The organism is Enterobacter sp. MF024 (assembly GCF_005843915.1).
Taxonomy (GTDB): domain Bacteria; phylum Pseudomonadota; class Gammaproteobacteria; order Enterobacterales; family Enterobacteriaceae; genus Enterobacter; species Enterobacter barmai.
Genome location: NZ_VCBB01000009.1, coordinates 114,125 through 197,593, shown reverse-complemented (window position 1 = coordinate 197,593; position 83,469 = coordinate 114,125). Strand labels below are relative to the sequence as shown.

The 83,469-nt window shown below is 55.9% G+C and carries 72 protein-coding genes (1 of these 72 running past the window's edge); 32 read left to right on the top strand and 40 right to left on the bottom strand.

All coding sequences use genetic code 11. The annotated features are described in order from the left end of the window. Positions 1–144: 144 nt before the first annotated feature. The 7 genes from FFB58_RS15345 to FFB58_RS15315 all read right to left on the bottom strand — a co-directional run bounded on the left by FFB58_RS15345 (position 145) and on the right by FFB58_RS15315 (position 9,480). Positions 145–903 carry an amino acid ABC transporter ATP-binding protein gene (locus tag FFB58_RS15345; RefSeq protein ID WP_138370334.1) on the bottom strand — a complete coding sequence of 253 codons (759 nt, stop codon included), beginning with the start codon at positions 901–903 and terminating at the stop codon, positions 145–147. A 7-nt stretch (positions 904–910) separates the two neighbouring features. After that, complete coding sequence (locus FFB58_RS15340; protein WP_039030660.1) at positions 911–2,014, bottom strand: amino acid ABC transporter permease; 1,104 nt, start codon at positions 2,012–2,014, stop codon at positions 911–913. A 9-nt stretch (positions 2,015–2,023) separates the two neighbouring features. Beyond that, positions 2,024–3,205, bottom strand: coding sequence for an amino acid ABC transporter permease (locus FFB58_RS15335; RefSeq protein WP_039030659.1), 1,182 nt, complete (start codon positions 3,203–3,205; stop codon positions 2,024–2,026). A 68-nt stretch (positions 3,206–3,273) separates the two neighbouring features. Then, positions 3,274–4,299: an amino acid ABC transporter substrate-binding protein gene (locus FFB58_RS15330; RefSeq protein WP_039030658.1), complete on the bottom strand. Its 1,026-nt coding sequence runs from the start codon at positions 4,297–4,299 to the stop codon at positions 3,274–3,276. A gap of 375 nt (positions 4,300–4,674) precedes the next feature. Further along, on the bottom strand, positions 4,675–4,896 hold the full coding sequence (locus tag FFB58_RS15325) for a lipoprotein (RefSeq protein ID WP_039030657.1): 222 nt from the start codon (positions 4,894–4,896) through the stop codon (positions 4,675–4,677). 320 nt (positions 4,897–5,216) lie between these two features. Next, positions 5,217–8,330 (bottom strand): efflux RND transporter permease subunit, encoded by a 3,114-nt coding sequence (locus FFB58_RS15320; RefSeq protein WP_138370333.1) that lies wholly within the window; start codon positions 8,328–8,330, stop codon positions 5,217–5,219. A gap of 10 nt (positions 8,331–8,340) precedes the next feature. Next, a complete protein-coding gene (locus FFB58_RS15315; RefSeq protein WP_039030655.1) occupies positions 8,341–9,480 on the bottom strand; it encodes an efflux RND transporter periplasmic adaptor subunit in 1,140 nt (379 codons plus the stop codon). A 393-nt stretch (positions 9,481–9,873) separates the two neighbouring features. Here FFB58_RS15315 and envR point away from each other — a divergent pair, with 393 nt between their 5' ends. Next, positions 9,874–10,521 carry an acrEF/envCD operon transcriptional regulator gene (gene envR, locus FFB58_RS15310; RefSeq protein ID WP_138370332.1) on the top strand — a complete coding sequence of 216 codons (648 nt, stop codon included), beginning with the start codon at positions 9,874–9,876 and terminating at the stop codon, positions 10,519–10,521. A 10-nt stretch (positions 10,522–10,531) separates the two neighbouring features. Here the strand turns inward: envR and FFB58_RS15305 are convergent, their stop codons facing one another. The 13 genes from FFB58_RS15305 to FFB58_RS15245 form a co-directional block, all read right to left on the bottom strand. Beyond that, positions 10,532–12,613, bottom strand: a complete 2,082-nt coding sequence (locus FFB58_RS15305; RefSeq protein WP_138370331.1) for a bifunctional diguanylate cyclase/phosphodiesterase — start codon at positions 12,611–12,613, stop codon at positions 10,532–10,534. 127 nt (positions 12,614–12,740) lie between these two features. Then, complete coding sequence (locus tag FFB58_RS15300; RefSeq protein WP_039030652.1) at positions 12,741–12,905, bottom strand: DUF2556 family protein; 165 nt, start codon at positions 12,903–12,905, stop codon at positions 12,741–12,743. Between the two features lie 200 nt (positions 12,906–13,105). Beyond that, complete coding sequence (gene fis, locus FFB58_RS15295; protein ID WP_000462905.1) at positions 13,106–13,402, bottom strand: DNA-binding transcriptional regulator Fis; 297 nt, start codon at positions 13,400–13,402, stop codon at positions 13,106–13,108. 23 nt (positions 13,403–13,425) lie between these two features. Further along, the gene (gene dusB / locus FFB58_RS15290) at positions 13,426–14,391 is read right to left on the bottom strand and encodes a tRNA dihydrouridine synthase DusB (protein WP_039030651.1); all 966 of its coding nucleotides are present in this window, start codon (positions 14,389–14,391) and stop codon (positions 13,426–13,428) included. Between the two features lie 377 nt (positions 14,392–14,768). Beyond that, entirely contained in the window at positions 14,769–15,650 is an 882-nt protein-coding gene (gene prmA / locus FFB58_RS15285) for a 50S ribosomal protein L11 methyltransferase (RefSeq protein ID WP_138370330.1), read from the bottom strand. Positions 15,651–15,661: 11 nt separating this feature from the next. Further along, entirely contained in the window at positions 15,662–17,113 is a 1,452-nt protein-coding gene (gene panF, locus FFB58_RS15280; protein WP_138370329.1) for a sodium/pantothenate symporter, read from the bottom strand. Further along, complete coding sequence (locus FFB58_RS15275; RefSeq protein WP_039030648.1) at positions 17,103–17,348, bottom strand: YhdT family protein; 246 nt, start codon at positions 17,346–17,348, stop codon at positions 17,103–17,105. Before FFB58_RS15275 ends, panF begins: the two co-directional genes overlap by 11 nt. A 108-nt stretch (positions 17,349–17,456) precedes the next feature. Next, positions 17,457–18,806, bottom strand: coding sequence for an acetyl-CoA carboxylase biotin carboxylase subunit (gene accC, locus FFB58_RS15270; protein ID WP_039030647.1), 1,350 nt, complete (start codon positions 18,804–18,806; stop codon positions 17,457–17,459). Between the two features lie 10 nt (positions 18,807–18,816). Then, positions 18,817–19,287, bottom strand: coding sequence for an acetyl-CoA carboxylase biotin carboxyl carrier protein (accB, locus tag FFB58_RS15265; RefSeq protein WP_039030646.1), 471 nt, complete (start codon positions 19,285–19,287; stop codon positions 18,817–18,819). A gap of 22 nt (positions 19,288–19,309) precedes the next feature. Continuing rightward, positions 19,310–19,762, bottom strand: a complete 453-nt coding sequence (aroQ, locus tag FFB58_RS15260; protein WP_039030645.1) for a type II 3-dehydroquinate dehydratase — start codon at positions 19,760–19,762, stop codon at positions 19,310–19,312. Between the two features lie 233 nt (positions 19,763–19,995). Next, positions 19,996–20,595 carry a protein-methionine-sulfoxide reductase heme-binding subunit MsrQ gene (gene msrQ, locus FFB58_RS15255; protein WP_138370328.1) on the bottom strand — a complete coding sequence of 200 codons (600 nt, stop codon included), beginning with the start codon at positions 20,593–20,595 and terminating at the stop codon, positions 19,996–19,998. Further along, positions 20,596–21,597, bottom strand: a complete 1,002-nt coding sequence (gene msrP, locus FFB58_RS15250) for a protein-methionine-sulfoxide reductase catalytic subunit MsrP (RefSeq protein ID WP_138370327.1) — start codon at positions 21,595–21,597, stop codon at positions 20,596–20,598. Positions 21,598–21,674: 77 nt separating this feature from the next. Beyond that, a complete protein-coding gene (locus FFB58_RS15245) occupies positions 21,675–22,649 on the bottom strand; it encodes an MDR family oxidoreductase (protein WP_138370326.1) in 975 nt (324 codons plus the stop codon). 184 nt (positions 22,650–22,833) lie between these two features. Here FFB58_RS15245 and csrD point away from each other — a divergent pair, with 184 nt between their 5' ends. The 8 genes from csrD (at position 22,834) to tldD (ending at position 35,098) form a co-directional block, all read left to right on the top strand. Then, complete coding sequence (gene csrD / locus FFB58_RS15240) at positions 22,834–24,774, top strand: RNase E specificity factor CsrD (protein WP_039030641.1); 1,941 nt, start codon at positions 22,834–22,836, stop codon at positions 24,772–24,774. Between the two features lie 279 nt (positions 24,775–25,053). Next, positions 25,054–26,097, top strand: a complete 1,044-nt coding sequence (gene mreB / locus FFB58_RS15235; RefSeq protein ID WP_000913396.1) for a rod shape-determining protein MreB — start codon at positions 25,054–25,056, stop codon at positions 26,095–26,097. Between the two features lie 62 nt (positions 26,098–26,159). Continuing rightward, positions 26,160–27,176 (top strand): rod shape-determining protein MreC, encoded by a 1,017-nt coding sequence (mreC, locus tag FFB58_RS15230; RefSeq protein WP_039030640.1) that lies wholly within the window; start codon positions 26,160–26,162, stop codon positions 27,174–27,176. Then, positions 27,176–27,664: a rod shape-determining protein MreD gene (mreD, locus tag FFB58_RS15225; RefSeq protein ID WP_032614566.1), complete on the top strand. Its 489-nt coding sequence runs from the start codon at positions 27,176–27,178 to the stop codon at positions 27,662–27,664. Before mreC ends, mreD begins: the two co-directional genes overlap by 1 nt. A 9-nt stretch (positions 27,665–27,673) precedes the next feature. Then, a complete protein-coding gene (locus FFB58_RS15220) occupies positions 27,674–28,267 on the top strand; it encodes a nucleoside triphosphate pyrophosphatase (RefSeq protein ID WP_039030639.1) in 594 nt (197 codons plus the stop codon). Further along, a complete protein-coding gene (gene rng, locus FFB58_RS15215; protein WP_039030638.1) occupies positions 28,257–29,726 on the top strand; it encodes a ribonuclease G in 1,470 nt (489 codons plus the stop codon). Before FFB58_RS15220 ends, rng begins: the two co-directional genes overlap by 11 nt. Positions 29,727–29,768: 42 nt before the next feature. After that, complete coding sequence (gene yhdP, locus FFB58_RS15210) at positions 29,769–33,566, top strand: AsmA2 domain-containing protein YhdP (RefSeq protein WP_138370325.1); 3,798 nt, start codon at positions 29,769–29,771, stop codon at positions 33,564–33,566. Between the two features lie 86 nt (positions 33,567–33,652). Continuing rightward, positions 33,653–35,098, top strand: a complete 1,446-nt coding sequence (gene tldD / locus FFB58_RS15205) for a metalloprotease TldD (protein ID WP_138370324.1) — start codon at positions 33,653–33,655, stop codon at positions 35,096–35,098. A 55-nt stretch (positions 35,099–35,153) separates the two neighbouring features. Here tldD and aaeR read toward each other — a convergent pair whose 3' ends face one another. After that, a complete protein-coding gene (aaeR, locus tag FFB58_RS15200) occupies positions 35,154–36,077 on the bottom strand; it encodes an HTH-type transcriptional activator AaeR (RefSeq protein WP_039030635.1) in 924 nt (307 codons plus the stop codon). 177 nt (positions 36,078–36,254) lie between these two features. Here aaeR and aaeX point away from each other — a divergent pair, with 177 nt between their 5' ends. From aaeX to FFB58_RS15175, 5 genes are all read left to right on the top strand, one after another. Beyond that, positions 36,255–36,458, top strand: a complete 204-nt coding sequence (aaeX, locus tag FFB58_RS15195) for a p-hydroxybenzoic acid efflux pump operon protein AaeX (protein WP_072036688.1) — start codon at positions 36,255–36,257, stop codon at positions 36,456–36,458. A 7-nt stretch (positions 36,459–36,465) separates the two neighbouring features. Continuing rightward, positions 36,466–37,398 (top strand): p-hydroxybenzoic acid efflux pump subunit AaeA, encoded by a 933-nt coding sequence (gene aaeA / locus FFB58_RS15190; protein WP_138370323.1) that lies wholly within the window; start codon positions 36,466–36,468, stop codon positions 37,396–37,398. A gap of 5 nt (positions 37,399–37,403) precedes the next feature. Further along, on the top strand, positions 37,404–39,371 hold the full coding sequence (gene aaeB, locus FFB58_RS15185; RefSeq protein WP_039031596.1) for a p-hydroxybenzoic acid efflux pump subunit AaeB: 1,968 nt from the start codon (positions 37,404–37,406) through the stop codon (positions 39,369–39,371). An 87-nt stretch (positions 39,372–39,458) separates the two neighbouring features. Further along, entirely contained in the window at positions 39,459–40,913 is a 1,455-nt protein-coding gene (locus tag FFB58_RS15180; protein WP_138370322.1) for an NAD-dependent succinate-semialdehyde dehydrogenase, read from the top strand. Positions 40,914–40,958: 45 nt separating this feature from the next. Continuing rightward, a complete protein-coding gene (locus tag FFB58_RS15175; RefSeq protein WP_039031598.1) occupies positions 40,959–41,228 on the top strand; it encodes a barstar family protein in 270 nt (89 codons plus the stop codon). 60 nt (positions 41,229–41,288) lie between these two features. On the opposite strand, the gene yhcN (FFB58_RS15170) is transcribed toward FFB58_RS15175, so the two are convergent. The 3 genes from yhcN (FFB58_RS15170) to argR form a co-directional block, all read right to left on the bottom strand. Further along, positions 41,289–41,552, bottom strand: coding sequence for a peroxide/acid stress response protein YhcN (yhcN, locus tag FFB58_RS15170; RefSeq protein ID WP_039031599.1), 264 nt, complete (start codon positions 41,550–41,552; stop codon positions 41,289–41,291). Between the two features lie 113 nt (positions 41,553–41,665). Then, positions 41,666–41,929, bottom strand: coding sequence for a peroxide/acid stress response protein YhcN (yhcN, locus tag FFB58_RS15165; protein WP_039031600.1), 264 nt, complete (start codon positions 41,927–41,929; stop codon positions 41,666–41,668). 376 nt (positions 41,930–42,305) lie between these two features. Continuing rightward, on the bottom strand, positions 42,306–42,776 hold the full coding sequence (gene argR, locus FFB58_RS15160) for a transcriptional regulator ArgR (protein WP_032614540.1): 471 nt from the start codon (positions 42,774–42,776) through the stop codon (positions 42,306–42,308). A gap of 404 nt (positions 42,777–43,180) precedes the next feature. Between argR and mdh the strand changes: the two genes are divergently transcribed. Then, on the top strand, positions 43,181–44,119 hold the full coding sequence (gene mdh, locus FFB58_RS15155) for a malate dehydrogenase (protein ID WP_039031602.1): 939 nt from the start codon (positions 43,181–43,183) through the stop codon (positions 44,117–44,119). A 67-nt stretch (positions 44,120–44,186) separates the two neighbouring features. Here mdh and degS read toward each other — a convergent pair whose 3' ends face one another. The 3 genes from degS to zapG form a co-directional block, all read right to left on the bottom strand. After that, positions 44,187–45,254 carry an outer membrane-stress sensor serine endopeptidase DegS gene (gene degS, locus FFB58_RS15150; protein ID WP_138370337.1) on the bottom strand — a complete coding sequence of 356 codons (1,068 nt, stop codon included), beginning with the start codon at positions 45,252–45,254 and terminating at the stop codon, positions 44,187–44,189. An 88-nt stretch (positions 45,255–45,342) separates the two neighbouring features. Continuing rightward, entirely contained in the window at positions 45,343–46,707 is a 1,365-nt protein-coding gene (degQ, locus tag FFB58_RS15145; protein WP_039031603.1) for a serine endoprotease DegQ, read from the bottom strand. A gap of 170 nt (positions 46,708–46,877) precedes the next feature. After that, a complete protein-coding gene (gene zapG / locus FFB58_RS15140; protein ID WP_138370321.1) occupies positions 46,878–47,276 on the bottom strand; it encodes a Z-ring associated protein ZapG in 399 nt (132 codons plus the stop codon). 190 nt (positions 47,277–47,466) lie between these two features. Between zapG and zapE the strand changes: the two genes are divergently transcribed. From zapE to FFB58_RS15085, 10 genes are all read left to right on the top strand, one after another. Beyond that, positions 47,467–48,591: a cell division protein ZapE gene (gene zapE, locus FFB58_RS15135; RefSeq protein ID WP_138370320.1), complete on the top strand. Its 1,125-nt coding sequence runs from the start codon at positions 47,467–47,469 to the stop codon at positions 48,589–48,591. Positions 48,592–48,883: 292 nt separating this feature from the next. Beyond that, on the top strand, positions 48,884–49,312 hold the full coding sequence (gene rplM / locus FFB58_RS15130) for a 50S ribosomal protein L13 (protein WP_024551131.1): 429 nt from the start codon (positions 48,884–48,886) through the stop codon (positions 49,310–49,312). Between the two features lie 15 nt (positions 49,313–49,327). After that, positions 49,328–49,720 carry a 30S ribosomal protein S9 gene (rpsI, locus tag FFB58_RS15125; protein WP_003025138.1) on the top strand — a complete coding sequence of 131 codons (393 nt, stop codon included), beginning with the start codon at positions 49,328–49,330 and terminating at the stop codon, positions 49,718–49,720. 312 nt (positions 49,721–50,032) lie between these two features. Then, complete coding sequence (gene sspA / locus FFB58_RS15115) at positions 50,033–50,671, top strand: stringent starvation protein SspA (protein ID WP_039031606.1); 639 nt, start codon at positions 50,033–50,035, stop codon at positions 50,669–50,671. A gap of 5 nt (positions 50,672–50,676) precedes the next feature. Further along, on the top strand, positions 50,677–51,168 hold the full coding sequence (sspB, locus tag FFB58_RS15110; RefSeq protein ID WP_039031832.1) for a ClpXP protease specificity-enhancing factor: 492 nt from the start codon (positions 50,677–50,679) through the stop codon (positions 51,166–51,168). A 465-nt stretch (positions 51,169–51,633) separates the two neighbouring features. Then, positions 51,634–52,338, top strand: a complete 705-nt coding sequence (locus tag FFB58_RS15105) for a DUF1120 domain-containing protein (RefSeq protein ID WP_138370319.1) — start codon at positions 51,634–51,636, stop codon at positions 52,336–52,338. A gap of 168 nt (positions 52,339–52,506) precedes the next feature. Continuing rightward, on the top strand, positions 52,507–53,178 hold the full coding sequence (locus tag FFB58_RS15100) for a fimbria/pilus chaperone family protein (protein ID WP_138370318.1): 672 nt from the start codon (positions 52,507–52,509) through the stop codon (positions 53,176–53,178). 20 nt (positions 53,179–53,198) lie between these two features. Beyond that, positions 53,199–55,577 carry a fimbrial biogenesis usher protein gene (locus tag FFB58_RS15095; RefSeq protein ID WP_138370317.1) on the top strand — a complete coding sequence of 793 codons (2,379 nt, stop codon included), beginning with the start codon at positions 53,199–53,201 and terminating at the stop codon, positions 55,575–55,577. Further along, positions 55,574–56,104 (top strand): hypothetical protein, encoded by a 531-nt coding sequence (locus tag FFB58_RS15090; RefSeq protein ID WP_138370316.1) that lies wholly within the window; start codon positions 55,574–55,576, stop codon positions 56,102–56,104. The genes FFB58_RS15095 and FFB58_RS15090 overlap by 4 nt, the downstream gene beginning before the upstream one ends. Next, the gene (locus FFB58_RS15085) at positions 56,101–56,802 is read left to right on the top strand and encodes a DUF1120 domain-containing protein (protein WP_286172773.1); all 702 of its coding nucleotides are present in this window, start codon (positions 56,101–56,103) and stop codon (positions 56,800–56,802) included. The genes FFB58_RS15090 and FFB58_RS15085 overlap by 4 nt, the downstream gene beginning before the upstream one ends. Before the next feature lie 41 nt (positions 56,803–56,843). On the opposite strand, the gene FFB58_RS15080 is transcribed toward FFB58_RS15085, so the two are convergent. Then, on the bottom strand, positions 56,844–58,262 hold the full coding sequence (locus FFB58_RS15080) for a glutamate synthase small subunit (RefSeq protein ID WP_039031611.1): 1,419 nt from the start codon (positions 58,260–58,262) through the stop codon (positions 56,844–56,846). Positions 58,263–58,271: 9 nt separating this feature from the next. Then, the gene (gene gltB, locus FFB58_RS15075) at positions 58,272–62,732 is read right to left on the bottom strand and encodes a glutamate synthase large subunit (protein WP_138370315.1); all 4,461 of its coding nucleotides are present in this window, start codon (positions 62,730–62,732) and stop codon (positions 58,272–58,274) included. A 681-nt stretch (positions 62,733–63,413) separates the two neighbouring features. On the opposite strand from gltB, the gene FFB58_RS15070 reads away from it, so the two are divergent. Further along, positions 63,414–64,358: a TIGR01212 family radical SAM protein gene (locus tag FFB58_RS15070; RefSeq protein ID WP_138370314.1), complete on the top strand. Its 945-nt coding sequence runs from the start codon at positions 63,414–63,416 to the stop codon at positions 64,356–64,358. Here the strand turns inward: FFB58_RS15070 and FFB58_RS15065 are convergent. Continuing rightward, the gene (locus FFB58_RS15065; RefSeq protein ID WP_138370313.1) at positions 64,335–65,837 is read right to left on the bottom strand and encodes a helicase HerA-like C-terminal domain-containing protein; all 1,503 of its coding nucleotides are present in this window, start codon (positions 65,835–65,837) and stop codon (positions 64,335–64,337) included. The genes FFB58_RS15070 and FFB58_RS15065 overlap by 24 nt on opposite strands. Positions 65,838–65,974: 137 nt before the next feature. Here FFB58_RS15065 and FFB58_RS15060 point away from each other — a divergent pair, with 137 nt between their 5' ends. Then, the gene (locus tag FFB58_RS15060) at positions 65,975–67,612 is read left to right on the top strand and encodes a dihydroxyacetone kinase subunit DhaK (protein ID WP_138370312.1); all 1,638 of its coding nucleotides are present in this window, start codon (positions 65,975–65,977) and stop codon (positions 67,610–67,612) included. 46 nt (positions 67,613–67,658) lie between these two features. Here the strand turns inward: FFB58_RS15060 and FFB58_RS15055 are convergent, their stop codons facing one another. The 5 genes from FFB58_RS15055 to pepA form a co-directional block, all read right to left on the bottom strand. Then, the gene (locus tag FFB58_RS15055) at positions 67,659–68,678 is read right to left on the bottom strand and encodes an NAD(P)-dependent alcohol dehydrogenase (RefSeq protein ID WP_039031616.1); all 1,020 of its coding nucleotides are present in this window, start codon (positions 68,676–68,678) and stop codon (positions 67,659–67,661) included. An 83-nt stretch (positions 68,679–68,761) separates the two neighbouring features. Then, entirely contained in the window at positions 68,762–69,265 is a 504-nt protein-coding gene (locus tag FFB58_RS15050) for a GNAT family N-acetyltransferase (protein ID WP_138370311.1), read from the bottom strand. Positions 69,266–69,276: 11 nt separating this feature from the next. Next, a complete protein-coding gene (locus FFB58_RS15045) occupies positions 69,277–72,132 on the bottom strand; it encodes a valine--tRNA ligase (RefSeq protein ID WP_138370310.1) in 2,856 nt (951 codons plus the stop codon). Further along, a complete protein-coding gene (gene holC / locus FFB58_RS15040; protein ID WP_039031618.1) occupies positions 72,132–72,575 on the bottom strand; it encodes a DNA polymerase III subunit chi in 444 nt (147 codons plus the stop codon). The genes FFB58_RS15045 and holC overlap by 1 nt, the downstream gene beginning before the upstream one ends. Before the next feature lie 121 nt (positions 72,576–72,696). Beyond that, on the bottom strand, positions 72,697–74,208 hold the full coding sequence (gene pepA, locus FFB58_RS15035) for a leucyl aminopeptidase (protein ID WP_039031619.1): 1,512 nt from the start codon (positions 74,206–74,208) through the stop codon (positions 72,697–72,699). Between the two features lie 266 nt (positions 74,209–74,474). On the opposite strand from pepA, the gene lptF reads away from it, so the two are divergent. The 5 genes from lptF (at position 74,475) to mtgA (ending at position 80,734) form a co-directional block, all read left to right on the top strand. Further along, positions 74,475–75,575: an LPS export ABC transporter permease LptF gene (lptF, locus tag FFB58_RS15030; protein ID WP_039031620.1), complete on the top strand. Its 1,101-nt coding sequence runs from the start codon at positions 74,475–74,477 to the stop codon at positions 75,573–75,575. Beyond that, entirely contained in the window at positions 75,575–76,657 is a 1,083-nt protein-coding gene (lptG, locus tag FFB58_RS15025; RefSeq protein WP_039031621.1) for an LPS export ABC transporter permease LptG, read from the top strand. Before lptF ends, lptG begins: the two co-directional genes overlap by 1 nt. A 134-nt stretch (positions 76,658–76,791) precedes the next feature. Then, on the top strand, positions 76,792–79,125 hold the full coding sequence (gene arcB, locus FFB58_RS15020) for an aerobic respiration two-component sensor histidine kinase ArcB (protein WP_039031622.1): 2,334 nt from the start codon (positions 76,792–76,794) through the stop codon (positions 79,123–79,125). 233 nt (positions 79,126–79,358) lie between these two features. Further along, positions 79,359–80,012, top strand: coding sequence for an isoprenoid biosynthesis glyoxalase ElbB (gene elbB, locus FFB58_RS15015; protein WP_039031835.1), 654 nt, complete (start codon positions 79,359–79,361; stop codon positions 80,010–80,012). Further along, entirely contained in the window at positions 80,009–80,734 is a 726-nt protein-coding gene (gene mtgA / locus FFB58_RS15010; protein WP_039031623.1) for a monofunctional biosynthetic peptidoglycan transglycosylase, read from the top strand. The genes elbB and mtgA overlap by 4 nt, the downstream gene beginning before the upstream one ends. Here mtgA and npr read toward each other — a convergent pair. The 5 genes from npr to rpoN form a co-directional block, all read right to left on the bottom strand. Further along, the gene (gene npr / locus FFB58_RS15005) at positions 80,731–81,003 is read right to left on the bottom strand and encodes a PTS phosphocarrier protein NPr (RefSeq protein WP_032614489.1); all 273 of its coding nucleotides are present in this window, start codon (positions 81,001–81,003) and stop codon (positions 80,731–80,733) included. The genes mtgA and npr overlap by 4 nt on opposite strands. Beyond that, the gene (gene rapZ / locus FFB58_RS15000) at positions 81,000–81,854 is read right to left on the bottom strand and encodes an RNase adapter RapZ (RefSeq protein WP_039031624.1); all 855 of its coding nucleotides are present in this window, start codon (positions 81,852–81,854) and stop codon (positions 81,000–81,002) included. The genes npr and rapZ overlap by 4 nt, the downstream gene beginning before the upstream one ends. A 45-nt stretch (positions 81,855–81,899) precedes the next feature. After that, positions 81,900–82,391, bottom strand: coding sequence for a PTS IIA-like nitrogen regulatory protein PtsN (gene ptsN / locus FFB58_RS14995; RefSeq protein WP_039031625.1), 492 nt, complete (start codon positions 82,389–82,391; stop codon positions 81,900–81,902). 82 nt (positions 82,392–82,473) lie between these two features. Then, the gene (gene hpf / locus FFB58_RS14990; RefSeq protein WP_039031626.1) at positions 82,474–82,761 is read right to left on the bottom strand and encodes a ribosome hibernation promoting factor; all 288 of its coding nucleotides are present in this window, start codon (positions 82,759–82,761) and stop codon (positions 82,474–82,476) included. Positions 82,762–82,783: 22 nt separating this feature from the next. Further along, positions 82,784–83,469: the final stretch of an RNA polymerase factor sigma-54 gene (gene rpoN, locus FFB58_RS14985; RefSeq protein WP_138370309.1), read on the bottom strand. The gene runs 748 nt beyond the window's last position; the window shows 686 of its 1,434 coding nt (coding positions 749–1,434); the start codon falls outside the window, past its right edge — the gene reads right to left on this strand; it ends in the stop codon at positions 82,784–82,786.

Sequence of the window (83,469 nt, the reverse complement as noted above, 5' to 3'; positions counted from 1 at the left end):
GTAGTGTGGGGTCTCCCCATGCGAGAGTAGGGAACTGCCAGACATCAATTAAGTGAAAAGGCCATCCGAAAGGATGGCCTTTTTGCATTTCTGCGCCCTAAAAACGTAAAGCCCGGGGCGCATGCGCCACCGGGCCGGCTAGCATTAGTGAATAACCTGCGACAAAAATGCCCGCGTACGTTCTGATTTTGGATTGGAGAAAAACTCCTCCGGCGGGGCCTGCTCAACAATCTCTCCGCGATCCATAAAGATCACCCGGTCTGCAACGGTTCTGGCGAAACCCATCTCGTGCGTGACGCAGAGCATGGTCATTCCCGATTGCGCCAGCCCTATCATCGTATCCAGCACCTCTTTAACCATCTCAGGATCGAGCGCTGAGGTGGGTTCATCAAACAGCATGATTTTAGGTTTCATGCACAGAGAGCGGGCGATGGCCACGCGCTGCTGCTGTCCACCTGAAATCTGCCCCGGAAACTTGTGGGCATGTTCTGCAATGCGTACCCGCTCCAGGTAATGCATGGCGAGTGCTTCAGCCTCCTTTTTCGGCATCTTACGCACCCAAATGGGCGCCAGAGTGCAGTTCTGCAGCACGGTCAGATGGGGGAATAAATTGAAATGCTGGAACACCATGCCCACTTCCTGGCGGACACGCTCAACGTTGCGAATATCGTCGTTCAGCTCGATACCATCCACCACAATCCGTCCCTGCTGATGCTCTTCCAGATGGTTGATACAGCGAATAGTTGTTGATTTACCCGACCCTGAAGGTCCACAAAGGACAATACGCTCGCCTTGTTGTACCTTCAGGTTAATGTCTTTCAGAACGTGAAATTGCCCGTACCACTTATTCACATTATCCAGCGTAATCATCGCGTCAGCGGGGGTCATAGTTATCTGGCTCATAGGTTCCTCAGTGCGGTGTACGCCCGGTGTTAAAGCGCTTTTCCAGATGCTGGCTGTAGCGCGACATGCTAAAACAGAAAATCCAGTAGATAAGTGCTGCAAAAACATAGCCTTCTGTCGACATGCCCAGCCAGGCAGGGTCGACGGTAGCCTGCTGCACGCTACTGAAAAGATCGAATAATCCGATGATGATCACCAGACTGGTGTCCTTGAACAGCGCAATGATGGTATTCACCAGGCCCGGGATCACCAGCTTCAGCGCCTGGGGCAGGATCACCAGTCCCTGCGTTTTCCAGTAACCCAGCGCCAGCGATTCGGCGGCTTCATACTGGCCCTTTGGCAGCGCCTGCAACCCGCCGCGCACGACCTCGGCAACATAGGCGGACTGGAACAGAATGACGCCGACCAAAGCACGGATCAGTTTGTCGATGGTGGTGCCTTCCGCCATAAACAGCGGCAGCATCACCGAAGACATAAACAGCACGGTGATAAGCGGAACGCCGCGCCAGAACTCGATGAAAATGACCGAGAGGACGCGCACGACCGGCATGGTTGACCGGCGTCCCAGCGCCAGCAAAATCCCTAATGGCAGTGCGCCGGCAATACCCACCGAGGCAATAATCAGCGTCAGCGTCAGGCCGCCCCACTGGCGGGTTTCAACGCGATCCAGCCCCAGAATGCCGCCATATAACAGTCCCCAGACGATCAGGGGATAGATCACCGCCCAACAGGCGATGTAGCGTCCACGCTGCGGCAACCCCTTCCAGAACATGGGGACAATGGAGAGCAGTCCGACAAGCAGCGCGAGATTGATGCGCCAGCGCTGGTCGTGCGGGTAGAGCCCATACATAAACTGGCCGAAGCGCTGGTGAATAAAGACCCAGCAGGCCCCCTCTTTCGTGCAGTCGGCGCGGGTGGTTCCGACCCAGTTAGCCTGCAAAAATGCCCAGTTGATGAGCGGCGGGATGAGTTCCCACATCAGCCAGAAGCACAGCAAAGTCAGCAAGCTGTTGCTCCAGCTGGAAAACAGGTTTTTACGAGCCCATGTGATGGCGCGTCCGTTGCCGGTTGTGGCCGGACGCGCAGGGTGAGACAAGACGGCTTTTGTCATCATGGTTCCTTAGCGTTCAACCAGAGCGATGCGACGGTTATAGATATTCATCAACAGTGAAATGGTCAGGCTGATAATCAGGTAAACCGACATCGTAATGGCGATGGTTTCGATGGCCTGTCCGGTCTGGTTAAGAACGGTTCCGGCAAACAGCGAGACCATATCGGGATAGCCAATCGCAGCCGCGAGAGACGAGTTTTTCACGATATTGAGATACTGACTGGTCAGCGGCGGAATGATCACCCGCAGCGCCTGGGGAATGATGACCTGGCGCAAAGTGACCGGGTTCGGAAGCCCAAGCGAGCGTGCGGCCTCATGCTGACCATGCGGAACGGCCTGGATACCGGCGCGAATAATTTCTGCGATAAAGGCCGAGGTATAGATCGAAAGCGCCAGCGTCAGGGCGGCCAGCTCGGGGATCAATACCATGCCGCCGCGGAAGTTAAATCCTTTCAGCTGCGGAACATCCCAGTGTATCGCCGGGCCGAATACCGTATGTGCAATCCATGGCAGGATCACCAGCAAGGCCAGTGTGACAGGCCAGGTGCGCCGGAGCTGCCCGGTTTTAATCTGATGCATGCGGTTATAGCGAAACAGCGCAACCGACACCATGATCGTGCACGCCAGCGCGGCCAGCAATGCCAGCATCCCTTCGGCAATCTGCGGCGCCGGTATATAGAGGCCGCGGTTGCTTAAAAAGGCCAGATCGAAAGCATCTACTGCCTGACGCGGGCCAGGCAGGTTGCGCAGTACGGCAAAATACCAGAAGAAGATCTGCAGCAGCGGCGGGATGTTACGGAACGTCTCAATATAAAGTGTGGAGAGCTTACGCAGCAGCCAGTTATCAGAGAGACGCGCGAGCCCGAGGAAAAAGCCCAGCAGGGAAGCAAACACAATGCATAGCGCTGAGACCAGCAGGGTATTCATCAGGCCAACCAGGAATACGCGGCCGTAGGTATCGCCTTCACTGTAATCAATAAGATGCTGAACAATGCCAAACCCTGCACTTCGGTCCAGGAAGGCAAAGCCCGACGTAATGCCGCGTGTGCTCAGGTTGGTAACAGTATTGTGGAACAGGTAGATCGCGACGGCCAGAACAGCGAGAACAGCGAGGATCTGAAACAGCCAGGCGCGAACCGCAGGATTAGAAAAGGAGAGGGCTCCTTTCAGGGCTGAGCGGCGATGGGACATATAAAACCTCGGGTAACCATGACTCTGGACTGGGCACCGCGCTGGCAGTGCCCGTTACAGCAAGATGCTTAGCGTACTGGCGGTGCGTACTGAATGCCGCCATTGTTCCAGAGGTTGTTCTGACCACGGCTGATCTTCAGCGCGCTCTCAGAACCCACGTTGCGCTCGAAGATTTCCGCGTAGTTACCCACTTTTTTAATGATGTTGTACGCCCACTTGTTATCCAGCTTCAGATCCTTGCCGTAGTCACCCTCTTTACCCAGCAGATGGGCCATATCCGGCGTGGTCGGATTGGCGGCTTTCTCATCGACGTTCTTCGAGTTAACGCCCATCTCTTCAGCATTGAGCATGGCGAACAGCGTCCAGCGAACCACCGAGTTCCATTCATCATCACCGCGGCGGACCACCGGGCCCAGCGGCTCTTTGGAGATCACTTCTGGCAGCACAATCCATTCCGCCGGATTGCTCAGCTTGATCCGCAGCGCGTACAGCTGTGACTGATCCGACGCGAGAGTATCGCAGCGACCCGATTCCAGCGCTTTGGCGGATTCGTCAGATCGGTCGAAGGTCACCGGGGTATATTTCATGTTATTGGCTTTGAAATAATCGGCGACGTTCAGTTCAGTGTCAGTGCCAGCCTGAATACAAACCGTCGCACCATCCAGCTCCTTCGCACTTTTCAGGCCCGCTTTATTGTGCGTCAGGAAACCAATGCCGTCGTAATAGGTCACGCCGGTGAATGACATGCCCATTCCGGTATCACGTGATGAGGTCCAGGTAGTATTACGTGAAAGCATATCCACTTCGCCGGATTGCAGGGCGGTAAAGCGCTCTTTAGCCGTCAGCGGGGTATATTTCACCTTCGTGTCATCGCCAAATACCGCAGCGGCAACGCCGCGACATACGTCGACATCAATTCCGGAGAACTTACCGTTGGCGTCTGCGTAAGAGAAACCTGGCAGGCCGTCACTGATCCCGCACTGCACAAAACCTTTTTGTTTAACAGCATCCAGAGTCGCACCCGCCTGAGCCTGGCCGGAAATCGCAATAAGCACACCTGCAGCGGCGAGGCTGGCCATCATCATCTTTTTCATAATGCATCCTGTGTGGCGAAAATTATCGTTATAGTGAGGCGTTTATAAACGCTTTAACCTGTCTGTGGCTGTGGCCGACGTTAATAAAGCAAACGTGATGCCAGTTTTTGCATTTAACGTAAGAATTGATTACGCAACGCGTAAAGCAGAGTGTAGACAGTGATAATTAAATCGAGCGCCCTGAAATGGTGCGAAATTACAACCTGCGCCACAAATCAGAGCAAAAGTCGGATGATGAAACACATTAATGACGTGATGATTTAGTGCGTGAATAGCGAAAGAAAATAATGCGGGAAAAAGATGTGAGCAGATTCAGATTTATTAATTAACCTAAATTTGAAAAGCAAAAGCGCGGCCGGAGCCGCGCTTTCTGGATTACTTGGATACGGCAATGATACCCAGTGTCAGGCCTGCAATGGCTGCTGCGCCACCTGCGATCGCCCCGGCGGTTTCCCAGTTATCCTGCGTGGTGCCCTTCATACAGGTATTGGTATGAACCAGTCTGCCCTGATCGTCGTATACCGGTACGCACGGAGAATCATGCGCGCAACCAGCAAGCAACGCAGCAAGGAGTGCAACCGAAATGAATCTTTTCATGGTGTTACCTCAAAATGAAATCTAACTTTGCGATATAGTCAGGAACGTCTTCTGCAAAGCTGGTGGCTATTTTACCACCGCTGCAAATTCGCCATGTAGAGTGAATAATCTCAAATTATTTGGATTGTAAAAAATATGGAGAAATACCCAGCCTGACGCGTTAAAAATGGAGAGATTAGGGAGAGCGGAAGATTAAAAAGAAGACTCTTAAATCCATAAGCAAACAATTCATTGTGCCGCTAATTAATAAGTTAAATAAATAGGTAAGCCTAACTCTCTGTTTATTATCAAAAGAAAAGGCGCCGAAGCGCCTTTATCTGTTACTGCTCATGATGACGCGTAAAGCGTCTTCGCACCACTACAAAGAAGACCGGCACAAAGAATATCGCCAGCAGGGTTGCCGAAAGCATGCCGCCCATCACCCCGGTACCGACGGCGTTTTGCGCGCCGCTGCCCGCCCCGTGGCTGATAACCAGCGGCAACACGCCAAGGATAAACGCCAGCGAGGTCATCAGGATGGGACGAAGACGCATACGTGACGCCTCCAGCGTGGCTTCAATAATGCTTTTGCCCTCCTTCTCCATCAGATCTTTGGCAAACTCGACAATCAGGATGGCGTTCTTCGCCGACAGGCCGATAGTGGTGAGCAGCCCTACCTGGAAATAGACATCATTATTCAGCCCACGCAGGGAAGCGGCCAGCAGAGCACCCACCACCCCCAGTGGCACCACCAGCATTACCGAGAACGGAATAGACCAGCTCTCATACAGCGCCGCCAGACAGAGGAACACCACCACCAGCGAGATGGCATACAGGGCAGGCGCCTGGTTGCCGGAGAGCCGCTCCTGGTAAGACATGCCCGTCCAGTCATAGCCGATCCCGGTCGGCAGTTTCGCCGCCAGTTTTTCCATTAGCACCATGGCTTCACCGGTACTCTTCCCGGGTGCGGCTTCGCCGAGGATCTCCATCGAAGGGGAGCCGTTATAGCGCTCCAGGCGCGGCGAGCCGTAGATCCAGTGCGACTGGCTGAATGCGGAGAGCGGCACCATTTGACCACTGGCGCTGCGAACATACAGGCGATTGATATCCTCCGGCAGCATCCTGAAGCGGGCATCCGCCTGGACATAGACCTTTTTCACCCGGCCACGGTCAATGTAGTCGTTCACATAAGTTCCACCCAGCGCGGTGGAGATGGTCTGGTTGATGTCCGCCACGCTGACGCCCAGCGCCTGCGCTTTCTCCTGATCGATATCCAGCTTGAACTGCGGGGTATCCTCCAGGCCATTGGGTCGCACGCGCACCAGCATATCGGGATGCTCTTTAATCATGCCCAGCAGCTGGTTTCGGGCCTGCGTCAGCTGGTTATGGCCCAGGTTGGCCTGGTCGATCAGTTCGAAATCGAAGCCCGTTGCGGTACCCAGTTCGATGATTGCGGGCAGGTTGAACGGGAAGACCAGCCCGTCTTTGATCTGGCTGAAGGCCCGCGTTGCCCGGCTGACGATAGCACCGACGCTGTTTTCGGCACCGGGGCGCTCCTCCCAGGGCTTAAGGCTGATAAACGCCACCCCGGCATTCTGGCCCTGGCCGCTGAAGCTAAAGCCATTAACGGTAAAGACCGACGCCACGTTGGCCTTCTCATTGTTGAGGTAGTAGTGCTCAACCTGATCCAGCACCTTTTGGGTGCGGGTTTGGGTGGCACCCGCCGGGAGCTGCACCATCGTCATAAAGACGCCCTGATCCTCTTCCGGCAGGAACGAGGTAGGCAGACGCAGGAACAGCACCGCCATGCCGCCGACAATCAGGACATAGACCACCAGATAGCGACCGGTCTTGCGCAGAATATGGCTGACGCTATTGCTGTAATGCGCCACGCTCTTGTCGAACAGGGCGTTGAACCAGCCGAAGAAGCCGCCTTTATTCTCATGATGCTCGCTGGGTGCCTTAAGCAGAGTGGCACACAGGGCGGGCGTCAGGATCAGCGCCACCAGCACCGAAAGCGCCATCGCCGAGACGATGGTCAGGGAGAACTGGCGATAGATCGCCCCGGTGGAACCGCCAAAAAAGGCCATCGGGATAAATACCGCCGACAGCACCATGGCGATCCCTACCAGCGCACCCTGAATCTGCGACATCGATTTTTGCGTCGCCTCTTTCGGCGGGAGCTTCTCCTCCACCATGACGCGCTCGACGTTCTCCACCACCACGATGGCATCATCCACCAGCAAGCCTATCGCCAGCACCATGCCAAACATGGTCAGGGTGTTTATTGAGAAGCCAAACGCCGCCAGCACCGCAAAAGTACCCAACAGCACCACCGGTACGGCAATGGTCGGGATCAGCGTGGCGCGCAGGTTTTGCAGGAACAGGTACATCACGAGGAAAACGAGAATGATGGCTTCAAACAGCGTCTTCACCACTTCATGAATGGAGATCTTCACAAACGGCGTGGTGTCATAGGGATAGACCACCTTCAGCCCCTGCGGGAAGAAGGTCTGCAGCTGCGCCAGCTTGGTTTTGATCGCCGCGGCGGTATCCAGCGCGTTGGCACCGGTAGCCAGCTTGATGCCAAGCCCGGTCGCCGCCTGACCATTGATTTTGGTCACCATGTTGTAGTTTTCACCGCCGGGCGCAATGCGGGCGACATCTTTCAGATGCACCATCGACCCGTCCTGGTTGACCTTCAGGGTGATGTTGCCGAACTCTTCGGCGGTTTTCAGTCGCGTCTGGGCGATGATCGAGGCGTTGAGCTGCTGGCCCGGCACCGACGGCGTACCGCCAAGCTGACCGGCCGCAATCTGGTTGTTCTGGGTTTTTAACTGGTTAATCACGTCTACTGGCGTCAGCTGGTAGGCATTCAGCTTATTCGCATCCAGCCAGATACGCATCGCATACTGGGCGCCAAACAGCTGAACGTCGCCCACCCCGGAGGTGCGGCTGATCGCATCCTTGACGTTAGAGGCCACATAGTCAGAGATATCGTCCTGGCTCAGGTTTTTATTGTCCGAGACAAAACCGGCCACCAGCAGGAAGCTGCTGCTCGACTTCTCCACGCCAATCCCTTGCTGCTGCACTTCCTGCGGCAGTAAGGGCATCGCCAGCTGCAATTTGTTCTGCACCTGCACCTGGGCAATATCAGGGTCGGTGCCGGACTGGAAGGTAAGGGTGATGGTCACGCTGCCCGCAGAGTCGCTGGTGGAGGACATGTACATCAGGTTATCGATGCCGTTCATGTTCTGCTCGATAACCTGGGTCACCGTGTCCTGCACCGTCTGAGCATCCGCGCCGGGATAGGTGGCCGAAATAGCCACGGCAGGGGGCGCGATGGTGGGATACTGCGCCACCGGCAGCTTCAGGATCGCCAGCCCGCCCGCCATCATCAGGATGATGGCAAGCACCCACGCAAAGATCGGGCGCTGAATAAAGAAGTTAGCCATGCTCTGTTCCTTATCCCGCTTTCTGCGCGGCGGTGTCCGGCGTTGCCACTACCGCGACGCCAGGACGCACTTTTTGCAGCCCGCTGATAATCACCCGATCGCCTTCGTGTAAGCCGTCCGTGACCAGCCATTGATCGCCAATCGCCTGAGGGGCGACAACGTTACGGGCTTCGGCCTGGTTTTTAGCGTTCACCACCATCACGCTGGCCTCACCGCGTGGGGTGCGGGTAACGCCCTGCTGTGGAACCAGGATCGCGTGCGGCTGGGTACCTTCATTGATGCGCGCGCGGACAAACATGCCGGGCAGCAGGATGTGTTGCGGGTTGGGGAAAATCGCCCGCAGGGTAATGGAGCCGGTGCTCTCATCCACGGTGACATCCGAGAACTGCAGCGAGCCTTTCAGCGGGTACGGCTGACCATTCTCCATCAGCAACTGTACGCTGCTGGTGCCTTCGCCGGTCTGCAGGCTGGACTGCTTGAGGCGCATAAAATCGTTGCTGGACTGCGTGACATCGACATAAATCGGATCGAGCTGCTGGACCGTGGCCAGCGCCGTGGCCTGTCCGTTAGCGACCAGCGCCCCCTCGGTGACGCTGGATTTACCAATCCGCCCGCTGATGGGCGACGTCACTTTGGTGTAGGCCAGGTTGATGCGTGCAGTTTCGACCGCGGCCTGGGCCGCCATCACCGAGGCATCAGCCTGGCGGGCGTTAGCCACGGACTGGTCGTATTCCTGCTTACTGACGTACTGCGTACCGACCAGGGGGACATAGCGTTTCACCGTCAGGTGGGCAATGCTGGCGGCGGCTTTGGCTTTGGCCAGCTCGCCCATAGCACTGTCATAGGCCGCCTGGTAGGTGGCCGGATCGATCTGATATAGCGACTCACCGGCTTTTACATCGCTGCCTTCCGTGAAGTTGCGCTTCAGCACAATGCCGCTGACCTGCGGGCGAACTTCGGCGACGCGGTAAGCGTCGGTCCGGCCTGGCAGCTCGGTGGTCACCGCCAGGGGGGCGCTTTTCACTACATGTACCATCACCTGCGGCGTCGGCGGCAGCTGTGCCTGTCCGGCATGATCGTCACAACCCACGAGCAATGCGGCACCGATGATAAAACCGGATAAAGGTAAAAACCTGAAATTAGGCGTCATGACTATTCCTTCAAAATCATCAATCCGCATTAACCCACAGGGTTAAGCGTTAAGGAGAGGTAAACGGAAAACGGCGGGCGCCATAATAAAGAATGGCCGGGCGAGTTTTTGATTTATAAGTGCTGAGAATGAAATGAGGATAAAAAAATTGGCGCGGAGTGAGAGTAAACAACGGTATAGCACGTCTGGCTATGTATCGTTGCCACTTTTGCTTTAGATGGGTTCATATGTTTTATGAATTAAATATAGAGTAAACATCACGGTGATTTATAAATTAATTGAGTTAACTTTTTTTGTTCATCATTATTTTCCAGACTGATGGATAATTGGCCCTCTGACGGTCATCACCGTTGTTCTGTAAAAGTCATTAACCTGTTAAATGAGCGATTTTCTATGGCGCGCAAAACCAAGGCCGAGGCACAGAAGACACGTCAGTTACTGATTGAGGCTGCGATAGAACAGTTTGCCGCGCGGGGCGTTGCCAGCACCACGCTGACGGATATCGCCGATGCCGCCTGCCTGACGCGGGGGGCCGTTTACTGGCACTTCACCAGTAAAGCCGAAATATTCAACGCTATCTGGCAGGAGCAACGACCGCTGCGCGAGATAATTCATGCCCGGCTATCGCAGGTTGAACAAAGCGATCCGTTATTAATTTTGCGTGAGCAGTTTGTTATGGCTTTGCAATATATTGCCCGGGATCGTCGCCAGCGAGCTTTATTGCAGATCCTCTATCACAAATGTGAATTTGACCGGGGGATGATTTTAGAGAGTCAAATTCGGGAAAGGATCGGTTTCAACTATGAAAACGTTCGTGAAATGTTGCAGCAATGCATTATTCTCGGTAGCGTCTCAGCAGAGATCAATATCGACACGACGTTAATTGTTTTTCATGGTTTTTTTTCCGGGCTCATTAAAAACTGGCTAATGAACCCGGAAAGAGTGGATCTGTATCAGCAGGCCCCTGAGCTGGTGGACAATATCTTCTCAACGTTACCGGTTGCCCACCGACCACACAGGTTATACGACGCCGCATCGTAGCGGCATCGCGTTACATTTGCTGTGCCAGCATCGCCTGCGGATCGTGGCTCAGGGCGTTGATGGTCTGCGCCGAGACCGGTTTACCCAGCAGATAGCCCTGCAGCGTATTGCATCCGAGTTCGGTCAAAAAGTTCTGCTGCTCCTCGGTTTCCACCCCTTCGGCCACCACCTTCAGGTTGAGCGTCTTTGCCAACGCGACAATGGCAGACACGATAGTCGCATCATCACCCGCGCTGTTGAGATCTTTCACAAACGCCCGATCGATTTTCAGCTCGCAGGCGGGCAGCTTTTTCAGATACAGCAGGCTGGAATAGCCGGTGCCGAAATCATCGATTGAGGCTTTTACCCCGGCCTGGGTCAGTTCCGTCAGCACCCGTACGCTCTCATCAGGGTTGTTCATGGCCGTGGTTTCGGTCACTTCCAGAATCAGGGTATGCGGCGGAATTGAGTGCCGCACCAGGCTGCCCATGACCGTGTCAACCAGCTGGGGCTGCTCAAACTGTAGCGTGGAGAGGTTCACCGCCATCGACCATTCGGTATGGCCTTCAAGATGCCAGGCGCGCAGCTGACGACAGGCCTCATCAATCACCCAGTTGCCGATAGGAATGATCAGCCCGCTCTTTTCCGCCATCGGCAGGAACTGATCGGGAGATAACAGACCCTGCGTAGGATGCTGCCAGCGCAGCAGGGCTTCAAAGCCGACAATGGGGCCAACCGGTGCCTGGAACTTGGGCTGATACACCAGATGCAGCTCCTTGCGCTCCAGCGCCAGCCACAGATCGTTCATCAGCTGCAGCTGATTTTGTGCCAGGGCATTCATCGACGGCTGGAAGAAGTGGTAGCCGTTACGCCCCATATGCTTGGTGTGATACATCGCCGCATCGGCGTTAAACATCAGCTCGCGCTGGTTTTTGCCATCGTGGGGATAGATGGCAATCCCTACGCTGAGGGTCACCACCAGATCGTACAGCTCAAGGCTGAAGGGCTGATCGATAACATGCACCAGCGAGCTGGCAAGCGATGCGGCATCGTTCGGCGCGTCGATCTCGGCGAGCAGCACAAACTCATCGCCACCAATGCGGGCGAGGGTGTACTGGCCCTTCAGCGGCTGTTCGAGACGCTCCGTGACCGCCACCAGCAGCTTGTCGCCCGTATCATGTCCGTAGGCATCGTTAACGGCTTTGAAGCCATCCAGATCCATAAACAGCAGGGCAAACAGTTTCTCTTCACGATCGGCTTTGTTGATCGCCTGATCGAGACGGTCCTCCAGCAGCACGCGGTTCGGCAAGCGGGTCAGCGTATCGTGCAGTGCCAGCTGTGCCAGCTCGCGGTTGGCTTCCGCCAGCGATGAGGCGAGCAGGGAGGTGCGGGCCTGCAGTCGGGCATCAAACATCGAGACCAGCAGCGTGATGCCCAGAATAGAGAGCGCGACGACGCTCACCAGCACCGCCAGCCAGCTGCCGTTCACTCCCTGATGATGCATATGCACCTGCAACGGGAACTGGGCGGCCTTCATGCCGGTATAGTGCATGCCGGCAATGGCAACGCCCATCAGCACGGCGGCGCCCGCACGCATCAGCGCCACCTGGGCGGCATCGCGACGCAGACGAAACGTCAGCCACAGGGCAGCCAGCGAGGCGAGCAGGGCGATAACCACCGACAGCGCAACCCAGCGCATGTGCCAGACGATAGCAGGCTCAACCTGTAATGCGGCCATGCCGGTGTAGTGCATCGCCACGATGCCCGCACCCAGAATCACCGCACCGGTAAACAAGCGCCGCCTGCGTAAATGGTCGCGGCTCACCAGCCAGAGGGCGAACAGAGAGGCGAAGATGGCAATCAGCATGGAGAGAGCGGTTATCAGCAGGTCGTAGTTCATCCGCATGGAGATATCCATCGCCAGCATGCCGATAAAGTGCATGGCCCAGATCCCGATCCCCATGGCGATACCGCCGCCCGTCAGCCAGACATGTGCCGCGACGCCGGTGCTGCCGGCAACCCGCCCTGCCATATTCAGCGCGGTATAGGATGCAAGGATCGCGACGACAAAGGAGATAACCACAAGAAGTTGGTCGTATTGGCTAACCAGCATGATCTCATCAACTCATACACAGTGGGGTATTACGTGATACCGGGTGAGACGGGCTGAGACATTATCATCCAATGGAGATGCCTCAAAGGGTTTTAAACCCGCACATTTTTCGAGGAAAAACGGGTGTTTAATCCAGATCTGAGCAATTGACCAGCTTGAGTGGATTCACCGAATTCATGTTGCGGCATTGGTCTGTTTCCGTAGACATCAACTCAATCCACTGCATTAACAGCGCATCGAAAAGGAAAACGCTAATCGCGAAGACGACTAACCACCAATACTTACGGATCATTCGGAATTTCCGGGAACAATTGACAAGAGTGCAGGAAATATACACGAAAAATAGCGGCTGAGAAGTGGGCAGACGGATGTTTACGTTTCGCTTTGAAACGGCGTCACGGGGGTTAAAAAATGGGGGAAAGCGGGGCATAAAAAAAGGCGCGTCCCCATGCCGAGTAGCGCCTTTTTATACAAGCATTTAGCTAATCGAAATTAGTTCATGCCGTACTTTTTCAGTTTCTTACGCAGCGTACCACGGTTGATGCCCATCATCAGAGCAGCACGGGTCTGGTTACCACGGGTGTATTGCATCACCATGTCCAACAGGGGCTGTTCAACTTCAGCCAGTACCAGCTCATACAGGTCGTTGACGTCCTGACCATTCAGTTGAGCAAAATAGTTCTTCAGTGCCTGTTTAACCGAGTCACGCAGGGGCTTTTGAGTTACCTGGTCCTGAGAGTTAACGGTGGAAACGGTCAGTACGTCAGAATTTACGCGTTGTTCGAACATAGTTCTGTCAGCTCTTTATTTCATTACGCAAGATTTTCGAAGTATGCCTCCAACGCCTCCAGCTGTTCGCTGGCATCCTCTATGGCGTTGAATGTGCGCCGAAACTGGTCATCCGGAGCGTGTTCCTGGAGATACCAGGATACGTGTTTACGCGCGATTCGGTACCCTTTAGCCTGACCATAAAAGTCGTGCAGTTCCCGAATATGTGCGCATAGCAAGTGCTTAACCTCTGCCAGAGGCAGCGGGGCAAGCAACTCCCCAGTGTCCAGATAATGCTGGATTTCCCGAAAGATCCAGGGTCTTCCCTGAGCCGCACGTCCTATCATCAGAGCATCAGCCCCTGTATAGTCGAGCACAGCTCTGGCTTTAAGCGGGTCAGTAATGTCGCCATTCGCGATAATCGGAATGGAAACTTTCTGCTTAACTGCCCGAATGCTGTCGTATTCAGCTTCGCCGTTGAACAAACAGGCGCGTGTGCGTCCATGTATGGTCAGGGCCTGAATGCCACAGTCTTCGGCCAGTTGGGCAATCTCTACACAGTTACGGTGATCCGGCGACCAACCCGTGCGAATCTTTAACGTAACAGGAACGTCCACTGCGCTGACAACCGCCGTCAGGATTGACTTCACCTGGTCGGGGTATTGCAGAAGGGCTGAACCTGCAAGCTTGCGATTCACTTTTTTGGCCGGGCAACCCATATTGATATCAATAATCTGGGCGCCACTCTCCACGTTGATACGCGCGGCATCTGCCATCTCTTCAGGCACGCTCCCGGCGATTTGCACGGTGCGGATACCTGGTTCGTCAATATGCACCATCCGAAGACGGGATTTATCGCTTTCCCAAACCTGCGGGTTAGACGACATCATCTCTGAAACGGTTAGTCCTGCTCCCATCTCATAGCACAGCGTCCTGAATGGTCGGTCGGTAATACCTGCCATAGGTGCTGCGATCAGGCGATTTCTGAGCTGGTGGTTTCCGATGCGCATGAGTTAAGAAATGACCATACTGTGACTGCAAGGCGGCGTATCTTACGCATTTTTTGCACGAGATGAAAGGCCAAACTTTGAACAATCCCCTGTTACAGATCATGGAATCAGGGACAAAGCACAACAGCCAAAATTATATGCGATATAAATCATTCACTTAAATGTGAGTGGCGATTTTATGGCCGCTTACAATTTCCTAAAACTTCTCGTTTTTTCTTAATTAATGAAACCTAAAGCCGAATAATCTGCTGTTTTTAACAGCAGATTTCCCCGGTTCTTTGCGATCTGCGTCTCATTTTAGAACATGATCTTCGTCTATGGGTTGCCTGGTCTTTAACCATAGGAGCGGTTTAAAAAACAGGCAAACGAATAACGCTCTATTTTTTACGACCGGTTATGCGGCACCACTCTTCTTTCTCCACCACCGGATCGAGAGTGAACAGATCGGCGTACGCCTCGCATACGCCCTCAGCCTGGCTGGCGAGAATACCGGAAAGGCCCAACAGACCGCCCTCAACGGGCAGCACGCTGATTAACGGCGCCAGTTCACGTAATGGACCGGCCAGAATGTTTGCGACCACCACGTCGGCTTTCATGGCCTGTGGCTGGTCATTCGGCAGATAGAGTTCAAGACGATCGGAGACGCCGTTACGTTCGGCGTTGTCGCGGCTGGCCTGAATCGCCTGCGGATCGATGTCGATCCCGATGGCTTTTGCCGCACCCAGCTTCAGGGCGGCGATGGCGAGAATACCGGAGCCACAGCCAAAATCGATCACCGTTTTACCGTCCAGATCCAGACCATCCAGCCACTGCAGACACAGAGAGGTCGTCGGGTGCGTGCCAGTTCCAAACGCGAGGCCCGGATCGAGCATGACGTTGACCGCATTTTCATCCGGCACGTCGCGCCAGCTCGGGCAGATCCACAGACGCTTGCCGAACTGCATCGGGTGGAAGTTATCCATCCACTCGCGTTCCCAGTCTTTGTCTTCCAGCTGCTCGATCTTGTGCGCAAAGCCTGCGCCCAGCAGCGGATGATTTTCCAGAATCATGACCACGTCGGCCATATCGGTTTCAGCATCAAACAGCCCGATGACGTCGGTATCGCCCCACAGGCGCGTTTCACCCGGCAGCGGTTCAAACACCGGCGTGTCATGCGTGTCCTGGAAGGTGATTGAGACCGCACCAGCCTCCATCAGCGCATCGCTCATCTCTTCGGCGTTAGCGCCGGTCGTATTCAGTTTCAGTTGGATCCACGGCATGGCAAAACTCTTTATTTATCAGTAGAAATGACGGCGGTCTGCGGAGCGGGTTGACCGAAACGGTTCCCCACCACAAACGCCAGCAAACTTAGCAGTAACGAAGGCACAATCGGATGGAAGCCCAGGTACTGGATCTTAAAGGAGGCGAGCACGGCATACAGCACGCCACCGACGATCATCGCGCTCAGCGCACCGGCAGCATTGGCGCGCTCCCAGTACAGCCCCAGCACCAGCGGCCAGAGAAACACGGCTTCCAGGCCACCAAACGCCAGCAGGTTCAGCCAGATGATCATCTCTGGCGGTCTCCACGCGGCCAGCAGCAGCAACGCGCCCAGAACCAGGGTGATTGCAGCGGACATCCGCTTCAGGCGGCGCTCGTTGTTCATCTGCTCCGGGTGCATGTTCAGGTAGAGATCTTTAATGATCGTAGCGGAACTTTGCAGCAGTTGAGCATTAATTGTCGACATGATCGCCGCCATTGGCGCGGCAAGGAAGATCCCGGCAGCAAAGGGGGGCAATACTTTTACCATTAAGGTCGGAATGACCAGATCCGGCACGGTCAGGTCCGGGATCACCGCCCGGCCCAGAGCGCCGGCAAGGTGCATACCGAACATCAGGATCGCCACCACGATGGTGCCAATGATAATCCCGCGATGCACCGCTTTACTGTCTTTATAGGAGATGCAGCGCACGGCGGTATGCGGTAAGCCAATCACCCCGAAGCAGACCAGCACCCAGAAGGAGGTCATAAAGGTCGGGGACAGAATGTCGTCCGCGCCCTGCGGTGAAACCAGTTTCGGGTCGATAGTCTGCAGCGTTTCCACCGCGTGGGTTAACCCGCCCGCCGCATGGACCACGCCCACCAGCAGCACGATGGTGCCAATCAGCATCACCATGCCCTGCATGGTGTCGTTGAGCACGCTGGCGCGGAAGCCGCCAAAGGCAGTGTACAGCGCGATACTGATACCAAAAATCAGCAGGCCCGTTTCATAGGGAATACCGGCTGCGGTTTCAAGCAGACGCGCGCCGCCGATGAACTGCACGGTCATGGCACCGACGAAGGCCACCAGCAGGCTCAGGCTGGCAAGCCAGACCAGCAGGCGGCTCTGATAGCGGGCAAACAGCATGTCGTTGAGGGTCAAGGCATTGTAGCGACGCGCCAGGATAGCGAATTTTTTCCCCAGAATGCCGAGCGAAAGCCAGATGGCGGGCAGCTGGATCATCGCCAGCAGCACCCAGCCCAGGCCATATTTATAGGCCGCACCCGGGCCGCCAATAAAGGAACTCGCGCTGATATAGGTGGCGGTCAGGGTCATCGCCAGCACAATGCCGCCCATCGAGCGGCTGCCGAGGAAATACTCGTTCAGGAAGGTGCCGGTGGTACGTTTGCGCATGGCGTACACGGAGAGGCCAAAAACGATAAACAGATACGCGACGAGGGGCAGGATCACTTCAAGCTGCATTATCGTCATCCTCCAGCGGAATATCGCGATAGATGAATTTCACCATCGCCCAGCAGAGCACAATAAACACCAGCGGGATCAGCAGGCAGGCCATCTCAAACCAGTGAGGCAGACCGGTGATACCAATTGCAGAACCAGGTAGGTAAGCGCCCACTAACCATGCGGCGAGATAAAGAAGGGTTAACCACAGCGCCCATCGCGCTTCTTTATGGGCCTGAACAAAACGTTTGTCCATTTTTTGTCCCTTGTGGAAAAAGAAAGCGGGGATTGTACCTTATGGGGCTTCGCAACCCCCAGAAATAAAAAAGGCCGGATTAACCGGCCTTTTGCTGCTTATCTGTGCTTATTTTTCATTAAGACCGAGTTTCTTCTCCAGATAGTGGATGTTGGTGCCACCATGCTGGAAGTTCTCGTCAGTCATAATACGCATCTGCAGATCAACGTTGGTTTTGATGCCGTCGATGATCAGCTCCTGCAGGGCGTTCTTCATGCGGGCAATCGCCACGTCACGGGATTCGCCGTAGCAGATCAGCTTGCCGATCATTGAGTCATAGTACGGCGGTACGGTGTAACCGGCGTAGATATGAGACTCCCAGCGCACACCAAAACCACCCGGCGCGTGGAAACGCGTGATTTTACCCGGGCTTGGCAGGAAGGTGTTCGGGTCTTCGGCGTTGATACGGCATTCCACCGCATGGCCTTTGACGATCACTTCTTCCTGTTTGATGGACAGTGGCTGACCCGCAGCGATACGCAGCTGCTCTTTGATCAGGTCAACGCCGGTGATCATTTCGGTAACCGGGTGTTCAACCTGAATACGGGTGTTCATCTCGATGAAGTAGAACTCGCCGTTTTCGAACAGGAACTCGAAAGTACCTGCACCGCGATAGCCGATATCCACACAGGCTTTAGAGCAGCGCTCGCCGATGTAGCGACGCAGTTCCGGGGTGATGCCCGGTGCTGGTGCCTCTTCGACCACTTTCTGGTGACGACGCTGCATGGAGCAGTCGCGTTCTGCCAGATAGATAGCGTTACCCTGACCGTCTGCCAGCACCTGAATTTCGATGTGGCGTGGGTTTTCGAGGTATTTTTCCATATAAACCATGTCATTGCTGAAAGCTGCTTTTGCTTCCGCTTTGGTCATGGAGATGGACTGGGCCAGTTCAGCGTCGCTGCGCACAACGCGCATACCACGACCGCCGCCGCCGCCGGACGCTTTGATGATTACCGGGTAACCGATGCGTTTTGCATGGGCACGGTTAGCATCCATATCGTCGCCCAGTGGGCCGTCGGAGCCTGGTACGGTAGGAACGCCTGCTTTCTTCATGGCGGTGATCGCAGACACTTTGTCGCCCATCAGGCGGATGGTGTCAGCTTTCGGGCCGATGAAGATAAAGCCGGAACGCTCTACCTGTTCAGCAAAGTTGGCGTTCTCAGAGAGGAAGCCGTAACCCGGGTGAATAGCCACCGCGCCGGTGATTTCAGCGGCGCTGATGATTGCCGGGATATTCAGATAGCTTTTTACGGACGGAGCCGGGCCAATACAGACCGTCTCATCCGCCAGTAATACGTGTTTCAGATCGCGGTCCGCGCTTGAGTGCACAGCGACGGTCTTGATGCCCAGTTCTTTACAGGCACGAAGGATTCGCAGGGCAATCTCGCCGCGGTTGGCGATAACAATTTTATCCAGCATGTTCGCCTCGTTACTCGATGACGACCAGCGGCTCGTCAAATTCAACCGGCTGACCACTTTCGACCAGAATCGCTTTCACAGTACCTGACTTGTCAGCTTCGATCTGGTTCATCATTTTCATGGCTTCAACGATGCACAGGGTATCGCCCGCGTTAACTTTCTGGCCCACTTCGATGAACGCTTTAGCGTCCGGGCTCGGGGTGCGGTAGAAAGTACCAACCATTGGGGAACGTACGATGTGGCCACTGATTTCCGCTGCTGCTGGCGCTTCCATTGCTGGAGTAGCCGCTGGCGCGACAGCGTTAGACAGAGCTGGCTGCTGCATCATTGGTGCAGCGTAAGCTTGTTGCATAACCGGGAAGCTTGCGTTTGGCGCTGCACGGCTGATGCGTACAGACTCTTCGCCTTCAGAAATTTCCAGTTCGGAGATGCCTGATTCTTCAACCAGCTCGATCAGTTTTTTAATCTTACGAATATCCATGAGTGGGTTCCGTACTCTTTGTTTAGTGTGATTGTGACAGGCGTTTTACCGCTGTCTGTAAAGCGAATGAATAACCGTCAGCCCCCAGTCCACAGATAACGCCAGCGGCGATATCCGACAGGTAGGAGTGGTGGCGGAACGGCTCCCGCGCATGCACGTTGCTGAGGTGGATCTCAATAAACGGGATGCTCACTGCCAGCAGCGCGTCGCGAATAGCAACACTGGTGTGCGTAAACGCGGCCGGATTGATCAGGATATAGTCCGTGGTGTCTTTAGCCTGATGAATTCGGTCGATGAGTGCGTACTCCGCGTTCGACTGAAAATGGTCAAGTTCCACATTAAGCGCCGCTGCTTCGCTATCCAAACGGTTAACAATCTGGGTTAACGTCAGCGTGCCGTACTTCTCGGGTTCACGGGTGCCGAGCATATTCAGGTTCGGCCCGTTCAAAACTAAGATGTGAAACTTGTCAGCCATTGTGCCGCTATCTCCTGCGAATCTACGGTAAAAAACAAAATATACCTTCGATGCGCGATTGTCACCCTCTCAGGCTACGAAAAACCCGTCGGGGAAACCAAAGTGGCACATTATAACGATTTCGTAGCATTTGGCAGCTAAATACTGGTCTTATCAGGGAAGATTATCAACAGCATTCGGATAAATGCCCGGGAAGGGTAAACGATCTGCGGGAATACGCACAGTTTCGTTCATTATCGCCACCACTGGCGAAACTTCTTATATCGCCATGCCAGAAGCCCTACAGCCAGCAGCGCATAGACGATCGGCTGCGGCGAGAGGATTTTCACTGACCAAAGGTAGTGGATGGGCGCGAGGATCGCGACAAGATAGACAAAATTATGCAGAAGTTGCCAGCGCCTTCCCAGTTTTCGCTGGGCGTACTGCGTGGATGTGAGGGTTAATGCCAGCAAAATCACCCAGCTAACAATCCCGAGCGTCAGGTAAGGACGGGTCACCAGTTCGCTCCCCAGCAGGGCCAGATTATTAATGCCCAGCTCCAGTAACGCATAGCTGGTGAGATGTAACGTCGCCCAGGCGAAGCACCACAGGCCTAACAGACGGCGGGTGCGGATCAGCAGCGGCTGTTTTGCGTAGCGCGCCAGGGGCGACACCAGCAGGGTCGCCAGTAAAAACTTCAGCGCGGTCCTGCCGGTAAAGTGCTGGATATCTTTGGCCGGGTCGGCGCTGAAGCCGCCGTGGCTGACGGCCCAGAATAGCCATATAAAAGGAAGCAACCCTGCAAGATGCAGGGCCACCTTCAGCCAGGTAATCTGTTTTGCCGTCAGACGCACTTAGAAAAACTCCTTTAAGTCGAGGCCGCGATAGAGTGATGCGACCTGATCGGCATAGCCGTTAAACAGCAGCGTGGGCTGACGCTTCACATCCAGCGCACCGCCTGAGCCGATAAAGCGCTCCGTGGCCTGCGACCAGCGCGGGTGATCGACGTGCGGGTTCACGTTGGCGTAAAAACCGTACTCGTTCGGTGCGGCCAGGTTCCAGGTAGTCGGCGGACGCTCGCGGGTCAGCTTGATGCTGACGATAGATTTAATCCCCTTGAAGCCATACTTCCAGGGTACGGTCAGGCGGATGGGCGCGCCGTTTTGCGGCGGGAGCGCTTTACCATACACGCCGACGGTGAGCAGCGTGAGGGGATGCATCGCCTCATCAATACGTAACCCTTCTACATACGGGTAATCGAGCCCGCCGCCGATAAACCGATCTTTCTGGCCGGGCATATCTTCCGGGGCGTAAAGGGTCTGGAAGGCGACATACTTTGCATCGCTGGTGGGCTCCACCAGGGCCAGCAGTTTATGCAGCGGAAAACCGATCCACGGCACCACCATCGACCAGGCCTCGACGCAGCGCATGCGGTAGATGCGCTCCTCCAGCGGGAAGCGCTTAGTGAGATCGTCGTAATCCAGGGTCAGCGGTTTTGCCACTTCGCCGTCGATTTTCAGCGTCCAGGGGTTGGTTTTCAGGCTTCCGGCGTTGGCGGCAGGGTCGGCTTTATCCAGGCCGAACTCATAGAAGTTGTTGTAGCCCGTCACTTTCTCTTCCGGGGTTTTCGCCAGCTGGCTTTGCCACTGCGCGGGCTGGGTAAAGGTGAGGGGCTTTCCTGGGGGCGCTTTCGGACGATCGTTGCCCTTAAACCAGTCCAGCAGATCGGCCTGGGCGAGGGGTGAGAGCGTCAGCGCACCGGCGCCTATCCCCAGCATCTTGAGGATCTGGCGGCGCTTGAGCATAAAAACGGATTCCGCAGTGATATCGGCTTCCGTCAGGGGTTTCACTTTCATGGCTTCCTCCGTCATGCATTTTTCTAAGCATGACGGAGGAGAAGGGTTAAAGCGAATATGTCACGAAAATTTGAAGATTAGGCGAGCTTCACCAGGGTACGGCCCTGGATCTGGTTGCTGATGATTTTCGCGGCATACTCCGGTGCCTGTTCAAGGCTAATCTGCGTGGCGCTTTGCGCGTAGAAGGAGGCAGGCAGATCGCGAACCAGTCGCTCCCAGGCCTGTGCCCGGCGCTCAGCAGGGGTCATCACGGAATCGACTCCCTGCAAACGGACGTTGCGCAGAATAAACGGCATCACCGTGGTCGGCAGGGCAAAACCGCCCGCCAGACCGCATGCCGCCACGCAGCCGCCGTAGTTCATCTGCGCCAGCACTTTCGCCAGCACTTTGTCGCCCACGGTATCAACGGCCCCGGCCCAGATCTGTTTTTCCAGCGGACGGGTCTCGGCGAACTCATCCCGGCCCAGAATGCGGCTGGCACCAAGGCTTCGCAGATAGTCGTGGGTGCTTTCGCGGCCGGATACCGCCGCGACCTGGTAACCCAGCTTATGCAGCAGGGCAACCGCCGTGCTGCCGACGCCGCCGCTGGCGCCCGTCACCACCACTTCACCAGATTCAGGGCGTACGCCCGCCTCTTCCAGCGCCATCACGCACAGCATGGCGGTAAAACCGGCGGTGCCGATGATCATCGCTTTGCGGCCATCGAGCCCGTCTGGCATTGGCACCAGCCAGTCGCCATTGACGCGCGCCTGTGCCGCCAGTCCGCCCCAGTGATTCTCGCCCACGCCCCAGCCGGTCAGCAGCACCTGCTGGCCCACATGAAAACGCGGATCTTCGCTGGCGTGTACACGCCCGGCAAAATCGATACCTGGAACCATTGGGAAATTGCGGATGATTTTGCCTGTGCCCGTTATGGCGAGGGCGTCTTTGTAATTAAGGCTGGACCAGTCGATGTCAACGGTCACGGCACCTTCAGGCAGACGGCTCTCCTCAATAGATTGCACTGATGCAAGAGTTTTGCCTTCCTGCTGTTCTAAGATCAAAGCCTGCATACGAATTCCTTACCTGGGATGATGATTGGAAAAAAATTTTTGAAGACTATACTCGCTCAATGACATGCGATGCCGATTTAACGCAATAAATTGCCAGATACACCTGATTTGGTAGTATGCCGATGCCGTATTGCAAGTTAGTACTCACTTGCTATCCTCACCAACTCACGGAGTAATCTCAAGGATGCGATTATCGACGAAGTTCTCCGCTTTTATCTCCCTGCTTACCGGGATGACCATTTTTGTCATCTTTATTGGCTGCTCGCTCAGTTTCTATAATGCGATCCAGGGGAAGCTGGCGAACCGCGTCCATTCCGTGGCGTCGGTGATTGATGCCCGCCTTGTCAGCACCCCCTTTCCAGAACTTACCCGCGAGCTGGATGAACTCATGGCCCCGGTGGATATCACGCGGGTGGAGATTAAGCAGGGCGATCACATCCTTCTAAGCCATACCGGGCAAACCTATTACCGACAGGCGGGTTCTGCTCCCCAGACGCTCGAGCTCACCGTCCCCTCCCTGAAAAATCCCGGTCTGACGATAAGCCTGGTCTATCAGGACCCAATGACCAGTTATTTTCGTTCCATGATGACCACCGCGCCGCTGACTCTGGCGGTATTCTTCGTGGTGGTGCTGATCTTCCTGGCGGTGCGCTGGCTACGGCGTCAGCTCTCAGGACAGGAGTTGCTGGAGTCGCGTTCAGCGCGGATCCTCAACGGGGAACGCGGCGCGCAGGTGCGCGGCTCGGTTTATGAATGGCCATCGCGCACCAGCAGCGCGCTGGACGTCCTGCTCTCCGAAATCCAGTTTGCCAGCGACCAGCGTAGCCGTATCGACACGCTGATCCGCTCCTATGCCGCCCAGGACAACAAAACCGGCCTTAATAATCGTCTGTTCTTTGATAACCAACTGGGCACCTTGCTGGAAGATCAGGAGAACGTGGGTACCCACGGGGTGGTGATGATTGTCCGTCTGCCGGACTTCGATCTGCTGAAAGATAACTGGGGGCGGGCGGTAGCAGAGGAGCACCTGTTTACGCTCATCAATATGCTCTCCACCTTTATTATGCGCTATCCCGGCGCACTGCTGGCACGCTATCACCGCAGTGATTACGCCGTGTTACTGCCGCACCGCACCCTTAAAGAGTCCGAAAGTATCGCCAGCCTGCTGTTGAAATCAGTGGATGCGCTGCCGCCGAGCAAAATGCTCGATCGCGAAGACATGGTGCATATTGGCATTTGCGCCTGGCGCGGGGGCCAGTCCACCGAGCAGGTGATGGAGCATGCCGAAGCCGCCACCCGCAATGCGGTGTTGCAGGGGGCGAACGGCTGGGCGGTTTATGATGACTCCCTGCCTGAAAAAGGGCGCGGCAACGTGCGCTGGCGAACCTTAATTGAGCAGATGCTTACCCGCGGCGGGCCGCGGATTTATCAAAAACCGGCGGTGCTGACCAGCGGCCAGGTTCATCACCGGGAACTGCTGTGCCGGATCTTCGACGGCAACGAAGAGGTGGTGTCGGCGGAGTATCTCCCGATGGTGCTGCAGTTTGGCCTGTCCGAAGAGTACGATCGCCAGCAAATATCGCGATTGATGCCATTCTTATCCTTCTGGCCCGAAGAGCACCTGGCATTGCAGGTCACGGTTGAGTCCCTGATCCGCCCGCGATTCCAGCGCTGGCTGCGGGATGTGTTGATGCAATGTGAAAAATCGCAGCGCAAGCGGATTATTTTTGAACTTGCAGAGGCGGATGTTTGTCAACACATCAGTCGGTTACAGCCGGTCGTTCGGTTGATTAATGCGTTGGGCGCGCGCGTGGCAGTTACGCAGGCGGGTTTAACGCTGGTCAGCACCAGCTGGATCAAGGCGCTGGAGGTGGAGTTACTGAAGCTGCATCCGGGGCTGGTAAGGAATATCGAAAAACGCACGGAAAACCAGCTGCTGGTGCAGAGCCTGGTGGAAGCGTGCAAAGGAACGCAAACACGTGTATTTGCTACAGGTGTGCGGTCGCGAACGGAATGGCAGACGTTGACGGAGCGCGGCGTGACAGGGGGCCAGGGGGATTTTTTTGCGGCCTCTCAGCCTCTTGACAGCAATGTGAAAAAATATTCGCAAAGATACTCTGTTTAACCTGCCGTTTGGTAAGTTTTCACGTAGAATATCGCGCCTGTAGCGTGATGTATGACGAGCAAAATGACAGTGAACGACCTTTAACGGGTTACAAATGAACGTGAGGAAGGCTGTTTTTTCTCAGCCCTGAGGGAGTCAGGCGACGATTTGTAACAAAGGAAACGTGCTGCACAAATTTTCACCGTAGCAGGCGATTTTTGCGCCTTGTCGCTGCTGCGTGTGGTTGGTAAAGTAAGCGGATTTTGTTTTCCGCCCCAGCTTTCAGGATTATCCCTTAGTATGTTGAAAAAATTTCGTGGCATGTTTTCCAATGACCTGTCCATTGACCTGGGTACCGCGAATACCCTCATTTATGTAAAAGGACAAGGCATCGTACTGAATGAGCCTTCAGTTGTGGCCATTCGTCAGGATCGTGCTGGTTCACCGAAAAGCGTAGCGGCTGTAGGCCATGACGCTAAGCAGATGCTTGGCCGTACGCCGGGTAATATCGCTGCCATTCGTCCGATGAAAGACGGCGTTATCGCTGACTTCTTCGTGACTGAGAAAATGCTTCAGCACTTTATCAAGCAAGTGCACAGCAACAGCTTTATGCGTCCGAGCCCACGTGTTCTGGTGTGTGTGCCGGTTGGCGCTACCCAGGTTGAACGTCGTGCTATTCGTGAATCCGCTCAGGGCGCTGGTGCGCGTGAAGTCTTCCTGATCGAAGAGCCAATGGCTGCAGCAATCGGTGCCGGTCTGCCGGTCTCCGAAGCAACCGGTTCCATGGTCGTCGATATCGGTGGCGGTACCACTGAAGTGGCCGTTATCTCCCTGAACGGTGTGGTTTACTCCTCTTCCGTACGTATCGGCGGCGACCGCTTCGACGAAGCGATCATCAATTACGTTCGCCGTAACTACGGCTCTCTGATCGGTGAAGCCACCGCAGAGCGTATCAAGCACGAGATCGGTTCTGCTTACCCGGGTGACGAAGTTCGCGAGATCGAAGTTCGCGGCCGTAACCTGGCAGAAGGCGTTCCGCGTGGCTTTACCCTGAATTCCAACGAAATCCTCGAAGCGCTGCAGGAGCCGTTAACCGGTATCGTCAGCGCCGTCATGGTTGCCCTCGAGCAGTGCCCGCCGGAACTGGCTTCCGATATCTCCGAGCGCGGTATGGTTCTGACCGGTGGTGGTGCGCTGCTGCGTAACCTCGACCGCCTGTTGATGGAAGAGACAGGTATTCCTGTCGTAGTTGCTGAAGATCCACTGACTTGCGTAGCCCGTGGCGGCGGCAAGGCGCTGGAAATGATCGACATGCACGGCGGCGACTTGTTCAGCGAAGAGTAGTCAGGTGTGAAAGGGTAGCGGATGGCTACCCTTTCTCTCTGACGCGAGAGTACGCATAGCCTATGAAGCCAATTTTTAGCCGTGGCCCGTCGCTACAGTTTCGCCTCATCCTTGGGGTGCTGGTAGCGCTTGGTGTCATTATTGCCGATAGCCGCCTCGGTACGTTCAGCCAGATCAGAACGTACATGGATACCGCCGTCAGTCCTTTCTACTTTGTATCAAATGGTCCCCGTGAATTACTCGACAGCGTCTCGCAAACCCTGTCCTCACGCGATCAACTCGAACTTGAAAACCGCGCGTTACGCCAGGAACTGCTGCTGAAAAACAGCGAACTGCTGATGCTTGGCCAGTACAAGCAGGAGAACGCCCGTCTGCGCGAACTCTTAGGCTCCCCGCTGCGTCAGGATGAGCAGAAGATGGTGACCCAGGTGATCTCCACCGTTAACGATCCCTACAGCGATCAGGTGGTCATCGACAAGGGCAGCGTCAATGGCGTATACGAAGGCCAGCCTGTTATCAGCGATAAAGGCGTCGTCGGTCAGGTGGTGGCCGTTGCCAAGCTCACCAGCCGCGTATTGCTGATTTGCGATGCGACCCATGCGCTGCCGATTCAGGTGCTGCGTAACGACATCCGCGTGATCGCCGCCGGTAACGGCTGTACGGACGATCTGCAGCTGGAACATCTGCCGGCGAATACCGATATTCGCGTGGGCGATGTGCTGGTGACGTCTGGTCTGGGCGGTCGTTTCCCGGAAGGGTATCCGGTTGGGGTGGTCTCCTCCGTGAAGCTGGACACCCAGCGCGCCTACACCGTGATTCAGGCACGTCCAACGGCGGGTCTGCAGCGCCTGCGCTATCTGCTGCTGTTGTGGGGTGCCGATCGTAATGGCAGCAACCCAATGACGCCGGAAGATGTGCATCGCGTGGCGAATGAACGCCTGATGCAGATGATGCCGCAGGTTCTGCCTGCGCCAAACTCGATGGGGCCGCCAGCGCCAGTTCCTGCGCCGGCAACAGGGCTGACCCAGCCACCGCCTGATGCGCCGCCGCCACCGCAACTCTCCCCGGGAGGGCAATAGTGGCAAGCTACCGTAGCCAGGGACGCTGGGTTATCTGGCTCTCGTTTTTGATCGCGCTGTTGCTGCAAGTCATGCCCTGGCCGGATGACATTCTCGTTTTCCGGCCAAACTGGGTGCTGCTGATTTTGCTCTACTGGATCCTCGCCCTGCCGCACCGCGTAAATGTGGGCACAGGTTTTGTGATGGGTGCCATACTGGATCTGATCAGTGGCTCGACGCTTGGCGTACGCGCGCTGTCCATGAGTATCATCGCATACCTGGTCGCACTGAAATTCCAGCTCTTTCGTAATCTGGCGCTCTGGCAACAGGCGCTGGTGGTGATGTTGTTATCTATGGCCGCGGATATCATTGTTTTCTGGGCAGAGTTTTTAGTGATCAACGTCTCTTTCCGTCCGGAAGTGTTCTGGAGTAGTGTAGTAAACGGTGTGCTCTGGCCATGGTTATTCCTGCTGATGCGTAAGGTCCGCCAGCAATTTGCCGTGCAATAAAAGGTTTCTATGACGTCTTTGTATCTCGCTTCCGGCTCCCCACGCCGTCAGGAACTCCTGACACAGTTAGGGGTATCTTTTGAACGCATCGTTACCGGCATTGAAGAGAAACGTGCCGAGGGCGAAAGTGCTCAGCAGTATGTTTCCCGCCTGGCGCGGGAGAAGGCCCAGGCAGGCGTGGCGCAGGTGCCGCGTGATTTACCGGTGCTGGGCGCAGATACCATCGTGATCCTTAACGGTGAAGTCCTCGAGAAACCGCACGACAGCGAGCATGCGTTCAGGATGCTGCGCAAATTGTCCGGGCAAACGCATCAGGTGATGACCGCCGTCGCGCTGGCAGACAGTCAGCATGTGCTCGACTGCCTGGTTGTCACTGAGGTCACGTTCAGAGTACTCACTGATGAGGATATCGCCGGTTATATCGCCAGCGGTGAACCTATGGATAAAGCAGGTGCATACGGTATTCAAGGGTTGGGTGGCTGTTTTGTCAGGAAGATCAATGGCAGCTATCACGCCGTAGTCGGCTTACCGCTGGTGGAAACGTATGAGTTGCTGAGCAATTTTAACTCACTGCGTGAGGGAAGGGATAATTATGACGGCTGAATTGTTGGTAAACGTAACGCCCTCGGAAACCCGTGTGGCCTACATTGATGGCGGCATTCTTCAGGAAATCCATATTGAGCGTGAAGCGCGACGCGGAATAGTAGGCAATATCTACAAAGGTCGTGTCAGTCGTGTACTACCGGGTATGCAGGCGGCATTTGTAGATATTGGACTCGATAAAGCGGCCTTCCTGCACGCCTCGGATATTATGCCGCACACCGAGTGCGTGGCAGGAGAAGAGCAAAAGCAGTTCACCGTTCGTGATATCTCCGAGCTGGTGCGTCAGGGCCAGGATCTTATGGTGCAGGTGGTGAAAGATCCGCTGGGTACCAAAGGCGCGCGTCTAACCACCGACATCACCTTACCCTCCCGTTATCTGGTCTTTATGCCTGGCGCCTCTCACGTGGGCGTGTCTCAGCGTATCGAGAGCGAAAGCGAGCGCGAGCGGCTGAAAAAGGTGGTGGGCGCTTACTGCGACGAGCAGGGCGGCTTTATTATTCGCACCGCCGCAGAGGGGATCAGCGAAGAAGATCTGGCCTCGGATGCCGCCTACCTGAAACGCGTCTGGACCAAAGTGATGGAGCGTAAAAAACGCAACCAGACGCGCTATCAGCTGTACGGCGAGCTGGCGCTGGCCCAGCGTGTGCTGCGCGACTTCGCCGATGCCCAACTGGACCGTATCCGCGTCGACTCCCGTCTGACCTATGACGCGTTGCTCGAGTTTACCGCCGAGTACATTCCTGAAATGCCGGGCCTGCTGGAGCACTACACCGGACGCCAGCCGATTTTCGATCTGTATGACGTCGAGAACGAAATCCAGCGCGCGCTGGAGCGTAAGGTCGAACTCAAATCCGGCGGCTATCTGATTATCGATCAGACCGAAGCGATGACCACCGTGGATATCAATACCGGGGCGTTTGTCGGGCATCGCAATCTGGACGACACCATTTTCAACACCAATATTGAAGCGACGCAGGCCATTGCGCGTCAGCTTCGTCTGCGCAATCTGGGTGGCATCATCATCATCGACTTTATCGATATGAGTAACGAAGACCACCGCCGTCGCGTGCTGCATTCCCTGGAGCAGGCGCTGAGTAAAGATCGCGTCAAAACCAGCATCAACGGCTTCTCCCAGCTTGGGCTGGTGGAAATGACCCGCAAGCGCACCCGCGAAAGCGTGGAGCATGTACTGTGCAACGAGTGCCCGACCTGCCATGGCCGCGGCACGGTGAAGACGGTTGAAACGGTCTGCTATGAGATCATGCGTGAGATCGTCCGCGTTCATCACGCCTACGACTCTGACCGTTTCCTGGTCTATGCTTCTCCTTCGGTGGCGGAAGCCCTGAAAGGGGAAGAGTCACACGCCCTTGCGGAAGTGGAAATCTTTGTCGGCAAACAGGTGAAAGTGCAAATCGAACCGCTCTATAACCCGGAGCAGTTTGACGTGGTGATGATGTAACACGCAGCGTGCTGCGAGAAAACGGCTGACAAGGAGAGAGGCGTGAGGCGACTGCCGGGGATTTTACTGCTTACAGGGGCAACGCTGATAGTGATTGTCGCGTTGCTCGTAAGCGGGCTGCGTCTCGCATTGCCGCATCTGGACAACTGGCGCCCGCAGCTGCTGGCGAAGATAGAGTCCGCAACCGGCTTACCCATTACGGCAGGCCAGCTTGACGCGAGCTGGCAGAATTTTGGCCCGACGCTGGAAGTGCGCGACATTGACGCGCAGCTGAAAGACGGCGGCCACCTTAAAATCAGTCGTTTGACCCTGGCGCTGGACGTGTGGCAAAGCCTGCTGCACCTGCGCTGGCAGTTTCGCGATCTCACCTTCTATCAGCTGCAGTTTCTGACCAATTCCCCGTTGCGCAGCAACGAACAGGGTGAGGGCTTCGAAGCAAGCCGTGTCAGCGATCTTTTTCTGCGCCAGTTCGATCATTTCGATCTACGTGACAGCAAAATTAGCTTTATTACCCTCTCAGGGCAGCGCGCCGAGCTGGCGATCCCCCAGTTAACCTGGCTTAACGGCAAAGAGCGCCATCGTGCTGAGGGACAGGTCAGCCTCTCCAGCCTGAACGGTCAGCACGGCGTGATGCAGGTGCGCATGGATCTGCGTGACGATAATGGTCTGCTGAATAACGGCAAAGTGTGGATGCAGGCCGATGACGTGGACGTCAAACCCTGGCTGGGGGACTGGCTGCAGCAGAATATGCAGCTTGAAACCGCACAGTTCAGCATTGAAGGCTGGATGACACTCACTAACGGTCAGATCGCCAGCGGGGATCTCTGGCTGAAGCAGGGCGGCGCCACCTGGCCGGGCAAAACGCGTCAGCATGAGCTCTCTGTTGATAACCTCACCGCCCACGTAACCCGCGAGAAAGAGGGCTGGCAGTTCGCCATTCCAGATACCCGTATTACCCTGGACGACAAAGCGTGGCCGCGCGGAGCGCTGTCGCTGGCCTGGATCCCTGAGCAGGACGTGGGCGGGACCAACAGCAAACGCAGCGATGAGCTGCGCATTCGCGCCAGCAATCTGGAGCTATCCGGCCTCGACGGGCTGCGGACCATTGCGGCGAAACTCTCTCCGGCGCTGGGCGACGTCTGGCAGGCCACCCAGCCGGTGGGGGCAATCAATGCTCTGGCGCTGGATATTCCGCTGCAGGCCACGGAAAAGACCCGCTTCAACATCGCCTGGACCGATCTCGCCTGGAAGCAGTGGGAGATGCTGCCGGGTGCCGAGCACTTCAGCGGCACGCTGGAAGGCAGCATGGAAGATGGCCGTCTGGTGGCCCACATTAACGATGCAAAAATGCCGTATGAAACCGTCTTCCGCGCGCCGCTGGAGATCGAAAAAGGCACGGCGACCCTTCACTGGCTTAAAAACGAGAAAGGCTTCCAGCTCGACGGGCGCGACATCGACGTGAAGGCCAAAGCGGTGCACGCCCGGGGCGATTTCCGCTATCTGCAGCCGGCGGGCGATGAACCCTGGCTGGGGATCCTGGCAGGCATCAGCACCGACGACGGTTCTCAGGCCTGGCGCTATTTTCCTGAAAACCTGATGGGCAAAGCGCTGGTGGATTACCTGAGCGGCGCCATTCAGGGCGGGCAGGCGGACAGCGCGACCCTGGCCTATGGCGGCAATCCCCATCTGTTCCCCTATAAGCACAACGAAGGTCAGTTCCAGGTGCTGGTGCCGTTACGCAACGCCACCTATGCCTTCCAGCCCGACTGGCCGGCGCTGAAAAATCTTGATATTGAGCTTAATTTCATCAACGACGGCTTGTGGATGAAAACCGACGGTGTGGCGCTGGGCGGCGTGAAGGCCAGCAATCTGACCGCGGTAATCCCCGATTACTCAAAAGAAAAACTGCTGATCGACGCCGATATCAACGGGCCCGGAAAAGCCGTCGGGCCGTACTTCGAAGAGACGCCGCTGGATGATTCACTGGGCGCTACCCTCCAGCAGCTTCAGTTAGATGGCGATGTGAATGCTCGCTTACATCTGGATATCCCGTTTGACGGCACCATGACCACCGCCAAAGGTGACGTCAGGCTGAAAAACAACAGCCTGTTCATCAAACCGCTGGACAGCACGCTGAAAAATCTGACCGGCCAGTTCAGCTTCGTGAATGGCGATCTGAAAAGCGGGCCGCTGACCGCAAACTGGTTCAGCCAGCCGGTGAATATCGATTTCTCCACCACCGAAGGTGAGAAAGCCTACCAGGTGGCGGTCAATATGGATGCCAGCTGGCAGCCTGCGCGAATGGATGTGCTGCCAAAAGTGGTCAGCCAGTCCCTTGAAGGTCGCGTGCCCTGGAACGGCAAGGTGGCGATCGATCTGCCTTACCGTGGCAGCGCGCATTACAGGGTGGATATCAGTAGCGACCTGAAGAGCGTCAGCAGCGATCTGCCTTCACCGCTGAACAAGAGCGCGGGCGAGCCGCTGCCGGTGAAGCTGAACGTCGACGGGGATCTCAACAGCTTTAACCTTACCGGCAATGCCGGTGGGGATAATCACTTTAACAGCCGCTGGCTGCTGAACCGCAAGCTGACGCTGGATCGGGCTATCTGGACCACCGACAGCCGCACCCTGCCGCCGCTGCCGGAGCAGGCGGGCGTGGAGCTGAATCTCCCGCCGCTGGACGGGGCAGAATGGCTGGCGCTTTTCCAGAGCGGAGTGGGGCAAAATGTGGATGATGCGGCGCAGTTCCCGCAGCACATCACGGTACGCACGCCAGCCCTGACGCTGGGTGGCCAGCAGTGGAACAACCTGAGCATTGTCTCGCAGCCCACCATCAACGGTTCAAAGGTCGAGGCCCAGGGGCGGGAGATCAACGCCAGCCTGCTGATGCGTGATACCGCGCCGTGGCAGGCAGATATCCGCTATCTCTATTACAACCCGGCCACCGTCACGGGCGGAAAGGGCAATAACGTTTCACCGTTAGCCAGCACTACGCGGATGAATTTTAGCGGCTGGCCTGACTTACAGCTGCGCTGTGCCGAGTGCTGGCTGTGGGGCCAGAAGTATGGCCGTATTAATGGCGATTTCACCATCAAGGGCGATACCCTGACCCTGGCGGGCGGGCTGATTGATACCGGCTTCGGACGCCTGACCGCTAACGGCGAGTGGGTGAACGGCGCCCGCGAGCAGCGCACCTCCCTGAAGGGGCAAATCAAGGGTAACAAGCTGGATGCCGCCGCAAACTACTTTGGCATTGCCACTCCGGTTCGCGGCTCATCGTTTGACGTCGATTACGATCTGCACTGGCGCGACATGCCCTGGAAGCCTGACGAAGCATCGCTGAACGGCATTCTGAAAGCGCGGCTGGGTAAAGGTGAAATTGCCGATCTTAGCACCGGGCATGCCGGGCAGCTGCTGCGTTTACTCAGTTTCGACGCCCTGCTGCGCAAGCTGCGCTTTGACTTCAGCGATACCTTTAATGAAGGCTTCTACTTCGACTCTATTCGCAGCACCGCGTGGATCAAAGACGGGGTGCTGCACACCGACGACACGCTGGTTGACGGGCTGGAAGCGGATATCGCCATGAAAGGCTCCGTCAATCTGGTGCGGCGTGAACTGGATATGGAAGCCGTGGTGGCACCGGAAATTTCCGCGACCGTGGGCGTAGCGGCGGCCTTTGCCGTTAACCCGATTGTGGGCGCGGCGGTGTTTGCCGCCAGTAAAGTGCTGGGGCCGCTGTGGAGCAAAGTCTCCATTCTGCGCTATCACATCACCGGCCCGGTGGATAAACCACAGATTAATGAAGTGCTGCGTCAGCCACGCAAAGATGCACAGCAATGATTTGACGCGGGCAATTAATTGCCTCACTCTCAATAGATAAGATCTTAGATACGTCCTGTGGACGGCAACGAACGAGTAGCAAAACGATGAGTCTGAACCTGGTAAGTGAACATCTGCTGGCAGCGAACGGCCTGAGCCATCAGGACCTGTTTTCCATTCTTGGTCAACTGACCGAACGCCGTCTCGACTACGGCGATCTCTACTTTCAGTCGAGCTATCACGAATCCTGGGTTTTAGAAGACAGCATCATTAAAGATGGCTCTTACAACATCGACCAGGGCGTCGGCGTGCGTGCCATCAGCGGTGAGAAAACCGGTTTTGCCTATGCGGACCAGATCAGCCTGACTGCCCTGCAGCAAAGCGCCCAGGCGGCCCGCACCATCGTGCGCGATCACGGCGATGGCCGGGTGAAAACCCTGGGCGAAGTGCAGCACTCCGCGCTCTATACCAGCGTCGATCCGCTGCAAAGCATGAGCCGTGAAGAGAAGCTGGATATCCTGCGTCGGGTGGACAAAGTGGCCCGCGCGGAAGACAAGCGCGTGCAGGAAGTCTCTGCCAGCCTGAGCGGCGTGTACGAGCTGATCCTGGTGGCGGCGACGGACGGCACTCTGGCCGCCGACGTGCGTCCGCTGGTGCGTCTCTCCGTCAGCGTGCTGGTGGAAGAGGACGGCAAACGCGAGCGCGGCTCCAGCGGCGGCGGCGGACGTTTCGGTTACGAATGGTTTCTGAACCCGGTGGACGGTGAAGTCCGTGCCGACGCCTGGGCGAAAGAGGCAGTGCGTATGGCGCTGGTGAACCTTTCTGCCGTCGCGGCACCTGCGGGTACGCTGCCGGTGGTGCTGGGCGCGGGCTGGCCTGGCGTGCTGCTGCACGAAGCGGTCGGCCACGGTCTGGAAGGTGACTTCAACCGTCGCGGAACCTCCGTATTCAGCGGTCAGGTTGGGGAGCTGGTTGCTTCTGAGCTCTGCACCGTGGTGGATGACGGGACGATGATCGATCGTCGTGGCTCGATCTCCATCGACGATGAAGGCACCCCGGGTCAGTACAACGTGCTAATCGAAAACGGCATCCTGAAAGGCTACATGCAGGACAAAATGAATGCGCGCCTGATGGGCGTTGCGCCAACCGGTAATGGCCGTCGCGAATCCTATGCGCACCTGCCGATGCCGCGTATGACCAACACCTACATGCTGGCGGGCAAATCCACGCCGCAGGAAATTATCGAATCCGTTGAGTACGGGATCTATGCGCCGAACTTCGGCGGTGGCCAGGTGGATATCACCTCCGGTAAATTTGTCTTCTCGACTTCAGAAGCCTATCTGATCGAGAAGGGCAAAGTGACCAAAGCGGTGAAAGGCGCCACCCTGATTGGCTCCGGTATCGAAGCGATGCAGCAGATTTCGATGGTCGGTAACGACCTGAAGCTGGACAACGGCGTCGGTGTCTGCGGTAAAGAGGGGCAGAGCCTGCCGGTGGGTGTTGGCCAGCCAACCCTGAAGGTGGATAACCTGACCGTCGGCGGTACCGCGTAAATTTATCACCCTCACCCTAACCCTCTCCCTTAAAGGGAGAGGGGATTGTTAGGCGTCACTCCTTCCTTCCCCGCATCTCCTGAAACAGCGCCGCCACCTTCACAAAATAGTCCGTCAGGTAGTTAATGCACACCTGCACCTTCAGCGGCAGTTTGTCCTTTTCGGTGTAGACCGCATACACCGGACGTGGATCCGACTGATAGCGCGGGAAGAGGATCTCCAGCTCACCGCTATTGATCTCGTTGATCACCCACATCAACGGCACATAGGCGATCCCGGCCCCGGCCACCAGCCAGCGGGAGATGGTCATCGGATCGTTGGTCACAAAGCGCCCCTGCGGCAGCAGTTTGGTCGAGAGCCCTTCCGGCGCGACCAGTTCAAACTCGTTATCCGGGCGCACGCTGTACTCCAGCCAGGCGTGATTGCTGAGATCCGCCGGTTTCTCCGGGCTTCCCGCTCTGGCGAGGTACTTTTTCGCCGCGCACACCACCATCGGCATACTGCCCAGACGACGTGAAAAGAGGCTGGAGTCCTGCAGGGCACCCACGCGGATCACCACGTCCAGCCCGTCGGCAATCAGATCCGGGGCGGGAATGCCGGTGACCAGATTCACCGTCAGCCCCGGATACTCCTGCAACATATCGGCGGTCATTTCAGCCAGGACATTTTGTGCCATAGTTGAAGAGCAGCCGATGCGCAGCGTGCCGATAGGGGTGTTGTTGAAGGCGTAGAGTTGCTCATGCACCGACTGGGCTTCATACAACATTCGCCGACAGCCCTGGTAATAAATTTTGCCGGCTTCCGTCAGGCCGAGGCTGCGGGTGCTGCGGTTGAGCAGCTTCACCTGGAGGTCATCTTCCAGTTTGGCAACGGTCTGGCTGATCGACGATACGCTCATCTGTAGTTGCCTCGCCGCGGCGGTAAAGGAGCCCAGCTCAACGACTTTGGCAAAAACTGACATCCGTTTTAGACGTTCCATTATTCACTCTGAGTTAAAAGTGATTTAGATCACATATGATAGATAACAGCATAACAGTTACGTTAATATATTATTAATACATTATAGCTACGCCACTCTCGCCCGGCTTTTCTGGCCACTTCTGCGGTGCCGTACGCTGAATAATTCTTTCGCCTGCTCGCTCTAATCAAGGTCAACATGAGTCTGTTTCCCGTTATCGTGGTGTTCGGATTGTCGTTCCCACCGATATTCTTCGAACTACTTTTATCACTGGCAATTTTTTGGCTGGTGCGAAAGGTGCTGGCTCCAACCGGGATCTATGATTTCGTCTGGCACCCTGCATTGTTCAATTCCGCGCTCTATTGCTGCCTGTTCTATCTTGTATCGCGCATGTTTGTTTGAGGTAGATGTGAAAACACTAACAAGAAAAATCTCCCGTACCGCCATTACGCTGGCACTGGTCATCCTCGCGTTCATCGCTATTTTCCGCGCGTGGGTCTATTACACCGAGTCGCCGTGGACGCGTGACGCGCGCTTTAGCGCCGACATCGTGGCCATTGCCCCGGACGTGGCGGGGCTGATCACCGCCGTTAACGTGCATGACAACCAGCTGGTCAAAAAAGATCAGGTGCTGTTCACCATCGACCAGCCACGTTACCAGAAAGCGCTGGAACAGGCCGAAGCAGATGTCTCCTACTACCAGGCGCTGGCGGCGGAAAAGCGTCGTGAAGCCGGACGCCGTAATAAGCTGGGGGTGCAGGCGATGTCCCGGGAGGAGATCGACCAGTCCAACAACGTGCTGCAAACCGTTCTGCATCAACAGGCGAAGGCCGAAGCGACCCGCGATCTGGCGAAGCTCGATCTCGATCGGACCGTGATCCGCGCGCCTTCCGACGGCTGGGTGACCAACCTTAACGTCTACACCGGCGAATTTATTACCCGCGGCTCCACCGCCGTGGCGCTGGTCAAACAGCACTCCTTCTACGTGCTCGCCTATATGGAAGAGACCAAGCTGGAAAACGTTCGTCCGGGTTACCGGGCGGAGATCACCCCCCTTGGCAGCAACCGTGTGCTGAAAGGCACCGTCGACAGCGTGTCGGCAGGGGTGACCAACTCCAGCGCCACCCGCGACAGCAAGGGAATGGCGACGGTCGATTCCAATCTGGAGTGGGTACGTCTGGCCCAGCGCGTGCCGGTACGCATTCGTCTGGATGAACAGCAGGGTGACCTGTGGCCTGCGGGGACAACGGCGACGGTGGTGATCACCGGTGAGAAAGACCGGGATGCCAGCCACGACTCGCTGTTCCGCAAAATTGCCCACCGCCTGCGTGAGTTTGGTTAATCGCCATGGGTATCTTCTCCATCGCCAACCAGCACCTGCGCTTCGCGATTAAGCTGGCCTTCGCCATCGTGCTGGCGCTGTTTGTCGGGTTCCACTTTCAGCTGGAAACGCCCCGCTGGGCGGTGTTAACGGCGGCGATTGTCGCCGCGGGCCCGGCGTTTGCGGCGGGAGGGGAACCTTACTCCGGCGCTATTCGCTATCGCGGGATGCTGCGTATCGTCGGCACCTTTATCGGCTGTATCGCCGCGCTGACTATCGTTATCCTGATGATCCGCACCCCGCTGCTGATGCTGATGGTGTGCTGTATCTGGGCTGGCTTTTGTACCTGGATCTCCTCCCTGGTACGGGTGGAGAACTCCTACGCCTGGGGCCTTTCCGGCTATACGGCGCTGATCATTATCATCACCATCCAGACCAACCCCCTGCTGGCGCCGCAGTTTGCCGTGGAGCGCTGCAGTGAGATCGTCATGGGGATCGTCTGTGCGATCGTGGCGGATCTGCTGTTCTCCCCGCGCTCGATCAAACAGGAAGTGGATCGCGAACTGGACGCGCTGATCGTTGCCCAGTATCAACTCATGCAGCTGTGCATTAAGCACGGCGACAGTGAAGAGGTGGATAACGCCTGGAGCGCGCTGGTGCGTCGTACCACCGCCCTGGAAGGGATGCGCAGCAACCTTAATATGGAGTCGTCCCGCTGGTCGCGGGCTAACCGCCGTCTGAAGGCGCTCAATACCGTCTCCTTAACGCTGATCACCCAGGCCTGCGAAACCTACCTGATCCAGAACACGCGCCCGGAGGCAATCACCGATACCTTCCGGGAACAGTTTGCCGTCCCCGTCACCACCGTTCAGGACGTGCATAAACAGCTCAAACGTATGCGTCGGGTCATCGCCTGGACCGGCGAGCGCGACACCCCGGTGACCATCTACACCTGGGTCGGGGCGGCGACGCGCTACCTGCTGCTCAAACGTGGGGTGATCGGCAATACCAAAATCAGTGCCACCGAAGAGGAGGTGCTGCAGGGCGAAGTGGTAGTCAAGGCCGAGTCGGCGGAACGTCACCATGCGATGGTGAACTTCTGGCGTACCACGCTCGCCTGTATGCTCGGGACGCTGTTCTGGCTGTGGACCGGCTGGACCTCCGGTAGCGGTGCGATGGTGATGATTGCGGTGGTGACTTCGCTGGCGATGCGTCTGCCGAATCCCCGGATGGTGGCGCTCGATTTCCTGTACGGCACCCTGGCAGCGCTGCCGCTTGGCGCCTTCTATTTCCTGGTGGTTCTTCCGTCGACCCAGCAAAGCATGCTGCTGCTCTGTATCAGTCTTGCCGTGATGGCCTTCTTTATTGGTATCGAGGTGCAGAAGCGCCGCCTGGGTTCGCTGGGGGCGCTGGCCAGTACTATCAATATTCTGGTGCTGGATAACCCGATGACCTTCCACTTCAGCCAGTTCCTGGACAGCGCGCTGGGGCAGATTGTCGGCTGTTTCCTGGCGATGATGGTGATCCTGCTGGTGCGCGATAACTCGCAGGCCAGAACCGGGCGCGTGCTGCTGAACCAGTTTGTTTCTGCTGCCGTCTCGGCGATGACGACCAATACCGCCCGGCGCAAAGAGAACCACCTGCCTGCGCTCTACCAGCAGCTCTTTTTACTGCTGACCAAGTTCCCGGGTGATATCGCCAAATTTCGCCTGGCCCTGACGCTGATCATCGCTCACCAGCGTCTGCGCAATGCCCCGATCCCGGTGAATGACGATCTCTCGGCGTTCCACCGCCAGCTGCGACGTACTGCGGATCATGTGATATCCGCCTCCAGCGACGACAAGCGCCGACGCTACTTTACCCAGCTGTTGGGCGAACTGGAGATCTACCAGGAAAAACTGCGCATCTGGGAGGCGCCGCGACAGGTGACCGAACCGGTGCAGCGGCTGGTGGGCATGCTCCATCGCTACCAGAATGCCCTCACCGACAGCTGATCCTCCTGAAAACCGACGCCATAAGCGTCGGTTTTTTTATGGCTATACTTATTCGGGCAAGTACTTAAACCCGGATTGGGAGGATACATGACTACCCAGGCTCTACAGGACAGTGCGCTATTTCAGACCGGATATTTAGTCGATGGCGTATGGAAAACGCTCGATACAACATTCGATGTACTTAACCCGGCTACCGGGGCGGCGATCGCCCAGGTGGCAAAAGCAGGTAAAAAAGAGACCGAAGAGGCTATCGCCGCCGCGAGCCGTGCTTTCCCGGCCTGGCGTGCCAGAACCGCAAAAGAGCGGTCGGCCATCCTCTATCGCTGGTATGAACTCATCATTGAAAACAAGCAGTGGCTTGGCCAGCTGATGACCACCGAGCAGGGCAAACCGCTGAAAGAGGCGGAAGGGGAAGTGGAGTACGCGGCGAGCTTTATCCAGTGGTTTGCCGAGGAGGCCAAACGCGCCAACGGCGAAATCATCCCACCGGTTAAACCCGGCTCCCGCATTCTTGCCACCCGCGAACCGATTGGCGTCGTGGCGGCCATCACGCCGTGGAATTTCCCCATGGCGATGCTGACCCGCAAGCTGGGCCCGGCCCTGGCTGCCGGCTGTACCGGCGTAATAAAACCGGCCAACAACACGCCGCTGAGCGCCTTTGCGCTGCTGACGCTGGCTAAAAAAGCGGGCGTACCGGACGGCGTGCTTAACGCAGTGGCGGGCAATACCGCTGAGATAAGCGATGCGATCATGTCTAGTCCGGAGGTGCGCAAAATCTCCTTTACCGGCTCGACGGCGGTCGGCAAAACCCTGATGCGCAATGCCGCAGAAACCATGAAAAAAGTGTCGATGGAGCTGGGCGGCAACGCACCCTATATCGTCTTTGAGGATGCCGACATTGATGCTGCGGTGAAAGGAGCGATTGCCAACAAGTTTCGCAATGCGGGCCAGGTCTGCGTCAGCGTTAACCGCTTCTATATTCAGGAGTCGGTGTACGAAGCGTTCGTCAGCAAACTCGCCGCCGCCGTAAACGACTTAAAAGTCGGTGATGGCCTGGAAGAGGGCACCGTTGTCGGGCCGCTGATTGAAGCTTCCGCGGTGAAAAAAGTGCGCGAGCACGTTGAGGACGCGGTTGCCAAAGGGGCGACGGTGCTGGCGGGCGGCAAGGCTCATTCCCTGGGTGGAAACTTCTGGCAGCCAACGGTACTGGGGGATTGCCATGAAGGGATGGCACTTGCCAGCGAAGAGACCTTTGGACCCGTGGCGGCCTGCTTCCGCTTTACCTCGGAAGAGGAGGTGATCCAGCGCGCCAACAATACGCCCTATGGCCTGGCCGCCTATTTCTATACCCAGAATTTGCAGCGGGTGTTCCGCGTGTCGCAGGCCATTGAGAGCGGCATGATTGGGATTAACGAATGCGCGGTTTCTACAGAGCTTGGGCCTTTTGGCGGGGTGAAAGAGTCGGGGCTGGGTCGCGAAGGGTCAGTACTGGGACTGGAGGAGTTCCTGGAAGTGAAAACCCTGCATATCGGGGGATTATAATCGACAGGGCGGCTTAAGCCGCCCACCTGGACGGGGTGGCTGGCAATGAATATCTATACGTTTGATTTTGATGAAATCGACAGTCAGGAAGACTTCTACCGTGAATTTTCACGAGCCTTTGGCATGGGACAGGAGAGCGTGACGGATCTTGACTCCCTGTGGGACATCGTCACCAGCAGTCAGTTGCCGCTACCGCTTGAAATCGAATTTATCCATTTGCCGGAAAAGCTGCGCAGGCGTTTTGGCGCGCTGATCCTGCTGTTTGATGAGGCGGAAGAGGAGCTGGAAGGGCAGATTCGCTTTAACGTACGTTAGTGCAGGCATAAAAAAGCCCCTGCGAAGCAGGGGCAAGTCGTAAATCAATACGACGAGGGTTTATTTGTACAGCTCGGCGGTCGCATGCCAGTGGTCGCCGGTGTTCAGTTCGGTAACGCGGTAGCTGCTGGCGCCCGCTTTTTCAGCTTTTGCTGCCAGTGCCTCACGGACATCCATCGGAGAACCAGCAACTGCACCTACAGAGATGCTTCCCATTGGTTGCAGGCTTTGTGCCTGATCGGCATTCACCTGATGTACAGCTGCGCTGGCACCAAATGAGAGAACGGAAGCGAAACCTGCGGCGATGATTAATTTAGTGTTCATAGTCTTTACTCCTTACAGGGCAAGCTCAACGGCGAGAAGGGTTGTGCTGCTATTTTTATGCCTGGTGCCGTTGAACAGAGATATCGGGTAGTTCGGGTCGTGCCTGGTAAAACTTATTTGTACAGCTCAGCAGTCGCATGCCAGTGGTCACCGGTACGCGCTTCGATCACGCGGTAGGAAGAGGCACCCTGCTCCTGGGCTTTTTTGTTCAGCATCTGGTTCATGTCCATCGGCGAAGTACCGATTGCACCGATTGAAACGGTACCGATAGATTCACGAGACTGAGCCTGATCGGCGTTGATTGAATCGGCGGCAAAGGCACCGAAAGAGAGAACAGACAGAATGCTTAGCGTGGCTACGGTAGTTTTGATTTTCATGATTCTTTTCCTCGTCATATTCTTTACTGGGGTCTTCGTTTCGTGACCCTCATCACAAAATCAAGTATACACTAATAACGGCAAAAATTAATACCATGCTAATTGTTTCTCGTGTAATCACGTGTTAAGCAAAAGCATTTTTATAACTACAGGGAATAAAAAAACGGGGTTTAAGCGGGGGTATGGCCATTATTTTCAATTAAATTAATGGGATACGCTGCTTTGATTATTCGTGCGATTTTGCGTTTTATCATTCACTGAGTGAATGTATTTGGGCAGAAAATCGCACTATTTGTTAAATTGCAGATAACAGATTGTAGGGGTGAACGAGGCGGGAGCAGAAGATTCCCCGCCGCGACGGCAGCAGGGAAGGGGATCAGAGTTCCTGTTCGAACAGCACCAGGATGGCTTCGTAGAGGTCTTTCACCGAGAAACCGTTGGCCGGGGTGGTGAAGATAGTATCGTCACCGGCGATGGTGCCGAGGATACCTTCCGCTTTACCCAGCGAGTCGAGCAGGCGGGCAATCAGTTGAGCCGCACCCGGGCTGGTGTGGATCACCACCACGGCATCGTTATAGTCGATATCCAGCACCAGGTTCTTCAGCGGGCTCGAGGTTGTCGGCACACCCAGTTCGGCAGGCAGACAGTAGACCATCTCCATTTTGGCGTTGCGGGTACGCACCGCGCCGAACTTGGTTAACATGCGGGAGACTTTCGACTGGTTGATGTTTTCGAAACCCTCTTCCTGCAGGGCCTGGACGATCTCACCCTGAGAACTAAATTTTTCTTCTTTAAGCAGCGCTTTGAACGCTTTAACCAATTCTTCTTGTTTAGAAGAGATTCGCATAAATCACCCGAAATATAGCGGTAGAAACAACATTATTATGCACATGGATGAATTTTTATGCAAATTATCTGCCCAATCTTAGGCTGAAATAATGTTATGAAAGGGAGTGATTTTATCAAAATTCGTTATCAAGGAACATGCCTGCGTCACGCCTCGCAAATAAGCTTAAAAGTAAATTAAATGTTATCAAATTGATGTTGTTTTGGTGGCTTGCGAGGGTGTATTGTAACCACCTCTTGATTCGTTGCTTAGTCACCGCATAACGCCCGATAGCCTTGCGGCAGATGCGAAAAGCGCGTGACCGCTAATTCTTAGAACACCACGATTGTAATTATTGATCTGCTGAATTAAGGTCGCCGCGACGGAGTAACAGAAAGTTAGCTCACCATAATAAGGAGTTTAGGATGAAAGTCGCAGTCCTCGGCGCTGCTGGCGGTATCGGCCAGGCGCTTGCCCTACTACTGAAAACTCAGCTGCCTGCAGGCTCAGAACTCTCTCTGTATGATATCGCCCCGGTAACCCCAGGTGTGGCGGTTGACCTCAGCCACATCCCTACGGCTGTCAAAATCAAAGGCTTCTCCGGTGAAGATGCTCGCCCGGCCCTCGAAGGCGCGGACGTTGTGCTGATCTCCGCAGGCGTTGCGCGTAAGCCAGGTATGGATCGTTCCGACCTGTTCAACGTGAACGCGGGTATCGTTAAGAACCTGATTCAGCAGGTAGCGACAACCTGCCCGAAAGCCTGCATCGGTATCATCACTAACCCGGTTAACACCACCGTTGCTATCGCGGCAGAAGTGCTGAAAAAAGCGGGCGTGTATGACAAGAACAAACTGTTTGGCGTGACCACGCTGGACATCATCCGCTCCAACACCTTTGTTGCGGAACTGAAAGGCAAGCAGCCAACCGAACTCGACGTGCCGGTTATCGGCGGCCACTCTGGCGTGACCATTCTGCCACTGCTGTCCCAGATCCCAGGCGTGAGCTTCACCGAGCAGGAAGTGGCTGACCTGACCAAACGTATCCAGAACGCCGGCACCGAAGTGGTGGAAGCGAAGGCGGGTGGCGGTTCTGCAACCCTGTCTATGGGCCAGGCTGCGGCACGTTTCGGTCTGTCTCTGGTACGCGCCCTGCAGGGCGAGCAAGGCGTGGTGGAATGCGCTTACGTTGAAGGTGACGGCGAGCACGCACGCTTCTTCTCTCAGCCGCTGCTGCTGGGTAAAAACGGTATCGAAGAGCGTAAATCTATCGGCACCCTGAGCGCGTTTGAACAGCAGGCGATGGCCGGCATGCTGGACACCCTGAAGAACGATATCGTTCTGGGCGAAGAGTTCGTTAACAAATAATCGACGCTCTTCCCTCGGGGCAATAAAAAACCGGAGTCGATGCTCCGGTTTTTTTATGCCTGCTGACTCAGTTGGTGGCCGGGTATTCCTGAATGGTCACCTGCAGGATCAGTTTCTTATCATCACGCATCACTTCCACCGGGATAATAGAGCCAGGCCTGATCTCCGCCACCTGGTCCATGGTTTCCAGCGCCGACAACGCCGGTTTACCGTTCACCGAGACGATCACATCGTTGACCTTAATGCCTGCTTCTGCCGCCGGGCCGCCGGAGGTGACTTCGTTCACCACAATCCCCTGAATCTGATCGATGCCGCCACCCTGAGCATGCAGCGGAGCGATCTCACGCCCGCCGATGCCAATGTAGCCGCGGATCACGCGTCCGTCACGAATCAGCTTGTCCATAATCTTGTTGGCCAACTGGAACGGGATCGCGAAGCCGATACCTTCGGGAGTTTCGCCGTCGTTGCTTTTATCAAACGACAGGGTGTTGATGCCCATCAGTTCGCCCAGCGAGTTCACCAGCGCGCCGCCGGAGTTGCCGTGGTTGATGGAGGCATCGGTTTGCAGGAAGTTCTGACGTCCGGAAGGGTTCAGGCCGATACGCCCGGTGGCGCTGATAATCCCCTGAGTAATGGTCTGCCCGAGGTTATAGGGGTTACCAATCGCCAGCACCACGTCGCCGATATGCGGCGTCCGCTTACGGTTGATGGGGATTACCGGCAGGCCGCCCGTGGCGTTGATTTTGAGGACCGCCAGATCCGTCAGGCTGTCTGAGCCAACCAGCAGGGCTTCAAAGACGCGGCCATCCTGCAGCGCAACGATGATCTGGTCGGCATCGTTGATGACATGTTTGTTGGTAATAATGTAGCCGCGTTCATCCATGATCACCCCGGAGCCCAGGGTGCGGATCTCCAGCTGGTTATGGCTGGTGCTGTTCAGCCCACGGTTATAAACGTTGACCACCGCAGGGGCGGCGCGGCGTACTGCCTGATTGTAGCTGGCAGGCGTTTCATCAGCGCTGTCGAACTGCGGCGCAGCCAGCTGATTGAACTGACGTAAAGAGGGCATTGCGGCCAGTAACAGGCCACCTACAACCAGGCCGATGGCGACCGAACGAATTAGCTTCAAAACCATGATACGGGCGTCGTTAAAGGGAGAACGCATGCAGCATAACATGACTTATCCGGACATCACACGGGGCGATGTCCGGACAGGTACAGGCTTAACGCAGCAAGATATAGAGCGTGTCGTTGCCGCGCACGATCTGCAGGGCGATAACGGTCGGTTTAGTTTCCAGCACTTTGCGCATTTCGGCGATAGACTGCACGCGAACGCGGTTCACCCCAATAATCACATCATTCTCATGCAGACCCGCCTGTGCGGCAGGGCTGCTCTTCTCGACGCTATCAAGAGTGATGCCTTTGGTGCCGTCTTTTAACTGCCCGTCACTCAAGGTCGCCCCCTGCAGCGCCGGGGCAATCATCTCTGCGCTGGCCGATGACGAGGTGCTTTTATCCAGCGTGACCTGCAGATCCAGCGGTTTGCCGTCACGTAAAATGCCGAGCTTAACCGTGGCGCCAGGCTCGGTGGTGGCGATGCGCGAGCGCAGTTCGGCAAAGCTGCTCAGCGGTTTATCGTTCAGGCTGACGATGACGTCCCCGGATTTCACCCCCGCTTTTGCAGAGCCGGAATTCGGCAGCACTTCGCTAACGAAGGCGCCGCGCTGCACGTTCAGGTTGAACGCTTTGGCGATATCGGCGCTCATTTCCGTGCCTTTAATGCCCAGCAGGCCGCGCTTCACTTCGCCAAACTCAATCAGCTGCTGCGCCAGGGTACGGGCCATATTGCTGGGGATGGCAAAGCCAATCCCGACGCTGCCGCCGCCAGGGGCGAGGATCGCGGTGTTAATACCAATCAGCTCGCCGTTGAGATTCAGCAGCGCGCCGCCGGAGTTGCCCCGGTTAATGGAGGCGTCGGTCTGGATAAAGTTTTCCAGCCCTTCGAGATTCAGACCACTGCGACCCAGCGCAGAGACGATGCCGGACGTGGCGGTCTGGCCGAGGCCGAAGGGATTACCTACCGCCACCGCGAAATCACCCACGCGCAGCTTATCGGAATCAGCAATAGCGATTTGCGTCAGGCCGGTGGGATTCTGCAGCTGCAGCAATGCGATGTCGCTCTGATCGTCACCGCCAATCAGTTTGGCGTCGAACTCCCGGCCATCGTTCATCTGCACGCTGATTTTATCGGCATGGCTGATAACGTGGTTATTGGTCAGGACATAGCCCTTGGCGGCGTCAATCACCACGCCGGAGCCCAGCCCTTCAAAAGGCTGCGCCTGGTCGGGGGCTTCGTCGCCAAAATATTTTTTCAGCTCTTCCGGAATGCGCTGGCTCTGCACGGCGGTACCTTCGACCTGCACGCTCACCACAGCGGGGAGGACTTTTTCCAGCATCGGGGCCAGGCTCGGCAGCGCGGCCTCGCCCGGAACCTGCGAAGGGAGTGCAGCGGCCAGCGGATAAGAGGCCGACAGGGATAATCCGATGCTCAATGCTAACGCGCTCAACAGCTGATTTTTCTTGTTCATTTATGCTGGCTCTCGCAACCTGGAATGAAGGAATAACGGCCCTAAAACAGTCTGATGTTATTGAATTTTAAAACGCTGAACAATGAGGTGTTTGACTAAATAATAGCTGGGGTCGGGAAGAAAGGACGGGCGCAAGGGCTGCGCCCGTAAAATTTATTTTCGATATGCGATTATTCGCGCTTTGCGCCACCGCGCAGCAGGCCGGATGCACCTTCGGAGTAGTCACGTGGCATCTGGACCGGGGCCTGATCGTTACCGGCTTCGGATTCCGCCAGACGGTTGCGGAACGGATTGTTTTCCGCGCTCATCTCCGGCAACAGGCTGCTGGAGCTTTTCGCCATGTGCTGATAAAGCTGACGGTAATCATGCGCCATGTTGTCCAGCAACTCGGCGCTCTGAGCAAAGTGGCTTACCAGCTCTTCACGATACTCTTCCAGCTCAGCTTTGTTCTTTTCCAGTTCGTACTGCAACGCCTGTTGCTGACGCAGTTTGCGATTTCCAAAACGCATGGTCACGGCGCCAATAGCGATGCCGACGACTAAACCAATTAGCGCATATTCCCAGGTCATGAACTTCTCCCGTTGTCTTGTGGTTCCGTAGGGTGTTGGCTCGGCTCCATGCCAGGGCCTGATTATGCCACTATAACCGCTATTTCCTTAGAAGTGGAATCCCGCCGCATCATCGCGTACTGTAGAACGGCCTTTTTTTCGTCAACTGCGCAATCTGACGGGTATTAATTGAAGGAATAACAATAACATCATGCAGAACCTCTCCCCAACATCGCGTTACCAACAGGCCCTGAATGAGGGCACCCATCAGCCAGATAACGTCCAGCGTGAAGCTGTAAGTCGTCTGGACAGCATCTGGCATGCACTGACAACAAAGCCGGTTGAGGCCGCGCCTGCCGGGGGGTTAAAAGCCGCATTTGGACGACTGCTGGGCAAGAAAGAGCCCCAGAGTGTGGCGCCGGTACGCGGTCTATATATGTGGGGAGGCGTCGGACGCGGCAAAACCTGGCTGATGGATCTGTTTTATCAGAGCCTTCCCGGCACGCGTAAGCAGCGCCTGCACTTTCACCGCTTTATGCTGCGGGTGCATGAGGAGCTGACGGCCCTGCAGGGGCAGAGCGATCCGCTGGATATCGTCGCCGAACGCTTTAAAGCCGAAACCGATGTGCTGTGCTTCGATGAGTTTTTTGTCTCGGACATTACCGACGCCATGCTGCTGGGCGGCTTAATGAAAGCGCTGTTTGCCCGGGGCATTACCCTGGTGGCGACGTCGAACATTCCGCCGGATGAGCTCTACCGAAACGGCCTGCAACGCGCCCGTTTCCTGCCCGCTATCACGGCGATTAAAGAGCATTGCGACATCATGAACGTTGATGCTGGCGTCGATTACCGTCTGCGTACCCTGACCCAGGCCCATCTGTGGATTTCGCCGTTAAATCAAGAGACACAGCAGCAGATGGACAAACTGTGGCTGGCGCTGGCCGGTGCGGAACGGGGTGACGCCCCGGTGCTGGAGGTAAACCATCGTCCGTTGCAAACGCTGGGCGTCGTCAACCAGACCCTCGCCGTGTCGTTTGATACCCTCTGTGTCGATGCCCGCAGCCAGCACGACTATATTGCGCTCTCGCGCCTGTTCCATACGGTAATGCTGTTTCATGTGCCGGTGATGACCACGCTAATGGAGAGCGAAGCCCGACGTTTTATCGCGCTGGTGGATGAGTTTTACGAGCGCCACGTTAAGCTGGTGGTGAGCGCCGCCGTGCCTTTATATGAGATCTATCAGGGGGAGCGGCTGAAGTTTGAGTTCCAGCGCTGCCTGTCACGCCTGCAGGAGATGCAGAGCGAAGAGTACCTCAAGCGCGAACACATGCCTTAAAGATAGCTACCCTCTCCCCGTGGGAGAGGGGCTGGGGGTGAGGGCACCAGAGCGCACTTTCCACACCCCGGAAAAACCCGCGTCAAATCACAATTAGGGGTCGATCTTTACCCCTGACTTCTCTATAATCTTGCGACCCCACGTTACAAGAAGGTTTTTTTCCCAAAACTTTCTCTGCGCCGGCATAGGCTATTCGAAGGGGTAGGTTTGCTGGACAATGTCGTGTGAACCTCAACTACTAAACGTTTGGGTGTTCACCAACGTGTAACTTATTTATTTGGGTAAGCTTTTAATGAAAACTTTTACAGCTAAACCAGAAACCGTAAAACGCGACTGGTATGTTGTTGACGCGACCGGTAAAACTCTGGGCCGTCTGGCTACCGAACTGGCTCGTCGCCTGCGCGGTAAGCACAAAGCGGAATACACTCCGCACGTCGATACCGGTGATTACATCATCGTTCTGAACGCTGACAAAGTTGCTGTAACCGGCAACAAGCGTACTGACAAAGTGTACTATCACCACACCGGCCACATCGGCGGTATCAAACAAGCGACCTTTGAAGAGATGATTGCCCGCCGTCCTGAGCGTGTGATTGAAATCGCGGTTAAAGGCATGCTGCCAAAAGGCCCGCTGGGTCGTGCTATGTACCGTAAACTGAAAGTTTACGCAGGTAACGAGCACAACCACGCGGCACAGCAACCGCAAGTTCTTGACATCTAATCGGGATTATAGGCAATGGCTGAAAATCAATACTACGGCACTGGTCGCCGCAAAAGCTCCGCCGCTCGCGTGTTCATCAAACCGGGCAGTGGTAAAATCGTTATCAACCAACGTTCTCTGGAACAGTACTTCGGTCGTGAAACTGCCCGCATGGTAGTTCGTCAGCCGCTGGAACTGGTCGACATGGTTGAGAAACTGGATCTGTACATCACTGTTAAAGGTGGTGGTATCTCTGGTCAGGCTGGTGCGATCCGTCACGGTATCACCCGCGCTCTGATGGAGTACGATGAGTCCCTGCGTGGCGAACTGCGTAAAGCTGGCTTCGTTACTCGTGATGCTCGTCAGGTTGAACGTAAGAAAGTCGGTCTGCGTAAAGCACGTCGTCGTCCACAGTTCTCCAAACGTTAATTGGTTTCTGCTTCGGCAGACAACAATTTGCGAAAAACCCGCTTCGGCGGGTTTTTTTATGGCGAAAGCGCAACGCCTTCCCTTGCAGACTTCCTTTCTGACCTCTTTTTCCGCATTTCCAGAATCCCCTCACCACAAAGGTCGCAAAATCTGGTAAACTATCATCCACTTTTGTGTCCAAATAACGGTGAATGCTCGATTTTTGTTCTCTTTTTGAACAGGATTAAGAATTCCCTGGGATGGGCAGTAAAACATCTGGCTGGCCTGTATGGCCGGTAGCAGTAAAAATTCTGAATATACCTGGAGGTTTTCATGGCTGTCGCTGCCAACAAACGTTCGGTAATGACGCTGTTTTCTGGTCCTACTGACATTTATAGCCATCAGGTTCGTATCGTGCTGGCCGAGAAGGGTGTCAGTTTTGAGATCGAGCATGTGGAAAAGGATAACCCGCCTCAGGATCTGATCGATCTCAACCCAAGCCAGAGCGTGCCAACGCTGGTGGATCGTGAGCTGACCCTGTGGGAATCCCGTATCATTATGGAATATCTGGATGAGCGTTTCCCGCATCCGCCGCTGATGCCGGTCTACCCGGTTGCGCGTGGGGAAAGCCGTCTGTACATGCAGCGTATCGAGAAAGACTGGTATACGCTGATGAACGTTATTGCTAACGGTTCCTCCTCAGAAGCCGATGCCGCGCGTAAACAGCTGCGTGAAGAGCTGCTGGCCATCGCACCGGTGTTCGGTCAGCGTCCATTCTTCCTGAGCGACGAGTTCAGCCTGGTAGACTGCTACCTGGCTCCGCTGCTGTGGCGTCTGCCGATTCTGGGCGTTGAGTTCAGCGGTCCGGGCGCGAAAGAGCTGAAAGGCTATATGACGCGCGTATTTGAACGCGACTCTTTCCTGGCTTCTCTGACTGAAGCTGAACGTGAAATGCGTCTCGGCCGGGGCTAATGATTGTGGAAATGTCACAGCTGTCTCCGCGCCGTCCGTATCTGCTGCGTGCCTTCTATGAATGGCTGCTGGATAACCAGCTCACGCCGCACCTGGTAGTGGATGTGACGTTACCGGGCGTGCAGGTTCCTATGGAATACGCACGTGACGGGCAAATTGTGCTGAACATCGCGCCGCGCGCGGTGGGCGGTCTTGAGCTGGCGAACGACGAAGTACGCTTCAATGCCCGCTTCGGCGGCGTTCCGCGTCAGGTTTCTGTGCCGCTGGCTGCCGTACTGGCAATCTATGCGCGTGAAAACGGCGCGGGCACCATGTTTGAGCCGGAAGCGGCTTATGATGAAGACGTTTCCAGCCTCAACGATGAAAATGGCGCAGCCGAGAGCGAAAGCGAACCGGTTATGTCGATTATCGACGGCGATAAACCCGATCACGACGATGACCCTGACGATACACCGCCGCCGCGCGGTGGGCGTCCATCGTTACGCGTTGTGAAATAAAATTTGTAAACAAAAGGGCCGAAAGGCCCTTTTTTATTTCTGCTGCCCTTGTCTACAGTTGTAGGAAAGCAGCCATTCAGTCGCTTAAAAAGAGTTTTATTAATTATCATTAGTCTGCAATCTATTTGTATGGATTATTAAACCTTCTGTTCTTTTATCAGTGTGATATATTTAATTTAATTGCATCACGATTACTCTCTTGATTTTTAGCCTGAAAACTAACCCCAACCTGGAGTGCGATTATTTCTGCACCCACAATCTATTTTTTATAAATATGTTTTTAGGTAAGGTTGAAAATTTGTTTAGATATCATAAATACTCTCTATGAGAAAATCCTGTAACCTTGTCGACACTATTTATTACAAATAGTTTATTAATAATACCCTCCATAGTGAGTCGTAATATTTCAAAAGGAAACAACCAGCTAATTAGAAAGTTGGTTGATCAAGTTAAGGAAATTTAAAAATGGCTTTTAAACTTAATTTATCCGCGCTGGGTGTATGTGCTGCTCTGCTGGTCGCTGCTCAGGCAAATGCTGCTAACGATGTAACGTTAAAAGTCTCTGGTAGCGTTGTTCCGGCTGCTTGTACTCCGACATTAAGCAACAGTGGTGAGGTGTCGTTCGGTTCTATCGCAGCAGCGTCTATTCGTACCGCAACATCCGGTAACACCCTGGTACAGCTGGGTAGCAAGGATATTAACCTGAGCGTGACCTGCGATGCGTCAGCATCAGTAGGTTTGAAAGTAACAGATAATCGCTCCAGCTCGGCGGTGGCCTTGTCTGCAAACAAATTCCTTCCTCATCCAATTGCTGGTTTCAACAATTCTGATGACCCTCTGTTTGGCTTTGGGCTGGGTAAAGCAGCCAACAACGCGAACATTGGCGTGTACACCATTGTTGCTGTCAGCGCGAACGCCACTATTGATGGCGCTGCTGCAAAACTGTACTTCACTGATGATAACGGCGCAAACTGGAGAACCGATACTGCCGTTCGCCAGCGCCTGTCACGTATCACTGGTATAGGCAAAGCAGGCGGCGCTGCGCCAGACATGTTCACCGAAATATCTGTACCGCTGAAAATTTCCGCTGGCGTTCAGACCAGCGATATCCTGGGCTTCGATGAAATTAACTTCGACGGTAACGCTACGCTGAGCCTGGTATATCTGTAATATATAATTAAAGGCATGCGATAAATAATCTATAAAGGTAAAATGTCGCATGCCAGTTAAAATACTATGATTTTATTTTCTTCTTATTTTTTATGATTTTATTGTGGTAATTATTTTAACCTCTGGGAGTTAACACTTTCTTTCATTATTACTATTAATGAGAACATTATGAAACGTAGCGTTATTCTTTCACTGCTTATTTTATCCGGACAGGTATTTGCCTCAGGTATGTTGCCTGAAACGTCCGTATTGCTGGTTGACGCAGAAAAAGGTGAAGCCAGTATGAATGTGACAAACACCGATTCGGGTCCAGCATTGCTTTACACCACTATTGTTGATTTGCCAGAAAGCGACAAGACGGTGCGTTTAATTGCCTCGCAACCTGTGGTACGGGTAGAGGCAGGGGCGATGCAACGTGTTCGCTTTATGTTGCAGATGACAAAGCCGCTAATGCATGAAGAGCTAAAAAGGGTCACTTTTGAGGGGATTCCCCCTAAAGAGAAAAATAAACAGAGACTGGCTGTTACTGTGCGTCAGGATCTGCCGGTAATTATTCATCCTGCCGGACTCGCGCAAGATCTTGAGCCATGGAAACACCTCAAGTGGAACAAACGCGGTAACGACTTAGTGGTAAGTAACCCATCGAGTTATGTGGTCCGGATGACGGCCGCTTTTACCTCTTTGCCCTCTGGCAAGCAAGGCTCATTGAAAAACACCTATTTATTGCCTCACACCAGTATGACGCTGGCGCTGCCCAATAAATCGGATACTAAAGTGGAATTTTATCCGGCCAGTCGCTATGGATACAAAGGTGAACGATATATAGCACCGTTACAGTAAGTCGTTCAGGGAATACAAGGATGTTTAAAAGAACGCTGCTCGTGTGTGCGCTCAGTTTGATATTATCGAGGCAAGGATATGCCTCTGATACAGATCCCTCTCCGATTGAGTTTGATATTGAAACATTAAAATCTTTAGGTATTGATCCTGGGATATCCGGTTATTTTGCCCAAAAAGCACGGTTTATGCCCGGTAAAATTTCTATAACAGTTATTGTTAACGGGGAAAATAAAGGCAATATCATTGCCTCTTTTAATCAGGACGGCGAACTCTGCTTCAGTAAGTCGTTTATTGAGCTGGCGGGTTTACGTCTTCCTGCTGATTATACAGAGGGATGTTATGACTATCTTAAGCACTTTCCAGAGACGGTACTCAATCCTGTGCCGGGCCGGGAATTGGTTGAGTTAGTAGTGTCAGCTGATAACATTGCCCGCCAAAGTTTATCAGCAGCTGAATTTATTACTGACGGTTCCGCTGGTGTATTGAATTATTCGGCGATGAGTTCACGCAGCGAATATAGTGGTGACAGTGCGACCTATTCTCAGATGCAGCTTGACGGCGGTGTGAATGTCGCCGGTTGGTTATTACGTAGCCAGCAGCTCTTAAGCCATTCTCAGGGGCAGTTTAACAGTGAAAATGGGCAGACCTATTTGCAGCGTACTTTCGTAGGTTTACGCACTACCGCCATGGCGGGAGAAGTAAATATGAACAACGCGCTGCTGGAAGGGGTTGGTTTATATGGCATGACATTTACGCCAGAAGATGCGCTGGAAGCACCAGAAGGGAGAATAAAGGTCAGCGGCATAGCCAATACCAGCCAGGCGCGAGTCGAGGTTCGCCAGCAGGGGATCCTGATTCATTCCACTCTGGTTCCCGTTGGGCCGTTTACCTTATCAGATATTTCACTGCGCAATTACACCAGCGATCTGAACGTCACGGTTATCGAAAATGACGGTAATAAGCATAGCTATGCGGTTCCTTCCACGCTTTATCTTCAGCGGATGGGCAATCCGGCTGGTTTCTTTTTATCGTTGGGACGCGTCAGCGACAATTATGATGACAAACCTTTGGTAGTCAGCGCGTCAAACGGCTGGCGTTTACTGTCGGGCAGCAATATCAATGTCGGTGCGATTGTCGCCAGTGATTTTCAGGCGGTGGGGGCAAGTATTGATGCAGCCCCCCTGACGCCGCTATCGCTGGGTCTGAAGGCGAATCAATCATACGATCGCAAGCTTGCGCTGCATGGGCAGAGCTACCGCGCTGAGGCCAGCATGACGATGGCGGCCGGCTTAAGCATTACGGCGTCATCGGCTTACTACACCTCTGGCTATCGCGAGTTCTCGCAGTTTATTGATCGAAACTACACCGCGACGAAAAAGCTGGAATATTCAGTTGGACTCCAGTGGAGCAGTCCAGGCTGGGGAACTTTCAGCAGCAGTTTCTATGAGACGAAAAGTCGCCAGGATGACACTAAAACCGGTTATGTAACGGCAGGCTGGGGCGACAAGATTTTTTCTGCGTATGTCTCGGCTAACTGGCAACGTCAGCTGAATGGCAGCAGTGGCGAGGGGAAAAAAGAAGATTCGTTCTATCTCAACGTCAGTATTCCGCTGGGTAAAAGTCACGTGAATACCTATGTGCGTCATGGAGATAGTGAAACCCGGTATGGCTCAACGATGTCCGGTAATCTTGGAGACGAGACTATTTATACCCTGGGAACTGATAAGGGCAGGTATGCGCACGACAGGAGCGTAAACGCGAGCATCAGCAGCAATCTGCGCTATACGCAGTTGATGCTGAACGGCAGCGTGGCAGGGCAGGATCGGCGCAGCTATACCGGCTCATTGCAGGGCGGGATTGTGGCCCACGGCGATGGCATTACGTTATCGCCTGTACCGGTACGTGAAACGTTCGGGATTGCCTCACTGGCACAGCCGCTTTCAGGGGTAAAAATTGATACGCCTCAGGGGCCAGTCTGGACGGATTCGCGCGGATATGCCGTATTGCCTGCGCTTAACGCCTGGCGGAATTCCCGTATTGAAGTGAGTACCGAAACGTTGCCTAAAAACGTCGATATCGGCAACGGTACGCACCAGCTGAAGCAGGGCCGGGGTTCTGTGGGGAAAGTCCAGTTTACTGCCGTTACCCAGCGTCGCGTCTTACTGGAAATAAGTATGGCTGATGGTAAAAAACTGCCTAAAAACCTCGCCATTACGGACGAGGGCGGCAACTACCTCACCACATCCGTAGACGAGGGGGTGGTTTTCCTGAATAACGTCAACTCAAGTCAGGTGCTCCTGGCCCAGGGGGAGTCCGGCGTCTGCCGCATTAAGCTGGCGTTACCGGAAGTGGTGGAAACAGGCGTGTTCTACGAAACGGCAAAAGGAGTTTGCCTGTGAAAAAAATCGTGCTGATGGTCGCTCTGCTGGCCATATCGGGGCGTGGCTGGGCTGAATGCCAGATTTTTGCCAGCCAGCAAAAGGTGAGCTGGGGCAATCTGAGCCCCGCCGAGCGGCAGCAAGTTAAAGGACCATTGCTTTCACTGCCGGAAAAACAATTCCAGGTGCGGGTGGTATGCAGCGAACCGCGGCGTATACGGCTGTTTCCGGGGAGCGATCGTGTACAAAACGGGACGTTTGCACTCGGTGCCGACGGTGAGATGCAGATAGTCGGCTCGCATGCCTGGGTTGATGACAAACCTGTCCGTCTTGCGCCGGTCAATCTGGCAGATGTCCTGCCGCACTCCAGCGACAGCGAGAACCTGGCGATTTTACCGCATCAGGGGCTCGCTTTCATGGACGGCAGCGAGACCTACGGGAAAACGGCTACGGTAACTTTTACCGTCCGTTCTGCCATCAAACCCGGCGCGATTGTTGAAAGAACTACATGGCGCGGTAACCTGAAGATAAAAATGGATGTGCGATGATGCGACGAATATGCGTGCTGGTGACAGTCCTGATGGCCGCCTCTGCGGCGGCAAATGATACCGTCAGCGTCGACTTTGAGGTCACGGCTGATGCCGCGGCCTGCACCCCGACCCTGAGCAATAACGGCGTCGTTGATTTCGGTAGCCGTACTACAGGAAGTATCTCTACTGCTACTTTTTCCCAGCTTGGCACGCGAGATATAACGTTATCGGTCACCTGCGAATCCTCTACAGCAATAGCCATTACTGCCCGGGACACGCGTGCAGCGTCGGTAGTATCTGGCGAGGATGAAAATGGCCATACGGGAGCGCGGTTTCAGATTAATGGCGGACAGTACGTCAGCGAGCCGGCGCGGCTTTTTGGACTCGGGTTGACGGCGGAGAAAAAAGCGATTGGAAGTTATGCCGTACAAATCAATGCGGCAGGCGTGACCGCAACGGATGGCGACAAAAGCGTGTTGGTTGATATTGCGGGTTCGGCAAACCAGGCGGGGCCGTGGGCAAAAAGCGCCTTATTGCCCCTGCCAACAAGTCAGGACTATTTTTACACCTTTGTGCAGAAAGGTATGCTGAGCCCACAGCCCATCAGCACCGTCAGCCTTCCGCTGCAGGTGAGTGTTACATTGGCGAACAAATTGAACAGCAGTCAGGTGATTAAGCTGGACGGCGAAGCAGTGATCAGCATCGTCTATTTGTGATAGGACGCTCGGCGGGCCTGCGCTCGCCGAGCCCTGATTTATTACACTTCCAGGAAGTTCATGATGCCCTCAGCCGCTTTACGGCCTTCGGCAATGGCGGTAACTACCAGGTCTGAACCGCGAACGATATCGCCACCGGCGAAGATTTTCGGGTTGCTGGTCTGGAAGGCGTTATCGCTGCCTTCCGGGGCAATGATGCGGCCCTGAGAATCCAGCTCAACGCTGTGTTTCGCCAGCCACTCCATGCTGTGTGGACGGAAACCAAACGCCATCACCACCGCATCGGCCGGGATCACATACTCGGAGCCGGCAACGATTTCCGCGCGACGACGGCCTTTCGCATCCGGCGCACCCATTTCAGTACGCGCCATCTTCACGCCGCTGACTTTACCGTTGGCATTCACTTCAATACCCAGAGGCTGGATGTTGAACTGGAACTCCACGCCCTCTTCACGCGCGTTTTTCACTTCGCGTTTGGAGCCCGGCATGTTCTCTTCGTCACGACGATAGGCACAGATAACGTGCGTGGCATTCTGACGAATGGAGGTACGCACGCAGTCCATCGCGGTATCACCACCGCCCAGAACCACCACGCGTTTGCCTTCCATGCTGACGTACGGCTCATCAGCGGTTTCGCCGTAGCCCATCATCTGCTTGGTATTGGCAATCAGGAACGGCAGCGCGTCATATACGCCCGACGCGTCTTCGTTCTCCAGCCCACCGCGCATCGACTGATAGGTACCCACGCCCAGGAACACCGAGTCGTAATCTTTCAGCAGATCGTCGAGCTGTACGTCACGGCCCACTTCGGTGTTGAGTTTGAACTCAATGCCCATGCCGGTGAAGATTTCACGGCGGCGGGTCATCACCTCTTTTTCCAGCTTGAAGGCCGGGATGCCGAAGGTGAGCAGACCGCCGATCTCCGGGTGACGGTCAAACACCACGGCTTTCACGCCGTTGCGGGTCAGCACGTCGGCACAGGCCAGGCCTGCCGGACCGGCACCGATGATTGCCACGCGTTTGTCGGTCTGACGCACGCCGGTCATATCAGGGCGCCAGCCCATTTCGAACGCTTTATCATTGATATAGCGTTCGATGTTGCCGATAGTCACCGCACCGAACTCGTCGTTCAGGGTGCAGGAGCCTTCACACAGACGGTCCTGAGGACACACGCGGCCGCACACTTCCGGCAGGGTGTTGGTCTGGTGAGACAGCTCGGCGGCCTCAAAAATACGCCCTTCGTTGGCCAGCTTAAGCCAGTTCGGGATGTAGTTATGGACCGGACATTTCCACTCGCAGTACGGGTTACCGCAGGACAGGCAGCGGTCTGCCTGTGCTTTGGCCTGGCCTTCGGAAAACGGCTCGTAGATTTCAACAAATTCAATTTTACGGATCTTCAGCGGTTTCTTCGGCGGATCAACGCGCTGCAAGTCGATAAACTGGTAAACATTCTGGCTCATCTGAATTCCTTACTGCGCCTGCACACGCAGCTCTGCTGCGCTACGACTACGGTGACCCAACAGGGCTTTAACATCGCTGGACTTCGGTTTAACCAGCGCGAATTTCGCTGAGAACGCCGGCCAGTTCGCCAGGATCTCTTCGCCGCGCACGGAACCGGTGTGGTGCACGTGCTCGGTAATCAACCCACGCAGGTGCTCCTCGTGGATCGCCAGGCTTTCAACATCCAGCACTTCCACCAGCTCCGGGTTCACGCGTTTACGGAAGTCACCGCTTTCGTCCAGGACATAGGCGAAACCACCGGTCATACCCGCACCGAAGTTAACGCCGGTTTTACCCAGTACGCAGACAATCCCGCCGGTCATGTATTCACAGCCGTTATCGCCGATGCCTTCAACCACGGTGATAGCACCGGAGTTACGTACCGCGAAACGCTCACCCGCACGACCTGCGGCGAACAGACGACCACCGGTTGCACCGTACAGACAGGTGTTGCCGATGATGCTGGCATCACAGCTGCGGAAGGCTGAACCCACCGGAGGACGTACCGCCAGCAGACCGCCCGCCATGCCTTTGCCGACGTAGTCGTTGGCATCGCCGGTCAGGTAGAGCTCAACGCCGCCTGCGTTCCAGACGCCGAAGCTCTGGCCCGCGGTGCCGCTGAAGTGCGCGGTAATCGGATCGGCAGCCAGACCCTGGTCGCCGTGCGTCTGTGCGATATAACCCGAGAGGCTTGCGCCCACGGAACGGTCGGTGTTGCGAATATCAAACCAGAAGGTTTTGCTCTGCTTCTCATCCACAAACGACTTCGCCTGCTGCAACAGTTGGGCGTTCAGCACGCCATTGTCGAACGGCGGGTTGTTCTCGGTGCAGTACACCGCTTTGCCTGCCTTAGGCTCAGCCGTTTCCAGCAGACGGGACAGCTTCAGGTTCTGCTGTTTGGCGGTGAACCCGTCCAGCTCTTTCAGCAGGTCGGTACGGCCAATCAGATCCACCAGACGCGTCACGCCCAGCTGCGCCATCAGCTCGCGGGTTTCGCGGGCGATGAAGTCAAAGTAGTTAGTCACTTTGAACGGCAGACCGTGGTAGTGGTTCTTACGCAGCTTCTCGTCCTGGGTCGCAACACCGGTTGCGCAGTTGTTCAGGTGGCAAATACGCAGGTATTTACAGCCCAGCGCGACCATCGGACCGGTACCGAAACCGAAGCTCTCTGCACCCAGAATCGCCGCTTTAATGATGTCGAGGCCGGTTTTCAGGCCACCGTCCACCTGCAGGCGGATCTTGTGACGCAGACCGTTAGCCACCAGGGCCTGCTGGGTTTCAACCAGACCCAGCTCCCACGGACAGCCCGCATATTTCACGGAGGAGAGCGGGCTTGCGCCGGTACCACCATCGTAACCGGCGATGGTAATCAGGTCGGCATAGGCTTTCGCCACGCCGGTGGCGATAGTGCCCACGCCTGGCTCGGAAACCAGCTTCACGGAGATCATCGCTTTCGGGTTGACCTGTTTCAGGTCGAAAATCAGCTGCGCCAGATCCTCGATAGAGTAGATATCGTGGTGCGGCGGCGGGGAGATCAGCGTCACGCCCGGTACCGAGTAGCGCAGTTTGGCGATGTACGGGGTCACTTTGTCACCCGGCAACTGACCGCCTTCGCCCGGTTTTGCACCCTGAGCGACTTTAATCTGAATCACGTCAGCGTTGACCAGGTAGGCAGGCGTCACACCGAAGCGGCCGGAAGCAACCTGCTTGATGCGCGACACTTTATTAGTGCCGTAGCGCGCCGGATCTTCACCGCCTTCGCCGGAGTTAGAGTTCCCGCCGATGCTGTTCATCGCTTCTGCCAGCGCCTCGTGGGCTTCCGGACTTAACGCGCCGATAGACATCGCGGCGGTATCAAAGCGCTTGAACAGCTCGGTTGCTGGTTCAACGTCGTTGATGCTGACGGCGGTATCACCCGGGTTCAGCGCCAGCAGGTCACGCAGCGTGGCCGCCGGACGGTTGTTTACCAGCTCAGCATACTGTTGATAATCGCTGTACTCGCCGCTCTGAACGGCCTGCTGCAGGGTGCGCACCACATCCGGGTTATAGGCGTGGTATTCGCCGCCGTGCACGTACTTCAGCTGTCCGCCCTGATCCAGCGGCTTACGCGCCAGCCAGGCACGTTTGGAGAGGTTCAGCAGATCCTGCTGGAAGTCGCTGAAGTCCGCTCCGCCGATACGGCTGATCACGCCCTGGAAGCACAGATCCGCGACGTCATCATGCAGACCCACGGCTTCGAACAGCTTCGAGCAGCGGTAAGAGGCGATGGTCGAGATGCCCATTTTGGACATGATCTTGTACAGACCTTTGTTGATGCCGTTACGGTAGTTCAGCATCACGGTACGGTAGTCTTTTTCGATGGCGTTGGTGTCGACCAGTTTTGCCAGCGTTTCGTAGGCAAGGTACGGGTAGATCGCCGTCGCGCCAAAGCCCAGCAGCACGGCAAAGTGGTGCGGATCGCGGGCGCTTGCGGTCTCAACAATGATGTTGGCGTCGCAGCGCAGGCTCTTGTCCACCAGGCGAGTCTGGATTGCACCCACCGCCATTGGTGCCGGAACCGGCAGGCGGTTCTTCGCAATGTTACGGTCGGAGAGGACCAGCAGGACGGTACCGTTACGCACCATCTGTTCGGCCTTATCACACAGCGCTTTCACCGTCTCTTCGAGGCTCGCTTCGGTCACGTCAAAGGTAATATCGAGCGTGTCGGCGCGATAATGTTCCTCTTTCATGGTGGTCAGCTGGGTGAAATCGGAGTAGAGCAGAATCGGCGATTTAAAGGTCAGACGGTGGGCCTGGCCTTCGGCTTCGCAGAAGACGTTCATCTCACGGCCGATGCTGGTGGCCAGCGACATCACGTGTGCTTCACGCAGCGGATCGATTGGCGGGTTGGTAACCTGCGCAAACTGTTGACGGAAGTAGTCGTAAATGATACGCGGCTGGCTGGAGAGCACGGCGAATGGGGTGTCGTCGCCCATGGAGCCGACCGCTTCCTGGCCGTTTTCACCGAGCACGCGGATAACGGAGTCCAGCTCTTCCGCGCTGTAGTTAAACTGTTTCTGGTAGCTGGCAAGAGTATCATCATCCAGCTCGCGGCTGCCCACGTCCTGATCCGACAGATCTTCGAACGGCACCAGACGGCGGACGTTTTTCTCCATCCACTCTTTATACGGATGACGGCTCTTCAGATCGTTATCGGTTTCCGCAGAGTGCAGAATGCGACCGACACGGGTATCGATAACCATCAGCTCGCCAGGCCCAACGCGGCCTTTTTCCACCACTTCGTCAGGCTGGTAATCCCAGATACCCACTTCAGAGGCACAGGTAATCAGCTTGTCTTTAGTGATGACGTAGCGCGCAGGGCGCAGGCCGTTACGGTCCAGGTTACAGGCGGCAAAGCGGCCGTCGGACATGACGATACCGGCCGGGCCATCCCACGGCTCCATGTGCATGGAGTTAAAGTCGAAGAAGGAACGCAGCTCCGGATCCATATCCGGGTTGTTCTGCCAGGCTGGCGGAACGAGCAGACGCATGGCGCGGACGATATCCATCCCGCCGGCAAGCAGCAGTTCCAGCATGTTATCCATGGAGCTGGAGTCAGAGCCGGTTTCGTTCACGAACGGCGCGGCATCGTGCAGATCCGGGATCAGCGGAGTCTGGAATTTATAGGTACGGGCGCGTGCCCACTGGCGGTTACCGGTGATGGTATTGATTTCGCCGTTGTGCGCCAGGTAACGGAACGGCTGCGCCAGCGGCCAGCGTGGTACGGTGTTGGTGGAGAAGCGCTGGTGGAACAGGCAAATGGCCGATTCCAGACGCAGGTCCGCCAGGTCCAGGTAGAAGCGCGGCAGGTCAGCCGGCATACACAGACCTTTATAGATGTTCACCAGGTTCGAGAGGCTACAAACGTAGAACTCTTTATCGTCCTGCAGGCGTTTTTCAATGCGGCGGCGGGCGATGAACAGGCGGCGTTCCATATCACGCGGACGCCAGCCCGCAGGCGCGTTGACAAAGATTTGCTCGATACGAGGCAGCGAGGAGAGGGCGATTTCACCGAGGACCCCTTCGTTGGTTGGCACATCGCGCCAGCCGACAATAGACAGAGTTTCGCGTTGAAGTTCTTCTTCGACGATGCGGCGTGATACGGCTGCTTTTTCAGCGTCCTGATTCAGGAACAGCATGCCGACGGCGTAGTTTTTAGCTAAACGCCAGCCGCGCTCTTCCGCCACGATGCGGAAGAAACGATCCGGTTTTTGCAGCAGCAGACCGCAACCGTCGCCGGTTTTACCATCCGCGAGGATAGCGCCACGGTGCTGCATACGGGCCAGTGCGTGTATAGCGGTACGCACTACCTTGTGGCTAGGTTCGCCTTCTATGTGGGCGATCAGGCCGAAACCACAGTTATCCTTCTCAAGGGATTTATCGTACAACATATCAGTGAACCTCCCCAGGCTCGTCGGGCTTCCCACTGAACCGTGGCGCACAGGCACAGAAAGAGCATGGCGACGGGGTTTGCGTTTCATACGCGTACCTCGCATTCGCCCTCTTAATATCCTTTTCGCGCAGGTAAACAAGTTTGAGGACTTGCTTCAGAGGGAATCTCAATTACTGCATAAATATGATGAGCAGGCTGCTCATCCAGAAAGCTTCCAGCGGATTTCCAACTTATCGGGAATCGGTACACAGGTCAAATGGCAATCTTATTTATACAAAAATGTGCTAAAGAAAGGTTAGTGAATTGATTTATATGGATATTTAACCTCTTTCACATCCCTGTAACCTTGCTGTGGGCTTTGGGGTAGTGTGATCTGACTCACTATATGAAAGCGGTATTATCGCTGTAGCATGCTAAATAGTGCGATTTAAGCAGGATATAATGCCGCCGCATGGGAATAACCCGCATGATGTCACTGTTTTTTAGCGCGGACGATATAAATGAAAAAAACCATCAGAACATAAGGAAAAGTAATTAAGCAGGCGATGAATGAAATTGCAATTATCTTGGTTATTTATGCAAAGGATAAAAGCGCACCGTGGCGATTGATCCAGGTCATCGCCGACGGCGGTTAAAAATGGCAGGCTTGTCCCCTTTCTACGGGGCGGTCTAACAGATTATGCAGTTACAGAAATTAGTCAATATGTTTGGTGGGGATCTTTCACGCCGGTACGGGCAAAAGGTCCATAAGCTGTCGCTCCACGGGGGTTTTAGCTGCCCGAATCGCGACGGCACTATCGGACGCGGCGGCTGCACCTTCTGTAACGTGGCCTCCTTTGCTGACGAAGCGCAGCAGCATCAGTCCATTGCCGCCCAGCTTGCTCATCAGTCCACGCGGGTGAACCGTGCGAAGCAGTATCTGGCCTATTTCCAGGCTTATACCAGCACTTGGGCTGAAGTGCAGGTGCTGCGCTCGATGTATCAGCAGGCGGTGAGCCAGGCGAATATTGTCGGGCTCTGCGTCGGCACGCGCCCGGACTGCGTGCCCGAGGCGGTACTCGATCTGCTCAGCGAGTATAAAGAGCAGGGATATGAGATCTGGCTGGAGCTGGGATTGCAGACCGCGCACGATAAAACTCTGCATCGCATCAACCGTGGACACGATTTTGCCTGCTATCAACGCACAACCCGGCTGGCGCGGGAGCGCGGGCTGAAAGTCTGTACCCATCTTATCGTCGGCCTGCCGGGAGAAGGGCAGCATCACGCCCTGGAAACCCTGAATAAGGTAGTCGAGACCGGGGTGGATGGCATCAAGCTGCACCCGCTGCATATCGTCACGGGCAGCATTATGGCGAAAGCGTGGGAGGCCGGGCGACTGAACGGCATTGAACTGGACGAGTATGTCCTCACCGCCGGGGAGATGATTCGCCACACGCCGCCGGAGGTGGTGTATCACCGCATCTCTGCCAGCGCCCGCCGTCCAACGCTGCTGGCACCGCTGTGGTGCGAGAACCGTTGGACGGGGATGGTGGAGCTGGACCGCTATCTGAATGAGCAGGGTGTGCAGGGCTCGGCGCTGGGTACACCCTGGGCGCCGACGTTACCGGCGGCGTCCGCCCAATAAGCTGCCCAGCACACCGCGTATAATCTGATTCGTCACCTGACGCGCCGCGCTCTTCGCCATGGTTTGCACCACGCCGTCGCGTTTACCTCCGCGCGGCCCGGTGCTGCCAAACAAAATGTCTTTTAAGCCGCCGAGGATCCCGTCATCGACCGCCACGGTCTGGCCTTTAGCGGCAGGCGCCTGCTGCTGTTCCGTGGTGGCCTGCACCCCTTTCTGCAGCATTTCAAACGCCGACTCCCGGTCCACCTCATCTTCGTACTTACCGTAGACCGGCGAGTGGTTGATCAGCCCGTTACGCTCGTCGTCGCTGACCGGCCCCATTCTGGAGTTGGGCGCAATGACCATCGCGCGCTCGACCATGGATGGACTGCCTTTGGCATCGAGAAAAGAGATCAGCGCCTCGCCGGTGCCCAGCGCCTGAATGGCCGCTTCGGTATCAAACGCCGGATTGGCGCGCATGGTCTGGGCCGCGGCTTTCACGGCCTTCTGATCTTTAGGCGTAAAGGCGCGCAGGGCATGCTGGACGCGATTACCCAGTTGGCCCAGCACGTTGTCGGGAATATCAGCCGGGTTTTGCGAAACGAACCAGACGCCCACGCCTTTAGAGCGGATCAGGCGGATCACCTGCTCGATCTTATCCAGCAGCACCTGCGACGCATCGCTGAACAGGAGATGGGCTTCGTCAAAGAAGAAGACCAGCTTCGGTTTTTCCAGATCGCCTGCTTCCGGCAGTTGTTCAAATAGCTCAGAGAGCATCCACAGCAGGCTGGCCGCGTAGAGCTTCGGCATCTGGTAGAGCTTTTCCGCACTCAGGATGTTGATGATGCCTTTACCGCTGCTGTCGGTACGCATCCAGTCCTTGATATCCAGCATCGGCTCGCCAAAGAAGTGTTCGGCTCCCTGCTGCTCAAGGGAGAGTAATCCACGCTGGATGGCGCCAATGGAGGCGGAGCTGATATTGCCGTACTGCGTCTGGAAGGCTTTGGCGTTATCGCCGATGTACTGCGTAATGGCCCGCAAGTCTTTGAAATCGAGCAGCAGCAGCCCCTGGTCGTCGGCAATGCGGAAGATAATGTTCAGCACGCCAGACTGCACCTCGTTCAGATCGAGCAGACGCGCCAGCAGCAGCGGGCCGAGATCGGAAACGGTCGCCCGCACCGGATGCCCCTTCTCGCCGAAAATATCCCACAACACCACCGGATTGCTTTGCGGCTGCCAGTCGGTGACGCCGATGTTTTTCAGCCGTTCGAGTAATTTATCCGATGCGACACCCTCCCGGGCTACGCCGCTGAGATCGCCTTTTACGTCAGCCACAAACACCGGCACGCCAGTGTTCGAAAATGACTCGGCCAGCTTTTGCAACGTCACCGTTTTACCCGTACCCGTTGCGCCTGTGATTAGGCCATGACGGTTCGCCATCGCGGGCAGTAAAAACAGCTCAGTATCCGGCGTGCGGGCAATCAGCAGGGGTGTACTCATGATGCATTTCCTCGTGGGATCCTGCGTGGAGTATAGGCAACCTGACGGCAAATTGAATGTGTCAATTTCTTACTTTGCAGCGCATTACGCAACGCGGGCTATGCTTTTGCATACGGTAAACAACATATTGGAAAGCTATGTCCAGATTCTTCTTTAACGACCGCAAACAGCTGGTCAATGATGCCATTGAAGGTATGCTGATCTCCGCTCCACACGGCAATCTCGCCAGGCTGGATATCGATCCGGCTATCCGCGTGGTGGTGCGTGCCGACTGGGATAAAAGTCGCGTCGCGGTCATTTCCGGCGGTGGCTCCGGCCATGAACCGGCCCATGCGGGTTTTGTTGGTAAAGGGATGCTGACCGCAGCCGTCTGCGGCGATCTGTTCGCCTCACCGAGCGTTGAGGCGGTGCTCAGCGCCATTGTGGCGGTGACGGGGGATCGTGGCTGTCTGCTGATTGTCAAAAACTACACCGGGGATCGTCTCAACTTTGGCCTCGCGGCAGAAAAAGCCAAGCGCTACGGGCTCAAAGTGGAGATGGTGATCGTGGCCGATGATATCGCCCTGCCGGATAACAAGCAGCCGCGCGGCATCGCCGGAACCGCGCTGGTACATAAGGTCGCCGGATATGCCGCCGAACAGGGTAAGTCGTTAAACGAGGTGCGCGATATGGCACGCGAGGCCTGCGACAACCTCTGGAGCCTGGGTGTGGCGATGCAGACCTGCAACCTGCCGGGCAGCGACGATGAAGAGGGGCGCATCAAAAAAGGCCATGTTGAGCTGGGGTTGGGGATCCACGGCGAGCCCGGAGCCTCGGTGGTGGATACGCAAAACAGCAGGGAGATTATTGATACCCTGGTGCAACCGCTGCTGGCGCAGGCGGGCGAGGGACGGCTGGCGGTGCTCATCAATAACCTTGGCGGCGTGTCGGCCCTGGAGATGGCGCTGCTGACCAAAGAGCTGGCGCATTCCGCCCTGAAGGATCGGATTGCGTATCTGATTGGCCCGGCGCCGCTGGTGAGCTCGCTGGATATGAAAGGTTTTTCGTTATCCCTGCTGAAGCTGAACAAGACGTTTGAGCAGGCGCTCAACGCGCCGGTAGAGACGCTGGGCTGGCAAAAGCCCGTGGCCTTTGAGCCGCTGCGTACGCTGAAGCATACCCCGCTGCATGACAGCGTGGAATTTACCCCGTCGGCAAATGCGCGGGTTGCGCAGCACGTCGCTGCGGTGACGGAGCGGTTAATCGCCCTTGAAAACCGCCTTAACGCCCTGGACGCGAAGGTCGGGGATGGCGATACCGGTTCGACCTTTGCGCAAGGGGCACGGGACATTGCGCAATGGCTGGAAGAGGATCGCCTGCCGCTGAACGATCTGCCGCAGCTGTTGCTGGTAGTGGGCGAACGGCTGGCGACGGTAATGGGCGGGTCGAGCGGCGTATTAATGTCGATCTTCTTTACCGCTGCCGGGCAGGCGCTGCGTAGCGGCAAGCCGTTGCCGGATGCCTTGCTGACCGGGCTTGCGCAAATGAAACACTATGGCGGGGCCGATCTGGGGGATCGTACCCTGATCGATGCCCTCCAGCCGGCGCTGGAAGCGTTGCAAAGAGGGGATATCCAGGCCGCGTCAGAGGCCGCGAAAAAGGGTGCACAAGCGACAGCCAGTATGCAAAAAGCCGGAGCAGGGCGTTCATCGTACGTCAATAAAGAGAATCTGGCTGGGGTGACCGATCCGGGCGCGGTGGCGGTTGCAGAGGTGTTTGGCGCGTTAGTGCGGTAGTGGAGAAACGCCCGGTAAGGCGCAGCCACCACCGGGCAATAACGGCTTAAAAATCTGCTTTCAATACCACGCGGTAACGGGCTTTGCCGTCACGCACGTGCTGAATGGCTTCGTTGATTTTCGACATCGGATACGTCTCGATGGTCGGGGCGACACCGGTGCGTCCGGCAAACTTCATCAGTTTGCGCAGCTCGTACGGTGTACCCGTGGCGGAACCGGAGATGCTGCGATCGCCGCCAATCAGCGTAAAGGCAGGAACAGGCAGCGGCTTCATCACGGCACCCACGGTATGGAAGTTGCCGCCGTAAGCCAGCGCTTCAAAGTAGGGCTGCCAGTCGAGATCGACGTTTACCGTGTTGATGATCAGATCGAATTGCCCCGCCAGCGCGTTCAGTGCTTCAGGATCGCGGCTGTTCACCACTTTATCCGCACCCATCGCCAGCACTTCTTTCTCTTTGGCAGGGTTTGAACTAAACGCGGTGACTTCACAGCCCATCGCATGCAGCAGCTTGATGGCAATATGGCCCAGACCACCGATACCAATCACGCCCACACGGCTGGTGGCGGTGATATGGTGCATCAGCAGCGGTTTAAAGACGGTGATCCCGCCGCACAGCAGCGGACCGGCGGATTCAATATCCATCTGCTCAGGGAGAGGAATGACCCACTGCCAGTCGGCGCGCAGTTTATCGGCGAAACCGCCTTTATTCAGAATGGTTGGCGTTGAACCTTCCAGACAGTTGATCTGGTTGCCGCTGATACAGGCGTCGCAGTGACCGCAGCTACGGGCGGTCCAGCCGATGCCCACGCGCTGACCTATCTTCAGGCCTTTATCCTGCGCGGCATCGCCCAGGGCAACCACGCGGCCGATAACTTCGTGACCGGCAATCAACGGATATTGTGAGAAGCCCCATTCGTTATCGATCATTGACAGGTCGGAATGGCAAATCCCGCAGTAATCCACCTGCACTTCGACGTCTTCTGCTAGCAGCTCGCCCGCATCGTATTCGTACAGCTCAAGCTCTGCACCCGCCTGCGGTGCGGCGTAGCTTTTTATCTTTGACATCAGTATTCCCCCTCGTGGTGTTGAACTGAGAGTGTAGAGCATTCAGTTTACAGCCGCTTAACAGAAGGGGGCGGGAAGGGGAATTACAGCGTTTTCAGCATCCGCACTTCGCAATCGACGTGGCCGGTACAGCCCAGCGGCTGGTCGATGTGCTCAAAGCCGAGATGCTCATACAGCCTGATGGCCTCGGTCAGGAAGGCGGTGGTTTCAAGGTAGCAGCGCTTAAAGCCCTGAGCACGGGCGTGATCCAGCGACTGTAGCGCCAGTTTTTTCGCTAAGCCTTGTCCGCGGACGACGGGAAGGAAATACATTTTTTGCAGTTCGCAGATGTCCGGCTCGCTGCAGGCGAGCGGTGCAACGCCACCGCCACCCACAACCTGCCCGTTCTGCTCTACAACCCAATAGGCATGCCCCGGCTGGCTGTACAGAGCGTACAGTTCGTCGAGATTGGGATCCGCAACGGTATAACCTTTATCGGCCGTGAGGCCGTATTCGGCTGATACCCGGCGGATAACGCCGGCAATGGCCGGGTTATCCGTGGCGGTGATACGGCGCAGGTGCGCCGTTACAGGAGCATTTACACGCATTGCTTCACTCATTACAACGCACTAATAATGGCCTGCTGCTCAATCAGCTTCGCTTTCGCTTCCGCATAACCGGTCAGCTTTTCACGCTCTTTGGCGATCACCGCTTCCGGCGCGCGGGCAACAAAGCCTTCGTTGGACAGTTTGTTTTCGATGCGGCCAATCTCATCGTCAACTTTAGCCACTTCTTTCGCCAGACGTGCCAGCTCAGCATCTTTGTCGATCAGGCCAGCCATCGGGATCAGCAGCTCGGCGCCGTCGATGATTTTGGTCACGGAGACCGGACCTTTATCATCAGCAGGCAGCACGGTGATGCTCTCCAGACGCGCCATGGTCTGCAGGAAGGTGCTGTTTTCGTTCACGCGACGCTGTGCCGCTTCGCTGCAACCGCGCAGCAGCAGTTCCAGCGGTTTGCCCGGCGCGATGTTCATTTCGGCACGGATGTTACGCACGGCGACGATCGCCTGCTTCAGCCACTCGGTATCGGATGCAGCAGCTTCGTCAACCTGCGCGGCGTCGAATGCCGGGAACGGCTGCAGCATGATGGTGTCAGCGTTGATGCCAGCGATGACCTTCACGCGCTGCCAGATGGTTTCGGTGATGAACGGGATGATCGGGTGCGCCAGGCGCAGCAGACCTTCCAGAACGGTGATCAGCGTATTACGCGTGCCGCGCAGTTCCGCTTCAGTACCGCCGTTCATGACCGGTTTGGTCAGCTCCAGGTACCAGTCGCAGAACTGGTTCCAGGTGAATTCGTACAGGATGCCTGCCGCGATATCGAAGCGGTAGTTATCCAGCGCCTCGCGGAACGCTTTGGTGGTCTGGTTGAATTCAGCCAGGATCCAGCGGTCTGCCAGGGACAGGGTCATTTCGCCGCCGTTAAAGCCGCAATCCTGATCTTCGGTGTTCATCAGTACGAAGCGGCTGGCGTTCCACAGCTTGTTACAGAAGTTGCGGTAACCTTCCAGACGTTTCATGTCCCAGTTGATGTCGCGACCGGTTGAAGCCAGCGCCGCCAGGGTGAAACGCAGGGCGTCGGTGCCGTGCGGCTCGATGCCGTCCGGGAACTGCTTCTCGGTGCGCTTGCGGATCTTCTCAGCCAGCTGCGGCTGCATCATGTTGCCGGTACGTTTCTCCAGCAGATCTTCCAGGGAGATACCGTCAACCATGTCCAGCGGGTCAATGACGTTACCCTTGGACTTGGACATCTTCTGGCCTTCGTCGTCACGGATCAGACCGGTCATGTAGACGGTATGGAACGGAACCTGCGGCTTGCCGTTTTCATCTTTGATGAAGTGCATGGTCATCATGATCATGCGGGCGATCCAGAAGAAGATAATGTCGAAGCCGGACACCATCACGCTGGTTGGGTGGAACTGACGCAGCGCGTCGGTATTTTCCGGCCAGCCGAGGGTGGAGAAGGTCCACAGCGCGGAGGAGAACCAGGTGTCCAGCACGTCTTCGTCCTGACGCAGGGCAACGTCGGCGCTCAGGTTGTTTTCCTGACGCACTTCGTCTTCCGTACGGCCAACGTAGACATTGCCTTCGTTGTCATACCATGCCGGGATACGGTGACCCCACCACAGCTGACGGGAAATACACCAGTCCTGAATATCGCGCATCCAGGAGAAGTACATGTTTTCGTACTGTTTTGGTACGAACTGGATGTCGCCGTTTTCCACGGCTTCCACCGCAGGTTTCGCCAGCACGTCAGCACGAACGTACCACTGGTCGGTCAGCATCGGCTCGATCACCACGCCGCCACGGTCGCCATAAGGGACGGTCAGGTCGTGCGGTTTGATCTCTTCGAGCAGGCCCAGGGCGTCGACAGCGGCAACGACCGCTTTACGCGCGGCAAAACGCTCCAGCTTCTGGAACTCTGCCGGGATATCGCTTGAGTAAACGTCAGACTCTTCGCCTTTGGTGTCGTAGACCTCTGCGCTTTCACGGATATCGCCGTCAAAGGTCAGGATGTTGATCATTGGCAGGGCGTGGCGACGACCTACTTCGTAGTCGTTGAAGTCGTGTGCCGGGGTGATCTTCACGCAGCCGGTGCCTTTTTCCATGTCGGCGTGTTCGTCGCCCACAATCGGAATACGGCGGTTCACCAGCGGCAGAACCACAAATTTGCCAATCAGATCTTTGTAACGCGGATCTTCCGGGTTAACGGCCACGCCGGTATCGCCCAGCAGAGTTTCCGGACGGGTGGTGGCGACAACCAGGTAATCTTTACCGTCTGCGGTTTTCTCGCCGTCGGCCAGCGGATAGCGGATATGCCACATGGAGCCTTTAGACTCGCGGTTTTCCACTTCCAGGTCAGAAATAGCGGTGCGCAGTTTCGGGTCCCAGTTTACCAGGCGCTTGCCACGGTAAATCAGGTCTTCTTTATACAGACGGACGAAAACTTCTTTAACGGCGTTGGAAAGACCTTCGTCCATGGTGAAGCGCTCGCGCTCCCAGTCCACGGAGTTGCCGAGACGGCGCATCTGACGGGTAATGGTGCCGCCGGATTCTGCTTTCCACTGCCAGATTTTGTCGATAAAGGCGTCGCGGCCGTAGTCGTGACGGGTTTTACCTTCTTCAGCGGCAATCTTACGCTCAACCACCATCTGGGTAGCGATACCCGCGTGGTCAGTACCGGCCTGCCACAGGGTGTTTTTGCCCTGCATGCGCTGGTAACGGATCATGGTGTCCATGATGGTCTGCTGGAAGGCATGCCCCATATGCAAACTGCCGGTGACGTTCGGCGGCGGGATCATGATGCAGAAGGACTCTTTGCTTTCATCGCCGTTAGGCTTGAAATAGCCCTGCTGTTCCCAGTGCTCGTAAAGCGGCTGTTCGATATCGCGTGGGTTGTATGTCTTTTCCATTATTTCCAGGTTGCCGTATTCAGGTTAAAACCAGCCAGGCGATACGCTTTATAGCGTTCGCGCGCCAGTTGTTTTAAGGAGTCTTCGTAAGGGACAAAGTCTACCACTTCTGTGAAAGCGGTGGCAAAATCTGCAAAGCCGGTACGCAGGCTAATCAGAATATCGCGTGGGCTGCTGTTACGCTTTTGCGGCCAGGCGATCTCCACCGGAGCACCGCCGCGCGGTCCTTCTCCCGCCAGATTATGCGGAACAAAACTTTCCGCCGGTCGGGCCCACAGCGCTTCATCCAGACGGATGGCCTGCTGCTCATCTTCGCAGGCAATCAGCACGCGAAGACCCGCGCGCCAACGTTCTGCGGCAATTTCACACACCAGCTGTTCAACGGCGCTTAAGCCATCCTGTTGAGTGTCATTGTCCAGAAGATAGAACGTTGCGTTTTTCATATATGGGGTTTCTTGTTGTGGATTTAAATGCAAAACCGGGTGGCGCTGCGCTTACCCGGCCTACAAACGGCATCTTTCCGTAGGCCCGGTAAGCGTAGCGCCACCGGGCATCAGACGGCAATTACTCTTCGCCGTTAAAACCCGCACGATTCAGCAGGAACTGTGACAGCAGGGCAACAGGACGGCCGGTTGCGCCTTTGGCTTTACCAGAGCGCCATGCGGTGCCCGCGATGTCCAGGTGAGCCCAGTTGTACTTGCGGGTAAAGCGCGCCAGGAAGCAGGCCGCGGTAATGGCACCGCCAGGACGCCCACCGATGTTGGCCATATCCGCAAAGTTAGACTCCAGCTGCTCCTGGTACTCATCGGCCATTGGCAGACGCCATGCGCGGTCACCCGCCTGTTCGGACGCACCGATCAGCTCGTGCGCCAGCGGGTTGTGGTTCGACATCAGGCCGGTGATGTGATGGCCCAGGGCAATCACGCAGGCGCCGGTCAGGGTTGCCACGTCGATAACCGCTTCTGGATCGAAGCGCTCAACGTAGGTCAGCACGTCGCACAGCACCAGGCGGCCTTCGGCATCGGTGTTCAGCACTTCAACGGTCTGGCCTGACATGGTGGTGAGGACATCGCCCGGACGATAGGCGCGGCCACCCGGCATGTTTTCACAGCCCGCCAGCACGCCAATTACGTTGATCGGCAGCTGCAGCTCGGCCACCATGCGCATCACGCCGTAAACCGCCGCCGCGCCGCACATGTCGTACTTCATCTCATCCATGCCTTCGGCAGGCTTGATGGAGATACCGCCGGAGTCGAAGGTCAGGCCTTTACCCACCAGCACAATCGGACGCACGTCTTCAGCCGGGTTGCCTTTGTACTCAATGACCGACATCAGAGATTCATTTTGTGAACCGTTGCCGACGGCCAGGTAGGAGTGCATTCCCAGCTCTTTCATCTGCTGTTCGCCAATCACGCGGGTGACGACGTTTTTGCTGTAGGAGTCAGCCAGCTGACGCGCCTGTGACGCAAGGTAGCCTGCGTTACAGATGTTTGGCGGCATGTTGCCCAGGTCTTTCGCGGCCTTGATACCGGCAGCGATCGCCAGACCATGTTGAATGGCGCGTTCACCGCTGGTCAGCTCACGGCGGGTAGGGACGTTAAAGACCATCTTACGCAGCGGGCGACGGGGTTCGCTTTTTGTGGTTTTCAGCTGATCGAAGCTGTACAGGGTCTCTTTGGCTGTCTCTACCGCCTGACGTACTTTCCAGTAGGTGTTGCGGCCTTTGACGTGCAGTTCGGTCAGGAAGCACACGGCCTCCATTGAGCCAGTATCATTCAACGTATTAATCGTTTTCTGAATAACCTGTTTGTACTGGCGCTCGTCCAGCTCGCGCTCCTTGCCACAGCCAATCAGCAGGATGCGCTCGGACAGGACGTTAGGCACGTGATGCAGCAGCAATGTCTGTCCCGGCTTGCCTTCCAGCTCGCCGCGGCGCAGCAGGGCGCTGATGTAGCCGTCACTGATTTTATCGAGTTGTTCGGCGATCGGAGAGAGTCTGCGGGGTTCAAACACGCCGACGACGATGCAGGCACTCCGCTGTTTCTCCGGGCTACCGCTTTTTACACTGAACTCCATGAACTACGCTCCTGAATCTTAAAGACAACAGCGGCAGCTACGGATAGAATTGAAACCTTTCGTAACTCGTACCCGCTGTTGCGGTGACTTCGTGTTAATCTTACGTTATTACGGTTTCGGCACGTCATAATAACTCCTGAAGCGCGAATCCGTCGGGTGTTCTAATCTTAGCGATGATTTCGACGACTCAAGAGAATAAATGACGTTTAAGCCATGAAACAAGCGATTTTCCTGCAAAGAGACGGGTTTTTACGGGCGTATTTAATGTGATAATCATAAGATATCTGGTGCGGGAGACGCTCAAAAGCCAGCTGGCGATACTCTTCATCCTGCTTCTGATCTTTTTCTGTCAGAAACTGGTGAGGATCCTCGGCGCGGCTGTCGATGGCGAAATTCCCACAAATCTGGTGCTTTCTCTGCTTGGGTTGGGCGTGCCTGAAATGGCGCAGCTTATCCTGCCACTTAGCCTTTTCCTCGGACTGCTGATGACGCTCGGTAAACTCTATACCGAAAGCGAAATCACGGTCATGCATGCCTGCGGTCTGAGCAAAGCGGTGCTGGTTAAAGCCGCCATGATCCTGGCGCTGTTTACCGGCATCGTGGCCGCCGTGAACGTCATGTGGGCCGGTCCTGTCTCTTCTCGTCATCAGGACGAAGTGCTGGCCGAAGCGAAAGCCAACCCCGGCATGGCCGCACTGGCCCAGGGCCAGTTCCAGCAGGCGACTGACGGTAACTCCGTGCTGTTTATCGAAAGCGTGGATGGCAGCCGTTTCAACGAAGTGTTCCTCGCGCAGATCCGCACCAAGGGCAACGCCCGTCCCTCCGTGGTGGTGGCCGACTCCGGTCAGCTCGCCCAGGGTAAAGACGGTTCGCAGATTGTGACCCTGAACAAAGGCACCCGCTTCGAAGGTACGGCGATGCTGCGTGATTTCCGCATCACCGATTTCCAGAACTATCAGGCGATTATTGGCCATCAGGCGGTTGCGCTGGATCCTACCGATACTGAACAGATGAGCATGCGCACGCTGATCAATACCGATACCAATCGCGCCCGTGCGGAGCTGCACTGGCGCATCACGCTGGTATTCACCGTATTTATGATGGCGTTGATGGTGGTGCCGCTCAGCGTGGTGAACCCACGTCAGGGCCGCGTGCTCTCCATGTTGCCTGCGATGCTGCTTTATCTGGTGTTCTTCCTGCTGCAGACCTCGATCAAATCGAACGGTGGTAAAGGAAAAATTGACCCGGTTATCTGGACCTGGGTGATTAACGGACTCTATCTGCTGTTGGCCGTCGCCCTCAACATGTGGGACACCGTGCCGATGCGCCGTGTGCGGGCCCGGTTTACGCGTAAAGGAGCGGTGTGATGCAGGCGTTTGGCGTTCTTGACCGCTATATCGGTAAAACCATCTTTACCACCATCATGATGACGTTGTTCATGCTGGTGTCGCTCTCCGGCATCATTAAGTTTGTCGACCAGCTGAAAAAGGCCGGGCAGGGGAGCTACGATGCCATGGGCGCGGGGATGTATACCCTGCTCAGCATTCCAAAAGACGTGCAGATCTTCTTCCCGATGGCGGCGCTGTTAGGGGCGCTGCTGGGGCTGGGGATGCTGGCCCAGCGCAGTGAGCTGGTGGTGATGCAGGCCTCCGGCTTTACCCGCATGCAGGTAGCGCTGTCCGTCATGAAAACCGCGATCCCGCTGGTGCTGTTGACCATGGCGATGGGCGAGTGGGTTGCGCCACAGGGCGAACAGATGGCGCGTAACTACCGCGCCCAGCAGATGTACGGCGGCTCGCTGCTCTCTACCCAGCAGGGGCTGTGGGCAAAAGACGGGAATAACTTTGTCTATATCGAACGCGTCACCGGCGACAGTACCCTTGGCGGCGTGAGCATCTACAGCTTTAACGACCAGCGTCGTCTGCAGGCGGTGCGTTACGCCGCGACGGCCGCCTTTGATGCCGATAAAAAGGTCTGGCGTCTGTCGCAGGTGGATGAGTCAAACCTGCAGGATCCAAAACAGATCACCGGGTCACAAACCGTTTCCGGCACCTGGAAAACCAACCTGACGCCGGACAAACTCGGTGTGGTGGCGCTGGACCCGGATGCGCTCTCCATCAGCGGTCTGCATAACTACGTGAAGTACCTGAAGTCGAGCGGCCAGGATGCCGGACGTTATCAGCTCAACATGTGGAGCAAGGTCTTCCAGCCGCTCTCGGTGGCGGTGATGATGCTGATGGCGCTGTCGTTTATCTTCGGTCCGCTGCGTAGCGTTCCTATGGGCGTGCGGGTCGTGACGGGCATCAGCTTCGGCTTTGTCTTCTACGTACTCGATCAGATTTTCGGTCCACTGACCCTGGTGTACGGCATACCGCCGGTGATCGGCGCGCTGCTGCCGAGCGCCTCTTTCTTCCTGATCAGCCTCTGGCTGTTACTGAAGCGCTCCTGACCCTTCTCGCCTCGCTTCCCCGCCCGGGAAGTGAGGCGCATCCTCTGTTTTACCCCTCACTTTTTTGCACAACCTTCAACGTCTTGCCTGGAATTTGAGTATTATTGTGCGATGACGTCGTGAAGAGATCCCCTATGAAGCAAATTCGGTTACTGGCGCAATACTATGTCGATCTGATGATGAAGCTTGGCCTGGTGCGCTTCTCCCTGCTGCTGGCGCTGGCGCTGGTGGTGCTGGCGATTGTGGTGCAGATGGCCATTACCATGGTGCTGCACGGCCAGGTGGAAAGCATCGACCTGATTCGTTCCATTTTCTTTGGCCTGCTGATTACCCCGTGGGCGGTCTATTTTCTCTCGGTGGTGGTTGAACAGCTGGAAGAGTCCCGCCAGCGGCTGACCCGGGTAGTGGAGAAGCTGGAGGAGATGCGCGAGCGCGACCTGAAGCTCAACGTCCAGCTTAAAGACAACATTGCCCAGCTGAACCAGGAGATCTCAGACCGCGTGAAAGCGGAGGCCGAGCGCCAGACCACGCTGGAACAGCTGAAAATCGAGATGAAAGAGCGCGAACAGACGCAAATCCAGCTCGAGCAGCAATCTTCTTTCCTGCGCTCTTTCCTTGATGCCTCACCGGATCTGGTCTTCTACCGCAACGAAGACAAAGAGTTCTCCGGCTGTAACCGGGCGATGGAACTTCTGACCGGCAAAAGTGAAAAACAGCTCGTCAGCCTGCGCCCGCAGGACGTCTACTCCCCCGAAGCGGCCGCCAAAGTTATCGAAACCGATGAGAAGGTCTTCCGCCATAACGTCTCCCTGACGTATGAGCAGTGGCTCGACTACCCGGACGGGCGTAAAGCCTGCTTCGAAATCCGTAAAGTGCCTTACTACGACCGCGTCGGGAAACGCCACGGGCTGATGGGCTTCGGGCGTGATATTACCGAGCGGAAGCGCTATCAGGATGCGCTGGAGCGCGCCAGCCGGGATAAAACCACCTTTATCTCCACCATCAGCCATGAGCTGCGTACTCCGCTTAACGGCATCGTCGGCTTAAGCCGCATTCTGCTCGACACCGAACTGACCAGCGAGCAGGAGAAATATCTTAAAACCATCCATGTTTCGGCGGTGACGCTCGGCAATATCTTCAACGATATTATTGATATGGATAAGATGGAGCGACGTAAAGTCCAGCTGGATAACCAGCCGGTGGACTTCACCAGCTTCCTTGCCGATCTGGAAAACCTCTCTGGCCTGCAGGCGCAGCAGAAAGGGCTACGCTTTGTGATGGAACCGACCCTGCCGCTGCCGCACAAGGTGGTCACCGACGGCACGCGCCTGCGTCAGATCCTGTGGAACCTGATCAGCAACGCGGTCAAATTTACCCAGAACGGCCAGGTGGCGGTTCGCGTGCGCTACGGCGAGGGCGAGATGCTGCATTTCGAAGTGGAAGATTCCGGGATCGGTATTCCGCAGGAGGAGCAGGATAAAATCTTCGCCATGTATTATCAGGTCAAAGACAGCCAGGGGGGCAAGCCTGCCACCGGCACCGGCATTGGCCTGGCGGTATCGCGCCGCTTGGCGAAGAGCATGGGGGGCGACATTACGGTCTCCAGCAACCCAGGGCACGGCTCCGTGTTTAAGCTGAGCGTGCGTGCCCCGGCCGTGGCGGAAGAGGTTGAAGATACCTTTGCCCACGACGATATGCCGCTGCCCGCCCTGCACGTGCTGCTGGTGGAAGATATCGAGCTGAACGTGATTGTGGCGCGCTCGGTGCTGGAGAAACTCGGCAGCAGCGTCGATGTTGCCATGACCGGTAAAGCCGCGCTGGAGATGTTCACGCCGGGCGAGTACGACCTGGTGCTGCTGGATATTCAGCTGCCGGACATGACCGGGCTGGACATCTCGCGTGAGCTGACGAGCCGTTACGCCAGCGACGAACTGCCGCCGCTGGTGGCGCTGACCGCCAACGTGCTGAAAGACAAAAAAGAGTACCTGGACGCGGGTATGGACGATGTGCTGAGCAAACCGCTGGCGGTACCTGCCTTAACCGCCATGATTAAGAAGTTCTGGGACACCTGTGACGAAGAGGAGAGCACCATGACGACGGTAGATACAGAGAAAGCGAAGTCTTTGCTGGATATCGACATGCTTGAGCAGTACATCGATCTGGTTGGTCCGAAGTTGATCACCGACGGCCTGGCGATCTTCGAGAAGATGATGCCGGGTTATTTGAACGTGCTGGAGTCCAACCTGACGGCGCGGGATCAGAAAGGCATCGTGGAAGAAGGCCATAAGATCAAAGGCGCGGCCGGGTCGGTGGGTTTGCGTCATCTGCAACAGCTTGGCCAACAGATTCAGTCCCCGGATTTACCAGCGTGGGAAGACAACGTAGGTGAATGGGTTGAAGAGATGAAGCAGGAGTGGCAGAACGATGTGGCCGTGCTGAAAGCCTGGGTGGAGAGCAGAAAAAAATGACCCCGGCTAAACCGGGGTGCGCGAATACTGCGCCAACACCAGGGAAATCTTGGCTGCGCCTGAATATAAAGATGTTTTTGTCGTAGATGGCGTAGCCGGAAAATTTAGGCCGCACGCAGTTAAGATAGCAAATCTTAAATACTTTGTTACATGAATCAGTTAAATGTGTGAAGCACACCGTTTTAATCAGAATTTTTAATGCGCATTTAACATTTTTCGAGAGGGATCGCATGATGAAAAAGGTTGGTGTAGTCCTGAGCGGCTGTGGAGTTTACGACGGTTCAGAAATTCATGAGGCCGTTTTGACGCTGCTGGCCCTGGTGCGTAATGGTGCCGAAGCGGTCTGTTTTGCTCCGGATAAAGCCCAGTCAGACGTGATCAACCACCTGACCGGCGAAACGATGGCCGAAAGCCGTAACGTCCTCGTTGAGGCAGCACGGATCGCACGTGGAGAGGTTCGCCCGCTCAGCGAGGCCCTGGCCGCTGAACTGGATGCGCTGATTGTACCGGGCGGTTTTGGTGCGGCCAAAAATCTGAGTGATTTTGCCCGGCAGGGCAGTGCCTGCCAGGTAGATAACGATTTAAAAGCGCTGGCCCTGCAGATGCATGAGGCAGGCAAGCCGCTGGGCTTTATCTGTATCGCTCCCGCGATGCTGCCGGCCATTTTTGATAAACCGCTGCGCCTGACCATCGGGACTGATATCGATACCGCCGAGGTCATTGAGGATATGGGCGGTGAGCATATCCCTTGTCCGGTGGACGATATCGTGGTCGATGAAGAGAACAGGATCGTGACCACGCCCGCTTACATGCTGGCGCAAACCATCGCGGAAGCCGCGACGGGTATCGAGAAGCTGGTCACCCGCGTGCTGGTGCTTGCTGAATGAGGTTAAAGCGTCCTAAAGCTGGCTGGTTAAGACGGATCGTCATTCGCATTCTGCTGGTCATGGCGGTTTTCTGGGGCGGGGGTATCGCCTTGTTTAGCTTCCTGCCAGTGCCGTTTTCAGCGGTGATGGTTGAACGTCAGCTGGGTAACTGGCTGAGCGGCAATTTCAGCTACATCGCCCACTCTGACTGGGTGAGTATGGATGAGATCTCTCCCTGGATGGGGCTGGCCGTGATTGCCGCCGAAGATCAAAAATTCCCTGAACACTGGGGATTCGACGTCGGGGCGATTGAGAAGGCGTTAGCGCATAACGAGCGCAACGAGAGCCGCATTCGGGGGGCATCGACGCTTTCTCAGCAGACGGCGAAAAACCTGTTTCTATGGGACGGGCGCAGCTGGGTGAGAAAGGGCTTTGAAGCCGGGCTGACGCTGGGTATCGAAACGGTGTGGAGTAAAAAACGGATCCTGACGGTCTATCTGAATATCGCGGAGTTTGGCGAGGGTGTGTTTGGCGTTGAAGCCGCGTCGCAGCGCTATTTCAACAAACCAGCCAGCCGTCTGACGGCGTCGGAGGCCGCGCTGCTGGCGGCTGTGTTACCGAATCCGATCCGCTTTAAGGCCAGCGCGCCATCAGGCTATGTACGCAGCCGTCAGGCGTGGATCCTGCGCCAGATGCGCCAGCTGGGTGGCGAAGGCTTTATGCAGGCTAATAAGCTGCATTAATCTTCATCAAATCCGGCGTTGAACAACGCAATCACCGCCGCCAGCGCCTCGACTTCCTGCGGGCCGGTGGCTTCGATTTCAATCTGACGGCCCTTCGCCGAATCCAGCATCAGCAGAGCAATCACGCTGTTGGCTTCGGCTTCGGTGCCTTCGTCATTACGCAGCAGAACTTCCGCGTCAAACCCCTGCATCAGTTCAAATAACTTCATCGCCGGGCGGGCGTGCATGCCCAGCTTGTTGGTGATTTCAACGGTCTGCTTTACGGTCATGTTTTACGTTTTTCCAGCGTACGATGACGGGACTGCACGTTTTTACCGCGCGAGCGGAAATAGTCAGCCAGTTGCTCAGCAATATAGACCGAACGGTGTTTGCCCCCGGTACAGCCAATCGCCACCGTTAAGTAGCTGCGATTGTTTGTCTCGAGCATTGGCAACCAGAGTTCAAGATAGCTGCGCGTCTGATAGATAAAGTTATGCACTTCCGTATGTCTGTCAAGGAACGCGGCGACGGGCTTATCAAGGCCGGTCATCGGACGCAGCTTCGGATCCCAGTGCGGGTTCGGTAAGAAGCGCACGTCGAACACGTAGTCTGCATCGATTGGAATGCCGTGCTTAAAGCCGAACGATTCAAAGACCATCGTCAGTTCGCGTTCGCGTTTGCCCAGCAGACGGGTACGCAGCATCTCCGCCAGTTCATGGACCGACATTTCAGAGGTGTCGACGATCAGATCGGCGCGGGAGCGCAGCGGCTCCAGCAAATCGCTCTCCTGGTCGATGGCGCTTTCCAGCGACAGGTTTTTACTGGAGAGCGGATGCAGGCGGCGGGTATCGCTGTAGCGACGGATCAACGTGTTGCGATCGGCGTCAAGGAACAGAAGCTGAGGTGAAAATGCTTCCGGCAAGCTGCTCATCGCCTGCTCAAAGATCTCCGGTGATTCAGGCATGTTACGAACGTCGATGCTGACCGCGGCAGAAATCTGCCGATCCGCCAGCGAACGCGCCAGGTCGGGCAGCAGCACCACCGGCAGGTTATCCACGCAGTAAAAGCCCATATCTTCCAGCGCGCGCAGGGCGACCGATTTTCCGGATCCCGAACGCCCGCTGACGATCATCAGCACCATGTACCGTTTCTCCTCAGGACTACAGATGTCAAAGCCATCACCCGATTACGCATCATCCTGATTGCCTTCCGTTTCCGTAATAATTTGATAGAGCTCTTCGTCGCTCTGCGCCGCACGCAAACGGCGACAGATGGTTTTATCCGCCAGACGTTTGGCCACCAGCGAAAGCGTATGCAGATGCGTTTTAGTCTGATCGGCTGGCACCAGCAGGGCAAACAGCAGATCGACAGGCTGGTTATCAATGGCATCAAAGGCGATAGGTGTTTCCAGTTGAACAAACACCCCTACAGCACGCAGAGTATCCTCTTCCAGTTTGCCATGGGGAATGGCGATGCCGTTGCCGATGCCGGTACTGCCCATTTTCTCACGGGTCAGGATCGCTTCAAAGACCACTTGTGGCGGCAGGCTCAGCTGTTTTGCGGCCAGTTCACTGATGATCTCCAGCGCACGTTTTTTGCTCTGGCAGTGAACGGCACTGCGGGTACATTCCTGATTAAGGACACTGCTCAGTTGTAGAGTGGAATCGTTATTCATCATAATTTCACCTAAGCGCTAACTGTACAAAGGGCCCGTTGTGTTTCACAACAGGCCGACCTGCACCCGTTAACTGCCCGGACAATTAGTGTTGTTTCAGTTTATCTTTATGTTTGTTTAGCTGTCGTGCCAGCTTGTCGATCAAGCCGTCGATAGCCGCGTACATGTCCTGCCCTTCCGCACTGGCATGGATTTCGCCCCCGTTGACGTGCAGGGTAGCATCCGAGATATGAGTCACTTTTTCCACTTTTAACACAACGTAGACCTGGTTGATCCTCTCAAAATACTGCTCGAGCTTGGCGAATTTAGTATTCACAAAATCGCGCAGGGCCTCAGTGATCTCGACGTTATGTCCAGTGATGTTGAGCTGCATAGTGTCTTCCTTATCGGTTGTGTCAGACCAGTTGTTTACGCTGGTTTGACGGCGGAATGGATAAAGACTCTCGATACTTCGCAACAGTGCGGCGTGCCACCATGATACCTTGTTCGGACAGCATGGTGGTCAACTTACTGTCACTCAGTGGTTTCGCGGGGTTTTCCGCGGCGATTAACTTTTTCACCAGCGCCCGGATCGCCGTCGACGAGGCTTCGCCGCCGCCTTCGGTGTTGACATGGCTGGAGAAAAAATACTTAAGCTCAAAAATACCGCGCGGGCTGTGCAGATACTTCTGCGTCGTCACGCGTGAAATTGTCGATTCGTGCATCTCGACGGCCTGGGCGATATCGGCCAGCACCATCGGCTTCATAAACTCTTCACCCTGCTCAAAAAACGCCTGCTGCTGCTCGACGATGCAGCGGCTGACGCGCAGCAGGGTATCATTGCGGCTCTCCAGGCTTTTGATCAGCCAGCGTGCCTCCTGCAGATTGCTGCGGATAAACTGGTTATCCGAGTCGTTGCGGGAGCTGGTGCACATTGAGGCGTACTGCTGATTAATTTGCAGGCGGGGGATGCTGTCGGAATTCAGCTCCACGGTCCACAGACCGTTATGCTTACGCACCAGCACATCAGGAATGACATACTCGGGCTCGCTGGTCTGAATGGACTGCCCCGGGCGCGGATCCAGCGACTGAATCAGATTGA

Bases quoted from the DNA above. Each gene is read 5' to 3' on its own strand.
- accC (WP_039030647.1), bottom strand. From the start codon at position 18,806: ATGCTGGATAAAATTGTTATCGCCAACCGCGGCGAGATTGCCCTGCGA.
- rapZ (WP_039031624.1), bottom strand. From the start codon at position 81,854: ATGGTGCTGATGATCGTCAGCGGGCGTTCGGGATCCGGAAAATCGGTC.
- prmA (WP_138370330.1), bottom strand. From the start codon at position 15,650: ATGCCGTGGATCCAACTGAAACTGAATACGACCGGCGCTAACGCCGAA.
- argR (WP_032614540.1), bottom strand. From the start codon at position 42,776: ATGCGAATCTCTTCTAAACAAGAAGAATTGGTTAAAGCGTTCAAAGCG.
- aaeB (WP_039031596.1), top strand. From the start codon at position 37,404: ATGGGTATCTTCTCCATCGCCAACCAGCACCTGCGCTTCGCGATTAAG.
- lptG (WP_039031621.1), top strand. From the start codon at position 75,575: ATGCAGGCGTTTGGCGTTCTTGACCGCTATATCGGTAAAACCATCTTT.
- envR (WP_138370332.1), top strand. From the start codon at position 9,874: ATGGCGCGCAAAACCAAGGCCGAGGCACAGAAGACACGTCAGTTACTG.
- FFB58_RS15045 (WP_138370310.1), bottom strand. From the start codon at position 72,132: ATGGAAAAGACATACAACCCACGCGATATCGAACAGCCGCTTTACGAG.
- csrD (WP_039030641.1), top strand. From the start codon at position 22,834: ATGCGATTATCGACGAAGTTCTCCGCTTTTATCTCCCTGCTTACCGGG.
- FFB58_RS15340 (WP_039030660.1), bottom strand. From the start codon at position 2,014: ATGACAAAAGCCGTCTTGTCTCACCCTGCGCGTCCGGCCACAACCGGC.
- elbB (WP_039031835.1), top strand. From the start codon at position 79,359: ATGAAAAAGGTTGGTGTAGTCCTGAGCGGCTGTGGAGTTTACGACGGT.
- degS (WP_138370337.1), bottom strand. From the start codon at position 45,254: ATGGTTTTGAAGCTAATTCGTTCGGTCGCCATCGGCCTGGTTGTAGGT.
- FFB58_RS15095 (WP_138370317.1), top strand. From the start codon at position 53,199: ATGTTTAAAAGAACGCTGCTCGTGTGTGCGCTCAGTTTGATATTATCG.
- fis (WP_000462905.1), bottom strand. From the start codon at position 13,402: ATGTTCGAACAACGCGTAAATTCTGACGTACTGACCGTTTCCACCGTT.
- zapE (WP_138370320.1), top strand. From the start codon at position 47,467: ATGCAGAACCTCTCCCCAACATCGCGTTACCAACAGGCCCTGAATGAG.
- FFB58_RS15175 (WP_039031598.1), top strand. From the start codon at position 40,959: ATGAATATCTATACGTTTGATTTTGATGAAATCGACAGTCAGGAAGAC.
- FFB58_RS15245 (WP_138370326.1), bottom strand. From the start codon at position 22,649: ATGCAGGCTTTGATCTTAGAACAGCAGGAAGGCAAAACTCTTGCATCA.
- tldD (WP_138370324.1), top strand. From the start codon at position 33,653: ATGAGTCTGAACCTGGTAAGTGAACATCTGCTGGCAGCGAACGGCCTG.
- zapG (WP_138370321.1), bottom strand. From the start codon at position 47,276: ATGACCTGGGAATATGCGCTAATTGGTTTAGTCGTCGGCATCGCTATT.
- FFB58_RS15305 (WP_138370331.1), bottom strand. From the start codon at position 12,613: ATGCTGGTTAGCCAATACGACCAACTTCTTGTGGTTATCTCCTTTGTC.
- aroQ (WP_039030645.1), bottom strand. From the start codon at position 19,762: ATGGCTGACAAGTTTCACATCTTAGTTTTGAACGGGCCGAACCTGAAT.
- yhcN (WP_039031599.1), bottom strand. From the start codon at position 41,552: ATGAACACTAAATTAATCATCGCCGCAGGTTTCGCTTCCGTTCTCTCA.
- gltB (WP_138370315.1), bottom strand. From the start codon at position 62,732: ATGTTGTACGATAAATCCCTTGAGAAGGATAACTGTGGTTTCGGCCTG.
- panF (WP_138370329.1), bottom strand. From the start codon at position 17,113: ATGCAGCTTGAAGTGATCCTGCCCCTCGTCGCGTATCTGTTTATCGTT.
- hpf (WP_039031626.1), bottom strand. From the start codon at position 82,761: ATGCAGCTCAACATCACTGGACATAACGTCGAGATCACTGAGGCCCTG.
- yhcN (WP_039031600.1), bottom strand. From the start codon at position 41,929: ATGAAAATCAAAACTACCGTAGCCACGCTAAGCATTCTGTCTGTTCTC.
- msrP (WP_138370327.1), bottom strand. From the start codon at position 21,597: ATGAAAGTGAAACCCCTGACGGAAGCCGATATCACTGCGGAATCCGTT.
- mdh (WP_039031602.1), top strand. From the start codon at position 43,181: ATGAAAGTCGCAGTCCTCGGCGCTGCTGGCGGTATCGGCCAGGCGCTT.
- pepA (WP_039031619.1), bottom strand. From the start codon at position 74,208: ATGGAGTTCAGTGTAAAAAGCGGTAGCCCGGAGAAACAGCGGAGTGCC.
- FFB58_RS15320 (WP_138370333.1), bottom strand. From the start codon at position 8,330: ATGGCTAACTTCTTTATTCAGCGCCCGATCTTTGCGTGGGTGCTTGCC.
- dusB (WP_039030651.1), bottom strand. From the start codon at position 14,391: ATGCGCATCGGAAACCACCAGCTCAGAAATCGCCTGATCGCAGCACCT.
- accB (WP_039030646.1), bottom strand. From the start codon at position 19,287: ATGGATATTCGTAAGATTAAAAAACTGATCGAGCTGGTTGAAGAATCA.
- FFB58_RS15085 (WP_286172773.1), top strand. From the start codon at position 56,101: ATGATGCGACGAATATGCGTGCTGGTGACAGTCCTGATGGCCGCCTCT.
- FFB58_RS15275 (WP_039030648.1), bottom strand. From the start codon at position 17,348: ATGGACAAACGTTTTGTTCAGGCCCATAAAGAAGCGCGATGGGCGCTG.
- FFB58_RS15180 (WP_138370322.1), top strand. From the start codon at position 39,459: ATGACTACCCAGGCTCTACAGGACAGTGCGCTATTTCAGACCGGATAT.
- ptsN (WP_039031625.1), bottom strand. From the start codon at position 82,391: ATGATGAATAACGATTCCACTCTACAACTGAGCAGTGTCCTTAATCAG.
- rng (WP_039030638.1), top strand. From the start codon at position 28,257: ATGACGGCTGAATTGTTGGTAAACGTAACGCCCTCGGAAACCCGTGTG.
- FFB58_RS15300 (WP_039030652.1), bottom strand. From the start codon at position 12,905: ATGATCCGTAAGTATTGGTGGTTAGTCGTCTTCGCGATTAGCGTTTTC.
- FFB58_RS15080 (WP_039031611.1), bottom strand. From the start codon at position 58,262: ATGAGCCAGAATGTTTACCAGTTTATCGACTTGCAGCGCGTTGATCCG.
- aaeX (WP_072036688.1), top strand. From the start codon at position 36,255: ATGAGTCTGTTTCCCGTTATCGTGGTGTTCGGATTGTCGTTCCCACCG.
- aaeR (WP_039030635.1), bottom strand. From the start codon at position 36,077: ATGGAACGTCTAAAACGGATGTCAGTTTTTGCCAAAGTCGTTGAGCTG.
- sspA (WP_039031606.1), top strand. From the start codon at position 50,033: ATGGCTGTCGCTGCCAACAAACGTTCGGTAATGACGCTGTTTTCTGGT.
- FFB58_RS15065 (WP_138370313.1), bottom strand. From the start codon at position 65,837: ATGAGTACACCCCTGCTGATTGCCCGCACGCCGGATACTGAGCTGTTT.
- holC (WP_039031618.1), bottom strand. From the start codon at position 72,575: ATGAAAAACGCAACGTTCTATCTTCTGGACAATGACACTCAACAGGAT.
- degQ (WP_039031603.1), bottom strand. From the start codon at position 46,707: ATGAACAAGAAAAATCAGCTGTTGAGCGCGTTAGCATTGAGCATCGGA.
- FFB58_RS15055 (WP_039031616.1), bottom strand. From the start codon at position 68,678: ATGTCAAAGATAAAAAGCTACGCCGCACCGCAGGCGGGTGCAGAGCTT.
- FFB58_RS15220 (WP_039030639.1), top strand. From the start codon at position 27,674: ATGACGTCTTTGTATCTCGCTTCCGGCTCCCCACGCCGTCAGGAACTC.
- FFB58_RS15335 (WP_039030659.1), bottom strand. From the start codon at position 3,205: ATGTCCCATCGCCGCTCAGCCCTGAAAGGAGCCCTCTCCTTTTCTAAT.
- FFB58_RS15105 (WP_138370319.1), top strand. From the start codon at position 51,634: ATGGCTTTTAAACTTAATTTATCCGCGCTGGGTGTATGTGCTGCTCTG.
- rplM (WP_024551131.1), top strand. From the start codon at position 48,884: ATGAAAACTTTTACAGCTAAACCAGAAACCGTAAAACGCGACTGGTAT.
- FFB58_RS15070 (WP_138370314.1), top strand. From the start codon at position 63,414: ATGCAGTTACAGAAATTAGTCAATATGTTTGGTGGGGATCTTTCACGC.
- FFB58_RS15060 (WP_138370312.1), top strand. From the start codon at position 65,975: ATGTCCAGATTCTTCTTTAACGACCGCAAACAGCTGGTCAATGATGCC.
- mreC (WP_039030640.1), top strand. From the start codon at position 26,160: ATGAAGCCAATTTTTAGCCGTGGCCCGTCGCTACAGTTTCGCCTCATC.
- npr (WP_032614489.1), bottom strand. From the start codon at position 81,003: ATGACCGTAAAGCAGACCGTTGAAATCACCAACAAGCTGGGCATGCAC.
- FFB58_RS15315 (WP_039030655.1), bottom strand. From the start codon at position 9,480: ATGACGCCTAATTTCAGGTTTTTACCTTTATCCGGTTTTATCATCGGT.
- arcB (WP_039031622.1), top strand. From the start codon at position 76,792: ATGAAGCAAATTCGGTTACTGGCGCAATACTATGTCGATCTGATGATG.
- FFB58_RS15330 (WP_039030658.1), bottom strand. From the start codon at position 4,299: ATGAAAAAGATGATGATGGCCAGCCTCGCCGCTGCAGGTGTGCTTATT.
- mreB (WP_000913396.1), top strand. From the start codon at position 25,054: ATGTTGAAAAAATTTCGTGGCATGTTTTCCAATGACCTGTCCATTGAC.
- FFB58_RS15100 (WP_138370318.1), top strand. From the start codon at position 52,507: ATGAAACGTAGCGTTATTCTTTCACTGCTTATTTTATCCGGACAGGTA.
- FFB58_RS15345 (WP_138370334.1), bottom strand. From the start codon at position 903: ATGAGCCAGATAACTATGACCCCCGCTGACGCGATGATTACGCTGGAT.
- FFB58_RS15325 (WP_039030657.1), bottom strand. From the start codon at position 4,896: ATGAAAAGATTCATTTCGGTTGCACTCCTTGCTGCGTTGCTTGCTGGT.
- FFB58_RS15050 (WP_138370311.1), bottom strand. From the start codon at position 69,265: ATGCGTGTAAATGCTCCTGTAACGGCGCACCTGCGCCGTATCACCGCC.
- mtgA (WP_039031623.1), top strand. From the start codon at position 80,009: ATGAGGTTAAAGCGTCCTAAAGCTGGCTGGTTAAGACGGATCGTCATT.
- rpsI (WP_003025138.1), top strand. From the start codon at position 49,328: ATGGCTGAAAATCAATACTACGGCACTGGTCGCCGCAAAAGCTCCGCC.